94 protein-coding genes and 1 tRNA gene are annotated in these 100,699 nt (G+C 64.8%); 51 read left to right on the plus strand and 44 right to left on the minus strand.

What is annotated here, in order from left to right; translation table 11 throughout:
- The 8 genes from G3574_RS08605 to G3574_RS08640 all read right to left on the minus strand — a co-directional run.
- On the minus strand, positions 1-1,367 hold a 1,367-nt coding region (locus tag G3574_RS08605), incomplete at its 3' end, for a HAMP domain-containing protein (protein WP_163962046.1).
- A 266-nt stretch (positions 1,368-1,633) separates the two neighbouring features.
- Positions 1,634-2,935, minus strand: a complete 1,302-nt coding sequence (locus G3574_RS08610; protein WP_235953203.1) for an ATP-binding response regulator — start codon at positions 2,933-2,935, stop codon at positions 1,634-1,636.
- A gap of 443 nt (positions 2,936-3,378) precedes the next feature.
- A complete protein-coding gene (gene pbpG, locus G3574_RS08615) occupies positions 3,379-4,449 on the minus strand; it encodes a D-alanyl-D-alanine endopeptidase (RefSeq protein ID WP_163962050.1) in 1,071 nt (356 codons plus the stop codon).
- A 171-nt stretch (positions 4,450-4,620) separates the two neighbouring features.
- Entirely contained in the window at positions 4,621-5,694 is a 1,074-nt protein-coding gene (locus G3574_RS08620; RefSeq protein WP_163962052.1) for a tartrate dehydrogenase, read from the minus strand.
- Positions 5,695-5,707: 13 nt separating this feature from the next.
- A complete protein-coding gene (locus tag G3574_RS08625; RefSeq protein ID WP_163962054.1) occupies positions 5,708-6,403 on the minus strand; it encodes a nitroreductase in 696 nt (231 codons plus the stop codon).
- On the minus strand, positions 6,400-6,840 hold the full coding sequence (locus G3574_RS08630; RefSeq protein ID WP_163962056.1) for an acyl-CoA thioesterase: 441 nt from the start codon (positions 6,838-6,840) through the stop codon (positions 6,400-6,402). The genes G3574_RS08625 and G3574_RS08630 overlap by 4 nt, the downstream gene beginning before the upstream one ends.
- Positions 6,841-6,853: 13 nt before the next feature.
- The gene (locus G3574_RS08635; protein ID WP_235953228.1) at positions 6,854-7,702 is read right to left on the minus strand and encodes a DMT family transporter; all 849 of its coding nucleotides are present in this window, start codon (positions 7,700-7,702) and stop codon (positions 6,854-6,856) included.
- A 65-nt stretch (positions 7,703-7,767) separates the two neighbouring features.
- Positions 7,768-8,676 (minus strand): histone deacetylase family protein, encoded by a 909-nt coding sequence (locus G3574_RS08640; protein ID WP_163962212.1) that lies wholly within the window; start codon positions 8,674-8,676, stop codon positions 7,768-7,770.
- 300 nt (positions 8,677-8,976) lie between these two features.
- On the opposite strand from G3574_RS08640, the gene phaP reads away from it, so the two are divergent.
- The 15 genes from phaP to G3574_RS08715 all read left to right on the plus strand — a co-directional run bounded on the left by phaP (position 8,977) and on the right by G3574_RS08715 (position 24,552).
- Positions 8,977-9,540, plus strand: coding sequence for a TIGR01841 family phasin (phaP, locus tag G3574_RS08645; protein ID WP_163962060.1), 564 nt, complete (start codon positions 8,977-8,979; stop codon positions 9,538-9,540).
- Between the two features lie 342 nt (positions 9,541-9,882).
- The gene (gene urtA, locus G3574_RS08650) at positions 9,883-11,136 is read left to right on the plus strand and encodes an urea ABC transporter substrate-binding protein (protein ID WP_163962062.1); all 1,254 of its coding nucleotides are present in this window, start codon (positions 9,883-9,885) and stop codon (positions 11,134-11,136) included.
- Positions 11,137-11,290: 154 nt separating this feature from the next.
- A complete protein-coding gene (urtB, locus tag G3574_RS08655; protein WP_407941652.1) occupies positions 11,291-12,892 on the plus strand; it encodes an urea ABC transporter permease subunit UrtB in 1,602 nt (533 codons plus the stop codon).
- Entirely contained in the window at positions 12,889-13,983 is a 1,095-nt protein-coding gene (gene urtC, locus G3574_RS08660; RefSeq protein ID WP_163962066.1) for an urea ABC transporter permease subunit UrtC, read from the plus strand. Before urtB ends, urtC begins: the two co-directional genes overlap by 4 nt.
- Positions 13,980-14,825 carry an urea ABC transporter ATP-binding protein UrtD gene (gene urtD, locus G3574_RS08665; protein ID WP_163962070.1) on the plus strand — a complete coding sequence of 282 codons (846 nt, stop codon included), beginning with the start codon at positions 13,980-13,982 and terminating at the stop codon, positions 14,823-14,825. Before urtC ends, urtD begins: the two co-directional genes overlap by 4 nt.
- A 157-nt stretch (positions 14,826-14,982) precedes the next feature.
- Positions 14,983-15,681 carry an urea ABC transporter ATP-binding subunit UrtE gene (gene urtE / locus G3574_RS08670; RefSeq protein WP_163962072.1) on the plus strand — a complete coding sequence of 233 codons (699 nt, stop codon included), beginning with the start codon at positions 14,983-14,985 and terminating at the stop codon, positions 15,679-15,681.
- 7 nt (positions 15,682-15,688) lie between these two features.
- Positions 15,689-16,537 (plus strand): urease accessory protein UreD, encoded by an 849-nt coding sequence (locus G3574_RS08675; RefSeq protein WP_163962074.1) that lies wholly within the window; start codon positions 15,689-15,691, stop codon positions 16,535-16,537.
- A 23-nt stretch (positions 16,538-16,560) separates the two neighbouring features.
- The gene (locus G3574_RS08680; protein ID WP_163962076.1) at positions 16,561-16,863 is read left to right on the plus strand and encodes an urease subunit gamma; all 303 of its coding nucleotides are present in this window, start codon (positions 16,561-16,563) and stop codon (positions 16,861-16,863) included.
- Between the two features lie 11 nt (positions 16,864-16,874).
- Positions 16,875-17,183 carry an urease subunit beta gene (locus tag G3574_RS08685; protein WP_163962078.1) on the plus strand — a complete coding sequence of 103 codons (309 nt, stop codon included), beginning with the start codon at positions 16,875-16,877 and terminating at the stop codon, positions 17,181-17,183.
- Positions 17,180-18,880, plus strand: coding sequence for an urease subunit alpha (ureC, locus tag G3574_RS08690; RefSeq protein WP_163962080.1), 1,701 nt, complete (start codon positions 17,180-17,182; stop codon positions 18,878-18,880). The genes G3574_RS08685 and ureC overlap by 4 nt, the downstream gene beginning before the upstream one ends.
- Positions 18,881-18,898: 18 nt before the next feature.
- Complete coding sequence (ureE, locus tag G3574_RS08695) at positions 18,899-19,414, plus strand: urease accessory protein UreE (protein ID WP_163962082.1); 516 nt, start codon at positions 18,899-18,901, stop codon at positions 19,412-19,414.
- A 1-nt stretch (position 19,415) separates the two neighbouring features.
- Complete coding sequence (locus G3574_RS08700; RefSeq protein ID WP_163962084.1) at positions 19,416-20,105, plus strand: urease accessory protein UreF; 690 nt, start codon at positions 19,416-19,418, stop codon at positions 20,103-20,105.
- A gap of 14 nt (positions 20,106-20,119) precedes the next feature.
- Positions 20,120-20,746 (plus strand): urease accessory protein UreG, encoded by a 627-nt coding sequence (ureG, locus tag G3574_RS08705; RefSeq protein ID WP_205609715.1) that lies wholly within the window; start codon positions 20,120-20,122, stop codon positions 20,744-20,746.
- A gap of 143 nt (positions 20,747-20,889) precedes the next feature.
- Complete coding sequence (locus G3574_RS08710; RefSeq protein ID WP_163962086.1) at positions 20,890-21,741, plus strand: universal stress protein; 852 nt, start codon at positions 20,890-20,892, stop codon at positions 21,739-21,741.
- A 135-nt stretch (positions 21,742-21,876) separates the two neighbouring features.
- Positions 21,877-24,552 carry a bifunctional acetate--CoA ligase family protein/GNAT family N-acetyltransferase gene (locus G3574_RS08715; protein ID WP_163962088.1) on the plus strand — a complete coding sequence of 892 codons (2,676 nt, stop codon included), beginning with the start codon at positions 21,877-21,879 and terminating at the stop codon, positions 24,550-24,552.
- Between the two features lie 41 nt (positions 24,553-24,593).
- Here the strand turns inward: G3574_RS08715 and G3574_RS08720 are convergent, their stop codons facing one another.
- The 7 genes from G3574_RS08720 to G3574_RS08750 form a co-directional block, all read right to left on the minus strand.
- Entirely contained in the window at positions 24,594-27,131 is a 2,538-nt protein-coding gene (locus G3574_RS08720; protein ID WP_163962090.1) for a cation-translocating P-type ATPase, read from the minus strand.
- Positions 27,132-27,257: 126 nt separating this feature from the next.
- Positions 27,258-28,619: an MBL fold metallo-hydrolase RNA specificity domain-containing protein gene (locus tag G3574_RS08725; RefSeq protein ID WP_163962215.1), complete on the minus strand. Its 1,362-nt coding sequence runs from the start codon at positions 28,617-28,619 to the stop codon at positions 27,258-27,260.
- Between the two features lie 136 nt (positions 28,620-28,755).
- The gene (locus tag G3574_RS08730; RefSeq protein WP_163962092.1) at positions 28,756-29,577 is read right to left on the minus strand and encodes a competence/damage-inducible protein A; all 822 of its coding nucleotides are present in this window, start codon (positions 29,575-29,577) and stop codon (positions 28,756-28,758) included.
- Between the two features lie 54 nt (positions 29,578-29,631).
- Positions 29,632-30,447 (minus strand): EI24 domain-containing protein, encoded by an 816-nt coding sequence (locus tag G3574_RS08735; protein ID WP_163962218.1) that lies wholly within the window; start codon positions 30,445-30,447, stop codon positions 29,632-29,634.
- Positions 30,447-31,430 (minus strand): sterol desaturase family protein, encoded by a 984-nt coding sequence (locus tag G3574_RS08740; protein ID WP_163962094.1) that lies wholly within the window; start codon positions 31,428-31,430, stop codon positions 30,447-30,449. The genes G3574_RS08735 and G3574_RS08740 overlap by 1 nt, the downstream gene beginning before the upstream one ends.
- 39 nt (positions 31,431-31,469) lie before the next feature.
- On the minus strand, positions 31,470-32,264 hold the full coding sequence (locus G3574_RS08745) for a polysaccharide deacetylase family protein (protein ID WP_163962096.1): 795 nt from the start codon (positions 32,262-32,264) through the stop codon (positions 31,470-31,472).
- On the minus strand, positions 32,264-33,232 hold the full coding sequence (locus tag G3574_RS08750; RefSeq protein WP_163962098.1) for a YVTN family beta-propeller repeat protein: 969 nt from the start codon (positions 33,230-33,232) through the stop codon (positions 32,264-32,266). The genes G3574_RS08745 and G3574_RS08750 overlap by 1 nt, the downstream gene beginning before the upstream one ends.
- A 285-nt stretch (positions 33,233-33,517) precedes the next feature.
- On the opposite strand from G3574_RS08750, the gene G3574_RS08755 reads away from it, so the two are divergent.
- The 3 genes from G3574_RS08755 to G3574_RS08765 all read left to right on the plus strand — a co-directional run bounded on the left by G3574_RS08755 (position 33,518) and on the right by G3574_RS08765 (position 34,703).
- Complete coding sequence (locus tag G3574_RS08755; protein ID WP_163962100.1) at positions 33,518-33,826, plus strand: hypothetical protein; 309 nt, start codon at positions 33,518-33,520, stop codon at positions 33,824-33,826.
- 102 nt (positions 33,827-33,928) lie between these two features.
- The gene (locus G3574_RS08760; RefSeq protein WP_163962102.1) at positions 33,929-34,282 is read left to right on the plus strand and encodes an FKBP-type peptidyl-prolyl cis-trans isomerase; all 354 of its coding nucleotides are present in this window, start codon (positions 33,929-33,931) and stop codon (positions 34,280-34,282) included.
- A gap of 199 nt (positions 34,283-34,481) precedes the next feature.
- Positions 34,482-34,703 (plus strand): hypothetical protein, encoded by a 222-nt coding sequence (locus G3574_RS08765; RefSeq protein ID WP_163962104.1) that lies wholly within the window; start codon positions 34,482-34,484, stop codon positions 34,701-34,703.
- A 16-nt stretch (positions 34,704-34,719) separates the two neighbouring features.
- On the opposite strand, the gene G3574_RS08770 is transcribed toward G3574_RS08765, so the two are convergent.
- Positions 34,720-36,177: a wax ester/triacylglycerol synthase family O-acyltransferase gene (locus G3574_RS08770; RefSeq protein WP_235953218.1), complete on the minus strand. Its 1,458-nt coding sequence runs from the start codon at positions 36,175-36,177 to the stop codon at positions 34,720-34,722.
- 145 nt (positions 36,178-36,322) lie between these two features.
- Between G3574_RS08770 and G3574_RS08775 the strand changes: the two genes are divergently transcribed.
- Positions 36,323-36,577 carry an acyl-CoA-binding protein gene (locus tag G3574_RS08775; protein ID WP_163962106.1) on the plus strand — a complete coding sequence of 85 codons (255 nt, stop codon included), beginning with the start codon at positions 36,323-36,325 and terminating at the stop codon, positions 36,575-36,577.
- A 34-nt stretch (positions 36,578-36,611) separates the two neighbouring features.
- Here the strand turns inward: G3574_RS08775 and G3574_RS08780 are convergent, their stop codons facing one another.
- The 4 genes from G3574_RS08780 to G3574_RS08795 form a co-directional block, all read right to left on the minus strand.
- A complete protein-coding gene (locus tag G3574_RS08780; protein WP_163962108.1) occupies positions 36,612-36,896 on the minus strand; it encodes a polyhydroxyalkanoic acid system family protein in 285 nt (94 codons plus the stop codon).
- A gap of 2 nt (positions 36,897-36,898) precedes the next feature.
- Positions 36,899-37,885: a 2-hydroxyacid dehydrogenase gene (locus tag G3574_RS08785; RefSeq protein ID WP_163962110.1), complete on the minus strand. Its 987-nt coding sequence runs from the start codon at positions 37,883-37,885 to the stop codon at positions 36,899-36,901.
- A 5-nt stretch (positions 37,886-37,890) separates the two neighbouring features.
- Positions 37,891-39,324, minus strand: coding sequence for a sodium:proton antiporter (locus G3574_RS08790; protein WP_407941655.1), 1,434 nt, complete (start codon positions 39,322-39,324; stop codon positions 37,891-37,893).
- 92 nt (positions 39,325-39,416) lie between these two features.
- Positions 39,417-40,079 (minus strand): LutC/YkgG family protein, encoded by a 663-nt coding sequence (locus tag G3574_RS08795; RefSeq protein WP_163962112.1) that lies wholly within the window; start codon positions 40,077-40,079, stop codon positions 39,417-39,419.
- A gap of 83 nt (positions 40,080-40,162) precedes the next feature.
- Between G3574_RS08795 and G3574_RS08800 the strand changes: the two genes are divergently transcribed.
- The 7 genes from G3574_RS08800 (at position 40,163) to G3574_RS08830 (ending at position 46,176) form a co-directional block, all read left to right on the plus strand.
- Positions 40,163-40,387, plus strand: coding sequence for a hypothetical protein (locus G3574_RS08800; protein WP_163962114.1), 225 nt, complete (start codon positions 40,163-40,165; stop codon positions 40,385-40,387).
- Between the two features lie 138 nt (positions 40,388-40,525).
- On the plus strand, positions 40,526-40,849 hold the full coding sequence (gene fdxA, locus G3574_RS08805) for a ferredoxin FdxA (RefSeq protein ID WP_163962116.1): 324 nt from the start codon (positions 40,526-40,528) through the stop codon (positions 40,847-40,849).
- Between the two features lie 179 nt (positions 40,850-41,028).
- On the plus strand, positions 41,029-42,129 hold the full coding sequence (locus tag G3574_RS08810) for an NAD(P)/FAD-dependent oxidoreductase (protein WP_163962224.1): 1,101 nt from the start codon (positions 41,029-41,031) through the stop codon (positions 42,127-42,129).
- A gap of 748 nt (positions 42,130-42,877) precedes the next feature.
- Positions 42,878-44,113: a polyhydroxyalkanoate depolymerase gene (locus tag G3574_RS08815; protein WP_163962118.1), complete on the plus strand. Its 1,236-nt coding sequence runs from the start codon at positions 42,878-42,880 to the stop codon at positions 44,111-44,113.
- Between the two features lie 145 nt (positions 44,114-44,258).
- Positions 44,259-45,038 carry an electron transport complex subunit RsxB gene (rsxB, locus tag G3574_RS08820; RefSeq protein ID WP_328804768.1) on the plus strand — a complete coding sequence of 260 codons (780 nt, stop codon included), beginning with the start codon at positions 44,259-44,261 and terminating at the stop codon, positions 45,036-45,038.
- 4 nt (positions 45,039-45,042) lie between these two features.
- A complete protein-coding gene (gene nth / locus G3574_RS08825) occupies positions 45,043-45,693 on the plus strand; it encodes an endonuclease III (RefSeq protein ID WP_163962120.1) in 651 nt (216 codons plus the stop codon).
- 60 nt (positions 45,694-45,753) lie between these two features.
- Entirely contained in the window at positions 45,754-46,176 is a 423-nt protein-coding gene (locus tag G3574_RS08830; RefSeq protein ID WP_163962122.1) for a DUF1841 family protein, read from the plus strand.
- An 88-nt stretch (positions 46,177-46,264) separates the two neighbouring features.
- Here the strand turns inward: G3574_RS08830 and G3574_RS08835 are convergent, their stop codons facing one another.
- The 3 genes from G3574_RS08835 to G3574_RS08845 all read right to left on the minus strand — a co-directional run bounded on the left by G3574_RS08835 (position 46,265) and on the right by G3574_RS08845 (position 49,274).
- A complete protein-coding gene (locus G3574_RS08835; protein WP_163962123.1) occupies positions 46,265-46,606 on the minus strand; it encodes a c-type cytochrome in 342 nt (113 codons plus the stop codon).
- 9 nt (positions 46,607-46,615) lie between these two features.
- Positions 46,616-46,936 carry a c-type cytochrome gene (locus tag G3574_RS08840; protein WP_163962125.1) on the minus strand — a complete coding sequence of 107 codons (321 nt, stop codon included), beginning with the start codon at positions 46,934-46,936 and terminating at the stop codon, positions 46,616-46,618.
- A gap of 145 nt (positions 46,937-47,081) precedes the next feature.
- A complete protein-coding gene (locus G3574_RS08845) occupies positions 47,082-49,274 on the minus strand; it encodes a site-specific recombinase (RefSeq protein WP_163962127.1) in 2,193 nt (730 codons plus the stop codon).
- Between the two features lie 108 nt (positions 49,275-49,382).
- Here G3574_RS08845 and G3574_RS08850 point away from each other — a divergent pair, with 108 nt between their 5' ends.
- The 5 genes from G3574_RS08850 to parC all read left to right on the plus strand — a co-directional run bounded on the left by G3574_RS08850 (position 49,383) and on the right by parC (position 56,776).
- Positions 49,383-50,237 (plus strand): AAA family ATPase, encoded by an 855-nt coding sequence (locus G3574_RS08850; protein WP_163962129.1) that lies wholly within the window; start codon positions 49,383-49,385, stop codon positions 50,235-50,237.
- 19 nt (positions 50,238-50,256) lie between these two features.
- Positions 50,257-50,871, plus strand: coding sequence for a GNAT family N-acetyltransferase (locus G3574_RS08855; RefSeq protein ID WP_163962131.1), 615 nt, complete (start codon positions 50,257-50,259; stop codon positions 50,869-50,871).
- Positions 50,865-52,034, plus strand: a complete 1,170-nt coding sequence (locus G3574_RS08860; protein ID WP_163962133.1) for a vWA domain-containing protein — start codon at positions 50,865-50,867, stop codon at positions 52,032-52,034. Before G3574_RS08855 ends, G3574_RS08860 begins: the two co-directional genes overlap by 7 nt.
- Before the next feature lie 410 nt (positions 52,035-52,444).
- Complete coding sequence (locus tag G3574_RS08865) at positions 52,445-54,427, plus strand: DNA topoisomerase IV subunit B (RefSeq protein ID WP_163962134.1); 1,983 nt, start codon at positions 52,445-52,447, stop codon at positions 54,425-54,427.
- 39 nt (positions 54,428-54,466) lie between these two features.
- Positions 54,467-56,776: a DNA topoisomerase IV subunit A gene (parC, locus tag G3574_RS08870; RefSeq protein WP_163962136.1), complete on the plus strand. Its 2,310-nt coding sequence runs from the start codon at positions 54,467-54,469 to the stop codon at positions 56,774-56,776.
- A 12-nt stretch (positions 56,777-56,788) separates the two neighbouring features.
- Here parC and G3574_RS08875 read toward each other — a convergent pair whose 3' ends face one another.
- From G3574_RS08875 to G3574_RS08885, 3 genes are all read right to left on the minus strand, one after another.
- Positions 56,789-57,523 (minus strand): substrate-binding periplasmic protein, encoded by a 735-nt coding sequence (locus G3574_RS08875; protein ID WP_205609718.1) that lies wholly within the window; start codon positions 57,521-57,523, stop codon positions 56,789-56,791.
- A gap of 67 nt (positions 57,524-57,590) precedes the next feature.
- Positions 57,591-58,310 (minus strand): hypothetical protein, encoded by a 720-nt coding sequence (locus tag G3574_RS08880; protein WP_163962140.1) that lies wholly within the window; start codon positions 58,308-58,310, stop codon positions 57,591-57,593.
- An 88-nt stretch (positions 58,311-58,398) separates the two neighbouring features.
- Positions 58,399-60,009 carry a sulfatase-like hydrolase/transferase gene (locus tag G3574_RS08885; RefSeq protein WP_163962143.1) on the minus strand — a complete coding sequence of 537 codons (1,611 nt, stop codon included), beginning with the start codon at positions 60,007-60,009 and terminating at the stop codon, positions 58,399-58,401.
- A gap of 380 nt (positions 60,010-60,389) precedes the next feature.
- Between G3574_RS08885 and G3574_RS08890 the strand changes: the two genes are divergently transcribed.
- From G3574_RS08890 to G3574_RS08910, 5 genes are all read left to right on the plus strand, one after another.
- Positions 60,390-60,839: a YiaA/YiaB family inner membrane protein gene (locus G3574_RS08890; RefSeq protein ID WP_163962145.1), complete on the plus strand. Its 450-nt coding sequence runs from the start codon at positions 60,390-60,392 to the stop codon at positions 60,837-60,839.
- Between the two features lie 24 nt (positions 60,840-60,863).
- A complete protein-coding gene (locus G3574_RS08895; RefSeq protein ID WP_163962147.1) occupies positions 60,864-61,325 on the plus strand; it encodes a hypothetical protein in 462 nt (153 codons plus the stop codon).
- A 7-nt stretch (positions 61,326-61,332) separates the two neighbouring features.
- Positions 61,333-62,130: a DUF2145 domain-containing protein gene (locus G3574_RS08900; protein WP_163962149.1), complete on the plus strand. Its 798-nt coding sequence runs from the start codon at positions 61,333-61,335 to the stop codon at positions 62,128-62,130.
- Between the two features lie 168 nt (positions 62,131-62,298).
- Positions 62,299-63,519, plus strand: a complete 1,221-nt coding sequence (locus G3574_RS08905; RefSeq protein ID WP_163962151.1) for a hypothetical protein — start codon at positions 62,299-62,301, stop codon at positions 63,517-63,519.
- Between the two features lie 134 nt (positions 63,520-63,653).
- A complete protein-coding gene (locus tag G3574_RS08910) occupies positions 63,654-64,523 on the plus strand; it encodes a hypothetical protein (protein ID WP_163962153.1) in 870 nt (289 codons plus the stop codon).
- A gap of 265 nt (positions 64,524-64,788) precedes the next feature.
- Here the strand turns inward: G3574_RS08910 and G3574_RS08915 are convergent, their stop codons facing one another.
- From G3574_RS08915 to G3574_RS08935, 5 genes are all read right to left on the minus strand, one after another.
- Complete coding sequence (locus G3574_RS08915; RefSeq protein WP_163962155.1) at positions 64,789-65,340, minus strand: hypothetical protein; 552 nt, start codon at positions 65,338-65,340, stop codon at positions 64,789-64,791.
- A 138-nt stretch (positions 65,341-65,478) separates the two neighbouring features.
- Entirely contained in the window at positions 65,479-66,672 is a 1,194-nt protein-coding gene (locus G3574_RS08920; RefSeq protein WP_163962157.1) for an aminotransferase-like domain-containing protein, read from the minus strand.
- Positions 66,673-66,864: 192 nt separating this feature from the next.
- Positions 66,865-67,323: a RidA family protein gene (locus tag G3574_RS08925; protein ID WP_163962159.1), complete on the minus strand. Its 459-nt coding sequence runs from the start codon at positions 67,321-67,323 to the stop codon at positions 66,865-66,867.
- 83 nt (positions 67,324-67,406) lie between these two features.
- Positions 67,407-68,288 carry a DMT family transporter gene (locus G3574_RS08930; RefSeq protein WP_235953220.1) on the minus strand — a complete coding sequence of 294 codons (882 nt, stop codon included), beginning with the start codon at positions 68,286-68,288 and terminating at the stop codon, positions 67,407-67,409.
- Positions 68,285-69,283: a threonine dehydratase gene (locus tag G3574_RS08935; protein ID WP_163962161.1), complete on the minus strand. Its 999-nt coding sequence runs from the start codon at positions 69,281-69,283 to the stop codon at positions 68,285-68,287. Before G3574_RS08935 ends, G3574_RS08930 begins: the two co-directional genes overlap by 4 nt.
- A 99-nt stretch (positions 69,284-69,382) precedes the next feature.
- Between G3574_RS08935 and G3574_RS08940 the strand changes: the two genes are divergently transcribed.
- Positions 69,383-70,879: an aminotransferase-like domain-containing protein gene (locus tag G3574_RS08940; protein WP_163962163.1), complete on the plus strand. Its 1,497-nt coding sequence runs from the start codon at positions 69,383-69,385 to the stop codon at positions 70,877-70,879.
- 111 nt (positions 70,880-70,990) lie between these two features.
- On the plus strand, positions 70,991-72,898 hold the full coding sequence (gene htpG, locus G3574_RS08945; protein ID WP_163962165.1) for a molecular chaperone HtpG: 1,908 nt from the start codon (positions 70,991-70,993) through the stop codon (positions 72,896-72,898).
- A gap of 142 nt (positions 72,899-73,040) precedes the next feature.
- On the opposite strand, the gene G3574_RS08950 is transcribed toward htpG, so the two are convergent.
- On the minus strand, positions 73,041-73,520 hold the full coding sequence (locus G3574_RS08950) for an acyl-CoA thioesterase (RefSeq protein WP_163962168.1): 480 nt from the start codon (positions 73,518-73,520) through the stop codon (positions 73,041-73,043).
- A gap of 23 nt (positions 73,521-73,543) precedes the next feature.
- Positions 73,544-73,978: a hotdog fold domain-containing protein gene (locus G3574_RS08955; RefSeq protein ID WP_163962170.1), complete on the minus strand. Its 435-nt coding sequence runs from the start codon at positions 73,976-73,978 to the stop codon at positions 73,544-73,546.
- A 158-nt stretch (positions 73,979-74,136) separates the two neighbouring features.
- Here G3574_RS08955 and G3574_RS08960 point away from each other — a divergent pair, with 158 nt between their 5' ends.
- Entirely contained in the window at positions 74,137-74,718 is a 582-nt protein-coding gene (locus G3574_RS08960; RefSeq protein WP_163962172.1) for a TetR/AcrR family transcriptional regulator, read from the plus strand.
- Here the strand turns inward: G3574_RS08960 and G3574_RS08965 are convergent, their stop codons facing one another.
- Both G3574_RS08965 and G3574_RS08970 read right to left on the minus strand, forming a co-directional pair.
- Complete coding sequence (locus tag G3574_RS08965) at positions 74,719-75,720, minus strand: 2-dehydropantoate 2-reductase (protein WP_163962174.1); 1,002 nt, start codon at positions 75,718-75,720, stop codon at positions 74,719-74,721.
- A gap of 7 nt (positions 75,721-75,727) precedes the next feature.
- On the minus strand, positions 75,728-76,171 hold the full coding sequence (locus G3574_RS08970; protein ID WP_163962176.1) for an Mpo1 family 2-hydroxy fatty acid dioxygenase: 444 nt from the start codon (positions 76,169-76,171) through the stop codon (positions 75,728-75,730).
- A gap of 110 nt (positions 76,172-76,281) precedes the next feature.
- Here G3574_RS08970 and G3574_RS08975 point away from each other — a divergent pair, with 110 nt between their 5' ends.
- The 5 genes from G3574_RS08975 (at position 76,282) to G3574_RS08995 (ending at position 81,203) form a co-directional block, all read left to right on the plus strand.
- A complete protein-coding gene (locus G3574_RS08975) occupies positions 76,282-76,839 on the plus strand; it encodes a DNA-deoxyinosine glycosylase (RefSeq protein ID WP_163962178.1) in 558 nt (185 codons plus the stop codon).
- An 87-nt stretch (positions 76,840-76,926) separates the two neighbouring features.
- Positions 76,927-77,730 (plus strand): spermine/spermidine synthase domain-containing protein, encoded by an 804-nt coding sequence (locus G3574_RS08980; RefSeq protein WP_163962180.1) that lies wholly within the window; start codon positions 76,927-76,929, stop codon positions 77,728-77,730.
- A gap of 6 nt (positions 77,731-77,736) precedes the next feature.
- A complete protein-coding gene (locus G3574_RS08985; RefSeq protein ID WP_163962182.1) occupies positions 77,737-79,533 on the plus strand; it encodes a GspE/PulE family protein in 1,797 nt (598 codons plus the stop codon).
- A gap of 42 nt (positions 79,534-79,575) precedes the next feature.
- Entirely contained in the window at positions 79,576-81,063 is a 1,488-nt protein-coding gene (locus G3574_RS08990) for an alpha/beta hydrolase family protein (RefSeq protein WP_163962184.1), read from the plus strand.
- Between the two features lie 64 nt (positions 81,064-81,127).
- Positions 81,128-81,203, plus strand: a tRNA-Lys gene (locus tag G3574_RS08995).
- A 154-nt stretch (positions 81,204-81,357) separates the two neighbouring features.
- Here the strand turns inward: G3574_RS08995 and G3574_RS09000 are convergent.
- Entirely contained in the window at positions 81,358-82,014 is a 657-nt protein-coding gene (locus G3574_RS09000) for a PEP-CTERM sorting domain-containing protein (protein WP_163962186.1), read from the minus strand.
- Positions 82,015-82,415: 401 nt separating this feature from the next.
- Between G3574_RS09000 and G3574_RS09005 the strand changes: the two genes are divergently transcribed.
- A complete protein-coding gene (locus G3574_RS09005; protein ID WP_163962230.1) occupies positions 82,416-83,237 on the plus strand; it encodes a substrate-binding domain-containing protein in 822 nt (273 codons plus the stop codon).
- 67 nt (positions 83,238-83,304) lie between these two features.
- On the plus strand, positions 83,305-83,733 hold the full coding sequence (locus G3574_RS09010; RefSeq protein WP_163962188.1) for a GFA family protein: 429 nt from the start codon (positions 83,305-83,307) through the stop codon (positions 83,731-83,733).
- A 57-nt stretch (positions 83,734-83,790) separates the two neighbouring features.
- Here the strand turns inward: G3574_RS09010 and G3574_RS09015 are convergent, their stop codons facing one another.
- Both G3574_RS09015 and G3574_RS09020 read right to left on the minus strand, forming a co-directional pair.
- On the minus strand, positions 83,791-86,103 hold the full coding sequence (locus G3574_RS09015; RefSeq protein WP_163962190.1) for a TonB-dependent receptor: 2,313 nt from the start codon (positions 86,101-86,103) through the stop codon (positions 83,791-83,793).
- 203 nt (positions 86,104-86,306) lie between these two features.
- Positions 86,307-86,705: a DUF2946 domain-containing protein gene (locus G3574_RS09020; RefSeq protein WP_163962192.1), complete on the minus strand. Its 399-nt coding sequence runs from the start codon at positions 86,703-86,705 to the stop codon at positions 86,307-86,309.
- A gap of 294 nt (positions 86,706-86,999) precedes the next feature.
- Here G3574_RS09020 and G3574_RS09025 point away from each other — a divergent pair, with 294 nt between their 5' ends.
- Together G3574_RS09025 and G3574_RS09030 are read left to right on the plus strand one after the other, a co-directional pair.
- Entirely contained in the window at positions 87,000-88,856 is a 1,857-nt protein-coding gene (locus G3574_RS09025) for a hypothetical protein (RefSeq protein WP_163962194.1), read from the plus strand.
- A 156-nt stretch (positions 88,857-89,012) separates the two neighbouring features.
- Entirely contained in the window at positions 89,013-89,219 is a 207-nt protein-coding gene (locus G3574_RS09030; RefSeq protein ID WP_163962196.1) for a heavy-metal-associated domain-containing protein, read from the plus strand.
- Here G3574_RS09030 and cueR read toward each other — a convergent pair.
- From cueR to G3574_RS09045, 3 genes are all read right to left on the minus strand, one after another.
- Positions 89,212-89,616, minus strand: coding sequence for a Cu(I)-responsive transcriptional regulator (cueR, locus tag G3574_RS09035; protein WP_163962198.1), 405 nt, complete (start codon positions 89,614-89,616; stop codon positions 89,212-89,214). The two genes, G3574_RS09030 and cueR, sit on opposite strands and share 8 nt — an antisense overlap.
- Positions 89,613-92,102 carry a heavy metal translocating P-type ATPase gene (locus G3574_RS09040; protein WP_163962200.1) on the minus strand — a complete coding sequence of 830 codons (2,490 nt, stop codon included), beginning with the start codon at positions 92,100-92,102 and terminating at the stop codon, positions 89,613-89,615. Before G3574_RS09040 ends, cueR begins: the two co-directional genes overlap by 4 nt.
- Positions 92,103-92,188: 86 nt before the next feature.
- A complete protein-coding gene (locus G3574_RS09045) occupies positions 92,189-93,115 on the minus strand; it encodes an NAD-dependent epimerase/dehydratase family protein (protein ID WP_163962233.1) in 927 nt (308 codons plus the stop codon).
- Between the two features lie 12 nt (positions 93,116-93,127).
- Here G3574_RS09045 and G3574_RS09050 point away from each other — a divergent pair, with 12 nt between their 5' ends.
- The 3 genes from G3574_RS09050 to G3574_RS09060 all read left to right on the plus strand — a co-directional run bounded on the left by G3574_RS09050 (position 93,128) and on the right by G3574_RS09060 (position 96,067).
- The gene (locus G3574_RS09050) at positions 93,128-94,189 is read left to right on the plus strand and encodes a CDP-6-deoxy-delta-3,4-glucoseen reductase (protein ID WP_163962202.1); all 1,062 of its coding nucleotides are present in this window, start codon (positions 93,128-93,130) and stop codon (positions 94,187-94,189) included.
- 245 nt (positions 94,190-94,434) lie between these two features.
- The gene (locus G3574_RS09055; RefSeq protein WP_163962204.1) at positions 94,435-95,640 is read left to right on the plus strand and encodes an acetylornithine transaminase; all 1,206 of its coding nucleotides are present in this window, start codon (positions 94,435-94,437) and stop codon (positions 95,638-95,640) included.
- A 4-nt stretch (positions 95,641-95,644) separates the two neighbouring features.
- Positions 95,645-96,067, plus strand: coding sequence for a GNAT family N-acetyltransferase (locus G3574_RS09060; protein ID WP_163962206.1), 423 nt, complete (start codon positions 95,645-95,647; stop codon positions 96,065-96,067).
- Between the two features lie 1,046 nt (positions 96,068-97,113).
- On the opposite strand, the gene lpdA is transcribed toward G3574_RS09060, so the two are convergent.
- The 3 genes from lpdA to G3574_RS09075 all read right to left on the minus strand — a co-directional run.
- A complete protein-coding gene (gene lpdA / locus G3574_RS09065) occupies positions 97,114-98,931 on the minus strand; it encodes a dihydrolipoyl dehydrogenase (RefSeq protein ID WP_163962208.1) in 1,818 nt (605 codons plus the stop codon).
- Positions 98,932-98,998: 67 nt separating this feature from the next.
- A complete protein-coding gene (locus tag G3574_RS09070; RefSeq protein WP_163962210.1) occupies positions 98,999-99,571 on the minus strand; it encodes an Ntn hydrolase family protein in 573 nt (190 codons plus the stop codon).
- A 116-nt stretch (positions 99,572-99,687) separates the two neighbouring features.
- Positions 99,688-100,699 (minus strand): 2-oxo acid dehydrogenase subunit E2 (locus tag G3574_RS09075; RefSeq protein WP_205609720.1); only part of this gene is annotated, 1,012 nt, incomplete at its 5' end.

Genomic DNA, 100,699 nt, shown 5'->3' on the forward strand with positions numbered 1-100,699 from the left:
ACGCCAGGCACGTTGGCCTGGCCGCCGAGCTTGCCTTCCGTACCCACTTCCCGCGCCACCCGCGTCACCTCCGATGCGAAGGAGTTGAGCTGGTCCACCATCACGTTGATGGTGTTTTTCAGCTCGAGAATTTCGCCCTTCACGTCCACCGTGATCTTCTTGGAGAGGTCGCCGTTCGCCACGGCCGTCGTCACGTCGGCGATGTTACGCACCTGCGCCGTGAGGTTGCCTGCCATGGAATTCACCGAGTCGGTTAGATCCTTCCAGGTGCCCGCCACGCCGGGCACGTTGGCCTGGCCGCCGAGCTTGCCTTCCGTACCCACTTCCCGCGCAACACGCGTCACTTCCGAGGCGAACGAGGACAACTGGTCCACCATCACGTTGATGGTGTCCTTCAGCTCCAGGATCTCGCCCTTGACGTCCACCGTGATCTTCTTGGAAAGGTCGCCGCGCGCCACGGCGGTCGTCACTTCCGCGATGTTACGTACCTGGCCGGTAAGGTTGGACGCCATGAAGTTCACGTTGTCGGTCAGGTCCTTCCACGTGCCGCCCACCCCGGGCACATAGGCTTGCCCGCCGAGCTTGCCTTCGGTACCCACCTCGCGCGCCACCCGCGTCACTTCCGATGCGAAGGATCGAAGCTGATCCACCATGGTGTTGATGGTGTTCTTGAGCTCGAGAATCTCGCCCTTCACGTCCACGGTGATCTTCTTGGAAAGGTCGCCGTTAGCGACGGCGGTGGTCACGTCCGCGATGTTACGCACCTGCGCCGTGAGGTTGCCGGCCATGGAGTTCACCGAGTCGGTGAGGTCTTTCCAGGTGCCCGCCACGCCTTTCACCTGGGCCTGGCCGCCGAGCTTGCCTTCGGTACCCACTTCACGCGCCACGCGCGTCACTTCCGATGCGAACGAGGACAACTGGTCCACCATGGTGTTGGCGGTGGACGCGGCACGCAGGAACTGCCCCTTGAGTGGCCGTCCGTCGACTTCGAGCGCCATGGTCTGCGACAGGTCGCCCTTCGCCACCGCGCCGATCACGCGCGCCATCTCGGTGGTCGGACGAACCAGATCCTCGATCAGGGTGTTGACCGACTTGACGATGGTGGCCCAGCCTCCGCCGAAGCTCGGGACCATCGCCCGCTGGGTGAGACGCCCTTCCCGGCCCACGACCCGGCTGACCTCGGTGATGCCCTTGGTCATCTCGTCGTTGATTTCCATGATGTCGTTGAGCGTGTCGGCGATCTTGCCGGCGAGGCCGGTCAGGTCGCTTGGCATGCGGGTCGAAAAGTCGCCTTTCTTCAAGGCGATGAGCACCTCAAGCAAACGTTTGGCGTCGAGTTCGTCCCTCAGCTCGGTACTGGTGTTCATCAGGTTTCCTTGTGTCGAATCGGTTGTAACGTGTGCGTTGCGCGGTGTCGCCGCCGATGTGCTGCCCAGCCTCGAGCGATGTGCTCGCGGCCGCGACGGCAAAGGGGGCTGACTTTATTTCTAGTTGGAAAAGAAAATTGATTTTGCGTGAAAGGCAGGGAGCAGGCAATTGCTTCGTTTTTCACCGGGACCCAAACCATGTTTGGATTTGATTTTTCTCAAACCTAGCGCAGGACGGAGCGCCACGGCGGGGTCGGCCGCGACACTCATTTTCCTTGCTGGAGTTCCTTCTTGCGGCGCGTGGCCGGCCGCTTGAACTGTCCACCGACGAGAGGTGGCGTTGTGCCCTTCGCCGCCCGGCGCTCTGACGCGACGTGAATGGGCGCCATCAGGCGTTCGAAGGCCTTGATTCCGTCGGGACCGACCGGGCTGTCCTCGAGCGGGATCCGGACGTTGACGGAAGTGCCCTTTTCCTGCTCGGTCTCGATGTCGAGCTCGCCGCCGAGGGTCGCCACCCTTTCCTTGATGCCCACGAGGCCGAAGGAATTCGACTTGCGCCGGCAATTCGGATAGATGCCGACGCCGTTGTCGGCCACCCGCATGTGCAGTTCGGATTCGGTCCGCACCACCTCGATGGTGGTCTTGGTGGCGCGCGCATGCCTGAACACGTTGTTGAGCGACTCCTGCAGGATCCGGAACAGCGCGGTGGCGCGGTTGTCGTCGACGACGATTTCCTCGTCGGACATGACGAGGTCGCAGGTGATGCCGGTGCGGCGCTGGAACTCCTTCACCTGCCATTCGATGGCGGCGTTGAGGCCGAGGTCCAGCACCGTCGGCCGCAGGTTGTTGATAATGGCCCGCATGGCCTTCATGGTCGAGTCGATGTGGTCGAGCACGCCGTTGATCTTGCTGTTGAGCTTCGGATGGCTGCCGGTGCGCGCATGCAGCATCGCGATGTCGATGCGCAGGGCAAGCAGGTTTTGTCCGAGTTCGTCATGGATCTCGCGGGCGATGCGCTTGCGCTCGTCTTCCTTGATGCGTTCCTGGTAGCTCGCGAGCTGGCGCAATTCTTCCTGCGACTGGCGCAGCGCCTGCTCCGCCTGCTTGCGCTCCTGGATGTGCTGCAGGTCCAGCTTGCGCTGGGCGGTCAGGTCGATGTTGAGCTGCTCGAGCTCCTGTTTCTGGTGCTGCAGCTGCAGGTTCTTCTTGGCCAGCTCGACGAACACGGCGACCTTGGTCTGCAGGATCTGGGGAATGATGGGGGTGAACAGGTAGTCCACCGCGCCCTTCTGGTAACCCTTGAGCCGGTGGATCTCGTCGGCGTAGTGGGCGGTGACGAAGATGATGGGGACGGAAGCCGACCGAGGATGGGAGTGAATCGCCTCCGCGGTTTCGAAGCCGTCCATGCTCGGCATGCTGACGTCGAGCAGGATCACCGCGAAGTCGTGCTTCAGCACATGGCGCAGGGCCTCCTCGCCCGAACGCGCCGTGATGACCTGGTAGTCACTCTGGTGCGTGAGCAGGGTCGACAAGGCCAGTAGGCTTGCCGAGTCGTCATTGACCAACAAGACTTTCGGAATAAACACGCGTGCAACGGCCCAAGAAAAACGAAGGCGGCCCGACGTCATCAGGCAGCGCCTCGCTGAAGGCACCGCCCTTGACCATGAGACCGCCTGCCGGTGGTGGAGCGACTTGCCGTATCGGGCGCGGCAGGAAGGCGCGTCGTTGACGCGCGCAGCCTGGGCGCACCAGCACTGGCAAGAATGTCAAATGTGTCGACGGAACTTTAGCACAGTTCAAAACCGGCGTAGGTGGGGATAATGCGGCGGCTTGTTTTAAAGCAAGAGCGATGCATTCTTTGTGGCAGGAGTGCAGACGCCCCCTTGCGCTCTTGTAAAAACCAGTATTCGTGGAAAGAAAATCGCCGGCAGGAACCCATTAAAGGATTCCCTGCCGGCGATTTTATTGCCTTGCATCAACTTTCAGCAAGCGATGCACTGCGATGAACGGATCAACCCTGGCGGGCCGTGGCCTGCACCAGATTTTGCGGACGACTGGTTTCCAGCCACTTGCGTACCCGGCCCGCATCGGCAAGACGGGAATCCTTGCCCTTGGAATCGAGGAAGACCATGACGACCGGGCGGTTATCGATGCGGGTATGCATCAGCAGGCAACGACCGGCTTCGGTGATGTAACCCGTCTTTTGGAGATCGATGTCCCAGTTGGAATTCATGACCAGCCGGTTGGAATTCATGTAGTTGATCGTGTAGCGTCCCGCGCTGACGGCATATTTGTCGTCGGTGGAGTATTCGCGGATGAGCGCATGCTGGTGGGCAACCGCCACCAGCTTGGCGAGATCGCGGGCGCTGGCGGTGTTCTGGCTGGACAGGCCGGTGGAATCGACATAGTGCGTGTCGTTCATGCCGAGCGCCTTGGCCTTGGCATTCATTGCCGCGACGAACGCCGGAAGACCGCCGGGGTAATGGCGGCCCAGCGCCGACGCTGCGCGGTTTTCGGAACTCATGAGCGCGATGTGCAGCATGTCCGTGCGTGACATGGTGGAACCGACGCGCAGGCGCGAACTGCTGAATTTTTCGCGGTCGACGTCGGCATCGCTGACTTCAAGCACTTCATCCATGTTTTGCTTGCCTTCCAGCACAATGAGCGCCGTCATCAACTTGGTCAGGGAAGCGATGGGCAGCGGGACGCTGGCATTCTTTTCGTAAAGCACCTGGGACGTCTGGGCATCGACCACGATCGCGGCATTCGACCTGAGGGCGAGCGGGTCGCGGGTGGCATTGAGCCCGGCGAGGTCGCCGGCGGTGTAGACCGGGGCGGCCGCGGGTGCGGGCGCGTAGGAGGCGCGGTGCATGCCGGCCTTCTGCACGAGGCTGGCGCGGGCGACGGGAACGGCAGCATGGCTGGCAAGGTGATGCCTGCCATGCTGGCGATGATGGACTTTTTGCTGTGCGGCCTTGACCGGCTTCTTGCGGGTCTTGTGCGCGGTGCTGGCAGTCGCGGCGGGCGCGGCGACTGCAAGAATGACGAAAGAAACGAGTATTCCCAGCGCGGATTTGGACATCTGCACTCTCCCTGATCTTGCAAGCGGACATTATATCTTGCAGTGTAGCAAAATAGTGAAAATCAGCAAGAAAATGAAGAGCTTAGCACGGGGAATTAAACAAGTTTCTGATTTTTAATTGATTCCTCGCAAATGTCCTTTATCGAGGGAAAATGCCGGGCCGGCCGGTCCTTACAAGGCGTCCGCGATCGCCTTGCCGAGATCCTGGGTGCTGGCCTTTCCGCCCATGTCCGGCGTGAGGGGCGCGTGCCCGGGTCCGGCGGCCAGCACCTTCTCGATCGCCGCCAGCACCGCCGCGCCGGCTTCGGCGTAGCCGAGGTGCTCGAGCATCATCGCGCCGCACCAGATCTGGCCGATCGGATTGGCGATTCCCTTGCCCGCGATGTCCGGCGCCGAGCCGTGCACCGGCTCGAACAGCGAAGGGTAAAGTCGCTCGGGGTTGATGTTGGCCGATGGCGCAATGGCGATGGTGCCGGTGCAGGCCGGCCCGAGGTCGGACAGGATGTCGCCGAAGAGGTTGGATGCCACCACCACGTCGAAGCGGTCGGGATGGCGCACGAAATGCGCCGTCAGGATGTCGATGTGGAATTTGTCCCAGTGCACGTCGGGATAGGACTTCGCCATGGCTTCCACGCGTTCGTCCCAGTAAGGCATGGTGATCGAGATGCCGTTCGACTTGGTGGCGGACGTCAGGTGCTTCTTCGGCCGGCGCTGCGCCAGGTCGAAGGCGAATTTCAGGATGCGGTCCACGCCCTTGCGGGAAAACACGCTTTCCTGGAACACGATCTCCCGCTCGGTGCCCTCGTACATCCGCCCCCCGACCGAGGAGTACTCGCCTTCCGTGTTTTCGCGCACCACGTAGAAATCGATGTCGCCCGGCTTGCGGTTGGCGAGCGGCGACGGCACGCCGGGCATCAGCCGGCACGGACGCAGATTCACGTACTGGTCGAACTCGCGCCGGAACTTCAGCAGCGACCCCCAGAGCGACACATGGTCGGGCACCGTATCCGGCCAGCCGACCGCGCCGAAGAAGATGGCGTCGTGCCCGCCGATCCGGTCCTTCCAGTCGTCGGGCATCATCTGGCCGTGTTTGGCGTAATAGTCGCAGGAAGCGAAATCGAATTCGTCGAAGCGCAGGTCGATGCCGAACTTGCGCGCGGCGGCATCCAGCGCGCGCAGGCCTTCGGGAACGACTTCCTTGCCGATGCCGTCTCCGGCGATCACGGCGATGCGATGTTGGGTCATGTTGCTTTTCCTTTCAATCGACGAAGCGGGTGAACGTGGAGACAGGCTCCCGTTCCGTGACAAGCGAGTTCTCGATGCGCGCGGGATCGGCATAGCCGAGCGACATGCCGCACACGACCATTTCGTTTTCCGGCAGGCCGAGCACGCCGCCGATGATCTTGTGGAACTGGGTGAATGCCGCCTGGGGGCAGGTATCGAGTCCGCGGCCGCGCGCCGCGACCATGATGTTCTGCAGGAACATGCCGTAGTCCAGCCACGACCCCTGCTCCATGATGCGGTCGATGGTGAAGATGAAGCCGACTGGCGCATCGAAGAAAAGATAGTTGCGGCCGTGCTGGGCGTGCATGCCGGTCTTGTTGTCGCGGGTCAGCCCGAGCAGCGAATACAGATCCCAGCCGACCTTGCGGCGGCGGTCGATGTAGGGCGCCACCCATTCGCGCGGATAGTAGGCGTACTCTTCGGCGTGCTCCTTCGCCAGGGCGGGATCGTTGTGCGCGCGCATGACCTCGGCGGAAAGCTTTTCCTTGGTGGCGCCGGTCAGCACGTAGACCTTCCACGGCTGGGTATTGGTGCCCGAGGGCGCGCGCGATGCCACGCTCAGGATGGCCTCGATGTCCTCGCGCGCCACCCGCGTCTCGAGGAAGGCGCGGATGGAGCGGCGGGAGGTGATTGCCTCGTCGACGAGGCGCTGCTGTTCGGTCTGTATCATGGTGCGGTAACCTCGATGCGTTGAAGGAGTTGGCGCATGGCGTCCGGTATCGCCGCCGGCCGGCGGGTCTCGCGGTCGACATACACGTGCACGAAATGCCCCTGGGCCGCGGCGCTTTGCTCATCGCCCCGGAAGATGCCGACCTCGTAGCGCACGCTGGACTTGCCCAGCTTGGACACGCGGATGCCGGCACTCACCTGGTCGGGAAAGGCCACCGGGGCAAAGTAATTGCACTGGGTCTCGATGACCAGCCCGATCACCGGGCTGCGCTCGATCTCGAGCGCGCCATTGACGATCAGGAACTGGTTCACCGCGGTGTCGAACCAGCTATAGTAGACCACGTTGTTCACGTGGCCGTAGGCATCGTTGTCCATCCACCGGGTGGTGATGGGATGAAAATGCTTGTAGTCGCTTCGTGTTCCGGCTTCCGGTCGCATGAGTTTCTTTCTTTCATTTCCTGGAGATGACGAGCGCCACTCCGATCACGGCCAACAGCATGCCGGCGATGCCGGTCATGCTGAACGCCTCCCCGAACATGACCCACGCCATCACCGCGGTGGTCGGCGGGGTCAGATACATCAGGCTCGATATGCGCGTCGCGGCGCTCGTGCGGATCAGCGCGAACAGCAGGAAGATCGCGCCGATCGACAAGGCGAGGATGGACCACAGCAAGGAGCCGATGAACTGCGGCGTCCAATGCACCCGGTCCAGCGACGGCGTCAATCCCTCCGTCGCCACGGCGAAGGGAAGCACCACCAGGATCGACGCCACGAACTGGATCAGCGTGCCGGTGCGCAGGTCGAAGCTCGCGCAATAGCGCTTCTGGTAAAGCGTTCCGGCAGTGATCGACAGCAGGGCAAGCACGCACAGCGTCAGGCTTTGCCATGACAGGCCGATCAGCGACATCTTGTTCGCCACCACCAGGCCGACGCCACCGATGCCGAACGCCAGGCCCAGCCATTGGCGGCCGCTCACGCGCTCGCCCACCAGCGGGGCGGCGAATGCCGTCAGGATGGGCTGCATGCCGACGATCAGGGCGGAAAGCCCGGCCGGCATGCCCATCTTGATCGCGCACCAGACGCCGGCCAGATAGCCTGCCTGTACCAGGATGCCCGCCACCGCGACGTGATGGATGCGCCCCGTCGGCCAGGGCGCGCGCATCAGCACCACCAGGGGCAACAGGATGACAACCACCCCGGCGAAACGCAGCAGCAGGAAGGTCAGCGCCGGCGAGTAAGGCAGGCCGTACTTGGCAACGATGAAGCCGGTGCTCCAGATGAGCACGAACAGCAAGGGCATGGCGGCCAGCCATGCGCTCGCGGCGGCGGATGGACGGGAAGTCGGGACGTCGTTGGAGGCAATCTTCATGCGGCGATCGGGATGCGGGTGTATCGGGAAAGGATGCCGATAGTCTGGACATGCACCGCCACGGTGTCTTGGATGTTCTTGCCATATCCGCCGGCCATGGCCGCCGCCACAGGGATGCCGCGCTCGCGCGCCCGGGACATCACCAGGTGATCGCGGCGCCCGAGGCCGTCGAGGGTCAGCTTCAGGCGGCCGAGCCGGTCGCCTTCGTGCGGATCGGCGCCGGCAAGGAAGATGATCAGGCCGGGATCGAAACGCCTGAACATCCGGTCGAGCGCATCGTCCAGCGCGGACAGGTAATCGGCATCGCCCGTGCCGTCGGGCAGGGCGACGTCGAGGTCGCTGGCTTCCTTCCGAAACGGATAGTTGTGCTCGCCATGCAGGGACAGGGTGAATACCGAATCGTCGTTGCCGAGGATGGCGGCCGTGCCATTCCCCTGGTGGACGTCGAGGTCGACGATCGCGACCTTGTCCACCCGACGCTCGGCCTGCATCAGGCGCGCGGCGATCGCGGCGTCGTTGAACACGCAGAATCCTTCGCCGTGGTCGGCATACGCATGATGGGTGCCGCCGGCGAGATTGGCCGCCACGCCATCGGTCATTGCCGCCCTGCAGGCTTCGATGGTGGCGCCGGCCGAGCGCCGCGAACGCTCCACCATCTGCGGCGACCAGGGAAAGCCGATGGTGCGCTGCTCCAGCGGCGACAGTTCGCCCTTGGAGACCCTCGCTATATAAAGAGGGTGATGCGCCAGGGCAAGCACCCCATCGGTGGCAGGCGAGGCCTCGTGGAAGGTAACGTTCGGATTGCTGGCACGGATGCCTTCCCTCAGCAACCGGTATTTCTGCATGGGAAAACGGTGACCCGCCGGCAGGGGCAGCACGAAGTGGTCGCTGTAGAAGGCTTTCAAGGCAATGCCTATCTGGGCAAGGAGTTCGAAGGTGTCGTGGAGCAGCCAGGAGGGAACAAGTTTAGCATGCGAACGAACGTGCGATTCGGCGCCGCCCATGGACGATCCGCTGAGGAGCGCCATAGAGTTCATCATTCCCGGCGTCAACTATGAAGGCAATAGAAAACTTTTTGGTGCAGAGCACAAAAAATTGTTGACATCACATCCGCCATCATTAAAATACGCTTTGTTGCGACGCACAATATCCATTTGAGGCATCGCCAAGACCAAAAGTTTTTTCAATTCTCTCAAGGAGCCGTCATGTTCATCACCCCTGAAAATATCTCTGCCGCATCCAAAGCCAGCATCGAAAAGAACGTCGCGCTGCTGTCCAGCCTCACCAGCAAGTACATCGAAAGCGTCGAGCAGGTGGTAGACCTGAACATCACCTCCCTGAAGCAATCCCTGGAAGAGTCCAACGCCGCCGCCAAGCAGTTCTTCGCTGCCAAGGACGCGCAAGAGTTCTTCGCCCTGGCGACCGCCCAGACCCAACCGAACGCCGAGAAGGCCATCGCTTACGGCCGCAACCTCGCCGGCATCGCCGCCACCGTTGGCGCCGAGATCAGCAAGGTCACCGAAGCACAGATCGCCGACACCAGCGCCAAGGTCCTCGGCCTCGTCGAAGAGCTGACCAAGAACGCCCCCGCAGGCAGCGAGAACGTGGTTGGCTTCTTCAAGTCCGCCATCGGCAACGCCAGCGCCGGCTACGAGCAGTTCAACAAGAGCGCCAAGCAAGCCGCTGAAGTCATCGAGACCAACCTGAACAACGCCGTGAGCCAGTTCGCTCCGGCAGCCAAGGCGGCAAAGGCCAAGAAGGCAGTCTAAGTCTTCGCCGTACCCTCCTCCGCTCGCATCCGCAGGCCTCGCCTCCGGATGCCGCAACAACCCCGCGCAACGCGGGGTTTTTTTTCGCGCCTTCCTGATGCATGAAGCGCGTGCGCCACGTGGCCGCCGGACCGCAAGCACCACGCATGGGCATTCCCGATATTGATTTCACCATGATCAGGCAGCATGCACCGCCATGTTGCGCTTCATGCCCCTCCTTCATCCGACTTATCTCAAAAAGCGCACCATCCGGGTCCGCGCGATGTGGCACGCAAAGTGCTAAATCGTTCCTGCGAGTCATCGCGCAAGACCACATAAACCACTCACTCGTAGGAGTCTCACATGTCCCGTCGCACCCTCATGAAGGCGACCGCCGTCGGCGCCCTGCTGCTCGCCGCTTCCGCCTGGATGCCGCAAGCGATCGCCGCCGATACCATCAAGGTCGGCATCCTGCACTCCCTGTCCGGAACGATGGCCATCTCCGAAACCTCGCTGAAGGACGTCGCGCTGATGACGATCGACGAGATAAACGCCAAGGGCGGCGTGATGGGCAAGAAGCTCGAAGCCGTGGTCGTGGACCCCGCGTCCAACTGGCCGCTGTTCGCCGAGAAGGCCCGCCAGCTGGTGAGCCAGGACAAGGTCTCCGTGGTGTTCGGCTGCTGGACCTCGGTGTCGCGCAAATCGGTCCTGCCGGTCTTCAAGGAGCTCAACAGCCTGCTGTTCTATCCGGTGCAGTACGAGGGCGAGGAACTCGAGAAGAACGTCTTCTACACCGGCGCGGCGCCCAACCAGCAGGCGATCCCTGCGGTGGAATACCTGATGTCCAAGGACGGCGGCGGCGCCAAGCGCTTCGTGCTGCTGGGCACGGACTACGTCTATCCGCGCACCACCAACAAGATCCTGCGCGCCTTCCTGAAGTCCAAGGGCGTCAAGGAATCGGACATCGATGAGGTCTACACGCCCTTCGGCCACTCCGACTACCAGACCATCGTGGCGAACATCAAGAAGTTCTCCGCCGGCGGCAAGACCGCGGTGATCTCGACTATCAACGGCGATTCCAACGTGCCCTTCTACAAGGAACTCGGCAACGCCGGACTGAAGGCGACCGATGTGCCGGTCGTAGCCTTCTCGGTGGGCGAGGAAGAACTGCGTGGCGTGGACACCAAGCCGCTGGTCGGTCACCTCGCCGCCTGGAATTACTTCCAGTCGGTGAAGAACCCGGTGAACGAAGCCTTCATCAAGAAGTGGAAGGAATACGCTGTCGCCAAGAAGCTGCCGAATGCGAACACCGTCGTCACCAACGACCCGATGGAAGCCACCTATGTCGGCATCCACATGTGGGCGCAGGCGGTCGAGAAGGCCAAGTCAACCGACACCGACAAGGTGATCGCTGCCATGGGCGGCCAGACCTTCAAGTCGCCCTCGGGCTTCGACTTGGTGATGGACAAGACCAACCACCACCTGCACAAGCCGGTGATGATCGGCGAGATCAAGCCCGACGGCCAGTTCAACGTGGTGTGGAAGACCAAGGGCCCGATCCGCGCGCAGCCCTGGAGCCCCTTCATCGCCGGCAACGAAAGCAAGCAAGGCATGTAATGCATGTGCAAGCAGCTTCCGGCGCGCCGCGCCGGAGCTGTCTGCATGACGAGCCGGAGCGTGGTGCTTCACCCTCCGGCTTTTTCATGCCGGCGCGCGCATGCAGGAACGCCGCCGGGCAGCGTGCACCACGAACCACGACGACATGAATCCCATGAAAACCACCAAGATCCTGCTTGCTCTCCTGCTCTTGCTGCAGGCGCTGGGCGCGCAAGCGGCCATTGAGGCCGGATTGCTCAAGCCGCTCGCCGGCGACGATCCCGATGCGCGCATCGAGTCGGTCAACAAGATCGCCGCGCTCGCCAGCGACGACGCCTACAAGGTCCTGAGCGCGATCAAGAACGACGCGCTGTTTGCAACGCCTGACGGACAGGTGTTCGTCATCGAGGACGGCAAGGCCTTCGACCCGGCGACTGGCAAGACCGGCGCCCCGCCCGACGGCGCCGATGCGATCACGGTGAACAACCGCCTGCGTGGCGCGGTGGAAGCGGCGCTATCGGGATTCCGCCTGCTTTCCAAGGATCCGAACGAACGCCATGCCGCCGCCGAGGCGATGCAAAAGAACGCCGACCCCGGCCAGCTGCCGCTCATCCGCCAGGCGCTGGCGAAGGAAACCGACCCCAACATCAAGGCCCTGCTGGCGATGGCGGAAGCCACCGCCAACCTGCAATCGCCGGACGCGGCCGCCCGCAAGGCCGCGGTGCAGGCCCTCGCGGACAGCAGCAACGCCAACCTCAAGCCGGTGCTGGCGCAGATGCTCGAGAAGAACGGCGAAGGCAGCTACAACGAGCCGGACGAAGGCGTGCGCGTGGCGGCCGTGGCCACCATCAGCGCGATCAATGCCCGCCTTGCGCGCACGGAATTCTTCGGCAACCTGTTCTATGGCATCTCGCTCGGCAGCGTGCTGCTGCTGGCGGCGCTCGGCCTGGCGATTACCTTCGGCCTGATGGGAATCATCAACATGGCGCACGGCGAACTGCTGATGATCGGCGCCTACACGACCTATGTTTGCCAGCTGATGTTCCGCACATATTTCCCGGGCGCGGTGGACTGGTACCTCGTCACCGCCCTGCCTGCCGCCTTCCTGGTCGCGGCGGCCGTCGGCATCGCGCTGGAACGCACGGTGATCCGCTGGCTCTATGGCAGGCCGCTGGAAACCCTGCTCTGCACCTGGGGCATCAGCCTGATGCTGATGCAGCTGGTGCGCTCGATCTTCGGCGCGCAGAACGTGGAAGTCGCGAATCCCTCCTGGATGTCGGGCGGCGTCACCGTCATGGGTTCGCTGGTGCTGTCCTGGAACCGCATCGTCATCATCTTCTTCGCGCTGTTCGTGGTCGGGGCGGTATGGCTGATCCTGAACAAGACACGCCTCGGCCTGTTCCTGCGCGCAGTGACGCAGAACCGCCGCATGGCTGACTGCGTCGGCGTCTCGACCGGCAAGATCGACATGCTGACCTTCGGCCTCGGTTCCGGCATCGCCGGACTCGGCGGCGTCGCGCTGTCCCAGCTCGGCAACGTCGGGCCGGACCTGGGGCAAGGCTATATCGTCGATTCCTTCATGGTGGTGGTGCTGGGCGGCGTCGGCCAGCTTGCCGGCACGGTGATCGCCGCCATCGGCCTCGGCGAAGTCAACAAGTTTCTCGAACCGGTGGCCGGCGCGGTGCTCGCCAAGATCGCCATCCTGGTCTTCATCATCGTCTTCATCCAGAAGCGGCCGCAGGGCCTGTTCGCCATGAAAGGCAGGAGCGCGGAATGACATCCTCTTTCTCTTCCCTCTTTTCGCGCCCGGCATGGGCCGGCATCCTGGCTTGCGCCGCCGTGCTGGCGCTGCTGCCCATCCTCAACCTCAGCTTCCCCGCAGGGCATGCGCTGCACGTGTCGGGCTACACCGTGGCGCTGGTCGGCAAGTTCATGTGCTACGCCATGGCCGCACTGGCCCTCGACCTCGTGTGGGGCTACACCGGCATCCTGTCGCTCGGCCACGGCGTGTTCTTCGCGCTCGGCGGCTATGCGCACGGCATGTACCTGATGCGCGCGATCGGACACGACGGCGTGTACCAGAGCAACCTGCCGGACTTCATGGTCTTCCTCGACTGGAAGAGCTATCCCTGGTACTGGTCGTTCACCGATCATTTCGGCTTTGCCATGCTGCTTGTCGTGCTCGCGCCGGGATTGCTGGCGTTCGCGTTCGGCTTCTTCGCCTTCCGCTCGCGCATCAAGGGGGTGTACTTCTCCATCATCACCCAAGCCATGACCTTCGCCTTCATGCTGCTCTTCTTCCGCAACAATACCGGCTTCGGCGGCAACAACGGTTTCACCGACTTCAAGCGCATCCTCGGCTTCACCATCACCGCGCCCGCCACCAAGGCGGTCCTTTACCTGATCACGCTGGCCGCCCTGCTCGGTGCGCTGCTGCTCTGCCGCTGGATCGTCACGTCCAAGCTCGGCCGGGTGCTGCAGGCGGTGCGCGATTCCGAGTCGCGCCTGATGTTCATCGGCTACAACCCGCTGTGGTTCAAGCTCTTCGTATGGACGCTGTCGGCGGTCCTGTGCGGCATCGCCGGTGCGCTGTACGTGCCGCAGGTGGGCATCATCAACCCTTCGGAAATGTCGCCGGGGAATTCCATCGAAATGGTGATCTGGGCGGCGGTCGGCGGACGCGGCACCTTGCTCGGCCCCATCATCGGCGCCTTCTCCGTGAACGGCCTGAAAAGCTGGTTCACCGCCGCCTTCCCCGACCTCTGGCTCTACGCCCTCGGCGCCATCTTCATCCTGGTGACCCTGTTCCTGCCGCAAGGCATCCTGGGGCTGGTCGACCGATTCCGAAAAAGCAAGGAGACGGCATGAACGACGTCCTCAAACCCGGCCAGACCTACGACAGCAAGGATCACGCGGAACACGGCTTCAGCTATGGCCGGCCGAAGCAGGATGGCGTGGACACCACCCATGGCGCCATCCTCTACCTCGAAGACATCACCGTGTCCTTCGATGGCTTCAAGGCGCTGAACAAGCTCAACCTCGACATCTCGGTCGGTGAACTGCGCTGCATCATCGGCCCCAACGGCGCGGGCAAGACCACCATGATGGATGTCATTACCGGAAAGACGCGGCCTACCTCCGGCACCGCCTACTTCGGCCAGACCTTCGACCTGACGAAGATGACCGAGTACCACATCGCCGACGCAGGCATCGGCCGCAAGTTCCAGCGTCCCACGGTGTTCGAGCACCACACCGTGTTCGAGAACCTCGAACTGGCGATGAAGATGAACAAGCGCGTCAAGCCGACGCTGTTCTTCCGCCTGAGCGCCGAACAGCGCGACAAGATCGACGCCATCCTCAAGCTCATCCGCCTCGAAGGCCATCATCACCGCCCCGCCGGCCTGCTCTCGCACGGGCAAAAGCAGTGGCTGGAGATCGGCATGCTGCTCATGCAGGAACCGCAATTGCTGCTGCTCGACGAACCGGTGGCCGGCATGTCGGACGCGGAAACCGAGCGCACCGCCGAACTGCTCAATGAACTGCGCGGCAAGCATTCCATCGTGGTGGTGGAGCACGACATGGCCTTCGTGACGGAGATCGCGCGCGACGGCCAGGTGACGGTGCTGCATGAAGGCTCGGTGCTCGCGGAGGGAAGCATGCAGGCAGTGCAGGCGAATGAGCGGGTGATCGAGGTGTATTTGGGACGGTAAGGGGATGGCGTATGGCGCCTCGCTCCAGGCAGACGGAGGACGGCCCATCAACCCGATCATTCCGCCAACTCCTCTGTCATTCCCGCGAAGGCGGGAATGAGAGGAAGAAGCAGGAATGACGGCAACTACAGCGGCAACAGCCCAAAGGAATGAACACATGCTCCAAGTCGAAGCCTTGAACCAATACTACGGCTCCTCCCACACCCTGCGCGGCGTGTCGCTGACACTAAAGAAAGGCGAATGCCTCGCCCTGCTGGGCCGCAACGGCGTAGGCAAGACCACCCTCCTCAAATGCCTGATGGGCGTGCTTCCCACCGCGGGCGGCAGCGTCAAGCTCGACGGCAGGGACGTCACGCGCCTCAAGCCGCATGAGCGCGCCGGACTCGGCATCGCCTACGTACCCCAGGGCCGCGAGATCTTCGCGCGCCTGACCGTCGAGGAAAACCTGATGATGGGCATGGCGGTCAAGCCAGGCCGCCAGGCAACGGGCATCCGCGGGGAAATCTACGAGCTGTTCCCGGTGCTCAAGGACATGCTGCACCGGCGCGGCGGCGACCTGTCCGGCGGACAGCAGCAGCAGCTGGCGATCGCGCGGGCGCTGCTCGCCGATCCGCGCCTGATCATCCTCGACGAGCCGACCGAAGGCATCCAGCCGTCAATCATCAAGGACATCGGCCGCGTCATCCGCCTGCTGCGCGAACGCGGCGACATGGCCATCCTGCTGTGCGAGCAATACTTCGATTTCGCCCACGAACTTGCCGACAAGTTCATCGTGATGTCGCGCGGCGAAGTGGTCGCCTCCGGCGCGCAGGCGGACATGAACAACGAACACGTGAAGCGGCACTTGGCGGTATAGTCGAGCCATGAAACGATTCGACGATTCGCCGCATGCTCCGGCGAAACAGCATTGGCATGCCCGGCTTTCGCTCGGCATCGCGCGCGCCGGAGATGCGAGCCGCCTGATGGAACGCAACCACCAGGGGCCGCTGCGCGTTCAGAAGCCGCTTTATCCGGAAGGGAACGCGGTATGCCATACCATCATCGTGCATCCGCCCGGCGGCGTGGTCGGCGGCGACCAGCTTGCCATCAATGCCGTCATTGCCGAAGGCGCGCATGCCCTGCTGGCCACGCCGGGGGCAGGCAAGTGGTACAAGTCGAACGGGCATGAGTCGCGCCAGCAGGTGACGCTCGAGGTCGGCCGCGGCGCGACGCTGGAATGGCTGCCGCAGGAAACCATCTTCTTCGACCGGGCGCGCGTTCAGCTCGAGCATGCCGTCACGCTCGCGGAAGACGCCGCGTATATCGGCATGGAAATCCTTTGCTTCGGCCGCAGCGCTTCCGGCGAAACCTTCGGCGAAGGCCGCGTGACGCAAGCCACCAGCATCCGCCGCGGCGGCAAGCTGGTCTGGTTCGAGCAGGGCGCGATCGATGCCGCCACGCCCGCCATGCGCAGCCCGCTCGGCCTTGCCGGCAACACGGTATGCGCAACCCTGATCGCCGCCGGCAAGCCGTTGGCGCCCGCGCTCGTCGCCGCGCTGCGCGCGCTGGCGCCCGGGGAGATCGGCGTGACGCAGATGAAAACCCTTGTCGTGGTGCGCCACCTCGGAAACAGCAGCCAGAGCGCGCGCCGGCTGATGCTGGAAGCCTGGCGCCTGCTGCGGCCGGCGATCGCGGGCCGCGAGGCCGTGGTGCCGCGCATCTGGAATACCTGATTGATCAACACCGGAGGACAGCCATGGAGCTGACGCCAAGAGAAAAAGACAAACTCCTGATCTTCACCGCCGCCCTGCTGGCCGAGCGCCGCAAGGCGCGCGGACTCAAGCTGAACTACCCCGAAGCCGTAGCGCTGATCTCTGCCGCCATCATGGAAGGCGCGCGCGACGGCAAGAGCGTGGCCGAACTCATGTCCGAGGGAACGAAGGTGCTCAGCCGCGACGATGTCATGGATGGCATCGCGGACATGATTCCCGAAATCCAGGTGGAAGCCACCTTCCCCGACGGCACCAAGCTGGTCACCGTCCATCACCCGATCCCCTGACGAGGAGCGCCATGATTCCAGGAGAAATGCTGATCGAGCCCGGCGAGATCGAACTCAACGCCGGCCGCGCCACCGCCACGGTGACGGTCGCCAACAGCGGCGACCGCCCGATCCAGGTCGGGTCCCACTTCCATTTCTACGAGGTCAATCCGGCATTGCGCTTCGAGCGCGAGACGGCCTACGGCATGCGGCTCAACATCGCCGCCGGCACGGCGGTACGCTTCGAGCCGGGCCAGGAGCGCACCGTGGAACTCGTCGCGCTGGCCGGCGACCGCCGCGTGTACGGCTTCAACGGCAAGGTCATGGGGAGGCTGAAATGAGCACGATTTCCCGGCAGGCCTATGCGGAAATGTTCGGCCCGACCACCGGCGACCGCGTGCGCCTGGCCGACACCGAACTGCTGATCGAAGTGGAAAAGGATTACACCACCTACGGCGAGGAAGTGAAGTTCGGCGGCGGCAAGGTCATCCGCGATGGCATGGGCCAGTCCCAGCGGCCGCATCGCGAAGTCATGGACACTGTGATCACCAACGCGCTGATCGTCGACCACTGGGGCATCGTCAAGGCCGACATCGGCATCAAGAACGGCCTGATCGCCGGTATCGGCAAGGCGGGCAATCCCGACATCCAGCCGAACGTCACGATGGCGATCGGCGGCGCGACCGAGATCATCGCGGGCGAAGGCATGATCGTCACCGCCGGCGGCATCGATTCGCACATCCACTTCATCTGCCCGCAGCAGATCGAGGAAGCCTTGATGTCGGGCGTGACCACGATGCTCGGCGGCGGCACCGGCCCGGCGGTCGGCACGGCGGCGACCACCTGCACGCCGGGGCCATGGCATCTCCATTCCATGCTGTCGGCGGCCGAAGCGTTTCCCATGAACCTCGGTTTCCTCGGCAAGGGCAACGTGTCGCTGCCGCTGCCGCTCGAGGAACAGATCCGCGCCGGCGCCATCGGCCTCAAGCTGCACGAGGACTGGGGCACCACGCCGGCGGCCATCGACAACTGCCTCGCGGTCGCGGACCGCATGGACATCCAGGTGGCGATCCACACCGACACGCTGAACGAAGGCGGCTTCCTCGAACATACCCTGGCGGCGTTCAAGGACCGCACCATCCATACCTTCCACACCGAGGGCGCGGGCGGCGGCCATGCGCCGGACATCATCGCCGCGGTGGGCGAAGCGAACGTGCTGCCCTCGTCCACCAATCCGACGCGTCCCTACACCGTCAACACGCTCGACGAACATCTCGACATGCTGATGGTCTGCCACCACCTCGATCCTGCCATTGCGGAAGACATTGCCTTCGCGGAATCGCGCATCCGGCGCGAAACCATCGCCGCGGAAGACATCCTGCATGACATCGGCGCGATTTCCATGATGTCCTCCGACTCGCAGGCGATGGGCCGGGTGGGCGAGGTCATCCTGCGCACCTGGCAGACGGCGCACAAGATGAAGACGCAGCGCGGCGCGCTGGGCGAGGATTCGAGCCGCAACGACAATTTCCGGGTCAAGCGCTACATCGCCAAATACACCATCAATCCCGCCATCACGCACGGCATCTCGCACGTGGTCGGCTCGCTGGAACCGGGAAAGATCGCCGACATCGTGCTCTGGAAACCCGCCTTCTTCGGCGTCAAGCCGTCGATGATCCTCAAGAGCGGCATGATCGCCGCGGCGCAGATGGGCGATCCGAATGCCTCCATCCCCACGCCGCAGCCGGTGCATTACCGCATGATGTTCGGCGCCTACGGCGGCGGCCTGAAGACTTCCTTCACCTTCGTGTCGCAGGCCGCCTATGACGCCGGCATCGGCGATGCCCTCAAGCTGGGCAAGACCCTGATCCCGGTAAGGAACACCCGCAAGGTGCGCAAGACCGACATGATCCACAACGGCGCCACGCCGAAGATGGAGGTCGATACCGAAACCTACGAGGTGCGCGCGGATGGCGAGCTGCTGGTCTGCGAACCGGCCAAGGTCCTGCCGATGGCGCAGCGTTATTTCCTGTTCTGACGAGGTGACCGCTTTCCCATGCTGACATTGCATACGAAGATCGAACGCGCCGAGCGCGTGGATGGAGAACTGGTATTGCCCTTCGAGCTGCGCGAGAAAAGCCGGCTGCGCGCCGAGCTCGACTCCGGCGAAGAGGTGGCGGTATTCACGGTACGCGGCACGGTGCTGCGCGACGGCGACCTGCTGAAGGGCGACGACGGCCGCGTGGTGCGGATACGCGCGGCGAAGGAGGCGACCTACCGGGTGACCTGCCCGTCGGCGAAGGACCTCCTGCGCTGCGCCTTCCACCTCGGCAACCGGCATACCCAGGCGCAAGTCGGCGGGGAAGCGGCGGCGCCCTTCCTGCGGATCCGCCGCGACCCGGTGCTCAAGGAAATGCTGGAAGGGCTCGGCGCCGCCGTGGTGGAGGAGCAGGCGCCCTTCGAGCCGGAGTCCGGCGCCTATGGCGGCGGCCACCAGCACGGGCATGACCATCATCCCCTGGCCCCTATCCCGGTGCGGCAAAAGATCCACCGCCCGTCCGACCGGGACTGAGATGCAGGCAGCCGCGCTCTTCCACCTGCTCCAGCTCGCAAGCCCATCGTTGCCGATCGGCGCCTACAGCTATTCCCAGGGCCTTGAGGCGGCGCTCGAGAAAGGCATCGTGCGCGACGAAGCCGGCGCGCGGGAATGGATCGCGGATGCCTTGCATCATGTCGTTGCCCGCTTCGAGGCGCCGGTGCTGTGGCGCCTCATGCAAGCCTTTGCGGCAGGCGACGCGGACGCGGTGGCGGCATGGACCGAGCGCTTCATCGCCGCGCGCGACACGGCCGAGTTCCGCGCTGAAACCATACAGATGGGCTTCTCGCTGGGCAAGCTTGCCGTCGAGCTCAAGCTGGGCGGCGAGGAGGCGCTGGCGATGCGCAACCTGCTGCAATCCCTGCCGGAGGTGCCCCTGCCCACGGCGTTCGCGTTTGCCGCCGTGGCGCTCGCGGTGCCGCCGGAAGCGGCCCTGCACGGCATGCTGTTTTCCTGGGCGGAGAACCAGGTGCTGGTCTGCGTGAAATCCGTGCCGCTCGGCCAGGTTGCCGGCCAGCGGCTGCTGCTGTCGCTGCGCCCGGACCTGGAAACGGCTGGCGCAATGGCGATGCGGCTCGAAGACCGCGAATTATCCAACTGGTCGCCTGGCCTGTCCCTGCTGTCGATGCAGCACGAGGACCAGTACAGCCGGCTCTACCGATCATAACCACGACCCTGAACATGACGACATCCAATCCCCTGCGAGTAGGCATCGGCGGCCCGGTGGGCTCCGGCAAGACGGCGCTATGCGAAATGCTGTGCAAGGCCATGCGCGAACGCTACGACATGGCGGTCATCACCAACGACATCTACACCAAGGAAGACATGGAGATCCTGCTGCGGGCCGACGCCCTGCCGGCGGAGCGCCTGATGGGCGTGGAAACCGGCGGCTGCCCGCACACCGCCATCCGCGAGGATGCTTCCATCAACCTCGAGGCCATCGCCCGCATGAGCGCTGACTTCCCTGACCTCGACCTGATCCTGGTGGAATCGGGCGGCGACAATCTCGCCGCCACCTTCAGCCCGGAGCTTTCGGACCTGACGATCTACGTCATCGACGTGGCGGGCGGCGAAAAAATTCCGCGCAAGGGCGGGCCGGGCATCACGCGTTCCGACCTGCTCATCATCAACAAGACCGACCTCGCGCCCTACGTCGGGGCCAACCTCGACATCATGGCAAGCGATGCGGAGCGCATGCGCGGCGACAAGCCTTTCGTGTTCACCAACCTGCGCAAGGGGGACGGCGTGGACAAGGTGGTGGATTTCATCCGCCGCCAGGGCCTGCTGGATGAAGTCCGGAAAGCATGAGCCAGGGGCCGAGTCCGGCGAATTTTGACTCAGATCAAGGAAATACCTCCCCCGGTCCCTAAGCTGGTCGCAAGGGCGTCATAGCGCGTTTCCTGACACGCCGCCGACGCCCGCCGACCCGCTCCACCGCCAAGGAGGCTGCCATGACCTACAAGACCGTGCTCGTCCACGTGGATCCCTCACCCCATGCCAGCTGCCGCATGCGCCTCGCGGCGGACATCGCGGCAAGGCATGGCGCCCACCTCGTCGGCGCGGCGATGACGGGCATTTCCCGCTTCGCCTACCCGGTGGCGGCAGCGGGCCACGCCGATCCCTACCTCGTCGAGACCCTCGCCCATCTCGATCGCCTCGCGCGCTCCCGGGCGGAGCAGGCGCTCGACGCCTTCCGGGCGATCGCCGACACCTTCCAGCCCCTGTCCTACGAAGCCACGCTGTTCAGCGACGAGCCTTCCGGCGGCATGAGCCTGCGGGCGCGCTACAGCGACCTGGCCGTGATCTCGCAGTTCGATCCGGACGATGCCGACCGCATGACGCTCGCGGATTTCCCCGAGTCCGTCATGCTCGAATCCGGCGCCCCGGTGCTGATCGTTCCCTTCGCCGGGGACATCACCTCCGCCGGCCGCCGGCCGCTGGTGGCCTGGGACGGCGGCGCCAACGCCTCCCGCGCGGTGCGCGGCGCGCTGCCCCTGCTGCAATCGGCGGAACGCACCGATGTGGTGGTCATCAACTCCGACAAGGATCCGGGCCTGCATGGAGACCAGCCGGGCGACGACATTGCCCTGTTCCTTGCCAGGCACGGCGTCAAGGCCGAGGTGCTGCGCGAAGAATCGCCGATCGACGTCGCGAACTGCCTGCTCTCGCTCGCCATGGACCGCGGCAATGACATGATCGTCATGGGCGGCTACGGCCATGCGCGGCTAAAGGAAATCATGCTGGGCGGCACGACGCGGACGATTTTCCAGTCGATGACGGTGCCGGTGCTGATGGCGCATTGAGACGGTGTACCGAAGTTCCTGGCTGGCCAGGTTGCCTTGGAAGTCTCTGTCATTCCCGCGAAGGCGGGAATGACAGAGGAAGCCCAGCCACACGCTCTACCTGACTAGCGACGCATCATTTCCCCTTTACCCTCCATGACGGTTCGACATCTCCAATACCTATTTCATCCTAGCTCGATCGCCGTCATCGGCGCCACGGACCGCCCCCGCAGCGTCGGCGCCACCGTGCTGGGCAACGTCATCCAGGGCGGCTTCGCCGGGCCCATCCTGCCGGTGAACCCGAAACACCGCGAGCTGTGCGGCCTGCCCGCCTATCCCGACGTCGCCTCCCTGCCCATCGTTCCCGACCTCGCCGTGATCTGCACGCCCGCGGCCACCGTGCCGCAACTGATCGACGAACTCGGCGCGAAGGGAACGCGGGCGGCGATCGTCCTGACGGCGGGGCTATCCGGCGAAAGGGACCGGTCCGGCCGCACGATCAAGGACCGCATGCTCGCCGCCGCGCAGCCTTACCTGCTGCGCATCCTCGGCCCGAACTGCGTCGGCATGCTCTCGCCTTCCATCGGCCTCAATGCCAGCTTCGCCCATGTCAGCGCCTTGCCGGGACGGATCGCCTTCGTCTCGCAGTCAGGCGCGATGGTGACCGGCGTGCTGGACTGGGCGCGGGCGCGCGGCATCGGGTTTTCCCGCTTCATCTCGCTGGGAGATGGCGCGGACGTCGACTTCGGCGACATCATCGATTACCTCGCAACCGATCCGGAAACGCATGCCATCCTGCTGTACGTGGAAGGCGTCACCGCGGCGCGGAAATTCATGTCGGCCTCCCGCGCAGCCGCGCGCGGCAAGCCTACCCTGGTGATCAAGGCGGGGCGCGTGGCCGAGGGCGCGAAAGCCGCCACCTCGCACACCGGCGCGCTGGCGGGATCGGACGAGGTCTACGATGCCGCGATCCGGCGCGCCGGCATGCTGCGCGTGAACTCCACCGAGGAATTGTTCGACGCCGTGGAAACCCTCGCGAGATTGCGGCCCCTGCATGGCGAGCGCCTCGCCATCATGACCAACGGCGGCGGTCCGGGCGTCATGGCGACCGATACGCTGATCGCCTCGGGCGGCAAGCTGGCAACGTTGTCGGCGGACACCATGGCGGCGCTGGACGCGGCCCTGCCGGCCAACTGGTCGCGGGGCAACCCGGTCGACATCATCGGCGATGCGCCGCCCGAGCGTTACGCCGAGACGCTGCGCATCCTGCTGGCGGACCGCGGCATCGACGCGGTGCTGTTCCTGCATGCGCCCACCGCCATCGTGCCCAGCGAAGAGATCGCCGCCGCCCTGGAAACGATGGTCAGGGAGGCGCGTTGCAACATCCTGTCCTGCTGGCTCGGCGGCGACGCCGTGGCGCAGGCACGCAAGACCTTCGCCGCCGCCGGCGCGCCGACCTACGACACGCCCGAGAAGGCCATCGACGGCTTCATGCAGATGGTGCGCTACCAGCGCAACCAGAAGCTGCTGATGGAAGTGCCGGCGGCTTCGTCCGCGCCCGTGCGGGAAGACAGGGCGTCGGCGCGCGCGGTCATCGACGGCGCGCTGCGCGAAGGACGCTCCATGCTGTCGGAATGGGAATCGAAACAGGTGCTGTCGGCCTATGGCATCCCGGTGGTCGAGACGCGCACCGTGGAAACCCCGGCGGAAGCGGCGCGCACCGCGACGGACATCGGCTTTCCGGTGGCGCTGAAGATCCTGTCGCCCGACATCTCGCACAAGTCGGACGTCGGCGGCGTGGTGCTCGACCTCGACAGCGCCGACGCGGTGCGCGATGCCGCGGAAAAGATGCGCGCCCGCCTGCAGGCGTCCTTCCCCGGCGCGCGGCTTGCCGGCTTTACCGTGCAGGCCATGGCGCGGCGGCCGGAGGGCCGGGAAATCATCATCGGCGTGGCGACGGACGCGGTGTTCGGACCAGTCATCCTGTTCGGCCAGGGCGGCATCGCGGTGGAGGTCAGCGCCGACCGCGCCATCGCCCTGCCGCCGCTGAACCGGGTGCTCGCCGGCGAACTGATATCGCGCACCCGCGTCTCGCGCCTGCTTGGCGCCTACCGCAACCGGCGCGCGGCGGACGTGGAAGCGATCTGCAAGACCTTGATGCAGGTGTCGGACATGGTGGTCGACCTGCCACAGTTGCAGGAACTCGACATCAATCCCCTGTTCGCGGACGCGGACGGGGTAGTTGCGCTCGATGCCCGCATCCGGGTCGCGCCGGCCGCGCCCGCTTCCCTGGATCGCCTGGCCATCCGTCCCTATCCGGCCGAATTGGAACGATGGATTCAATGGCAGGGCGAGGACGTCCTGCTGCGCCCGATCCGTCCCGAGGATGGCACTGCGCACGTGGCATTCTTCAATGCCCTCGACCCGGAGGACGTCAGGCTGCGCATGTTCATCCGCCTGCGCGAGTTGCAGCCCGCACAGATCGCCCGCTTCACCCAGATCGACTACGACCGCGAGATGGCGTTCATCGCGACGCGCCGCACGCCGGCCGGACGATGGGAAACGCTGGGCGTCGCGCGCGTGGTTGCCGATCCGGATAACGTTTCCGCGGAGTTCGCGGTCACCGTGCGCTCGGACCTGAAGGGACACGGCCTCGGGCAGGTGCTCATGACCAGGCTGATCGACTATTGCCGCGAGCGCGGCACCCGGCGCATCGTCGGCGAAGCCCTCAATGAAAACGCCCGCGTGCTGGGCATGGCGAGAAGGCTGGGCTTCGTCATTGCGCCATCGCCGGAAGACGGCACGACCTCGATGCGGCTCGACCTGTCCTGACGCCGGCGCGGGTTGCTTGCTGCGGTCCGCTTCAATGCGCTTCAGCCAGTTACCGACCTGGCGCCCTTTTCGACGAGGCGGAACAGCAGGTAGGTGGAGGCGCCGAGCGCCAGCGCGGCGGCCGCTTCGCGCAAGGACAGCGGCGCGAAGGCGAAGGAGGACGACACCGCCGGCACGTAGAGGACCGCCATCAGCATGATCGCTGCCGCTGCCGCCACCACGACCGGCGCGAGATTTGCTTCCTCCGTGCCGCGCCGTGACAGCGGCCGGCGCGCGAGATTGGCGAAGATCAGCGACACGTTGGCCACTACCAGCACCGCGAATGCCGCGCCGCGCGCAGCGGCCTCCGGCATCTCCGCCAGGGCCCAGGCATAGCTGGCCAGGACCACCAGCAGGGCGGCGCTTCCTTGCAGCAGGGCGGTGCCGACGGTCCGCGCCCCGAGCAGCAGGTCGTTCGGCTTGCGTGGCGGCCGCCGCATGATGTCCTCGGCCTCGCCTTCGCTCTCGAACGCGATCGCGCAGGCGGGGTCGATGATCAGTTCGAGGAACGCGATGTGCAGGGGCAGCAGCAGCATCGGCCAGCCCAGCCAGAGCGGCAGCAAGGCCATGCCGGCGATCGCCACGTGCACGGCAATGACGAAGCGCATGGCGCGGCGCATGTTGTCGAAGATGCGGCGGCCCAAGCGGATGCCCTGCACGATGGAGGCGAAGTTGTCATCGAGCAGCACAATGGCCGAGGCTTCGCGGGCGACGTCGGTGCCGCGGCCGCCCATCGCGATGCCGACGTCGGCCGCCTTCAGGGCGAGCGCATCGTTGATCCCGTCCCCCGTCATGGCGACCGTCTCGCCGGCTTTCTTGAGCGCTTGCACGATGCGCAGTTTCTGGCGCGGCAGAATGCGCGCGAATACCAGGTTGCCCAGCGCGGGATCGAGCCGCCGCGCCAGCGCCTCGTCGTCCATGGCATCGATGTCGTCGCCGCTCGTCACGCCCTTGCTGTCGATGCCGGCCAGGCGCGCGTTCGCCAGCGCGGTCGCGGGAAAATCGCCCGTGATCAGCACGATGCGGATGCCCGCCCTGCCGCACTCCGCGACGGCGGCGGGGATTTCCGGCCGCAGGGGATCGGCAAGCGCCAGCAGGCCGAGATACTGCAGCGCGAATCCATCCTGCCGTTCCGGGAGCGCGTCGTCCTGCCATGTGCCTGCCGCGACCGCGAGCACCCGTAGCCCATCCGACGCTAGCGCGCCGACCTGCTCCAGGATGGCGTCCCGGCGCGCGCCGGTGATGCCGCACATCGACAGGATGGATTCCGGCGCGCCCTTGGCCGACACGGTCATTCCCCCATCGCTGGATTGCCAGACATGCGTGGTGGCGCGCAAGTCAGACGACAGCGGATATTCCCTGACGCGGCGGCCGGGTTCCGTGCCATTCTCCAATGCGTCCCCCGACCCGTCCACCTCGCCGGCAAGCTGCAGGATGGCGATCTCCATCGGATCGACGGGGCGGGACTTGCACGCCGCCCGCGCCGCCAGGGCGATCTCCCGGCGTGCCGGGTCGCCGCCATGCAAACCATGCAGACCCTGCGAGCCTTGCGCACCGGCCTCCGGTTCCACGCGGACCACCTTCATGCGGTTTTCCGTCAACGTGCCCGTCTTGTCGGTGCACAGGACGGAGACGGCGCCGAGCGACTCGATGGCGGACAGCCTCCGGGTGAGCACCTGCCGCCGGGCAAGCCGCCACGCACCGATGGCCGGAAACACCGCGAGGATGACGGCAAATTCTTCCGGCAGCAGCGACATGGCGGTGGCAATGCCGGCCAGCAGCGCCTGCACCAGATCGCCCCGGGTCAGGAAATGCGCCAGCGCCACCAGCAGGCTGAGCAGCACGGCCGCCACCGCCGTCAGGCGAACGAAGCGACTGGTCTGCCGCTGCAAGGCCGAGCGCGCGGGCGTGAGGTCTTTCAGCGATTGTCCGATCTGGCCGATCTCGCTCTTGGTGCCGGTCGCCAGGACCTGCGCCAGGCCGTCGCCCGCGGTCACCAGCGTGCCCGACCAGATCCTTGCTTCTCCCCTGCCTTCCTGCGCATCCGCGTCGCCGGCCTGCTTGCGCACGGGCTGGGCTTCGCCTGTCAGCAGCGATTCATCCACCTCGAGGTTGCTCGCCTCCAGCAGCACGCCGTCGGCCACGATGCGCGCGCCTTCGCTCAATACCAGCACGTCGCCCGCGACCACTTCCGATGCCGGGATGCTGACGACCTCGCCACCGCGCCTGACCTTCGCCGGCGGGCTTCCCAGCTTGCGCAGCGCGGCCAGCGCCTTCTCCGACCTGCCTTCCTGGTAGAGCGTCAGGCCGACGGTGATGCACACCATGAACAGCAGGATCAGGCCCTCGTGCCAGTCGCCCAGCAGCAGGTAAAGCAGTGCCGCCATGACCAGGAGGATGAACATCGGCTCGCGCACCGCGTCGAGCAGCACCGCGGCGAGATGGCCCTGGTCTTCCGGCAGGGTGTTGGGGCCGGCGGCGGCTAGCCGGCGCGCGGCTTCGGCTGCGGAGAGGCCTTGGTGGTTGGGGGGTTGGGGCATGGGCGTCCTGTTGGTTTTCTCTTCGGTTTTTCTCCGGTGAACCGGTTGCTGTTTCCACTCCGTGGGGATTGCCGGTAGTGGTGCGACTGCCTTTGGCAAACCCGACTACCCCTGTCATTCCCCGCCTCACCCGAGCATTACCCTCTCCAACTGCTCCGGCACATGGCACCGCCACCCCAGCTTGTCCTCGATCCGCTTCCGCAGGACATCCGCCGCCTCCGGCTCGCCATGCGTGATGAAGGTGGTCCGCGGCGGCTCGCGGAATCCGCCGAGCCACTCGAGTATCTCTTCCTGGTCCGCATGCGCCGAGTAGTTGTCCAGGCAGGCGACTTTCGCGCGTACCCGCACGAGTTCTCCATGGATCTTGATCTCGGTTGCGCCGCCCAGCATGGCGGCGCCGCGCGTGCCGCCGGCCTGGAAGCCGGCGAACAGGATCGTGCTGCGGGGATCGGGCGCGAAGGCTTTCAGGTGATGCAGGACGCGGCCCCCGGTCGCCATGCCGCTGCCGGCGATGATCACCTTCGGCATGCCGGGCCGGTTCAGGGCGATCGATTCCTCGACGGAATTGACGTTCTTCGCCACGTGGCACATGGCCTTGCATTGTTCCGGCGTCAGCCGGTGCAGGCGCCGGTGCCTGCGGTACAGCTCGGTCACGTCGATGGCCATCGGGCTGTTGAGGTACACCGGCAGGCTGGGAGGAATCGCGGCCCTCTCCTTCAGCAGGTGAATCTGGTAGAGCAAGGCCTGGACACGGCCGACCGCGAATGCCGGGATCACCACCACGCCGCCGCGTGCCGCGGTCTCGCGGATGATGCGTCCCAGCGCCTCGCCGTCGTCGTCCGGGGCGTGCAGGCGGTTGCCGTAGGTGGATTCGATCACGAGGTAGTCCGCATGGTCATGGCGCGCGGGCGGCTTCATGAGGATGTCGCGCTGCCGCCCGATGTCGCCGGAAAAGACGAGCGTCTTGCCGGCATGGTTCAGGGCGATGGAACTCGCGCCAAGGATGTGACCGGCCGGCCGGAAGGTCGCTTGCAGGCCGGGCGCGAGGTCCAGCGCCGTGTCCCAGTCGACGCAGGAGAAATGCTCCAGGCAGCGGGCGGCGTCGGCTTCGGAATACAGGGGCAAGGCCGGCGCATGCTTCGAAAAGCCGTGGCGGTTGGCATAGGACGCCTCATCTTCGAGCAGGCGTGCGCTGTCGGGCAGCAGGATGCGGCACAGATCGCAGCTGGCTTCCGTGGCATGGACCCGGCCGGAAAATCCCTCGTGGCACAGGCGCGGCAGGTAGCCGCTATGATCGAGGTGAGCGTGGGTGAGCAGCACGGCATGAAGCGATTCCGGCGGCACGGGAAACGGCGCCCAGTTTCTCAGCCTGAGCTGCTTGTACCCCTGGAACAAGCCGCAGTCGACGAGCATGCGCGATGTGCCCGCCTCGACGAGGTAACGTGATCCGGTGACGGTGCCGCTCGCGCCGAGGAACTGGAGCGACATGTTCATGGCATGCTCCTATCGCTTCCGGGGAAGCTGGAAAGATAAGAGCACCTTACGGATTGCGCCGCCGGGCCTGAATGATCTGGATCAAACTTCAACAACCCCGGCAGGCGCCATGCCCGGGAGCATGGCCTGCCTAGCGCGGCTGCCCGGCCGGCGTTGCCGGCACGTATTCGGCATTGAGCACGTCGAGGCCGGCGCACATGGCGGCGTAGGCCTCCTCGACCTGCGCGGGTTCGCCTTTCACGCCCAGTTCGATGTGCCGCCGCGTCTGCGCATCGCCCACGCTGGGCAGGCTGAATACCTTGATACCGGGATAGGCGGTCTCAAGCTGCTCCATCAGGGGCGTGATGGTCGACTCCGCGGTCTCGTACACCAGCACCGACTTTTCGGCGCGCGGCGTCGTGCGGAACAAGTGCGCGTAATGGGTATCGAGAACCCATTCGATCATCGGCCAGGCCATCACCGGGAAGCCGGGGACGAAGTAGTGGCCATCCTCGGCGCCGGCGCGGATGGCGAAGCCGGGAATCTTGTTGAAGGGATTGGGGATGATGGAGGCGCCCTCGGGAAACTCGCCCATCTTCAGGCGGTGCAGGTTGTCGGGCGCATCGAAGTCAGGCTCCACGCCGGCGTCGCGCGCCGTGTCTGCGATGCGTTCGCGGATGCGTTCCCGCGCTTCCGGATGCAAGGCCAGGGGCACGCCCAGCGCCATGGCGGCGCACTGGCGGGTATGGTCGTCGGGCGTGGCGCCGATGCCGCCGCAGGAAAACACCATGTCTCCGGAGACCAGGGAACGCCGCAGCGCGTCGGTGATGCGTTCGCGGTCGTCGCCGACATACTGCGCCCAGGCGATCTGCAGGCCGCGCGCGCCGAGGATCTTGACGACCTTGGAGAAATGCTTGTCGGCACGTTTCCCGGAGAGAATCTCGTCGCCGATGATGATGAGTCCGATTGCCATGGAAGCCCGCCGTGAACAAAAGGGCCATTATGCCGCAGCGGACGGCAACCGGTTTTAGCGCACGTCGACCGCGCGTACCTTTGCCCTGTCCTGTCTCAGGGCGGCCAGGCAGTAATGCTCGAACCAGAGGCCGGTGAACACGAACACCAGCACGTAGAGCCAGATCGCGCCCGCGGCGAGGAAGGGGAAGAAGATCACCGACAGCGCGCCGCCCAGCCAGAGCAAGGTGGGGGCCGCGCCCATGGCGCCGGTCAGGGTGCCGATGAGCAGCAGCGGCCAGCGATGCTCGCGCATGAAGGCGCGGTACTCGTCGGCGCTGGCATGCTCGGCGAGCGCGTCGTAGGCCATCACGTGATAGGTGAGCCAGCCCCACAGCACCGGCTGGATGAGGAAGGTGAGCGGCGGGAAGAGGCTGAGCGGCAGGGTCAGCAGCCAGAGAACGGCGAATACGAAGAACGACCAGATCGCCGTCCACAGGCTGCCGAACAGCGTGCCGCCGCGGCGCTTGTCGAGATCGGGATATTGCCGGCCGCCGACGTGGCGCACGATGGCGGGCATGGCCATGGTGCCGACGAAAACCAGCGCGGTGAGGATCATGAGGGGCAGCAGCACCCACATGGCGATCAGCGGCACGACCACGGTATGCCAGTTGCCCAGCCCGACCCAGTCCAGCACCGCGCCGGCGACGCGGAAGCCGCCGTTGTCGGCGAAATAGGCATGCAGCCAGTCGATGGTCGGCTGCAGGCCGAGGTAGAGCAGCACGCCCCACAGCAGCACCGAGGCGGCGAAGGGCAGCACGGTCAACAGCAACATGCGGAAATGCAGCTGTGACACGACGGCGCGCCCAAGCGCGATGAGGACGTCGCGGATCAACCCGGCTTCCTGGAAAACTCGACCATGCGCTTGAGGCCGAGCCACTGCTGGCGCCAGAAGCCCTTGCCATAGTCGCGGCCGGGGCTGCGGGCAGTGGCAAGCTGGTCGCGCACGCCGGTGGCTTCGAAGCTCGTGCCGAAATGCGCGGTCTTGAACAGGATGTCCCAGGCCGGGAACAGCACCGCGAAATTGTGGCCGCCCAGCGTGCCGCGGCCCTTGGACTCGTGGCCGATGCCGATGGCGTGGTGCAGGCGGTGGTAGCGCGGCGACACCAGCACGCGCTCGCCGATGCGGCCGAAATGGATGCGCACGTTGGCGTGCTGCAGGCTCTGCAGCATGCGCGAGGCCATGACCAGCAGCACGTATTGCGCGGGCTCGACGCCGATCACCAGGGCGATGACCGCCATGAAGGCATCGCGGATGACGTCGTCCAGCAGGTGGTTGCGGTTGTCCGACCAGAGGTTCATGTGCTGCTGGCTGTGATGCAGGCTGTGCAGGCCCCACCACCAGTTGAAGTGGTGCTCGGCGCGGTGATACCAGTAATCGAAGAAATCGAGGACGACGAGGTAGATGAAGAACGACACCAGCGGATTGTCGGTCACGCCGGGCCAGAGCTCCTCGAGGTTGAAATGCGTCACGCCATGCAGGTGCAGCTCGGAGGCGACGGCGGTGAACAACGGATCGAGCAGGAAGAACACCAGCACCGTGAAGGCGCCGAGCCGGTGGATGCAGGTGTAGATGAAATCGTCGCGCCTGGCCCGGGGATCGAGATTGGCCTGCGCCGGGATCCAGGCTTCGAGCGGCCGCAGGATGGCGTACAGCAGGACCAGCTCGACGATGCCGAGCAGGAACCATTCGGTGCCGGTGAAGGCTTCCTCGGCGAGGTCGCCAAGGCCGGCATGGAACAGCACCGGCTGGACCACGGCTTCGAAGAGCCAGCCCTGGGCGTCGCCAAACACATTCACCAAAGTTTGAATCATGGTCATCGTTGCACTTGCCGCGGGCGCGGCATGGTCAGGTCACTTCGCGCCAAGCACCGGATGCTCGCGCAGGGTTGCAAAGCAAAAGCCCTTCTTTTCCAGTCCGTCGATCAGTGGTTCCAGCACCGCGGGCGCCCAGGGATCCTTGCGCGACCAGATGCCGAGGTGGGCAAGGAAGATGTCGCCATCCTTCAGGCCGCCCAGCGCCCGGGCAAGCAGTTTATCATTCGGCCAGGTTTCGCTCGGCAACTCGTCGCCCGAGAAGCCGGCGGGCGACCAGCCGGCATGCCGGTAGCCGCAGGACTTGCCGGCGGCGAGCAGGCCGGGTGTCAGCTTGCCGCCGGGCGCGCGCCAGAACGGATCGAGCCTGGCGCCGGTCAGCTCGTTGAAGCGCGTCGCCACGCGGTTGAGTTCATCGCACACCTGCTTCGGCGTCCATGCCAGCTTCTTGCCGGCGTGGTCGCCGAACTGCGGCTTCATCTCGATCCGTCCGTCCGGCAGGTCGCGCTGGACATAGACGTGGTCGAAGGTATGCGTGCCGAAGGCATGCCCCTCGGCAACGCGCGCCTTCCAGAACGCCGACCACGACGGATCGAGCGAGTAATCGCCCTTTACCGTCTTTTCGTTGGCGAGGAAGAATGTGGCCTTGATCTTGTGCCTGTTGAGCGTCTCGGCGATGTACTCGGCCTGCGACTGGCTCCCGGTATCGAAGGTGAGGTAGATCGTGCCCTTGCAGCTCGGCTGGGCTGCCAGGGCAGGCAGGCATGCGAGGCCCGCCGCGCAGGCGAGCAAGGCGGCGGCAGGGATGATGGAAGCGGCGGCGGGCCGTTTCATCACATGCGCGGAGCGTGGTTGGCGAAGTAGACGCCGTGCGGCGAGCGGCCCACGGGGATCATCTTGATGACCTTCTTGCTCGCGACATCGATCACCGCGACCTTCTTGATCCAGCGCAGCGTGGCCCAGAGGGTCTTGCCGTCATCGGTCAGTTCCATGCAGTCGGGGCCGCCCGGCACGTTGATGGTGCCGACGTTCTCCAGGGTCTGCTGGTCGATGATGTTGATGGTGTTGGAGATACGGTTGGAGACGAACAGATGGCGCTTGTCGCCCATCGCGCGGAAGTTGTGCGTGCCCTCGCCGGCCTTGATCTTCTTGACCGTCTTCTGGGTGCGCCAGTCGATGACTTCCACGTAGTCGCTGCCCATGATGCCGACCAGCAGGTACTTGTCGTCGGGCGTGATCGCGATGCCGGCGGGGAGCTTCCCGACCGGCATGGTCCACTTGACCTGCTGGGTCTCGAGGTCGATGGCGCTGATCTGGTCGCTGCCCTGCTGGGTGATGAAGACCGTCTTGCTGTCGGAGGTGAAGGCCATGTGGCTGGGCAGCTTGGCGAGCGGCAGGCGCTTGGCGAGCTTCAGGTCGCGGCCGTCGTAGCGGTAGATGTCGACATGGTCGAGGCGCAGCGCATTGGCGACGAACCATTTCTGGTCGGGCGAGAAGCCGATCTGGTAGGGATCGGTGATGTCCTTGATGCGGCTCTGCACCTGCCCCGTCTTCGGGTCGAGGAAATAGAGTTCGTTGCTGATCGCGCTCGCGACGATGAGCGACTTGCTGTCCGGCGTAGGCATCAGGTGGTGCGGCTCCTTGCCGACCGGGATGGTGCCGATCTCCTGGTACGTGGACTGATCCAGCAAGGTCACGCTGGCATCGCGCGAGTTGAGCACGACGACCACGTTCGCATGCGCCGCGGAAGCGGCGATCATGGTTGACAGAAGAGACAGAAGTAATCCGAGACGACGAAGCATGAGCACCAACTTGGATGGAAAATGGCGAGGCACTATTCTACTCTGCCGCCACGTTGCGGCGGCGCAAACCTGCCCGTTTTTCAGGCAGCGGCAACAGAATTTTTCGCTAGCCTTGCAGGACTAACATGACCGGCGCCGGGAAGGTTTTCAGAGTGGCATATTCTTTGGACATCGTGTCCCGCGGCGACGGCAGGTGCCCGCGCCGCGCGATGCCCATGGCATCAACGAACGCCGGCCGCCGCCCGTTGACCCGCGCCGGGACTGGTTCATTTTCGGGAAACCTCAATGCATCTCGTCCAGATCTTATTGCCCGCATTCGGGAACGATGGCACGCCCATGCCGCGCGAGCGCTTCGACCGCACGCGCCAGGAACTGCTCGATCGCTTCGGCGGCCTGACCGCCTATACCCGCGCGCCCGCGTCCGGCCTTTGGCAGGAGGAGGATGGCCGGACCATGCGCGACGACGTGCTGGTATATGAAGTAATGAGCGAGGACCTGGACCGTGCCTGGTGGGCGGATTACCGCGCCGCGCTGGAGAGGCGCTTCGAACAGATCGAACTGGTGGTGCGGGCGCAGCAGGTGGAGCGGCTGTAGGGGCCGTAGCGGCGGCATTGCCCTGCTCCTCCCCCTCCCCGCCAAAGCCGATCGCCCAACACTGGTAGAATTTCCGGTTTCATCTTTGACAAAGGAAATGCCATGTCCACCACGACCGAATCCGGCTTGCAATACGACGACCTGACGGTGGGTTCCGGCGAGGAAGCGCGCGCCGGCAATCACGTGACCGTGCATTACACCGGCTGGCTGCAGAATTCCGACGGATCGGCCGGCCGCAAGTTCGATTCGAGCAAGGACCGCAACGACCCCTTCGAATTTCCGCTCGGCGCCGGCCACGTCATCAAGGGCTGGGATGAAGGCGTGCAAGGGATGAAGGTGGGCGGCGTGCGCCGGCTGACCATTCCCGCCGCGCTGGGCTATGGCGCGCGCGGCGCCGGCGGCGTCATTCCGCCGAACGCCACGCTGATCTTCGAGGTGGAATTGCTCGGCGTCTGATGCCATCCCTAGCCGCCTGAAGCGGCATCGGCGGCGAATGCCGGACCCGGCGCCGGTCCGCCGGATGCGCGGCTTTGCCACATCGGCAAGGCATGGGAAAGGGATGTAAATTTCCTGGAGGGAAATGGGTAACCGGGGTATCCTCGGTCCGACGTTTCGCCGATGCAAGCGAAAGCGAACCAACCGGATCCGCCCTCCCATGCCTTATCGACAATTCCTTCTCGCTGCCATTGCGGCAGTCGTTTCCGTCAACCTCGCCGGCTGCACCGCGGTCACCGTCGCGTCCGCAGCGGTCTCGGTGGCCAGCACCGCCGTCAGCGTCGGCGTGACCGCCGGCTCGGTCGCGGTGGGCGCAGCCACCACCGTAGTGAAGGGTGCCGCCACCGTCGGCGGCGCCGTGGTCGAGAAAGTCGTCGAGTAAGCCGCCTGGTAAGCCGTCAGGCCCACTCTGCCATCAAGGTCATCAGTACCAGCTTCTCGAATTCCGGCTGGAAGCGGCGGATGATGTCGTGCGGATCGGAGGCGATGGCACCGTCGATCACCAGCCCGAACTGCACCCCGCCGTTGTAGCTCAGGATGGAGACGCCGACGCCGATGTCGCCGGATTGCGGCACCCAGAACATCATCTGGTCCAGCCGGCTTCCCGCCAGGTAGAGCGGCGCCTGCGGACCGGGCACGTTGCTCATCACCGCCGTCGCCTTGCGCGCGAAGTAATTCTGGATTTCATTCTGCATCTGGCGCGGCGTGGCGCCGAGCACGCCGAGCACCGCCATCGCCACGATCGCCTGGTAGCCGCCCTTGAGTTCATCCATGCGGCGGCGCACTTCGAGCAGCCTCGCCATCGGATCCTCGACGCCGATCGGCAGCACCAGCGGCACGAGGCCGAAGGCATTGCCCAGCTTCTGCTCGCGGCCCGGCTTGCGCAGGTTGACCGGCACCATCGCCCGCAGCTCCGCGTCCTCCCCCACCTCGTCCTGCTGCCGCAGGTAGGAACCGATCGCGCCGGCCACGCAGGACATCAGGACGTCGTTCACCGACGCGCCGACCGCCCGGCCGATGGCCTTGATCTCATCGAGCGGCAGCGGCTCGCTCCAGGCCACGTGCTTGGCGCCGCGGGGCTTGCCCTTGAGGCGGGTGCGCGTGTCGTCGCCCATGGCCACCAGCTTGACCGCGTCCGTCGTGAAGCGCCCCGCCACCAATCCCATCTTTGCCATGCGCTCGGCCAGCTTGTCGGCATCGGCCAGCATCCAGACGTACTTGGTCCACAGGCTGGCGGACATGTTGATGGCGCCGATGGTGGTCTTGGTAATCGGGCGGAACAGGTCGAGCCAGGGGTTGTCGTCGTCCATCGCCGGCGGGACGGGCGCCTCGCCTTCCGCCGGCCTGCGCGCATCGGACGACTGGTCGTACATCGACAGCAGCAGTCCGACCAGCGCCATGCCATCGGCGATGCAGTGGTGGATGCGGATGATGGCGGCTTGCCTGGTCCTGCCGTCGGCGCCCATGCAGTTGTCCACCAGGTGGATCTGCCACAGCGGCTGCTCGGGATCGAGCGGCGTGGCGGAGAGGTCTCCGACGAGGCGCTCCAGGTCGGCCTTGTTGTCGGGCCGGCGGTCCTCCAGACGGGCATGGACGATGTGGTAATCCATGTCGGGTTCGACTTCCAGCCACCAGGCGGCGCCGGTCATGTCCTTCGCCACCTTGCTGCGGAAGCGGCTGTGGCGCAGGAGGCGCGATTCGAAGGTGTCCCGGAAGCGTTGCGGATCGACCGGCGTGGCGAACAGCTGCACGCCCACGATAATCATCAGGTTGCCGTCGGAATCCATGCGCAGCCAGGCGTTGTCGACGGTGGACATGCGCTCCCGGCGCGGCGATGACAGGATTGAAGACAACATCGAGAACCTCCTCTAGCGCATTTCTTTTTTGCCCGCGGGTTGTATGTTATTTTCGCGGCATGGTCAGGGCGATCGCGACGGCGGACCGGCGCCTGCACCGATAAGGACACTATCACAGCGTACCAATTTGATCTAGGAGAAATGCATGAGCCTGCAAGCCCAGTTCGACCAGGCGGTCGCCGATTCCAAGAACCTGCCGGAAAGGCCGGACAACATGACCCTGCTGAAGATTTACGCCCTGTTCAAGCAGGCAACCGAAGGCGATGTGGAGGGCAAGCGCCCGGGGTTCACCGACATGGTCGGCCGCGCCAAGTTCGACGCCTGGGACGGACTCAAGGGCACGGGGAAGGAAGAGGCGATGCAGCAATACATCGACCTCATCACCGAACTGAAGGGCTGACCGGGCCCTGCGCGCATTCCCGGCCGATTGGTCTTCACGCCTTGGCGCTGAAGACCTTTTTCATTTTCGAGGTCACTTTTTCCTCGATGGTGGGCGCGAAGGCCTTGAGCAGGAAGCCGAGGGAAATCTCGAGGTGGGCGACCTGCTCGCCCAGGGTGAGCGAGCCGGAAACGCCGCTGCGGCGGAAATAGAGCACGTCGCCGTCCCAGTCGGACGTCATCTCGTATTCCTCAGCCATCTGGTCGGCGACCTGTTGCGCAGCATCCTTGGCCTTCTTTTGCGACAGCTTGTGCTTCTGCTTGATGCTGATGTCCGCCATGCTCAACCCTTTTTCTGAACTTGTGGGTTAAGGATATTCGGCGGCGTGCCCGCCGTCAACGCGGCGATGAGGTTGTCGGCGGCGCAGTTGGCCATCGCCTTGCGGGTGGGCGCCGACGCGCTGCCGAGGTGCGGCGTGAGCACGACGTTCGACAGCCCGAGGAAGCCGGGATGGAACCGCGGCTCGTTCTCGAACACGTCGATGCCCGCGCCGGCGATGCGTCCGGCATGCAGGGCATCGATCAGCGCGGCGTCATCGACGATGCCGCCGCGGGCAATGTTGACCAGCGTGGCGGTCGGCTTCATCAGCGCGAGCTCGGCGGCGCCGATGGTGTGGTGCGATTCCGCGGTGTAGGGCAAGGTCAGGATGACATGGTCCGCGCTGCGCAGGAGTTCTTCCTTGCCGACAAGCCGCGCCTGGTTGGCCTTCGCTTCCAGTTCGGGCGAGAGCCGGGAGCGGTTATGGTAGATCACCTGCATGTCGAAACCCATGGAGCGGCGTGCGATCGCCTGCCCGATGCGGCCCATGCCGATGATGCCCAGCGTGCTTCCATGCACGTCCACGCCCAGCAGCGTGTCGATGCGCCACTTGTCCCACTTGCCGGCCCGCAGCCAGTGCTCGGATTCGGTGACCCGGCGCGCCGTGGCCAGCAGCAGCGCCCAGGCGAAGTCGGCGGTGGTTTCGTTGAGCACGTCCGGCGTGTTGGTGACCATGATGCCGGCGCGCGTGGCGGCGTCGAGGTCGATGTTGTTGTGGCCCACCGCCATGTTGCAGATGGCCTTCAGGTCGGGACAGGCGGCGATGATTTCCGCCGACATCCTTTCGGTCGGCGTGCAGTACACACCCTGCTTGTCCCGCAGCGCGGCGGCCAGTTCCTGCGGCGCCATGACCTCGTCGGAAGGATTGCACTCGACCTCGAAATGGCCGCGCAGCCTTTCGATGACCTCGGGAAAGATGCTGCGGGTGATGAAGATGCGGGGCTTGCTCATGACGGTCACCGGAAGAAGATGAAGGTCATCAGTATAAACAAGGGAACGAGGACCGCGCCGGACCATGCCATGTAGCCGAAGAAGCTGGGCATGCGGATGCCGCGTTCCTCGGCGATCGACTTGACCATCATGTTGGGCGCGTTGCCGATGTAGCTGTTGGCGCCCATGAATACCGAGCCGCAGGAAATGGCGGCCAGCGTCTCGCCCAGGCGGGTCATGAGCACCGCCGGATCGCCGCCCGCCGTATTGAAGAACACGAGGTAGGTCGGCGCGTTATCCAGGAAGGATGACAAGAAGCCCGATGCCCAGAAATACATGGCATTGACCGGTTGGCCGGCGCTGTCCGTGACCGCGCGCACGACGGGTGCGAAGGCGCCCGCCTCGCCGGCGCGCAGCATGGCGATCACGGGAATGATGGTGATGAAGATGCCCGCGAACAGCTTGCCGACTTCCTGGATCGGCCCCCAGGAGAATTCGTTGCCCTTCCTCGCGGCAGCCGGGGTGGCGGCCATCGAGACGCCGATCACCACCAGAAGGAGAAGGTCGCGCACCAGGTTTTGCAGCTCGACTTCCACGCCGGCGACATGGAAGGCGATGCCCGGCTTCCACACGCCGCTCATGAGCACCAGCCCGACGATTACGGCCAGCAAGGCGAAGTTGATCTTGCCGGTGAAGCTCAGCCGGGTGTCGGGCGTTGGGTCCTGCGCCAGGCGCTCATCCTCCTTGCCGTAGAAATGCTGGTCGAGCAGGAAGAAGATGACCAGCAGCGCCGCGCACAGGAACAGCGTCTCGGGGAAGATATTGCGAATGGTCCAGCCGAAGTCCACGCCCTTGAGGAAGCCAAGGAAGAGCGGCGGATCGCCCAGCGGCGTGAGGGAGCCGCCGGCGTTTGAGACGAGGAAGATGAAGAACACGATGACGTGCACCACGTGCTTGCGGTCGTCGTTGGCGCGGATCATGGGGCGAATCATGAGCATCGAGGCGCCGGTCGTTCCCATGAAGCTGGCGAGCACCGTGCCGATGGCCAGAATGGCGGTGTTGAGCGCGGGCGTGCCGTGGAGGTTGCCTTGCACGCAGATGCCGCCCGCCACCACGAACAGCGCGGTCAGAAGGATGATGAATGGAAGGTATTCGGCCAGAAAGGCGTGGGCGGCACCGCCCACCGCCGTGCCGGCGCCGAAGAAGGCGGCGCAGGGCAGCAGGAAGGCCAGCGCCCAGCCGAGGGCGATCTTGCCGAAGTGGTGATGCCACAACGCCGGCGTAAACAGGGGGCACAGCGCGATGCAGAGCAGCAGCCCGGCGAAGGGAATGCCCCACCAGGCCGTCAGCAGGCGGCCGTCGATTTCGGCGGCGAAACAGGAAGCGGGAAACAGGGCCAGGAGCCCGAGCAGGGCTGGCAAGGCCAGCAGGCTGGCAGTAAGGCGCGCGCGCAATTGCAGTCTCCGTCGTTATTGGATTTCCGGCAATTGTAGCGTGGCGGCAGCGTGAATTCGCTAAGTAGAGATACTGAAGCGGCCTGCCGGCCGCTGCTTCACTCGTCCCGCACCAGGATGACGTGCACCCGGTAGGGCCCGTGCGCGCCGAGCACGATGGTCTGCTCGATGTCGCCGGTGCGTGATGGTCCGGAGATGAAGTTGACCGCGCGCGGCAGGCCTCCCCTTTCGCTGCGCGCGAGGGCGAAGGCGTCTTCCATGGAAGCAACGATGCGGGATGCCGGCAGGATGGCGACATGCGTTTCCGGCAACAGGCTGGCCGAAGACCAGGTATCCGGGCCGGACAGCAGCATCAGCGTGCCGGTCTCGGCAATGGCGCAGAACGCGCCCGTGATGCCAACAAGGTCGTCGTTGCTGGGCGGGCGGCATTCCACCTCCATTCCGGCCTCCCGCCACGGCAGGCCGGACAGGGTGCGCCAGGCGATGGCCCGGCGCGCCACCGCGATGCCATCCAGGTAGGCGGCCACCTCGGCCGGCACCTGCGCCGACGCGGCGACTTCGGACACCGTGTCCGACATCCTGAGCGCCTGCTCGCGGAATCGCGCGACGACGTCCGTGCCGATGTCGGGCATCGGGCCGCGGGCGTGCTGCGCCAGGTAGTCGTCGGCGGCCTGCCGCTCGCCGGAGGCAGGCTGTTCCGGCCGGCCCTGGGCGCGGCGGATGCGGTTCAAGATCGCTTGACGTGCGGCGGAGGTATCCATGGCGCTTGCTTTCCCGTTGCGCGCGCTCGGCGCGAATGCAGCGAGTCTAACCCAAGGCCAGGGCCATCCCGTCCCGCCGACTCATGATTTCATTTCAAATCCGCGAAGCAAAACATTCATCAAGGCGTTTCGCCGCGGCGGGGACTATCATCGCCGCAGCTCCGACGCCCTTCGTCACCACTTTTTTCCTGGCTGCGGCCGTTCGGGCTTGCCCGGATGGCAACGCCGGCAGGGAAAATCGTGCCGAATCCGGGAACGCGTCCGCCGCCGGCGCGGCCGCCGCATTTGCTTATGCGTATTCTGTCTAAATCGGGTTTGTTAGATGCACTTAATTGTCTTAAAATACAAGGCTTTGCAGCGGGATCATCTTTTTGTCCGGGGACCTTTCCCTGCGCGCGCCCGGCTCCAAACCCATCAAAGTCGAAAAATTTTCAAATAGGACTGTTATGACCCACGTTGTGACCGAATCCTGCATCCGCTGCCGCTATACCGATTGCGTGGATGTATGCCCGGTAGACTGCTTCCGCGAAGGCCCGAACTTTCTTGCCATCGACCCCGACGAGTGCATCGACTGCGCCGTGTGCGTCGCCGAATGCCCGGTCAATGCCATCTATGCCGAAGAGGACGTGCCGGCCGACCAGCAACAGTTCATCAAGCTCAATGTCGAACTCGCCCGCAAGTGGCCATCGATCACCAAGACCAAGGCGCCGCTGCCCGACGCCGACGAGTGGAAAGACGTCAAGGACAAGCTCGCCGAACTGGCCAAGTAAGGGCAAGTTCGCCGGCCGGCCGCTTGGCCGTCCAGCCGCAACACCAAAAAAACAAGGGGACCTCGAAGCCAGACATGGCCGTCCGCCGTCGAACAAGCGCCCGGTGTCCGGGCGCTTGCGCACCAAGGAGCGTCGGCAATTTTGGAAACCTCGCAATGAAACAGGAACTAGATAGTCGTATGGACATCAGCAACGGCGTAAGCGCATCCACCCAGGCCCCGGCCGTCCCCGCCAATGCCGGCGGCCCGATCGAAACCGATGCCGTCATCGTGGGCGCCGGCCCGGTCGGCCTCTTCCAGGTCTTCGAACTCGGCCTGCTCGAGATCAAGGCGCATGTCATCGATTCGCTGCCCGTGGTCGGCGGCCAGTGCATGGAGCTGTATCCCGACAAGCCCATCTACGACATTCCCGCGGTCCCCGTCTGCACCGGCAAGGAACTGACCGACAACCTGCTCAAGCAGATCGAGCCCTTCGGCGCCACCTTCCACCTCAACCAGGAAGTCACCGTCGTCGAGAAGCGCGAAGACGGACGCTTCAACCTCGAGACCTCCGCCGGCACGCGCTTCATCACCAAAACCATCTTCATCGCCGCCGGCGTCGGTTCCTTCCAGCCGCGCACGCTGAAGGTGGATGGCATCGAGGCCTTCGAAGGCAAGCAGTTGTTCTACCGCGTCAAGGACCCGAGCCAGTTCCATGGCAAGAACCTCGTGATCTGCGGCGGCGGCGACTCGGCGCTGGACTGGGTGCTCAACTTCGTCGGCAAGGCCGAGTCGGTCGTGCTGCTGCATCGCCGCGAGGAATTCCGCGCCGCGCCCGCGTCCGTTGCCAAGATGAAGGAACTCTGCGACCAGTACGAGATGCAATTCCTGGTCGGACAAGTGACCGGCTTCGAATCGCAGGACGAGCAGCTCACCGAAATCAAGGTGACGGGCGCGGACGGCGTGACCCGCCGCCTGCCGGTAGATACCCTGCTGGTCTTCTTCGGCCTCTCGCCGAAACTCGGCCCGATCGCCGAATGGGGATTGGACATCGAGCGCAAACAGCTGAAGGTGGACACCGAGAAATTCGAAACTAACGTGCCTGGCATCTTCGCCGTGGGTGACATCAACACCTACCCTGGCAAGAAAAAGCTCATCCTCTCCGGTTTCCACGAGGCAGCACTGGCCGCTTTCGGCGCAGCGCCCTACATCTTCCCGGACAAGAAGATCCACATGCAATACACCACGACCTCGCCCAAACTGCACAAGGTCCTCGGCGTCGAAACCCCGGTGTTCGACTAAGGTTTCCCCGGCGACATCGCCCCCTCCTGCAACGCCTTCCGCCTGAAAAGCGGAAGGCGTTTTTCATTGCGGCCTCTCAACATCTGTTGCCGCCGTGTCGGCTGGAATCCAACAGGGCAACGTTCTACTAAGTAAATGCCGGCGCTGATTTCATCAAATGGCTGGCACTTGGCGCCCGGGAAGCGCGTAATTTTTACACTGGCATGACGCAACGCGCAAAGTCATGCCTCAAACGGGCCTATGCTTGTTTAGACTTTTTTAATGTTTACAGCCTCACGATGGATTTTCCTTATGCTGAAGGCTTTGGAAACCGGTTGGCATGATCCATGCAAGCTTTGCCCGGTGAAACACCACAGGTAAAACCAGTTGATCCATTGCGTCGCACAATTGCGACAGTTTGAATGTGGCGTTAGCGTTATCAGGCATGAGAAAAAGCAATCAAGCAGTTGATTTGCAGACTGAAAAGCTGGAGTGGTTAATAAAAATCAATTGTTGGCTGTGGTTCTTATGCTCAATTGGCTTGTATCGGGATCGAGACTTTGTGTTATGTTTCTCATGAACAAGCTCATTTTGAACGCCTGTTCTTTTTTGTTCCAGGACGGGACAAGAAATTGATCAGGTCGGCGGATGTGAGTGTTTCCAGAAATATTTTTATGCGGAAAGTGACGAAGTTGACACTGATGCATTGCAGCAAAGCTCCTTTCCCAGCAGAATCGAGCGACACCGGTACCACTTGAAAGAGGCCCTTATGCTCTACCAATTTCACGAATTGAACCGTACCTTCCTGAACCCGCTCATCCAATGGGCCGAAGCTTCCGCCAAGCTGTTCACGAATCCGGTTTCGCCTCTTGCCCACACCCCCTTTGCACAGCGCATCGCCGCGGGTTACGAACTGATGTACCGGCTCGGCAAGGATTACGAAAAACCTGAATTCGGCATCAAGACCGTTCCCGTCCAGGGAAAATCGGTCGGCGTGTTTGAAGAAGTCGACGCACAGCGTCCCTTCTGCCGCCTCATCCACTTCAAGAAAGATCTGAGCGACAAGCAGTTCGCCGGCTTGAAACAGCCCGTCGTGCTGCTCGTTGCACCGCTGTCCGGCCACCATTCCACGCTGCTGCGCGATACCGTCCGCGCCCTGCTCTCCGAGAATGACGTGTACATCACCGACTGGACCGACGCCCGCATGGTGTCGGCCTCGGAAGGCGCGTTCCACCTGCATGACTACATCTACTACGTGCAGGATTTCATCCGCCGCCTCGGCCCGGACGTGCACGTGATCTCGGTCTGCCAGCCCACCGTGCCGGTGCTCGCCGCGATCTCGCTGATGGCCAGCGCCAACGATCCCAAGCTGCCCAAGACCATGACCATGATGGGCGGCCCGATCGACCCGCGCAAGTCGCCCACCGCGGTCAATGACCTCGCCACGAAGAAGCCGTTCTCCTGGTTCGAGAACAAGGTGATCTACAGCGTGCCGCCCAACTATCCGGGCTTCGGCCGGAAGGTCTATCCCGGCTTCCTGCAGCATGCCGGATTCATCGCCATGAACCCGGGCCGCCATGCGCAGAGCCACTGGGACTTCTACATGCACCTGCGCAAGGGCGACCAGGAATCCGCGGAAGAACATCGCCGTTTCTACGATGAATACAATGCGGTGCTCGACATGCCGGCCGAGTACTACCTCGAGACCATCAAGATCGTGTTCCAGGAATTCCGCCTTCCCATGGGGACCTGGGAAGTCGAGGGCAAGCTGGTGCGTCCGCAGGACATCAAGAACGTCGCCCTGTTCACCATCGAAGGCGAGCTCGATGACATCTCCGGCGCCGGCCAGACCCAGGCCGCGCACGACCTCTGCTCGGGCATTCCGAAGTCGAAGAAGAAGCACTTGACCGCGCCGAAATGCGGACACTACGGCATCTTCTCCGGCCGCCGCTGGCGCGAAAACATTTGCCCGCAGATCGGCGAATTCATCCGCGCGCATAGCTGATGTACTGATGCCCTGATACGCGGCATGCACGACTGAAAGCCGTCCCCACCCGGGACGGCTTTTTGTTTGGCGCTTCCGGAACACCGGAATCGCAACAACCGCCCCGCTTTGCGCGATAATCCTTCTTTTTCTCCAGCCGCAGTCCGTGTCCTCCACTCTTCCCTCGCTGGCCGACCGCATCGACGCCCTGCTTCCGCAGACCCAGTGCACGAAATGCGGCTATCCGGCCTGCCGTCCCTACGCCGAAGCGATCGCCGACGGCAAGGCTGGCCATAACCAGTGCCCGCCGGGCGGCGAGCAAGGCATTGCCCGCATCGCCGCCATCATCGGCAAGCCCGTCATTCCCCTCAATCCAGCGAACGGCGTGGAACGGCCGCGCCCGGTGGCCGTCATCGACGAGCGCCTTTGCATCGGCTGCACGCTCTGCATACAGGCCTGCCCCGTGGATGCCATCGTGGGCGCGGCCAAGCAGATGCATACCGTCCTGCCCGGCCTCTGCACCGGCTGCGACCTCTGCGTCGCACCCTGCCCCGTCGACTGCATCGACATGGTCGAGGCCACGCCCGGCAAGACCGGATGGGATGCGTGGTCGCAGGAACAGGCCGACGCGGCGCGCGCGCGATTCCAGTTCCGGGTGTTCCGGCTGCGCCGGGAAAAGGAAGAGAACGATGCGCGCCTCGCCGCGAAGGCGGTGGCCAAGCTGAAGGCGGTGGAAGCCGAGCCCACGCTGACGCCCGAGCAGCGCGCGGAGCAGGAACGCAAGCGGGCCATCATCCAGGCTGCCATGGAACGCGCCCGCCTGCAGAAGGAGCAGCAGGCGGCACGCGCCCAGGCCCAGCCCGGCATGCAGGATGTGTCGCGCGGCGTGCGACGCCAGATCGACGAAGTGAACGCGCGCCTCGAACACCAGCCCAAGGAAGACTGAGCCGATGAACGCGGAAAAACGCCAGGAGATCTTCCGGCGCTTCCGGGAAGCCAACCCGCATCCCACCACCGAACTCGAATACACCACGCCATTCGAGCTGCTGGTCGCGGTCATCCTGTCGGCGCAAGCCACGGACGTATCGGTCAACAAGGCGACGCGCAGGCTCTATCCGGTGGCAAACACGCCGGAGGCCATCCATGGCCTTGGCGTCGATGGGCTGATCGATTACATCCGCACCATCGGCCTGTTTCGCACCAAGGCAAAGAACGTCATCGAGACCTGCCGCATCCTGATGGAACAGCATGGCGGGGAGGTGCCGCGCCTGCGCGAGGCGCTGCAGGCCTTGCCGGGCGTGGGCCGCAAGACCGCGAACGTGGTGCTGAACACCGCGTTCGGCGAGCCGACGATCGCCGTCGACACGCATATCTTCCGCGTCTCCAACCGCACCGGCATCGCGCCCGGCAAGGACGTCGACGCTGTCGAGCAGAAGCTGCTGAAGGTGGTGCCGTCAGAATTCAGGAACGACGCGCATCACTGGCTGATCCTGCATGGCCGCTATACCTGCATCGCGCGCAAGCCGCAATGCTGGAACTGCGTGATCGCCGACCTGTGCGAATTCAAGGAGAAGACGCCGCTGCCCGAAAAGGGCGTGTAGCAGCGCGAGGCCGCTGGTTCACCGCTACAATCACCGATTCGATCCATCTCCCGCGAGATCATGTTTACGCCTTCCCAGCACGACGTCCGACGATTCTTTTGCGAAACCTACCGCAAGGTGGAAGCCGGCGAAATCCTGACGCCACTCGAAGCGATCGCCCGCGACTGGATCGTGCAGCACCCGGAATATGCGGGCGATCTTGCCAGCGTCGACGAAGCGCTTGCCGCCGATTACTCGGTGGAACGCGGACGAAGCAATCCCTTCCTCCACCTGTCGATGCACCTGTCCATCGCCGAACAGATTTCCATCGACCAGCCGCCGGGCATCCGCGCCGCCTTCCTCGGCCTCGCGCAGCGGCTTGGCTCGGAGCACAATGCCCAGCATGAAATGATGGAATGCCTGGGCGAGATGATCTGGCAATCGCAGCGCAGCGGCCTGCCGCCGGACGGCGCGTCCTACGTGGAGTGCGTTCGGAAGCGCTGATCACGCGGACTTGCCGTGAAATGCAAAAAAGCCACGGCATGCCGTGGCTTTTTCGTTTGCGCCGCGCAAATTGCGCGACCGGTGAGGCTTACTTGCGCAGGACCAGCGAAGTCGGGAGGCTGTGCAGGTAGGCGGCGATGTCCTGGATGTCTTTCTTGGACAAGGCCTTGGCCTGGGCGCCCATGATGGCGTTGCCGCGGCCGTTCGCGCCGTCGGCGCCGCGCTGGTAGGAGACCAGCGCATGCTCCAGGTAGTCCTGGTGTTGGCCGGCCAGCTTGGGATAGGAGGGGTCGATCGGCCTGTTGAAGTCCTTGCCGTGGCAGGAGGCGCAATTGTACTTCTCGGCGGCCGCCTTGCCGGCATCCACGTTGCCGCCAGCCATGGCGTTCAGCGACATCAGCGCCACTGCTGCTGCGAAAATCTTTTTCATTCTGTCCCCTTATTTCTGCTGCGAGTAGTAAGCCGCGAGGTCGGCGATGTCCTGGTCCGTCAGGCCGGCGGCCACGCCGCGCATGCTGGGATGCTTGCGCTCGCCCTTCTTGTAGGCGTTCAGTGCCGATTCGATGTACTTGGCGGACTGGCCGCCGAGCATGGGAACCTGGTACACCTCGGGGAAGGTTGCCTTGTAGCCGGGAATGCCGTGGCAGCCGATGCACATGGCGACCTTGTTTTCCGCCGCCTTGGCATTGCCTGTCACGTCCGCTGCGACAGCACCACCGGCAACACCCGCTAGCGCGAGAAGCGCAAAGATTTTTTTCATGTTCAATGGGAATGGGTTAATGCGAAATCTGCTGGGGCACGGACCGCGCCGCCCGCCTCCGGTGAATGTTCCCACCGCAGCCAGCGGCATATTGCCTCGGCGCACCAAAACGCTTAATTTTACCTGAAGACTCCGGCAAGTCCAACTAGCGTGTCCCGGCGCGGCGACGGGCATTCTCGTCGTCGGGCGGCACGGCGCCGGGCGGCGGGACCTGCGGCTGCGGAATCGGCGCCTTTTCGCGCGGCGGCGGCAGGTAGGTCGATCCGGCGAAGGCCACGCGGCGCACGAGCGCGGCGAACACCATGCGCCGCGCGCGCATCGGCAGGCCGCGCGCATGCATCGCGAGCACGAGGGCACAGGTCAGCGCGACGCCGACATTGAGCGCGCCAGCAAGGAGAACGTTGACCACCGCCAGCCAGAAATCCGCCTCGTGGAAGACGTCCGGTCCGAGGCTCGCGGCGGCGCTCGCGAGGCGACCCGCGACCAGGGCGGCGTGCCTGATCTCGAAGCGCAGGCCGAAGAATCCCGCCAGCGCCGGCACGAGGCCGAACATCAGCGCGAGGGAGACCATGCCCGCGCCGGACGCGGCATGCCGCTCGAGGCGCTCCGCCCAGCGCTGCGCCCGCGGCGCGCCCAGCAGGCGAACCAGGTGGCGATGATGCGCCAGCGCATCCTTCATCCGGCGCAGCGCGAACCAGTTGTCGGCGAATCCGCCGAGGATACCGGCGAACCAGAGCATGACGCCGGTCGCGGCGCCGAACACCAGCGTGGGACCGACCTGCGCCATGTCCGCAAGCGCTGCCTGCGCCGTCGCGGGAGGCAGCATGACGCGGGAGGCCGCGAGCCACAACCCGCCCGCCAGCACGAGGGCGGCCAGCACGACGCCGAGCAGGTTGCCGAGCATGGCGGCCGCGTGTCCGCGCAGGATGGCGGCGCATTCGGCAAGCAGCCTGCGCATGGCGGCCATGTTGTCCAGCGCGCGCAGGTGCGCCGCCAGCACCGGCGTGGTCACCGCCGGCTGCTGACCGGCCAGCAGTCCGCCCGCCGCCCATATCATGCCGAAGCTCAGGCTGAAGCCGGCCGCGGCCAGGGTGCCGTCGAAAAAGCGCGCGCCGCCATTCCATGCCTGCTTGCCGAGAACGGCGATCGCGAGCAGCAGGCCGCCGCGCCAGCCGGCCGAGAACATGCCCGCATACTGCGCGCGATCATGCGCGGCATGGCGTTCGTCGCGCGCCGCGTGCCGCTCGACGATCTTGCGCGCCAGCAAGGCGAAGCTCCGCCGCACCACGCCGCGCGACAGGGCGTGCGCATGATGGGCTTGCGCGATGTCGGACAGCAGCGCCTGGATGCCGGCGCTGCCCGGCTGTTCCAGCGGCGCGGCGCGCGCATCGATCAGCCGGCCCATGCGCTGCAGCTGAGCGCGCATGCGCTCGACGCGATAGACCAGCCCCATCGACACGCCATGCTCGTCGAGGTGGGCGTAGATGCGGTCGGTCTGGGCCTGGCATACCGCGACCAGCATGCGGACGCTGCGCAGGGTGGCGCCGTCGCCGAGCGGCATCAGCACGTATTTCTCGATCTCGCGCCGCAGCGACATGAATGGCGTGGCCTGCAGGGCCATGCCGGGATCCAGCCGCTGCCGGAACTCGGGGCCGATGCCGACGGCCGCCACCATGGACGCGAGGTACACCAGTGCTTCGTCGAGCTGCTTGCGGTAGCCGTGGGCGATGCCGTCGTCGGCGCACAGGCGCATCAGGCGGTGCAGGGTGCGCTGGTCCAGCGCTGTCAGCCAGCCGGCATCGTCCGGCCTCGGGAACATGGCGGTGAACAGCGCCGACATGTCCGGCCGCAGCGAGGAGTCGGGCAGCAGGATCTTGCGCATGCGCTCGCCGAAGGCGCGGAACATGCCGGGCTCCTGAGGCAGTCCGGTCTCGCAGAAGAGCTCCGGGCCGATCGCTTCGCGCAGGGTCTTCTGCACGGTGGTGCGCACCACGCGGCGCAGGTCGCGGTGACTGTCGAGCCAGTCCAGCAGGAAGGCGACGCGGCGCTGGCGCGCGCGCAGCGATGCGGCCGGATCCGGCGCGGATGCGTCGGCGCGCATTTCGGCATCGAGGCCGCGGCGCAGCCAGTCGGCGACGTCGATCAGCCAGTTGGCGCGCTCGCCCCAGGGAGAAAACGGATTGGCGCGCTGCATCAGGCGTTCCAGCGCAAGGCGATGCAGCATCAGGCTTCGCTCGCGCGCTGCCTTTGCCGTGCGCCCGTGACTGCCGCGTCCACCCTGCCCGTCGCGACGAAATCGTCGCCAGGCCACGGCAAGCTTCATCAGGGAAATTTTCATGGAGGTGATGGAGATCGCGCCGAAGCGGGCGGCGAGGCGTCCAACCCCGGCACACGATCTCGCTTATACTTGGTCTTATCCTTACATTCTTATTCGAGATACAACGTCATGCGACCAGAAACACGTTTCGAAGGTTCCCAGAATTACGTTGCGACAAACGATCTGAAGCTCGCGGTGAATGCGGCGCTGACCTTGCAGCGGCCCTTGCTGATCAAGGGCGAACCCGGAACCGGCAAGACCATGCTGGCAGAGGAAGTGGCGGCTGCGCTGGGCATGCCGCTGCTGCAGTGGCACATCAAGTCCACCACCAAGGCGCAGCAGGGCCTGTACGAATATGACGCGGTTTCTCGCCTGCGCGACTCGCAGCTCGGCGAAGAGCGCGTGAAGGACATCCACAATTACATCGTCAAGGGCGTGCTGTGGCAGGCCTTCACCGCCGACCAGCCGGTGGTCCTGCTGATCGATGAAATCGACAAGGCCGACATCGAGTTTCCGAACGACCTGCTGCGCGAACTCGACCGCATGGAATTCTACGTCTACGAGACGCGCGAACTGGTGAAGGCCAGGCACCGTCCGCTGGTCATCATCACCTCGAATAATGAAAAGGAATTGCCCGACGCCTTCCTGCGCCGCTGCTTCTTCCACTACATCAAGTTCCCCGACAAGGACACGATGGAGCAGATCGTCGACGTGCACTTCCCGACCCTGAAGAAGGACCTGCTGGCCCAAGCGCTGCAGACCTTCTACGAAGTGCGCGACGTGGCCGGCCTGAAGAAGAAGCCTTCCACCTCGGAGCTGCTCGACTGGCTCAAGCTGCTGCTTGCGGAAGACATTCCCGCCGAAACCCTGCGCAGCAAGGATGCGAAGTCGGTGGTGCCGCCGCTGCACGGCGCGCTGCTGAAGAACGAGCAGGACGTGCATCTGTTCGAGCGGCTGGTGTTCATGTCGCGCACCAACCGCTGACCCGCGCGGTCCTCCTGCCATGAGCGCAAACGTTCCCATCGCCCCGGTCACGCTCTCGGGCAGCCTCGTCCGGCTCGAGCCCTTGTCCATGCACCACCTCGCCGACCTGCGTGCCGCCGCCGCGGACGGCGAGCTCTGGAAGCTCTGGTACACCTCTGTGCCGCATCCGGACAAGATGGAAGCGGAAATCGAACGCCGCCTCGGCCTGCAGGAGAAAGGCAGCATGCTGCCCTTCACCATCCGCCGCCAGGACACCGGCGCAATCTGCGGCATGACGACCTACATGAACATCGACGCGGTCAACATGCGCGTGGAGATCGGCTCGACCTGGTACGCGAGGAGCGCGCAGCGCACCGGCATCAACACCGAAGCGAAACTCCTGCTCCTGCAGTATGCCTTCGAGGCATTGCGCTGCATCGCCGTCGAATTCCGGACGCACTGGGTGAACCGCCAGTCGCGCGCCGCGATCGAACGCCTGGGCGCCAAGCAGGACGGCGTGCTGCGCAACCATATCCGCATGCCTGACGGCACGCTGCGCGACACGGTGGTGTATTCCATCATCGAGTCGGAATGGCCCACGATAAAGCGGCACCTGCAATACCTGCTCTCCCGAATGGAGCCAGCATCATGCTGATCGACTTTTTCTTTACCCTGAAAGACGCCAAGATCCCGGTGTCGATCAAGGAATTCCTCGTCCTGCTGGAAGCGATGGAAAAGAATGTCATCGACCCCTCGCTCGACGATTTCTATTTCCTCTCCCGCACCACGCTGGTCAAGGACGAAGCCCACTTCGACAAGTTCGACAAGGCCTTTGGCCTGTACTTCCGCGGCATCGAGGCGGTGTTCGACAAGAACCCGGAGATTCCGCTCGAATGGCTGCAGAAGCGCCTCGAGCGCGAGCTCACCCCGGAACAGCTCGCGCAGCTGGAGAAGCTCGGCTACGACAAGCTGATGGAAAAGCTCAACGAGCTGCTGAAGGAACAGAAGGAACGCCACGAGGGCGGCAACAAGTGGATCGGCACCGGCGGCACCTCGCCGTTCGGCAACGGCGGCCAGAATCCGGAAGGCATCCGCATCGGCGGCAAGGGCGGCAACCGGACCGCGGTGAAGGTCTGGGAGACCCGCGCCTTCCGCGACTACGACGACGAACGCGAACTCGGCACGCGCAACATCAAGGTTGCGCTGCGCCGCCTGCGCCGCTTCGCCCGCGAGGGCGCGGCCGACGAATTCGCGCTCGACGACACCATCCGCGCCACCGCCAACAATGCCGGCTACCTCGACATCAAGATGCAGCCGGAGCGCAAGAACAATATCAAGGTCCTGATGCTGCTGGACGTTGGCGGCACCATGGACGACCACATCGCCCGCACCGAGGAACTGTTTTCCGCCGCCAAGACGGAATTCAAGAACATGGAGTTTTTCTATTTCCACAACTGCGTCTACGACTACCTGTGGAAGAACAACCGCCGCCGCCATGCCGAACGTTTCCCGACCTGGGACATCCTGCGCAAGTACACGCCGGACACCAAGGTGATCTTCGTCGGCGACGCCACCATGAGCCCCTACGAGATCCTGCAGCCGGGCGGTTCGGTGGAGTACAACAACGAGGAAGCCGGCGCCGAATGGCTGCAGCGCTTCACCCACGCATTTCCGAAATACATCTGGCTCAACCCCGAGCCGGAAGGCTTGTGGCAATACCGGCAATCGATCAGCGTGATCAGGCAGATCATGAACAACCGGATGTTTCCGGTGACCATCGAAGGGCTTGAGCGGGGGATGCGGACGTTGAGCAAGTAGCAGCATTCTATCGACCTTTGTAAGGTCCCCTCCCCTTCAAGGGGAGGGTTAGGGTGGGGATGCGGTTCGGTAGCAGGCAAAGAACAGCATGAGGCTTGTTGTCGAAATCAACGCTGTTCTTTGTTCGCATCCGAAACCCATCCCCACCCCGGCCCTCCCCCTTGAAAGGGAGGGGGTCGTAGTGAAGGTATTTTTGACGCCATGCGTCGAAAATACCTTTAAATTCAGTGCCTTGCCCCTATTTAGCTAAAGGCGGCGGTAATCGCATCCACGACGCGCAACACAAATTTTCACTTTCCCCCACGCAGCATTTCCGGCCCCTCCCCCGGAATTTTCTTTAGAATGATGGAAGAGTACTGTGTTTAAATACATGCTTTTCCCCCGCATCCAATTTCAGCCTCTCCAATCGCATGGCCACCAAAAAGAATTCCGACTACAGCGAATCGTCGATCCGGGTCCTGAAGGGCCTCGAGCCGGTCAAGCAGCGTCCGGGCATGTACACCCGCACCGAGAACCCCCTGCACATCATCCAGGAGGTGATCGACAACGCGTCCGACGAAGCCCTGGGCGGCTTCGGCAAGAACATCATCGTCACCCTGAACGCCGACGGCAGCGTGAGCGTCGAGGATGACGGCCGCGGCATTCCGGTCGGATTGCATCCCGAAGAGAAAGTCCCGACGGTGGAAATCGTCTTCACCCGCCTGCACGCGGGCGGCAAGTTCGACAAGGGTTCCGGCGGCGCCTATTCCTTCTCCGGCGGCCTGCACGGCGTGGGCGTGTCGGTCACCAACGCCCTCGCCTCGCGGCTGGAAATCACGGTCTGGCGCGAAGGCGGCGTGCACAACCTCGTCTTCGCCGACGGCGACGTGGTGCAGAAACTGAAATCGCGCTCCCAGACCCGCGAAGACAAGAAATCAGGCACCCGCGTCACGGTGTGGCCGAACCCGAAATACTTCGACTCGCCGGCGATTCCCAACGGTGAACTGCAGCGCCTGCTGCGCTCCAAGGCGGTGCTGCTGCCCGGCGTGAAGGTCACGCTCACCAACGCCAAGACCGGCGAAAGCCAGACCTGGCAATACGAGCAAGGCCTGCGCGGTTACCTGGTGGAATCCCTCGCCCAAGCCTCGCATGCCGACCCGCTGATCCCGCTGTTCGAGGGCGAGCAGTTCGCCACCGCCGACGCGGAAGGCTTTGCCGAAGGCGAAGGCGCGTCCTGGGTCGTGGCCTGGACCGAGGAAGGCAACGTGGTGCGCGAGTCCTATGTCAACCTCATTCCCACGCCGGCCGGCGGCACGCATGAATCCGGTCTGCGCGAAGGCCTGTTCGGCGCAGTGAAGAGCTTCGTCGAGATGCATTCCCTGCTGCCCAAGGGCGTCAAGCTGCTGCCCGAGGACGTGTTCGCCCGGGTGTCCTTCGTGCTCTCGGCCAAGGTGCTCGATCCGCAATTCCAGGGCCAGATCAAGGAACGCCTGAATTCGCGCGACGCGGTGCGACTCGTGTCCACCTACACCCGCTCGGCGCTGGAACTCTGGCTGAACCATCACGTCGACTACGGCCGGAAGCTGTCCGAGCTCGTCATCAAGCAGGCTCAGTCCCGCCTGCGCTCGGCGCAGAAGGTCGAGAAGAAGAAGTCGTCCGGCGTGGCGGTGCTGCCCGGCAAGCTGACCGACTGCGAATCCGAGGACGTGACCCGCAACGAACTGTTCCTGGTCGAGGGAGACTCCGCCGGCGGCTCCGCCAAGATGGGCCGCGACAAGGAATTCCAGGCCATCCTGCCTCTGCGCGGCAAGGTGCTCAATTCCTGGGAAACCGAGCGCGACCGCCTGTTCGCCAACAATGAAATCCACGACATCGCGGTAGCGATCGGCGTCGATCCTCACGGCCCGAACGACGCGCCCGACCTGTCCGGCCTGCGCTACGGCAAGATCTGCATCCTGTCCGACGCGGACGTCGACGGCTCGCACATCCAGGTCCTGCTGCTGACCTTGTTCTTCAAGCACTTCCCTCAGCTCATCGCGCGCGGCCACATCTGCGTGGCGCGTCCGCCGCTGTTCCGGGTGGATGCTCCGGCGCGCGGCAAGAAGCCGGCGCAGAAGCTGTACGCGCTCGACGACGGCGAACTGACGGCCATCGAGGACAAGCTGCGCAAGGACGGCGTGAAGGACGGCGGCTGGTCGATCTCCCGCTTCAAGGGCCTGGGCGAGATGAACGCCGAGCAGCTCTGGGAAACCACCATGAACCCCGATACCCGGCGCCTGCTGCCGGTCTCGCTCGGCGACTTCGACCTGATGCAATCCGAGTCGCGCTTCAACATGCTGATGGGCAAGGGCGAAGCCGCCGCGCGGCGCGCCTGGCTGGAAGAGCACGGCAACGAAGCGGAAGCGGACATCTGATCCGGCGTCATCCAACACATCGCAAGAATCTAAGAATCTATGACCGAACAAGCGACCTTGTTTGAAAACATGCCATCCGGCGATGGCGAGGCATTGACGCTGGCGACCTTCGCCGAACGCGCCTATCTCGACTATGCGATTTCCGTTGTCAAGGGACGCGCCCTGCCCGACGTCTGCGACGGCCAGAAGCCGGTGCAGCGCCGCATCCTGTACGCGATGCATGACCTCGGCCTGAATGCCGCCGCCAAGCCGCGCAAATCCGCGGCGGTGGTGGGCGACGTGCTCGGCAAGCTGCATCCCCACGGCGACCAGTCCGTGTATGACGCGCTGGTGCGCATGGCGCAGGACTTCTCGCTGCGCTATCCACTGATCGACGGCCAGGGCAACTTTGGCTCGCGCGACGGCGACGGCGCGGCGGCGATGCGCTACACCGAAGCCCGCCTGACGCCGATCTCGCGCCTGCTGCTCGATGAAATCGACATGGGCACCGTCGACTTCCAGCCTAACTACGACGGCTCCACCGAGGAGCCCAAGCTGCTGCCGGCGCGGCTGCCCTTCGTGCTGCTCAACGGCGCCTCCGGCATCGCCGTCGGCCTGGCCACCGAGATCCCCTCGCACAACCTGCGTGAAGTGGCGCAGGCGGCTGTGGCGATGATCCGCAATCCCAAGCTCACGCATGCCGAGATCATGCAGTTCATCCCCGGGCCGGACTTCCCCGGCGGCGGACAGATCATCACCCCCACCTCGACGATTTCCGAATACTACGAATCCGGCCGCGGCACGCTCAAGGTCCGCGCCCGCTGGAAGATCGAGGACCTCGCCCGCGGCCAGTGGCAGGCGGTCGTGACCGAACTGCCCATCGGCACCTCGGCGCAGAAGGTCCTGGAAGAAATCGAGGAACTGACCAACCCGAAGGTCAAGACCGGCAAGAAAGCCCTGCTGCCGGAACAGCTCAACCTGAAGCAGATGATCCTCGGCGTGCTCGATACCGTGCGCGACGAGTCCGGCAAGGATGCGCCGGTGCGCCTGGTGTTCGAACCGAAGTCGAAGAACATCGACCAGACCGAGTTCATGAACATCCTGCTGGCTAATACCTCGCTCGAAACCGGCACCTCGATCAACCTCGTGATGATCGGCGGCGACGGTCGCCCGCGCCAGAAGGGCCTGGGACAGATCCTGCGCGAATGGGTCGATTTCCGCTTCGTCACCGTCACGCGCCGCACCGAGTTCCGCCTGCGGAAAGTGGATGACCGCATCCACATCCTCGAAGGCCGGGAAGCGGTGCTGCTCAACATCGACAAGGTCATCAGGATCATCCGCGAATCGGACGAGCCGAAGCCTGCGCTGATGCAGGCGTTCAAGCTGTCGGACCGGCAGGCCGAGGACATCCTCGAGATCCGCCTGCGCCAGCTGGCCCGCCTGGAAGCGATCAAGATCCAGCAGGAACTCGCCGAGCTGCGCAAGGAAAAGACCACGCTGCACGACCTGCTCGACAATCCAAGCTCGATGAAGCGCCTGGTCATCAAAGAAATCGAAGGCGACGCCAAGCAGTTCGGCGACGCGCGCCGCACCCTCATCGAGGAAGCCGAGCGCGCCAGCGTCGAACAGAAGGTGCTGGACGAGCCGGTCACCGTCATCGTGTCTCAGAAGGGCTGGGTACGCGCCCGCGGCGGCCACGGCCACGATCCGGCGCAGTTCACCTTCAAGGCGGGCGACGGCCTCTATGGCGCCTTTGAATGCCGCACGGTGGACACCCTGCTCGCTTTCGGCTCCAACGGCCGTGTCTACTCGGTGCCGGTCACGGCCCTGCCCGGCGCGCGCGGCGACGGCGTGCCGGTCACCACGCTAGTGGAAGTGGCAAGCGGCACCCGCCTGCTGCACTACTTCGCCGGCCCCGCCGACACCACGCTGCTGCTGGCTTCCACCGCCGGCTATGGCTTCACCGCCAAGGCGGGCGACATGGTCAGCCGCATCAAGGCCGGCAAGGCCTTCCTGACGCTGGACGAAGGCGACGAGCCGGTCACGCCCAAGGTCGCGGCGAAGGATGCCGGCGCGATTGCCTGCCTGTCGGAAAAGGGACGGGTGCTGGTGTTCGGCATCGATGAAATCAAGATGCAATCCGGCGGCGGACGCGGCGTGATCCTGATGGAACTGGAGCCAAAGGAAAAGCTGGTTGTGGCTCAGCCGATCAGCCAGCGCGGCGTGATCGTGACCGGCGCGGGACGCGGCGGCAAGGCGACCGAGTTTCCGTTGTCCGGCACGGCGCTCGCCGGGCACTTCGGCAAGCGGGCACGCAAGGGTAAGCCGCTGGAGTCGAGGATCAAGGCGGACGGGCTGGTCGCGAAGTAAGGCTTCCGGCACTCATTTCTGCGCCGCCCAGCGCGCACGGATGCGTGCCAGCACGCCGCTTTTTTCCAGGCGCTGGAATGCCGATTCCAGCCGGCGCAGCTTGTCCGGATCGATCGCCTTGCTCACGCCAAAGTAGACCGGGTCGGCGAACAAGGCCAGCGGATGGATCGCCAGTTCCTGGAAGTCGGGGTTGTTCCGCAACTGGTAGGCGACGAAATATTCATCTTCGATGAATCCCAGGTTGCGCCCCGCCAGCGTCTTCCTGGGCAGGACGGTTCCTTGCACCACGGGGTCAAAATACTGCGCAAACCCGGAATCGGTGGCGAGCCGCCTGTCGAACGCTTCCGAATACCTGGCGTCTTTCTGGATGCCGATGGTCGAGCGGGCCTGTGCCGCTGCCTTGACGAGGTCATCCATGCCGGCGAGCGGCAAGCCAGCCTGCTCCCGCCGGACCACCAGCACCCGGCGGGATAGCCGCTCCGGCCCGATGAAGTACATGAAGGCTTCCCTGTCCGGCGTCCGCGATACATTCATCATTACATCCAGCTCCCCCGACTGCAGATAGCCGAGCGCGCGCGACCATGGCAGGTCGAGGTACATGGATTGAAACCCGGCTTCGCGGATCAAGGCCTCGGCGAGTTCCACGTCAAGTCCGCCCCAGCGCCCTTCCTTCTGGAAGTAATTGGGCGCGAACTCGGTAACGCGGATGCGCAAGCTTTCCTGCGCCCAGGCGAGAGGCAGAACCACGGCAAACGCAAGGATAGGTGCGAGGAATGCCTTCCGCGGTCGGCGCATGAAGCGCGGCTGGCGAGAGTCAGCGGTCGCCGTCAGCGCCCGCAAGATACCGCTGCACCAGCAGGTCGACGCGCCGTTGCAAGGCTGCGGCAACCGTGGTTTGCAGCGACTGGAATGAAAATTCGGAATCCCGCGTATACATCTTCAAGCGCCCATCGACGTCCTTGAGGATGCGCATGTTGGCGCGCGCATTCAGCTCCTCGATGGCCAGCGCCCGCAGGTTGGCCTGGATCTCCGCCCCCTTCGCCTCGAAGGCGGAAAGCCTGGCGCGGTTCCGCTCGAGCGCGGCCTGCACGCTTTCCTCGAGCAGCCGCGCGACGTTGTGCTTGCCGATCACCTGGTGCAAGGCATGCCGGGCCAGGGCATGGAAGCCGGCAAGTTTTTCGCTGCGGAACCCGGCGTCCTCGGAAAAGGACTTCAGATCCTTGCGGCTGGCCTTGATGGGATGGAAATAGGTTTTCGCCTCGCTGTCGAGCGTGGCCTTGAATTCACCGCGCAAACGCGAGTCCTCGGGCATCGAGGTCTGGTACTTCGCGCATTCCGCGTCGAGCACGGTCATCTCCGCGTCGATGGCCGCGCTTCTTGCCGCGCGCAGGTCGGCGCGCCATCCTTCATATTCCGCGTCGCGACGGGTGAACATGCCGCGCCAGGAAGTTTTCCTGCCACCGTTCGCGTCGAACGTGTCTGGCGTTGTCGGGGAAGCCGCGCCCGGACCGGGCGGTGTCGAGGTTGCGTTCATGGCAAGGTCCTGATCGGGTGAATGTCTCCTGAAGAGACACTAACCAGATCAGGTGCGGCGCAACACGAAGATTAGCCCGGGCTAATGTTCACGGCCGCAGGTCGGCGCAGGCCACGTCGGGCGTGCTCTGGCTTGCCAGCCCGGACGCGCCGAAAGTGGTGGGATGGCTGGACGGGTCCGGTATGCCGGGCATGCCGGCCAGGGCGAGCCAGGCCTTGGCGACGTCCTGGTGCGCGATCAGGCCCTTGGCCTCCACCAGGCGTTCGATGGATTCGGCGCGTCCGCTGCGCGCGAATGCGCGATTCCAGAGCACCAGGGCCGGCACCGTCGTGTCGTTCCGGCCCACCCAGGCGCCGGCATGGAAGCGCTTGCCGGTGTGGTCCGACGGAAGGTTCTCGCCATGGTCGCTGGTGAAGACGAGAAAAGCTGGATCTTCCTGGCGGTCCAGGAGCTCCGCCACCATCAGCAGATGGCGCACGCTGTTTTCCGCCGCCCTGGCGTAGCGCAGTTCGAGCAGCTTTTCCTTCGACAGGCCGGCGGGCTCGGCGGGAAACATGGACGCCGGATAACGTTCCTCGTAATTGAAGTGCTCGCCGAACAGGTGCAGCATCACCGCCTTGTGCCGCTCCGGCGTGCGCACCAGGAAATCGGACATGGCTTCGATTGCAACGTCATCGTAGGCGCTGATTTCCATGGACGAGGTCTTGAGCACGTCGTCATGGCCCAGTTCCGGCACGATCCACACGTCATGGTTGTTGATGTAGGCGGTCTTCGCGCCGGCGGCCCGCGCCAGGGCGAGCACGGTCGGCTTCTTGTCCAGTTCCGCCGGCGACGCGTTGCCGGACGCGGTCATGAGCCGGGGCACCGCGACGAAGGTGGCGTTTCCGGCGCTGCAGGCATCGGGCAGGCGCACGCCGAGTCCCTGCTGGAGGCGACGAGCCAGCGCGCGGGACCATGGACCGCGCGCCGGCACCATCAGGGCGTCGGCACGCAAGGATTCGCCGACGATGAAGACGGCGAGCCCCGCCGGCATGTCGAACAAGTGCGGCGCGTCCTGCGCGTAGCGGGTCGCCACTTCCAGCGCATGGCCGCCGGTCGCGGCCCGGGTCAGCGCGACGCCGGCTTCTTCCTTGAGCAGGTCGAGGTGGGACAGCCAGGGCACCGACACCTTCGCCTCGAACGTGGCAAGCTGGGGCATGCCGGGATAGACGCTCATGGCGGTATTCGACAGGAGCAGCAGGCCGGCCAGCACCAGGGGCTGCGTCCATTTCGGCATGCCCGCCGGCATGTCGCGCGTCGCGCGCCAGGCCCACAAGGCGCAGGACACCGACAGCATGCCCGCCAGGATGAAGGCCGGCATACCGAATGCCATCTGGATGGCGGCGATGACGACGCGGAAAGAGCCGGAAGATACGGAAGCCGTCGAGGCGAACGACGGGCCGGTGCCGGATACCGCCACCGTGCCCAGCCAGGCCAGGGTGAGCGGCATGGCCAGCAGCTGGCCGACGGCGCACCAGCGCGCGAAACGCGGCGGCAGGCAGATCGCCCACACCGCCAGGCACAAGCCCCATGCCGCGACTTCCCACGGTCGCGCCAGGCGTGCGTCGGTCATCAGCCAGACCGACATCGGCGCGAGCACCGCGCAGAACAGGGCGAACCTGGGGCGGGAGAAAAGGGAAGGTTGGGTGTTTGTCACCATGATCTTTCAAGTCATGTATCCGGGACCGGACCTGCAACGCAGTGCCGCGCCGGGGTAACGCTGGGATATTAACGCGGGGAAATTTCCGGGGCAACATACACGTCCGCCCGGAGGCGTCTTCATGCCGCGGCATCATCGTTTCCGGCAGATTTGTCGCGACGCAAGGAATTTGTTCGCCAGATTCGCCACACAGTGTGGGCAAATCCGCCACGGCGGCCGCACGGCGCCGCGGGGCTGGCGTGCGCGCCGCCCGCGTATCGCTTCGCGCTACCGCGGGGTTCGCCCTGCGCCACGTTCCGCGCCGCTGCTGCATTGCCGGGGCATCGCTCCGATACTTCCTCCAACGCCGGCTGCGGCGGCAACTTCAACGAGAGGAAAACATGAACGTCATCATCCAACGCGATACCCGGGCCTGGCAGATGCAGGTGTGGATCGCCTTCCTGATCGCGGCCTTCCTGAGCGGCGTCGGACTCGCTTATCTTCCTGGCAAGCCGGTGGAATACGGCTTCATGATCATGGGCTACCTGTTCTGCCTGACCATGGTGTTCGTGCTGGCGAAGCATGTGCGCAATGGCGAAAAGCAGAATGCCGCGCCGGCGCGGAACGACACGCGGATGTACGGCCCGGTGGTCTGGGCAGGCTTCTTCATCGCCATGGGCATGACGGGATGGGGGCTGTTCCATCTCGACGTCAACGAAGCCTACAAGGCCTTCCTCGCGGTGAGCTGGCTGTTCCTGGTGAACTCCGCCTTCACGCTCGCCAAGATGCTGCGCGACCGGCATGACGCCGACCTGATCGAGGCGGCCGCGCGCGACCAAGCCACGAAATAACACTGATTGAACAGGAGACCCATCATGAATACATCATTTCGAACCTTGCTTGCCGCCGCCGCATTGGCCTTCACCTTCGGGTCGGCGGTATCCACGCCAGCCCGTGCGCAGAGCGAGGCATCGGCGCTCAGCATGCTGTCCACCCTGCCCGTCGCGTCGGTGACGGTGGGCGCGAGCACCGCGGCGAGCGCCGCGCTGGCGCTGCCCGTGGTCCTGTCCACCGCCGGCGCGGTGCTGGTGGTGAATGCCGTGGAGGTCAGCGCGGCGGGAACGATACTGGTCCTGGAAGCCTTGTCCGACGGCACGAAGGTGGTGCTGCATGTCGCTGGCAGCGGCCTCGCCGCCTCTGCCCTCGGAGTGGGAACGGTGCTCACGGTCAGCGTGGTAGGCGCGGGCACCCTGCTCTGCGCGGCCGGCGAAGTCGTCGCATTCATTCCCAGCGCCCTGGGCAATGCCCTCCTTTACAACCGCCGCATCAGCGAGTGAGGCCGACATGCGCAACCGTTTCCTGTCATTGCTTCTCGTCCTCTGCTGCGCGCTGCTGAGCGTGCCGCATGCCTTCGCGGGAAGGCCTTGCGAAACCAGGCGGCCGTCCGTCGCCAGCATCACCCAGGGATTGCAGCTGGCCGAAAGGACGCTGGCCGCGCTGGAAGCCAGCGGCAGCGACGTCGCGGTTCTCGCCCGTGCCGGGCAAGACCTCGGCAAGTACGGCCAGCGGTATTCCCACATCGCCTTCGCCTACCGGCAGATCGACGCGCAAGGCAACCCCGTGTGGCGGGTGGTGCACAAGCTCAACCAGTGCGGCACGGCGGAGGCGGCGCTCTACCGCCAGGGTCTCGGCGAATTCTTCCTCGACGACCCCTGGCGCTACGAAGCGGCCTTCGTGCCCCTGCAACCCGCCGTGCAACGGCGCCTGCTGCCGCTGCTGCAAAACGATCGCGCGCTGGGGACCTTGCATGAAAGGCACTACAGCATGGTGAGCTATGCATGGGGAAGGCGGTACCAGCAATCGAACCAGTGGGTGATCGAAACCCTCGCGCTGGGCATGGCCGGCACCGATACCCGGGAGGCGGCGCAGCAATGGCTGAAGGCCGCGGGATACGTGCCGACGGTATTGCATATCGATGCCATGACGCGGCTGGGCGGCCGCCTGACCGCGGCGAACGTGGCGTTCGACGATCATCCGCTGGGCGAGCGCATGGCGGACCGGATACGGACGGTGACGGCGGATTCGGTGCTGAAATGGCTGGAACGCAGTGGCTTGGGCACAGAGCAGCGCGTGGTGCGGTAAGCGGACCGCTCTTCCCTGGGTGCGTTACACAAATCCTGTTCCCTTGTATTAGCGCTGCTTAATAATTGTCTCCATGCGCAAACCGGAATGCTAGCGTCACAACAAAGCCGGTTTTCCGCCATCCATTCCAGGCAGGCCGCATGCCCATGCGCCAGATTGAAGGGTTCCATGAAAGGCATCAATTCCGTTGCCAATGTCACGAGCACAGCGGATGCCGCCGACACTCCGAAGACCAATGGCGGCACGAGTGAACTGACACATCACAACGGCGGGAGCAACATCGCGCCGTCCACTTCCAAGCGGCCATCGACATCCCCGGCGGGCACTGGCCGGCAACACCTCGTGATCCACAACAGTTGGAGACATGGCAAACCGCATCCCGCCTTCGTCGCGTTGCAGAAGGCAGCACCCAATTCGATGATCGGCCGCTACATGGCAGGACGCTCCATCAATCTCAAGAGCGAACTTCCCATCCATGCTTCGATGTACGGCGAGCACGTCGCCCGCTGGGCATTCCACGACTTCCATGCGATGTGCGCCGAAGAATATGGCGAAGAGATCGGTGACGCCTACCTTGAGAAAGCGCGGAAGCTGAACATGGAAGGGGAAATCCAAAAGGAAGCGAAAAAGCTCTTCGGCAAGTGGCCGACGACGAGCATGCCAGCCCAACCCCCGGGTGACATCTCGATCGACCGGGCGCTGGAACTCGAAAAGGAATTCATGTCGGGCATGGACAAGGCGCTGAGCAAATACCGCGTCGCCCTCTACCGGGAATGCCTCGATTCCCATTTGCGCGTGACCAAGCGCGTGGCAATGAAGAAACTGCGTGAGCAGATAAAGGTGGGTGCACCCACCCAAGGCATTCTCGATCTATGCGAAGGCGCTTGCGAGAAGTATGTCAACGACATCCAGGCCAAGGCACAAAAGAAGCTGGCGAGCATCGAAAGCATGGACGACCCGACCGCGCAACGCGCGGCGCTGGAACATTTCCATGACACGCTGCAGGCAAACATTTTCCTGGTCGCGGGCGAGGCGCTGTACGACGCATTTGACGTCGTCGTGCAACCCGGCGCCATGACGCAAGCCCAGATCCTGGCGAAGGAAGATTGGCACGAGACCCTGAACCGCAATCTTCACCCTCCCTTTCTTCGCTATTCCGCGAGCTTCGCGCGCACGGTCCTGGGAGGCATCGACGATGACAAAGCCCTGCACTCCCTCGTCAGGGAATCGCTGATTCACGTGGAGACGCTGCGTTCCTGGCATAGCGCCCTCGGAACGGGCCAACTCGAGAACTTGAGCTTCGACAGAAAGGTACTCGACCTGCCGCCGGCCGGACTGTCCCCTTCGACGTCGGCTTGGAATCTTTTTCGCCGGCGTTCGACCGGCTGAAATCTTGCGCGCGGCCAGGCTTCAATCAGCTTGCGTTAGGGTTCTTAATTTGTCGTTTCATCGGCGCACGGTCCGTCTACACTCCCCGGCCTTTCCCTCCATCGACATCGCGCTCCATCCGGAGCCACACCGCCATGCTGAAGAACCTTGCGCCGCAAGCCATCCGCTCCAATTGCATCAATGACGCGAACGCCAACGGGTCCGCCGCCACGCCCGATGCACGCGGGAATTTCCGAATCGGCGGCCCCGGACTGTCACCTACCCCGCAGCAGCGGCGCGGACGAAACGAGGTTCGCATCCACCTTCATGACAAGAGCAGGCGCATTGCCCTCCCCTTGCCTGGAAAGCCTGCGGTCCCGAGTGCGCCGTGCAAACCTGCGGACACGGACACGATGCCGATCTTTCACGCTGAGGCCCGGAAGGAGATGAAGGACGCCCTCATGCAAGACCAGCTCGAGCGTTTCCATGCCACTTGCCTGCAAACCGGGGTTACCTCTTCCATGCTCAAGCGCAAGGCGGTCCCGGGCTTGGACAATGCGAGCAAGCCGGAATTGAAGCTCATGCTCGGCAAGCTCTTCGACCGGCATTTCCATAGGACTGACACGGAAGGCGAACTGGCGGAGGCGAAGCTGCGTTTCGAGCAGGAAGCGCAGTGGCAGTTCCGGCCCTTCCTGGTCGCGCTGGTGCGCCTGAACCTGAAAGCGATATTGCGGGGCAAGGTGGCGCGTGCGCTGGGCGTGAAGTCAAGCATCGTGGGGAAGGATGGCGAAAAGTTGCCCTGTTTGTTGGGGCTGAAGCCCGACCTCCTGCTGGACAATCCGGCATGGGAGTCCAGGTATAGCGATTTGAAACAGGCAGAGGAAAGGATCGACGGGCGGATCGAGAGCATCAATCGTTGTCTAGATGTGTACCTGGAGTCTGATCGTGATCTGGTGAAGGAGCTGCCCCGGATGCTGGGGAAAGAGGCGGACTGGATACGGCGTGATCCGTTTGGAGGGTGGTGAAGGAAGGATCTGTTATGCCGGTTCTCATGCCGATGCCCTCGGCGGCATCATGCGGTCAGGGGTTGGAGTCGAACGCTTGCGGTTGTACCTCTGAAATGGGATTCCCGCCTGCGCGGGAATGACAGGTAGTCGGTGCGGTGATGGAACGAGATATGTGCGGTCGCCCATCCCTTGTCATTCCCGCGCAGGCGGTAATCCCATTTCTGCCGCTTGGTGCAATGGTTTGCGCGGTACGTATTGACCTTCCAATACCAGACGCAACACGTCAATGAAGATAGGATCGGGGCAAAAACAGGTTTTCCATGTTGCTCTTCAAGTGCGAAGCAAGCCCATTGCTGATGACCTTCGCGTCGCAAAGCTTGTCGGCAAGGGATGAGTACGCTCGCGTCATCGCCGGACCCAGCATTTTATCCGCACGCGCTTTTTCAAACAGTGCGCCGCGGTCGGCATGCCCCGAGGGCGGCAACATTGCCTGCATCAATCTTTCACCATCAGGTTCATTGCGCGGATCCTTCAGTTCATTGAAGACCTGCATGGCAATGCCATCGAAATCGGCTGGCGATGCTTTGAGAAATCGGGCGACGACGGATTCCTGGCTTCCGGAACCGGCCAAGTTTTGCTTGAAGATGGGTGCCGTGCCGTTAGCTTGGGCGGTGCGCGCCATGCGGTCCGGAACGTCTCTTGAACCGGCACCGAAGATGCCTTCGTTCATGGAATGCTTGACGGCGGAAGACTCGCCGCCTCCGCCGTCCGGTGTATCTACGGCAGGCGTCAAGCCAACCGCAACGGTCGTGCTTTGGGAAATCGGGTTGGTCATGGCGGGTCGTCCAGCAAAGTCAGATCAAGAACGGCGCATCCGCACCGGCGCTGACAATGTACCCAGGCGTCTTACCCCACCCCATGAAAATTAGCCGGGACTAATCTTCCGTCCCGGCTCGGCTCGTTCCCCGCCTGCTTACAGCTTCGACGCGATCAGCTTGCCCAGCTTCGCGACGCCTTCGCGGATCTTCTCCGGCGGCACGGTGACGAAGGACAGCCGCAACGTGTTGTGCTCAGCCTCATTCGCATAGAACGGCGCGCCCGGGACGAAGGCGACGAGGTCGGCGATGGCTTCGTCCAGCAGCTTCATGCTGTCGATGTGCTTCGGCAAGGTCAGCCAGAGGAACATGCCGCCAGCCGGCTTGGTCCAGGTGACGCCGGCGGGGAAGAACTCTTCCAGGGCGTCGAGCATGGCCTGGCACTGGTCGGAATACAGCTTGCGGATGGTGGGAATGTGCTGGTCGAGAAAGCCATCCTTGATGACCTCGTGCACCACCATCTGCGTGAGCTGCGCGGTGTGCAGGTCGGCGGCTTGCTTGGCCTGTTCCAGCTTGCGGATCAGCGGCACCGGGGCGACCACGTAGCCGAGGCGGATGCCCGGGGTGAGGACCTTGGAGAACGAGCCCATGTAGATCACGCCCTGCGGATTCATGTTCAGCATGCGGGGCAGCGGCTCGCCGCGGTAGCTCAGCGCGCCGTAGGGATCGTCCTCGATCAGCGGCAGGCCGAGGCGGGCGCAGGCCTCGACCAGGGCAAGGCGTCGCTCGAGCGGCAGGGTGCGGCCGGTCGGGTTCTGGAAGTTGGGCAGCGAGTACAGCATGCGCGCGCCCTGGCCGATGGCGGCCACCTGGTCGGGCAGCAGGCCATGCTCGTCTCCGGGCACGGATACGAATTCGGGGCGGTAGACGGAGAAGGCCTGCAGGGCGCCGAGATAGCTGGGCGTCTCGACCAGCACCTTGCTGCCTTCGTCGACCAGTACCTTGGCCAGCAGGTCCAGGCCCTGCTGCGAACCGGACACCATCAGCACCTGCTCGGGCAGGATCTTCGCGTCGGCGGTGGAGAGCGATTGGGCGATCCACTCGCGCAGGGGACCGTAGCCGTCGGTCGGGCCGTACTGGAGAGCGACCTTGCCTTGCTGCGACAGCACCTTGTCGAAGGCGGCCTGCATGCGTTCCACCGGGAAGGTGGCGGGGGAAGGCAGTCCGCCGGCGAAGGAAATGACTTCCGGGCGTACCGTGACCTTCAGGATTTCACGGATGACTGAGCTCTGCAGCTGTTGTGCGCGTTGCGAAAACTGCCATTGCATCGGGGTGGGGTGTTCCATTTTCATGCTTGTCTCTCTCTCAAAATCGCGGGAGGCCATGCCGTTCTGCCCGCATGCTTGCCCTGCCCGCTCGTGGCGGGCCCTGGCGGCGCGCGCCGGGTGGGCGTGCGCCGTGCGTGTCGACGCTGCCCTGCATTATCGCCCATCGCCGCCGGCGCAGAAAGCGGCTTCGGCATGATCGGATGGGCGCATGGCCGTTCAGGCAAGCTCGGCGATCAGTTCGATTTCCACGCAGGCGCCGAGCGGGATCTGGGCGACGCCGAAGGCGGAACGGGCATGCTTGCCCTGCTCGCCGAAGACTTCGCCGATCAGCTCGGACGCGCCGTTGGTCACCAGGTGCTGCTCGGTGAACTCGCTCGTCGAATTCACCAGGCTCATCACCTTGACGATGCGGCGCACGCGGTTGAGGTCCCCGCCGCAGGCCGCCTGCAGGGTAGCGATCAGGTCGATGGCGACGGCGCGCGCGGCCTGCTTGCCTTCGTCGGTGTTCATGGTCTTGCCGAGCTGGCCGACCCAGGGCTTGCCGTCCTTCTTGGCGATGTGGCCGGACAGGTAGACGGTATTGCCGCTCTGCGCATACATGACGTAGGCGGCGGCGGGCGCGGAGACGGCGGGCAGTTCGATGTTCAGCGATTTCAGTTTGTCGTAAACGGACACGGGTGACTCCGAAAAGAGGGGTTGACCGGCAAGGCGGAATTGGTGGCTGGATGGCTCCATGCCCAAAACCGTCGATTGTACCTTCAGCGCCTGACCGACATGCGCCTGCCGACGGCAACGACGGCGATGACGGCAAGGGCGAACAGCAACTGGACCGCGTCGAGGTGCTCGCCCAGGATCACGGCCGCGCCCGCAAGGGTGAGGAAGGGCTGGATCAGCTGCACCTGCCCGACCCGGGCGATGCCGCCGAGCGCCAAGCCTTTATACCAAAAGAAGAACCCAATAAACATCGAAAATACGGACACATAGCCGAATCCTATCCAGGCCCGCGGCGACGCCTCGACCCCATGCCGCCAGCACAGCCAGGCGGTGACGGGCAGCAATACCGGCGCGGACAGCACCAGCGCCCAGGAAATCACCTGCTGCCCGCCCATAGTCTGGGACAGGCGCGCGCCTTCCGCGTAGCCCATGGCCGCCAGCACCACGGCGGCGAACAGGGCCAGGTCGGCGGACTGCAGGCCGCCGGCGCCCTGCCAGACGGCAAATCCGACCACGATGCCGCTGCCGAACAGCGCGGCGATCCAGAAGCCGAGGGAGGGACGCTCGCCGAAGCGCAGCGCGCCGAACATCGCGGTCGCCAGCGGCAGGATGCCGAGCACGACCGCGCCGTGCGAGGCGGGCACGTGGCGCATCGCGATGGAAGAAAACACCGGGAAGCCGACCACCACGCCGAGCGCGGTCACCGCCAGCGCGCGCCACTGGCGGGCCGTGGGCCGCGGCGCATCCAGGTACCACAACAGGATGGCGGAACCGACCGCCGCCACCACCGCCCGCCCGAGCGCCACCAGCACCGGGTCGAGCTCGGCCACGGCCATGCGCGTGAACGGCAGGGTCAGGCTGAAGATGGCGACGCCGGCGGCGCCCAGCCACATACCCTTGCTTTCCTGGCTCATCGTCGCGCTCATGTCAGGCACTCCTCTCGTTGCTGCAGGACCTCTGCGAACTGGTCGTGGTCGACGTTGCCGCCGCCCAGCGGCAGGCCGATGCGCTTGCCCTGCAGGCGGTGCCGCTGCTGCATGGCGGCGGCCAGCGGCGCCGCGCCCGCGCCCTCCGCGACGTTGTGGGTGGACAGGTAATACAGGCGCATCGCCGCAGCCACCTCGTCATCGGTCACCGACACGACGTCGTCCACGTAGCGCAGGATCAGGTCGAGCGAAGCCTGGTCGGGCACGCGGCAGGCCATGCCGTCGGCGAGCTTCGTGCTGACCGGCGATTCCAGTTTCGCGCGGCATTCGAACGAGAGCTTGTAGGCCAGCGCATGCGCCGACACCACGCCGACGATGCGTGTCTTCAGGCCGAGCGCCTCGCGCGCCACGATCGCGCCGGCGATGCCCGAGCCCTGGCCGATGGCCACGAACACGGTATCGAGGTCAGGCCGGGCGCTGAACAATTCCATCCAGTAGCTGGCCACGCCATTAACCAGGTCGGCATGGAAGGAAGGGATCATGTGCAGGCGCCGGGTTTCGGCGAGGTGGATGGCATGCTCGCGGCTTTCCTGGAATTCGTCGCCATGCTCGATGAGGTCGACGCCGAGCGCGCGCATCGCCGCGTTCTTTTCCTTGCTGTTCCCGCGCGGCACGACGATGGTGGCGCGGATGCCGTGCCGCCGCGCTGCGAAGCCGACGGACTGGCCGTGGTTGCCGCGCGTTGCGGAAATCACCCCGGCGACCTGCGGCGCGCGCCGTGACAGGGCATGCAGGTAAACCAGTCCGCCGCGTACCTTGAAAGCGCCGGTGGGCGTGTGGTTTTCATGCTTGACCCAGGCCTCGGCGCCAAGCGCCTCGCTGAGCAGCGGCCAGGCGTACTGGGGCGTGGGCGGCATGGCCGCGTACACGATGCGGGCGGCGTCTTCGAGCTGGTCGCGGCTGGGGAGCGAGCGGGAGGAAAGCGTATCGTGCATGATGGTTGCCCTTCGTTGGTGGTTCGACTATCCTAATCGAAGCAACCAGTACAGTACCAATACACTTTGGCAAATAATCCTGAACACTGTCACGGCAACATGACCAATACACCCCGAGCCAATGACAATGGCAACGCCCGCCGCCCCGCCGCGGAACTCAGCATCGCCGCGCCGCAAACCCTTACGCGGGAAGGCGGCGATTCCCTCGTGGACCAGATCGTGCGCTCGATCGAGGCGCGCATCGACGACAAGCTCCTGCGCAGCGGCGCGCGCATGCCGTCGATCCGCCAGTTCGCCGACCTGCATGGCGTATCGCGCTTCACCGTGGTGGAAGCCTACGACAGGCTGGTGGCGAAGGGTTACCTCGATTCCCGGCGCGGCTCCGGCTTCTACGTGCGGGAGCGCGCGCCGCTGGCGGCGCCGGTCGCGGCGCGGGCGGTCGACGCGGCTCCGGCCCAGCTCGACGTGGTCTGGCTGGTGCGCAACATGTTCCGCCAGCAATTGCCTCCGGGTCGCACGCCGGGGTCGGGCCTCCTGCCGGGCGACTGGCTGGACGGCGAACTGATCGCCAACGGCCTGCGCGCGATCAGCCGGCAGAACCAGAGCCAGCTGCTGCAGTACGGCAATCCCCAGGGCTTCCTGCCGCTGCGCCAGCAGCTCCAGCTCAAGCTGGCGGAACTCGAGATTGCCGCCACGCCCGAACAGATCGTCACCACCTCGGGCATCACCCAGGCGCTGGACATCGTGGCGCGCCACTTCACCCAGCCGGGCGACACCATCTTCGTCGACGACCCGGCATGGTTCCTGATGTTCGGGTCCTTCGCCACGATGGGCACCAAGGTGGTCGGCATCCCGCGCCTGCCCGACGGCCCGGACATCGCGCGGCTGGCGGAGCTGGCGGCGATCCACAAGCCGCGCCTCTACGTGCTGAATTCGGTGCTGCACAACCCGACCTCCACCTCGCTGTCGGCGGCCAAGGCCTTCCAGGTGCTCAAGATCGCCGAGCAGCACGACATCACCATCGTCGAGGACGACATCTACTGCGACCTGCATCCCGGCCCGCAGGTGCAGCCCGCCACCCGTATCGCGGCGCTTGACCAGCTCAACCGGGTAATCTACCTCGGCGGCTTTTCCAAGACCCTGGCGGCCAACCTGCGGGTCGGCTTCATCGCGACGTCGCCCGAAATGGCCAAGCGCCTGTCCGACCGCAAGATGCTGTCCACGCTGACCACCTCCGACATCGGGGAACGCATCGTCTACAAGATCCTGTCCGAGGGACATTACCGCAAGCACGTCGACCGGCTGCGCGGCAAGCTCGACGGCGTGCGCGACAAGACCTTCAAGCAGCTAGAGCGCATCGGCATGCGCATCGACATCGCCGCGCCGGCCGGCCTGTTCGTCTGGGCCGACGCCGGCTGCGACACCACGCTGCTGGCGGAAAGGGCGCTGGAGGAACACATCCTGCTCGCGCCGGGGGCGCTGTTCTCGCCGAGCCAGCTTCCCTCCACCCGGATGCGGATCAACGTCGCCTCGATGTCCGACATGGCGGTGCTGCGCTTCTTCGAACGCGAGATCGGGCGGCTGCAGGGCAAGTAAAATTTCCGGCTATGCGCCCTTGAAATCCGGCCAGGCGTCCCCAAGTTCCCGCCGATGCGAGGGAAGCGGTTCCGCTTCCCTCCTCCCTTTCCACCGACAATTGAGGAAAAAATGGCTGTCATCGAAAAAGAAACCTTGGGATTCCAGGCGGAAGTCAAGCAACTGCTGCACCTGATGATTCACTCCTTGTATTCGAACAAGGAAATTTTCCTGCGCGAACTCATTTCCAATGCGTCGGATGCCGCCGACAAGCTGCGCTTCGAGGCCATCAACAACGGCGCCCTGTTCGAGAACGACCCCGACCTGAAGATCACGGTCACCTTCGACAAGGACGCCCGCACCATCACCATTTCCGACAACGGCATCGGCATGAGCCGCGACGAAGCCATCGCCCACCTCGGCACCATCGCCAAGTCGGGCACCAAGGAATTCTTCTCGCGCCTGTCCGGCGACCAGCAGAAGGACGCGGCCCTCATCGGCCAGTTCGGCGTGGGCTTCTACTCCGGCTTCATCGTCGCCGATGAAATCACCGTCGAGACCCGCCGCGCCGGCCTGCCGGCCGACCAGGGCGTGCGCTGGGAATCCGGCGGCCAGGGCGACTTCACCGTCGAGAACATCGACAAGCCCGCGCGCGGCACCGACATCACCCTGCATCTGCGCGAAGGCGAGGAAGATTTCCTCTCCTCCTGGCGCCTGAAGTCCATCATCCGCAAGTATTCCGACCATATCTCGCTGCCCATCCTGATGCAGAAGGAAGAATGGGATGCCGAGAAAAAGGAAAACGTCATCCAGGACGAACTGGAAACGGTGAACCAGGCCAGCGCGCTCTGGACCCGCAGCAAATCCGACATCACCCCCGAGCAGTACGTCGAGTTCTACAAGCACGTCTCGCACGACTTCGAGGCGCCGCTGGCCTACACCCACAACCGCGTGGAAGGCCGCAGCGAATATACCCAGCTGCTCTACGTGCCGGCGCGCGCGCCCTTCGACCTCTGGGACCGCAACAAGCGCGGCGGCATCAGGCTTTACGTCAAGCGCGTCTTCATCATGGACGACGCCGAGCAGCTCATGCCGGTCTACCTGCGCTTCGTGAAAGGCGTGATCGATTCCGCCGACCTGCCGCTCAACGTCTCGCGCGAGATCCTGCAGGAATCGCGCGACGTGCGCGTGATCCGCGAAGGCTCGACCAAGCGCGTGCTCGGCCTGCTCGAGGAACTCGCCAACGGCGACGAGCAGGAACAGAAGGACAAGTACGCGACGTTCTGGAAGGAATTCGGCCAGGTGCTGAAGGAAGGCATCGGCGAGGACCAGGGCAATAAGGAGCGCATCGCCAAGCTGCTGCGCTTCGCCTCCACGCATAACGACAGCGATGCGCAGACCGTCTCCTTCACCGACTACATCGGCCGCATGAAGGAAGGCCAAGACAAGATCTACTACGTCGCCGCCGACAACACCACCGCGGCGAGGAACAGCCCGCACCTGGAAATCTTCCGCAAGAAGGGCGTGGAAGTGCTGCTGATGACGGACCGCGTCGACGAATGGATGCTGTCCTTCCTGCACGACGTGGACGGCAAGGAACTCGTGTCCGTGGCCAAGGGCGACCTCGACCTAGGCAAGATGGAAGACGAAACCGAGAAGAAGAAGCACGAGGAAACCGAGACCCAGTACAAGGATCTCGTCGAGAAGATGAAGACGGCGCTTTCCGACAAGGCCAAGGACGTGCGCATCACCTTCCGCCTCACCGAGTCGCCGGCCTGCCTCGTGGCGGACGAGCATGAACTGTCATCGAACTTGCTGCGCATGCTGAAGGCCGCCGGTCAGAACGCGCCGGATTCCAAGCCGATCCTGGAGATCAATCCGGATCACCCGCTGGTGCAGCGTTTGAAGTATGAAGATGCCAGGTTCGGCGACTGGGCGCACATTCTCTTCGACCAGGCGACGCTGGCGGAGGGAGGGAATCTCGTGGATCCGGCTTCGTTCGTGAAGCGCTTGAATGAGATGTTGCTGGCGGCGAAGTGATCTGACTCCGCTTGCCATTCCCGCAGCCATCCCGTCATCCCCGCGAAGGCGGGGATCCCATTCCGCGTTTTTCCGGACAACCGAAATGGGATTCCCGCCTTCGCGGGAATGACAAGTATTGGGCGACCGCGCCCGGATATCTTCACACCCCCGCAACCACCCCGCCCCGGCTCCGCTCCACCTCCGCGAGCACCTCCCCCGGCGCCACCACGCCACCCTTCCCCCGCACCACCCCCTTCGACGTCCCGACCGCAACCAGCCGGTCCCCCGCCATGAAGGTATGGGTCATGTAGAAGAACTTCTCATCCCAATGCGTCAGCGTCAGCGAGACATGAAAGCGCTCGAACAGCTTGAGCGGCTTCTTGTACGTCATGGTGTGGTCGGCGATGATCGGCATCCAGCCTTTCTTCACCATGACCTTCGCCAGTCCGGTGCGGATGAAGAGATCGACACGGTTCAGGTCGCAGATCGTCAGGTAGCGGCCGTTGTTCATGTGCATGTTGATGTCGAGGTCGTTCGGCAGCGTCAGCAGCCGCAGCCGGCTCTCGGTCTTGCCGATGGGCAGGCGCTCACGGAAGAGCGACAGCAGGTACACGTAGATCATGCGGAAGAGCAGGCTCATGTCGGACTCCGTTCGGTGCTTGGTCAGCGCAGGTTCATCGTGATGCGCGCGGTGAAGACATGCTTGCCTTCGGTGTCGTAGGCGTCCACCGGCACCTCGACGTTGCCCGTGCCGTCCCAGGCGACCGACTCGCCATTGGCCACCACGCGCATGTCGGTCTTGGCCTTGGCGAGGTATTGCACCGTCATGCCCACCGGGATCCATTGCCGGCCCTCGGGAATCGAGACCGTGGTCATCGTTCCGGCGGCGAGTTCGGCGGCGTTGCACAGGGCGATCGCATGCACCGTGCCGATGTGGTTGTGGACTTCGCGGCGGTTCGGAAAGCTCACCTCGGCGTAGCCCGGCCGCAATTCCCGGAAGGTCGGGGCGATGGTCGAGAAGTAAGGCGCGAAGCTGCCGACAGCCTTGCTGAAGGCCTCGTTGCCCATGGATTGGTACAGCGCGAGCGTCTGGTTCATGTCCTTGGTCCTTGCTTGGATAATGATGAAATGGAGGAGGCACTTTGCCTGGCGACCCGGCTTGCGCTAACGTGTCGACCAGTGCAGTAAAGGCACTAGAATATTATTCTAGAATATCATTCTAGTCAAACGCGTCGAACGACTTGAAGGCAACGACCTTGGAAAAGAAAAGCAGAAAGCAGGAAATCCTGGATGCCGCCCTCGCCTGTTTCACCGAGAACGGCATCGAGGCCACCACCATCGACATGATCCGCGAGCGCTCCGGGGCGAGCGTGGGCAGCCTCTATCATCACTTCGGCAGCAAGGATGCCATCGCCGCCGCGGTCTACATCGCCGCGCTGGATGAGCATGGCGACCTGCAGCGCCGGCACCTTTCCGGCGTCGGCAGCGCGGAAGACGCGGTGAAGGCGCTGGTGCATGCCTACGTCGACTGGATCGCGGCGAACCCCGACAAGGCACGCTTCGTCCTCTACAGCCGCGGCGTGGTCTCGCGGGGAGAGAGCGCCGCCGACCTGGCGGCGCACTCGAAGGCGCGCGTCAGCGAGATCAAGGCCTGGTTCAGGAAGTACATCGAGGAAGGCAGCGTGCGCGACTGGCCGCTGGAATGCTATGGCTCGCTGATCACCGGGCCGGCGCATGACTACGCCCGCCTCTGGCTCTCCGGGCGGGCGAAGACGGACATCAAGGCCTACCGCGAGATCTTCGCCGATGCGGCCTGGAACGCGGTGCGGAGCGCCTGACTACTTGCTCGCGGTCAGCGCCCGGTACAGCGCCTGCGGGCTCATGCCGGCCGGGCGGCCCTTCTCCACCGCATGGATCAGTTCCACCATCCGCTGGTTGGCATCGGCCCGCGCGCCGTTAGCACGCGCCAACGCGACCACCGCGCCATTGAGGTAGTCCACCTCCGTCTTGCGGCCCGCCTGCAGGTCTTCCCACATCGACGAGCGCGCTTCCGGATCGATGCGCAGGCTCTTGGCGGCGACGCGGCGGAACAGGAAGTCCGGCAGGCGCATCAGCATCGGCAGGCGCCGCGGCGCCACCGGGGTGATCCTTGCGGGGACGATGCCCGCCGCCCGCATCGCGCCGAGCGCCTCGTCCATCAGCAAGGCCAGGCAGCGCCGGTAGCCACGCTGCGACAACTCCGCCTTGAGCGGGATGCCTGCTAGCGCATTGACCGGGTTGTTCAGGTTGATGAGCAGCTTACCCCATTGCACCGACAGGAAATCGGCGCGCTCCACGAGCGGCAGGTGCGCCGCCTGGAACGATGCCTGCCACGGCGCGAGCCGCGGCGAGGCCTCGACCATCAACTCGCCGCCGGTGCCGCGATGGAAACGATTGCCCGGCAACTGCACCACGTTGAAGGGCACCATGCCGCCGAGCACCACCATCCCGGGCAGGCGTTCGCGCAGGGCCTCGACGTTGCCGACGCCGTTCTGCAGGCTGAGCACGAGGGCATTCTGCCGGGCATGCCTGCGGATGGCGTCGGCTGCCGCCGGTGTGTCGGCGCTCTTGACGGTCACGAGGATGAGGTCGGCCTCGGCCAGCGTGGCGGGGTCCTCGACGATGCGGGCGCCCTCGATCTCCATGCTGCGGCCATGCAGGTCCGACAGGCGCAGGCCCTCCTGCGCAATCTTTTCCCGCAGGCGGGCCCGGCCGATCATGCGCACGTCCGCGCCGGCCGCATGCAGGGAAGCCCCGACGTACACGCCGATCGATCCGGCGCCGAAGATGACGATGCTCATCGCCGGATCAGTAGGCGATGCCGAGGCGGCGGTACAGGAAGCTCAGGCAGAACAGCGGCCCGATCAGCAGGAAGCGCAGGTCATCGAAGAACGAAGGCTTCTTTCCTTCGATCTTGTGGCCGATGAACTGGCCGATCCAGGCAACGATGAACACGCCTATCGACACCGCCAGGATCTGCTGCTGCGGCAGCGCCGACAGCAGCCACAGCATGGCGCCGGACATGGCCAGCATGCCGGCCGCGAACGGCAGCGACAGCATGCAGTAGTAGATCAGGCTTGCCACCGAAACGGCAACGGCGGCGAGGGGATGCAGCGCCCACAGCATGCCGAGGAAGGAAAACACGATCAGCGGAATGCAGATGAAATGGATGATCTCGTTTGCATGGTTGCGGTGGCTTTCCGCATAGATGCCGATGAGCGTGTCGATCTGGCGTTGGGTAGCGTGTTCCATGGCTGTCTCCAGGTGATGATGGGCTTGTTGGCAGCATGCCTGCCGCGCCCGGCCTTGTTTTTCTTACTATGCCACAAGAAGGCCATCGAGGGAGTGCCTACAATGGCATCATGGCCAAGTCATCGACCCCGTCCGCGTCCGCGCCCAGCCCGCTGGCCGGCTTTCCGCCGGTACTCGCGCCGGATACGCGCATCCTCATCCTCGGGAGCTTTCCCGGCGAGGCCTCGCTTGCGGCGCAACAATACTACGCCCACCCGCGCAACCAGTTCTGGCGCCTGCTGTCGGCCGTGCTGAACGATTCCATCGCCGCCCTGCCCTACACGCAGCGCCTGGAGCGGCTTGGGCATCATCGCATCGGCCTGTGGGACGTGCTGGCCGCCTGCGAGCGGGAAGGCAGCCTGGATGCGGACATCCGCAAGCCCCGGGCAAACAGCTTCGACCACCTCAAGCATGCCTGTCCGCAGCTGTTCCGGGTGTGCTTCAATGGCAAGACCTCCGGGCGCTTCGAGCTGGTGTTCCGGCAGGCCGGCTTCGACACCCTGGTATTGCCTTCTACCTCCCCGGCCAACGCCCAGTTGTCCTTCGAACAAAAGCTGGCCGAGTGGCGGCGGATCGTTGCCCCCGCGCCGCGCACCAACCCTCCGGCTGCGCAAGGGCAATTGTTGTAAAGCGGTATCGGGAACACGCTCCGCATTCGGTAGAATGATGCTTTGCCGTCATGCGGCGCAACCGCGCCGACTTTTTCATCGCCCGCCATGCTCATCAAACGCAAGTCCATCGAAGCGCAAGCGAACCGCAAGGAAGGCCCCGCCGCGAGGGCGCCGCGCAAGCCGAAATTCGCGCCGGTCACCCTGTCTGAACAGGATGGCGTGCGCTACCTGCATTTCGGCACCGAATGGGTCCAGGGCGCGATGCGCATCCGCAAGCCGGACTGGCCGGAGCTCGAATATGCCCAGCAGATGATGGCCTGGATGCTGTTCAACCTCGCGCCCGGCCACGTCGTGCAGCTCGGTCTGGGCACCGGCGCGCTGACCAAGTTCTGCTATCGGCAGTTTCCCGAGGCACGGGTCACGGCCGTCGAACTCAACCCGGCGGTGATCGCCATCTGCAACAGCATGTTCAAGCTGCCTGCGGAAGACGAGCGGCTTTCCATCCTCGAGATGGATGCCATGGATTTTGTCACCGACGCCACCCGGCACGACAGCGTCGACGCGCTGCAGGTGGATCTCTACGACGCCACCGCCCGCGGCCCGGTGCTGGACACGCCGGAGTTCTACCAGGCCTGCGCCGCTCTGCTGGCCGAGGACGGCATCATGACCGTCAACTTGTTCGGCGAGCATCCCAGCTACGCCAGGAACCTCAAGGCGATGCGCTTCGCCTTCGAACAGGTGCTGTGCCTGCCGCCGGTCCATGAAGGCAACGTCATCGCCATCGCCTTCAAGACGGCGCGCGACATCGATTTCCCCGCGCTCTACGAACGCGCCGCGCAGATCAAGGACAGCACCAAGCTGCCGGCCCGCTCCTGGGTCAATGGCCTCAAGGCCGCGCTTACCAGCTAGGACATCATGCAACAACAACGCACCGCCAAGCCGGCGCCGCGGGCCCTCGACCTGCACCAGATCTTCACTTGGCTGCATGCCGACGGCACGGTGGATCGTTCCGTCCTCAAGGGCGCCTACAACCAGGCCCAGGCGCTGTTGAAGAATGCGTCGATCGCCATGCATCCCCTGACCGCCGTCGCGCAGTGCAAGCTGCAGACCGCGGCCTCGCCGCACAAGATGCTCACGCTCGACTGGCTGACCGAATGGCTGGCGGCCAAGGCCGGCCTGCCGTTCTTCCGCATCGATCCGCTGAAGATCGACTTCAGCCGCGTCGCGGACGTGATGTCGGCCAGCTATGCGGCGCGCTTCAACATCCTGCCCGTCGAGCTGACCCAGAACGACGTGGTGATCGCCACCGCCGAGCCCTTCCTCACCGAATGGGAAGCGGAGATCGCCAAGATCACGCGGCGCGAGGTGCGGCTGGTCATTGCCAACCCGCTCGACATCGCCCAGTACACCGCGCAGTTCTTCACGCTCGCCAAGTCCATCAAGGGCGCGAACAAGTCCAGCGGCCAGGACGTCTCGCTGCGCAACAACTTCGAGCAGCTGGTGGAGCTCGGCAAGGGCGACCGGCAGCTCGACGCCAACGACCAGCACATCATCAACATCGTCGACTGGCTCTGGCAGTATGCCTTCGACCAGCGCGCCTCCGACATCCACCTCGAACCCAAGCGCGACCTCGGCGTGATCCGCTTCCGCATCGACGGCGTGCTGCACCAGGTGTACCAGGTGCCGGCGCTGGTGATGATCGCCATGACGGCGCGCATCAAGCTGCTCGGCCGCATGGACGTCATCGAGAAGCGCCGGCCGCAGGATGGCCGCATCAAGACCCGCACCGCGGGCGGACAGGAAATCGAGCTGCGCCTGTCCACCATGCCGACCGCTTTCGGCGAAAAGCTGGTGATGCGCATCTTCGACCCGGACGTGGTGGTCAAGACACTGCCCGAACTCGGCTTTCCGGAAGAGGACGCGCGCCGCTGGGATGCCCTGACCGCCAACCCGCACGGCATCATCCTCGTGACCGGCCCGACCGGCTCCGGCAAGACCACCACGCTCTACACCACGCTCAAGGCGCTGGCTACCTCCGAGGTCAACGTCTGCACGGTGGAAGACCCGATCGAGATGGTCGAGGCGTCGTTCAACCAGATGCAGGTCCAGCATGGCATCGACCTGTCGTTCGCCGACGGCGTGCGCGCCCTCATGCGGCAGGATCCGGACATCATCATGGTGGGCGAGATCCGCGACCTGGAAACCGCGGAGATGGCGATCCAGGCGGCGCTGACCGGCCACCTGGTGTTCTCCACCCTGCACACCAACGATTCTCCGTCGGCGGTGATGCGCCTGCTGGAACTCGGCGTCCCTTACTACCTGCTGGAGGCGACGCTCATCGGCATCATGGCCCAGCGCCTGGTGCGCACGCTTTGCCCCGACTGCAAGAAGCCGGATGGCACGGTGAGCGACGAAGTCTGGCAAAGCCTGGTCGACGGCTGGCAGTTGCCGAAGCCGGCCGCGGTGTACCGGCCGGTGGGCTGCCCCGAGTGCCGCCAGACAGGTTATCGTGGCCGCACCGGCCTCTATGAACTGCTGACGGTGACCAGCGCCTTTTCGCACCGGATCAAGGAGCAGGCCGACGTGCACGCCCTGACGCAGCAGAGCGTCGCGGACGGCATGAAGCCCCTGCGTATCGCCGGCGCGATGAAGGTGGCGGAAGGCATGACCACGGTGGACGAGGTGCTCAAGGTCACCGCGTCGCCGCACTGACACGACACAAGCACAAGATAAAACAATCAAGGAGGAGACCTCATGCGATCGCAGGAAAAACCTGTCGCGCAATTGAATGGCACACGATCCGGCAAGCTGCCGTCCGCGCTGTGCGCCCTGCTGGGCGCCGCGCTCCTCGGCGGCTGCCTCACCCCGCCGCCCGCCGTGATCGCCTTGCCCGTGCCCGAGGAGACGCGGCCGCAGGATGCCCGGACCTTCATCCCGAACGTTGCCGCCCTGCCCTTTGCCGCCCTGCCCGGCACCACGGCCGAGACCGACCGCTGGACCGGCGTGCTCGACGGCGCCGCCTATCGCATCGAGGTGCCGCGCAACTGGAACGGCATGCTCGTGATGTACACCCACGGCTATGCCGGCACAGGACCGAACCTGAACGTCTCGAACCCGGCGATACGCCGCCACCTGATCGAGAACGGCTATGCCTGGGCCGCATCGAGCTACTCGAAGAACTACTACGACGTGCGCGCCGGACTGGAAGACACCAACGCGCTGGCGCTCGCCTTCAACGGCATCGCTGCCGCCAACAACCGGCCGCTGCACGCGCCGCTCAAGCGCTACATCATGGGTCCGTCGATGGGCGGCCATATCGCCGCCGCCGCGGTCGAGCAGGAAACGCTGGCGACCGCCGTGCACAAGGTCCGCTACGACGGCGCTGTGCCGATGTGCGGCGTGCTCGGCGACACCGATCTCTACAATTACTTCGGTGCCTACCAGATGGCCGCGATGGAACTGGCCGGCATGCCGGCCACCAGCTACCCGGTTCCCGATTTCGCCGCGCTCCGGCAAAAGATCACCGACGCGCTCTGGACCGCCTATCCCTCCGCCACCACGCCGCGCGGCGATCGTCTCAAGGCCATCGTCATGAACCTGACCGGCGGGCAGCGCCCGATCTTCGAGGAAGGCTTCCGCGTGAAGCCGCTGCAGGACGCAGTCTGGACCGCCTTCGCCGGCGACGGGACGATCAACGGCGTCCTTACCCGGAACATCATCAACACCACCGGCATCGTGTATCGCTTTTCGAATGCCGGCGCGCCGAGCGAGGAAGACATCGCCTTCAACCGGGCCATCTACCGCATCGCCGGCACGCCCGAGGCCAACCGCCCGCGCAGCGACGGGATGCGCTGGGTGCCAAAGGTCCACGGCCAGTTCAATGTGCCGGTGGTGACCATGCATACCTTGGGAGACCTGTACGTGCCCTTCGGCATGGAGCAGCTCTACCGCCGCCGCGCGATGGAGCAAGGCAACGACAAGCTGCTTGTGCAGCGCGCGATCCGCGCCCCCGGCCATTGCGACTTCTCTGTGGCCGAGCAGGCGGCGGCATTCCAGGCCATGGCGGATTGGGAACAGAAGGGCATCAAGCCGGCCGGCGACGACGTGCTCACCCCCGCCGTGGTGGCCGACAAGAACTACGGCTGCAACTTCACCAACAATACCGCCGGGAAAGACGACTTGCCCGCCCTCGCGCCGACGCGTGCGTCCCTGCCGGCCTGCACAGGCGCGCAGAACAGGTGAGGCGACCGACGAATCAAATCGACTCGTCATTTCGAGATTTTGTTGCTATAATCTCGGGCTCGTTGGGTCGTTAGCTCAGCTGGTAGAGCAGCGGACTCTTAATCCGTTGGTCGTAGGTTCGATCCCTACACGGCCTACCAACATTCAAGCGGCTGCTAGTCATAGCAGCCGCTTTTCTTTTGGGTCGCATTTTTTGCGCCGCGTCCCTTGCGTCCCATCCGGCGCATCGCCTACTACCAAAAAACAAAAAGCCCGCGCGAGGCGGGCTTGCAGGAAACCGGCAGATGAGCCGGCTCAGGCGTTCGTCGCCTTTGCGCCGCGGCGCGATGCCGCGAACGCGAGCACGCCAAGGCCCAGCAGGGCGAGGGTGCCCGGCTCCGGGACGCGCACGCCGCCGGGGACGATGTTGGCGGTGAATTGCATGTCCGGGACGAACCAGTTGCTCCAGGTGTCGTTCAGGAGCAGCGGGTCGGTGCCGCCCGAATTCAGGAAACGGAAACCGCCGCCCAGGCCGCCATCCGACGAGGAACCGGCAAATCCCACGCCGCTGACGGGACCTGCCACGCCGGCCACGGTCAGGTAAGCGATGTAGGAACCCGCCGACAGCACCGCGTTGATGCCGTTGAAGGAAACCGTCTGCGCGCCGCCCGCATAGGAAGCGACCGGGCTGAGATAGAGCGCCGGCCCGACCGCGCGGGAACCGTTCCAGTTGGCGATCACCAGTTCGAGGTTGCCCGCGTTGCCGCTGGTCGCATAGAACGACCAGTCCAGCACGGTGCTGGCCACGCCCAGGTTGAAGGTTTGTCCGTAGCTGGTGGTATCCGGGCTGCCGAAGGACTGGATGGACGAAGCATCGTTCGAATTGGAATACACCGTCGCATTCGCCATGCCGCCGGTGAGTGCTAGTCCTGCCAGCACCAGCATGGCGGGCAGTTTTTTCATTGTCATCATGGATCTCTCCCTCTGTTCAAATATTGGATGTCGTGTCATCGCTGCATGCGTTCCCGCAACGGAAAGACCATGCCGCTTCGTCGCGCCGTTGAAGTTACTGGCGACACTTGAGCAAAAGTTGAGCCAGTTTCCATTTATTAGAAATATCAAGGACTTGTCATTAAGGTTTGGAGTAACTGGGCCAAAGGTGTAAAAACCGCCGACAAGCGACATTGGGATGGGCAAGTCATCCTGGCGGGCCAAGCCGGTCACGGAACCGCATCGGATTTAGATTTTCCAGGGTGCATGAGAACGATTGCCCGGCAGATGGATGGATCGCTTCGACGACGATGCGCCGTTGACGGCTTTGCGGTATAACGTCGGCTGGCCTGCCAATCAGCTCATCATTCCCAGACATGTCCATGCGCCGCCGCAACGTCCTTCGCGCCTGCCTGATCCTTCTCGCCGCCAGCCAGCTTCCATCGCCGGCGCAGGCGGAACAAATCATCCGGATGTCGACCACCTATACCACCGCGGACTCCGGACTGCTGGCCTACCTGCTGCCGATGTTCGAGAAAAGGACCGGCGCGGAAGTGAAGGTCGTCATTACCGGCACCGGCAAGGCGCTGGAATTGGCGAAGCATGGCGAGGTCGACGTGAGCCTGACCCATGCCCGGCCCGCGGAAGACAAGCTGGTGGCCGAGGGCTATGGCGTAAAGCGGCACGATGTGATGTACAACGACTTCATCCTAGTGGGTCCAGCCAATGATCCCGCCGGCATCAAGGGCGGCAAGGACGTGATCGCCGCGATGAAAAAGATCATCGCCGGCAAGGCGCGGTTCGTGTCCCGCGGAGATAACTCCGGCACCGACCTCATCGAAAAGGCGTACTGGAAACAGATCGGCGACCGGCCCCAGGCACCGGCCTACATCTCGGCGGGAGCGGGCATGGGCGAAGCGCTCACCATGGCCGCCGACAAGGAGGCCTATGCCTTGACCGACCGCGCCACCTTCGCCGCCTACAAGGCGAAGACGGGGCTGGTGGTCGCGGTGGAGGGCGACCCGAAGATGTTCAATCCCTACGGCATCATCGCCGTGAATCCGGCAAAATACCCTGGCGTCAACTACAAGGGCGCGACGCAGCTCATCGACTGGATCACGTCCGACGAAGGCCAGCGGGCGATCGCCGCTTTCCGAGTCGCGGGACAGCAGGTATTCTTCCCGTCCGCCAAGGTCGGACGCTAGAGCGATGGGCATCGGCTGCAGGCCATCCCGGCCGCACGCCATCAATGAATTGTCTACTGGAGAAAACATGAGCGAGCGAAATGGCCGCTGCCTGTGCGGCGCCGTGCATTACCGAATTTCCGCCGATCCCGTCGCGGTGCGGCTTTGCTGGTGCCGGGACTGCCAGCGCCTTGCGGCCAATGGCACCGTCAATGCGCTCGTGCCCACCGCGGCGCTCGACATCTCGGGAACGGTCGCCGACTTCACGAGCACCGCGGACAGTGGCAACCAGATCACCCGGCGCTTCTGCCCGTCCTGCGGCTCACACCTGTTCGCGAATTCATCGGCGCGTCCGCAGCTGACGGTGGTGAGGGTGGGGACGCTCGACGATCCGTCGTCGGTCAAGCCCGCGGTCAATATGTGGGCCGCCAGCGCGCCGGCATGGGCTTGCCTCGATACGTCGCTGGAACAGGTGGAACGGCAGCCCGTGGCGCCGCCGGCGAAGCCGGCCGGTTGAGCATCAGGGCAGCGCGGCACTCACAACGTGCCGTCATCCCCGCGAAGGCGGGGGCCCTCACCGCAAGTCATACCGCAACTCCGCGCTGAACGTCCGCTGCGGATACGGATGAAACGCCCAGTAGCGTTCATCGTTCACGTTATCGATGCCGAACGCCACGCTCCAGCGCCTGTCGACCTGGTAGCGCGTGCGCACGTCCGCGACGAAGAACCGCGAGAAGCCGAGGTAGCTGAAACCGTTGGTGTCGCTGTTGTCGAGCTGGCCGTACTGCGTGCCGCTGTAGCGCATGCCGAGGGAATGGGTCCAGCGCGCGTCGGGCCGGTAAGTTGCCACCGCGGAGGCGCGCCATTGCGGCACGCGCGGCTGGCGCTTGCCGACGCTGGCGGGGAACGCGTCGTTTTCGGTGATGATGGAGTCGGCATAGGTGAGGTTCGCCGCGACCTGCAATCCCTTGACGAGCACGTCGGCGCGCTGCCAGGCGAGTTCGAGGCCGTTGGTGCGGATCGCACCGACGTTCTGCACCGTCGACACCGTGGCGGTCAGCGGTTGCGAATACAAGGCATCGCGCGTGCGTTCCAGGAAGAGCGTGGCGCGGAACATGCCTGCATCAGTCACTTTCTCTGCGCTCAGCTCGGCGGTCCAGGAACGTTCCGGTTTCAGGCCGGGATCGGTGTTGATGATGTCGTTGCCGTTCACGGTGCCCTGGTAGAGCTCGCCCACGGTCGGCATGCGCACCGCGCGTCCGAGCGAGGCCTTGAGGGTCCAGTCGGTGCCGATCGCGCGTGACACCGCGGCCTTCGGGGAAAAGCTGCGCTCGCTGCGATCGGCGCCGAACGGAAGGATGCGCGCCGCGTTGCCGATCTCGCCGCCCCAGGCCTGCCATTGCTCGTAGCGGCCGCCCAGCGTCGCCTTCCAGTCCGGCGCGAAGCGCCAGGTGTCCTGCGCGTAGAGGCTTTGCAAGCGGGTATTGCCGTTGAAGGCGGAGAAGCGGCTGCCGGCGTCGCCGGCGAGCCAGTCGGCGGTGTTGCTGACCAGGGTGCGCAGGCGGAAGCTGTCCTGCTGGATGCCGAAGTCGATGCCATGGTCGCCGGTGCGGCTGTCGCTACCGGTCGGCCGCCAGACGCCGCGCAGGCTGATGGTGTTCCAGCCGGTGCCGTGCATGTCGGTGTTGCGTCCCGCGCCGCCGCCGAAGGCCGCCGGCAGGGTGGCGGTCGGCGCGCGGGCGATGTCGCGGCCGTATTCGTACAGGCTGGCCGCGACTTCCCAGTCGAAGGTGCCGCGCGTATTGCTCTTGACCGACAGGCCGTGCATGGTGTGTTCGAGGTCGTTGGCGGCGGGCGCGAATGCCAGCGTCGGCGCATCGAGGTTGTATTGCCTGCCATTGATGACGACGTTGCCGGCATAGACCGGATTGCCGGCGGCATCGCGCAGGTAGGTTTCCACGCCGGCCTTCGTGTCGTTGCGCCAGATGCCGAGGACATAGCTGGCGCGGACATCCCGGCTCAGGTCATAGGCAAGCTTGAGCTTGGCCTGGTCCTGCGCCGAACGGTAGCGCGTGGTGGTGCCGAGGATCAGCCAGTCCTGTTCCCGGTTGTTGCGGCCGGCGACCGCCCCGCTTGCTACCGGCGTGCCGGGCGTCGGCGCAGCGCCCTCGGAGAGCATGCGCGTGGCAAGCACCAGCGGCTGTCCGTCGCTGTCCAGGTGGCTGGCCGAAAGCCACCATGCGAGCGGACCCTGCCGGTCGCCGACGGAAACGCTCGCCTGCCTGGCGCCGTCGCGCTCGCCGGTGCGGTAAAGATCGAATTGCTGGGTAGCGTATCCCAGCCGCGCGTGCGCTTCGAACCTGTCCGGCATGCGGGTGAGGTAATCCACCACCGCGCCGGCGGCATTGCCCGGATAGGCGGCGGAAAATGGCCCGTAGAGCACGTCGACGCGCTCGATTTCTTCCGGCGCCACCATGCCCCAGCGCGGCGTGAATGCCGCGCCGTTGCCAAGCAGGTTCGACAGCAGGATGCCATCGGCGTAGACCAGCGAGCGCGCGCTGTTGCCGGTGCCGGAGGCGCGCGTGGAGAGCACCGCATGATTGAAGTCGCCGATGTAGCGCTTGCGTACCAGCAGGCTCGGCAGGTACTTGAGCGCGTCCTCGCTGTCGGAGGCATTGATGGTGGCCTCGATGTCGGCGGCGGAGATGCCTTCGATGGTAGTCGGGATCTGCTTGGGCAGCGAGGTCGGCCGGCCGCCGCGCACCATGACGCTGGGAAGGCTGCCGTCGCCTCCCCGCGCGTCGCCGGCAATGATTTCCTGCGCGTGAAGCGGCGCGCACAACAGGGACAGGGATGCCGCGTACAGGCAGCGTGCGTGAATCGTCATGTTTATCGTTCGAGAACGTGAAGCCGGCGTGGCCGACTTCGGAATTCGGATGTCGATGCAACCGCCAGGACGGATGGCAGGCGCGGCGCAATCGCCGGGGCGGCAGATTGGTTGGCGCGGCAAGCCCGGTTCACCCGGATGTGACAGTCATCGTGCGAGAGTGATGCGCCGGGATTGACCGGCATCAAGCATGAATGCGAGCGTCATGCGGCGGGCGGCGCGCGCGAGCGTGCTGACGCCCAGATGAAGAGGGAGCGCGGGGCGGCGTAGAACAGCGGCGGACGCTCGGCGGCGAATGCCGCGAGAGGAAGCGGGACGATGCACGGCGCGGACGGGCCAAGATCCACGCCGTGAAGGGAGCAGAGTAGGCAGTGATCGGCATGCGCCATCGGCAAGCCTGGTGACGATGGCAAGGAAGGCGATTTCCCGGATGAAGCCGGCGACGTCACGGAACAGATGTCGGAAAACGCCGGCGCGCCGGACTTTCCCTGCCCGGTGGCGTGGGACAGCGCAGGCATGAGCGAGGCGAACAGCATCGCGCACAGCGCCAGCCATGCGGCGCAGTGCTGGACGAAACGGCGGAGTCGCGCAGGCTTGAACATGGCGCGATTCTAACATGTCGTTTCGCCATGATTTCCTTCCTTGCGCATTTCGATACCGCGCATGAAAACGCTTGCGTCGCGACAAGACTCATGAACGGACCCGTTCGATGTGTTGAGACGTCGCAACAAGATTCCGGCACGACTTTTTATATTGACATTGCCTTGGACGAGGACCTTCGGCCGCGACCCGCGATGACAGCACCAGCAGGCATGCGCGAGGCGCATCCCTGTTGACCGGTGGCCGGTTCGTCCATGAACAACGTGCTCGTTCACTGATGGAGACTTGAAATGCTCATGCAGAAAAAAACCTTGATTTCCCTGGCCGTCGCCCTGCTCGTCGCCGCTTGCGGCGGTGGCGGTTCCGACTCGCCGTCGCAGCCGACGGCAGGCGCCGGCGACACCAGCACCGGCACCGGCACTGGCACCGGTACAGGCACTGGAACCGGAACCGGTACGGGTACCGGCAGCACCGGCACCGGCACCGGCACCGGAACTGGCACGGGTACCGGTACCGGAACAACCGCCGCCTCGACCACCACCGGCCGCGTCGTCGATGGCTACATCAGCAACGCCGTGGTGTTCTGCGACGCCAACGGCAACGGCCAGCGCGACGCCGGCGAAGCAACCGCAGTGACCGGCGCGCAAGGCGAGTTCACCTTCGCCGCGGCCTGCACCGGCACCATCGTCGCCATGGGCGGCAATGACAGCAGCACCACCCTGCCTTTCCGCGGCATGCTCAAGGCACCGGCCGGCAGCACCGTCGTCAGCCCGGCAACGACGCTTCTGGTAGGCAGCTCGCTGACCGCCGCCGCCGCCGCCACGAGCCTCGGCCTTCCCGGCACAACCAACCTGACCACGCTGGACGTCGGCGCGCGCAGTGCTGCCGGCGCGCCGACCAACGCCGACGCCCTCAAGCGCACCGTTGCGGTCAACCAGGTCGTGCAGCAGATCGCCGACACGATCAGCGCGCTGACCGGCATCGGCACCCAGCAGCAGGCCCGCGCAATCTACGCCGAGACCGCGAAGGCGGCAGGCAGCGTGCTCAACGGCAGCGCCAGCACCGCCCTCATCGGCAGCACCGGCGCCGTCAGCACGCCCCTGGTGACGTCGATCGTCACGCAGGCCATCGCCAACGTCGCCGCTTCCACCGATGCCAGCCTGAGCGTCACCAAGACCGGCGCGGCCCTGCTGAAGCCGGCCAACGTGTCGGCCCTGGTCGCCCCGGCGATCGCCGCCGAAGCGCAGACCCTGGCCAGCGCCGATTACTCCGACGCGCTGGCGCGCACCTGGGCCAGCGACACCACCGTCGCGGACCTCGCGGTGCAAGCCCTGCCCTTGCTGATCTCTTCCAACACGCTGATCAACCTCGGCAATGCAGGAACCTCGCTGGCCCAGGTCGCCACCGCCGCGACCACCGGCAAGGCCGCCGCGATCGCCAAGTACACGCAGGACATCGACGTGCAGGGCACGGCGGCCGGCGTATCGGTCGGCGTGGAGCCGAGCATCGTCAACCAGCCGTCGAACTACTTCGACGTGGTCGCGAACGTGGTGCAGATCAACGGCAATTCCGGCTACGACCTGCCGTCGCTGGCCGGCAACCAGATCACCTTCAACGGCGCCACGCCGAACAGCATCGACACCGTGGGCGTGGAAGTCGACCCGAACGGCGTGAAGCCGGCCACCGGCTCCAAGACGATTCCGGTCAGCATCGCCTTCGAGCTGACTTCGCCCGCGGCCAACGGCCAGTCGATCCAGATCGTGCTCGACCAGGCCAACCTCGCGGTCGATGCCAACAACCAGGTCACTGCGTCCGTCCCGGCAGGCGCGAAGGTCCTGGTCTATGGCAGGAACAGCGCCGGCACGGCCGCGAACGTCACGCTGCCGAGCATCCCCGCCAACCTGCTGACGGTCACCAACAACGTGGTGAACTTCAACACCGGCGCGGTGCTCAACGCCGCAGCAGCGGCCAACGGCGCGGTCTTCACGCCGTTGCAGGGCATCAAGGGCAGCCTGGTGTTCAAGTACGTGATCTCCAACGTCACCATGCGCGCGGGCGGCGCTCCGGTGGGCAACGTCGTGGTGCAGCTGAATGGCACGGACCAGCCGGTGGTGAGCGGCAACGGCTTCCAGGGCACGCTGACCATCCAGTAATTCCCGCACCCGGGTGCATCAAGGAAAGGGCGGCCCCGTGGCCGCCCTTTTTGTTTTTGGCTCATCGCCCTCGGTTCGCGCTTGACCTTCCCACGCTGGAATGCTTTAGCATCCTTCCTGTCAGACTGACATTCCCAACGAACACAGGAGCACAGCATGATCGAACTTCAAGTCAGCGGCATGAGCTGCAGCCATTGCGTCAACGCGGTGACGAAATCCGTGCAGGAGGTGGACCATGATGCCACCGTCGACGTGGACCTGTCCCAGCAGAAAGTCACGGTGCAGACGTCCGCCCCGGTCGAGCGCATCGCCTCGGCGGTGGAAGAAGCCGGTTATCCGGTGAGGTCGAGCCACGTCATGTAGAACCCTCGCAACAATCGGCCAGGCCCTGCAGGATGGGGCAGTCCGGCCGGTTGTCGCCGGCGCAGGCATGCGAGAGATGCACGAGGGTATCGCGCATCTCCGTCATTTCACGGATGCGCTGGTCGAGCTCATCGATATGCCGCGCGGCGATGTGCTTCACGTCGGCGCTCGCGCGCTGCGGATCCTGCCACAGCGACAGCAGGCCTGCGATCTGCTCCAGCGAAAATCCCAGCGATCGCGCGCGCTTGATGAAGCGAAGCGTGTGCACGTCCTTCTCGCCGTACACGCGGTAGCCGGCGTCCGTGCGCTTGCCCGCACGGATCAGGTTGATGCTCTCGTAGTAGCGAATCATTTTCGCGGTGACGCCCGAGGCGTTCGCCGCCTGTCCGATGTTCATGTCGTCCTCCCGGGTTTCCAGCGCGTGAGCAGCAGCGCGTTGCTGATCACGCTGACCGAACTGAATGCCATCGCCGCGCCGGCGATCACCGGATTGAGCAGGCCCAGCGCGGCCAGCGGAATGCCGATGAGGTTGTAGAAAAACGCCCAGAACAGGTTCTGGCGGATCTTGGCGTAGGTGCGCCGCGAGATGTCGATCGCCTGCGCCACCAGCGCCGGATCGCCGCGCATGAGCGTGATGCCGGCGGCCTGCATGGCGACGTCCGTGCCGGTCGCCATCGCGATGCCGACATCGGCTTCCGCCAGCGCCGGCGCGTCGTTGATGCCATCGCCCACCATCGCCACGCGGCCGTGCGCCTGCTTCAAACGCTTGAGATGCGCGGCCTTGTCCGCGGGCAGCACCTCGGCGATCACTTCGGCGATGCCGAGCGCTTCACCCACGGCGCGCGCGCTGCCGGCATTGTCGCCGGTCAGCAGCACGGTGCGGATGCCGAGCGCATGCAGGTCGCCGACGGCCCGCGACGCCGACGCCTTGATGCGGTCGCCGAAGGCCAGCATGCCGCCCAGCCGCGCCCTGCCCTTGCCTGCTTCGTCATCCAGGCAAGCCAGCCAGGAAATGGTGTGGCCTTGTTTTTCCAGGGCGGCTGCTTCCGCCGCCAGCGGCCCGGTGTCGACGCCCAGTTCCTGCATCAGCCGGGTGCTGCCAAGGCGGTAATCCTTGCCGTCGACGCGCCCGCCGATGCCGCGCCCCGGCAAGGCGGACACGGCGCTGGCCGGCACGGGCGCGATGCCTTCCTCCGACGCCGCCGCGATGACGGCGCGCGCCAGGGGATGCTCGCTGTTCTGCTGGAGCGAGGCCGCGACGCGCAGGAAGGCGGCGCGATCCGGAAACGACGAAGCATGCGGCAGCGCCTGCACCAGCGCCGGCTTGCCTTCGGTGAGGGTACCCGTCTTGTCGAACACGACCGCCTTGACGGCATGCGCGGTCTCGAGCGCCTGCGCGTCCTTGATGAGGATGCCGTGGCGCGCGCCGACGCCGGTGCCCGCCATGATCGCGGTCGGCGTCGCCAGCCCGAGCGCGCAGGGGCAGGCGATCACCAATACGGCGACCGCGTGGATGATGGCCTGTTCCGTGCCGGCGCCCGACAGCCACCAGGCAAGCAGTGTCACCAAGGCGATGACCAGCACCACCGGCACGAACACCGCGCTTACCTGGTCGACCAGGCGCTGTATCGGCGCCTTCGCGGCCTGCGCGCTTTCCACGAGGCGGATGATGCGCGACAAGGTCGTCTCGGCGCCGATCGCGGTGGTCCGCACCACCAGCAAGCCTTCCGCATTGATGGCGCCGCCGGTGACCTTGTCGTTCACCTGGCGCGCGACCGGCAGGCTTTCGCCGGTGACCATCGATTCATCGACATGGCTCGCGCCCTCGGCAACGATGCCGTCGACGGCAATGCGTTCGCCCGGCCGCACGACCACCATGTCGCCGACCGCGATGCTGGAGATGGCGACGTCCTGCTCGCGGCCGTCGCGGCGCACGCGCGCCACCGCGGGCTGCAGGGCTTGCAGCGCCCGGATGGCGGATGCCGTCCTGCGCTTGGCGCGGCTTTCCAGCCATTTGCCCAGCAGCACCAGGGTGATGACCACGGCGGCCGCCTCGAAATACAGGTGATGTCCTTCGTCGCCCAGCCAGGCGAGCTGGTACAGGCTGAGGCCGTAGGCGGCCGAAGTGCCGAGCGCCACCAGCAGGTCCATGTTGCCGGTGCGGGCCTTGAGCGCCTTCCATCCGGCGCGGTAGAAACGCGCGCCGAGCCAGAACTGCACCGGCGTGGCGAGCGCCAATTGCGCCCATCCCGGCAGCATCCAGTGTGTGCCCGCGAGGGCGAGCAGCATCGGCGCGAGCAGGGGCAGCGACAAGGCGGCGGCCAGCAGCACCCGCAGCAACTCCGGATCCCGGGCCGGAACCGCCTGCCCTCCCCCCTCCGCCGCCTGGGGCGCGGACAGGTGCGGACTTGCCGCATAGCCAGCCTTTTCCACCGCGGCGGCGAGCTGTCCCGCGGACAGGCCGGCGGCATGACGGATGTGGGCGGTTTCGGTCGCCAGGTTGACGGTCGCCTCGGTTACGCCGTCCACCTTGCGCAGTGCCTTTTCCACGCGGTTGACGCAGGAAGCGCAGGTCATGCCCTGGATGTCGAGATCGGTTTCCGCGACCGCGATGCCATAGCCGGCCTTTTCGACGGCCGCGCTCAGGTCGCCGAACCCGGTCGGCGGCGCGGCGATCACGGTGGCGCGCTCGGTAGCGAGGTTGACGTCGGCGCGGGAAACGCCGGGCAAGGCCCGCAAGGCTTTTTCGACGCGATTGACGCAGGAGGCCCAGGTCATGCCCTCGATGCCGAACTGGAACTCTTGCCCGGTGCCCGGCTCGACATGGCTCGCTGCCGGGGCATGCGGCGAGGAAACGATGGTGTTGGCTGGCGTGGTGCTCATGACGAGATGTCCTGGAGAACTGGCGACGTGCCGTTGAATGTTCGACCAGTATTCACCTTACCATGATGGGAAGGTCAAGCGTATTTTCAAGTTTCCTGGACGGCCGGATCCTGCGCGCAATGGGCGCGCAGGAAGTCGCCGACCTCGGGATAGGCCAGCTTCACCCCAAGCTCGGACTTGATGCGGTCGTTCGTCAGCTTGCGCGATTCCGACATGAACGAGAGCAACATCGGCGACACCGCCTGCGCGAGCTCCGACCGGCCCAGGCGCGGCGGCCGCGGCAGGCGGAAGGCATCGGCTACCGCGTCGAAGTAAGCGCCCATCGTCATCCGGGTGTCGTCGCAGGCGTGGTAGACGCGGTTCGGCGCGGCGCGGAACAGGGCTGCGGCGATGATGCGCGCCAGGTCGTCGGCATGGATGTGGTTGGTGTAGACGTCGTCTTCCGGCCGCAGGGCGGGCGTGCCCTTGCGCAGCCGTTCCAGCGGCAGGCGGTCGGTGGCGTAGATGCCGGGCACGCGCAGGATGGAGAGGCGCGCACCGGTCCGCCGCGCCCAGCGCCGCAGCCATGCTTCAGCATCGACGCGCCGCGCCGCGCGGGCGTTCCGCGGACGCACCGGCCGGGTTTCGGGAACCACTTCGCCGCCGCAATCGCCATATACCCCGGTGGTGCTGACATAAACCAGCGTCGTCCGCTCAGGTAGAATGGCGGTCAAATTTCTGGTTCTGCGGTCCATCGGCCGATCGCCTTGCGGCGGCGCGAGGTGGATCACCGCGCGGGCAAGCCCCGCCAGGCGGGCCAAGGTTTCCGGCCGGTCGAGATCGGCCACGATGGGAACGGCCCCGGCGTCGCGCAACTCTTGCCGGCGCGCTTCCTGGCTGGTGACGGCGAACACGCGGAAGCGCGGCGTCACCAGCGGCAGGAGTCGCATGCCGACGTCGCCGCAGCCCAGGATCAGCAAGCGCGGCCTGCCGATTACCGGCGTTGCCGCGTTTTTTGTGTGCATGTTTTTCATCATCGGGATTGTATGACTTTCCAGGTAACAGTTCAGCCGAGCGGTCGGCAATTCGTCTGCGAGGACGGCGAAACAGTATTGGCGGCGGCCATGCGCGCGGGCGTCGGCCTGCCCTACGGTTGCAAGAACGGCGCATGCGGCAGTTGCAAGGGCAAGCTGCTCGAAGGCAAGGTGACCCATCGCGCCCACCAGGAGAAGGCGCTCACCGCGGCCGAGGAAGAAAAGGGCCTGTCGCTGTTCTGCTGCGCCAAGCCCGACACGGACATCGTGATCGAGGCGCGCGAGGTGCTGGGCGTCGGCGAATTCCCGATCAAGAAGCTGCCGACGCGCGTGGCGAAGATCGACCGAGTGGCCGACGACGTGGTCGTGATGTCGCTGCAGCTGCCGGCCAACGAACGCTTGCAATACAAGGCCGGACAGTACGTCGAGTTCCTGCTCAAGGATGGCAAGCGCCGCAGCTACAGCATGGCCAACGCGCCGCATCTCGACGAGCACCTCACCCTGCACATCCGCCACATGCCCGGCGGCGTGTTCACCGACCATGTGTTCAACAACATGAAGGAGCGCGACATCCTGCGCTTCGAAGGGCCGCTCGGCACCTTCTTCCTGCGCGAGGATTCCGAGAAGCCCATGGTGCTGCTGGCTTCCGGCACCGGCTTCGCGCCGATCAAGGCCATCATCGAGCAAGCCATCCACAAGAACAGCAAGCGTCCCATGGTGCTGTACTGGGGCGGCCGCCGGCCGAAGGACCTGTACATGCACGCCATGTGCGAGGAATGGACGCGCACCGTGCCGAACTTCCGTTACGTTCCGGTGGTGTCCGATGCCTTGCCGGAGGATGGCTGGACCGGCCGGACCGGCTTCGTGCACCGCGCCGTGATGGATGACCTGCCGGACCTGTCGGGCTACCAGGTCTATGCCTGCGGCGCGCCGGTGGTGGTGGACTCGGCGAAGAAGGACTTCGTGGAGGCCTGCGCCCTGCCGGAGGAAGAGTTCTACGCGGATTCCTTCACCTCGGAAGCAGACCTGGCGAAGACCGTGTCCGGCGACGTGGTGCAAGGCGTCGGCGGTTGACTCAGCCGGCGAGGCGCCGCGAAAAAACGCTTTGACGCACCGCGGAAAACGCCTTACACTTGGTCACCATGAATACCAAAGCCTCGACCTCCTTGCGACGCCGTTCCCTGCTGCCCCAGCCAGGGAAACCGTGCATGCCGTAAGCATTCGATGCTCACCAAGCCACAGGTTGCCCCTGTGGCTTTTTTTTTGCCGCCGTGTTTTGTCGTTGTCTCTTTCATCGTTGTCATCTTTAAGGAGTGGAAATGGAATTCAGCCGGTTCAATGTCGATACCCTCATGCAGATCACCAATCGTCCGTCGCTGGTCTTCACCGAGGGCCGAGGCATGTGGCTGACCGATCACCGGGGCAAGCGCTACCTCGACTACCTGCAGGGCTGGGCAGTGAACTGTCTCGGCCATTCGCCGCAGTGCATCGTCGATGCCGCCACCGAGCAGGTGAAGAAACTCATCAACCCGTCGCCGGCGTTCTATAACGCGCCCTCCATCGAGCTGGCCACCCTGCTCACTGACAATTCCTGCTTCGACCGCGTGTTCTTCGCCAACAGCGGCGCGGAAGCCAACGAAGGCGCGATCAAGCTGGCGCGCAAGTACGGCAAGGTCAACAAGAACGCCGCCGGCGAGAACCGCTACGAGATCATCACCTTCAACCACGGCTTCCATGGCCGCACGCTGGCCACCATGTCCGCCAGCGGCAAGGCAGGCTGGGACACGATGTTCGCGCCGCAGGTGCCGGGCTTTCCCAAGGCCGAGCTGAACGACATCGCCAGCGTCGAGAAACTGATCACCGACAAGACGGTGGCGGTGATGCTGGAGCCGGTGCAGGGCGAGAGCGGCGTCATCCCCGCCACACGCGAATTCATGCAGGCGCTGCGCACGCTGACCCGCGAGCGCAAGCTGCTGCTGATCGTGGACGAAGTGCAGGCCGGCATGGGCCGGACCGGCGAACTGTTCGCCTACCAGCTCTCCGGCATCGAGCCCGACATCATGACCCTCGGCAAGGGCATCGGCGGCGGCGTGCCGCTCGCGGCCCTGCTGGCGAAGCAGGAAGTGTCGCTGTTCGAAGCCGGCGAGCAGGGCGGCACCTACAACGGCAACCCGCTGACAACCGCGATCGGCGCTGCCATCCTCAAGGAACTGCTGAAGCCCGGCTTCCTGCAATCGGTCAAGGACCAGGGCGCCTATCTCCGCCAGCAACTGCTCCAGCTCTCGGAGAAGCATGGCCTCGATGGTGAACGCGGCGAGGGTTTGCTGCGCGCGCTCAAGCTGGGCCGCGACATCGGCCCGAAGATCGTCGAGATCGCGCGTGACCTCGAGCCGGCGGGCCTGCTGCTGAACTCGCCGCGTCCCGACCTGCTGCGCTTCATGCCCGCGCTGAACGTGACGAAGGAGGAAATCGACCAGATGATTTCCATGCTCTCCGGCGTCATCGCGCAGATCGACAAGGTCTGATGCCATGGGGATCATCGTTTCCGACGATCCGGCGCTGCTGGACATGCAGGTGATCCATGGTTTCTTGTCAGGAGAGTCGCACTGGGCGAAAGGCATTCCCTTTGACGTGGTGCGGCGCGCGATGGACAACTCGCTCTGCTTCGGCGCCTATGAGGAGGGCAGGCAGGTAGGCTTCGCCCGGGTCGTGACCGATCGTGCCACCTTCGGCTACCTGGCGGATGTGTTCGTGGTGGAGGCGCATCGCGGACGCGGGATTTCCCGCCTGCTCGTGGAAGCGGTGCTGGCGCATCGCGATCTGCAGGGGTTGAGGAGGTTTAACCTCGCGACGTCGTCTGCGGGCGGCTTGTATGCGAAGTATGGATGGGAGCCGTTGGCGAATCCGGGGATACACATGGAGAGGTATCGGGGGGATGCTTATTTGAGGTGAGATGGGGTGGTTGTTTGGTTGCTGGTTGCGGTGGGGGGTTGAGGATGGAGTTGGCGTTCGGGGCTGCCTTTATCGACAGGGGATGCTCCTATCATCCCCGCGTAGGCGGGGATCCCATTTCAACGGCGGTTGCGTACGTCTCTCCGGTGACCCGGTTGCGTCTCCCACTCCGTGGGGACTAGCCGGGGCTGGTCCCGGCGGCCCAGGTACTTTCTTTATCAGCAGACCCTAGGCGGGCCCTACGAAAGTACCCAAAGAAAGCTGCTTCAACACCCATTTGGGAGTTACTTCGAGTGACCTTGTTCGATGGGTTGAGGGGATGCCGTTCTCTGCCTGAGTAAGCGCCTGGAAGGCATTCGATGACTCGCCCTCCTGTCGCATCGGCATGACTCGGGTTTGTCCCGACGACGGGGAGCACGGTGCCGCAGACGAATCAGCACCTCCGTCCTTTCAAGCACCCTCCGCCCTGTCCCCTCCCTTTCAAGGGGAGGGCTAGGGTGGGGATGGGTTTCGGTCGCATGTAGAGAACAGTATTTATTTCGCTGTCGAATTCAAAGCTGTCCTTTGATCACGGCGGAAACCCATCCCCACCCCAACCCTCCCCTTGAAAGGGAGGGAGCTTGGTAGTCAGGGCGCGGTTGCGGTAGTCGTAGCGGTGATCGTAGTCGTAGCCATCGCATTCGCGGTCACGCGATGCCGAAGGCGAGCCCGCGTAGTCCCTTCTGACGTCGCCGAAAGGGAGGGCGGACGAGCGGGAAAGAGAAGCGTGGCTGTCTGAGCCGCAGGCGAGTTTCCACGCTTCCCGCTTGGCCGTCCTCCCTTTCGGGGACCCCGCAGGGGCGACGGCAGGGGTCGCTTTTCTTTGGTTCGTTTCGTGGGGCTCGCCTAGGGGGCGAGTCCAAAGAAATGAACTGGCCCGCCGGGGCCAGTCCCGGCAAGTCCCCACGGAGTGGGAGCCTAAACCGGTTCACCGGAGAAAAAACCGCAACACCTACGCGCAAATGACAGCCTCGGCCGGGGACGACCAAATCACCCCTCCCTCAACCTCACTTCCTCCGTACCGGCGGCAAATCCGTACACACCCCCTCGAACGCCTCCGCCGCCATCCCAATCGACTCACCCAGCGTCGGATGCGGGTGAATCGTCTTCCCGATATCCACCGCATCGGCTCCCATCTCGATGGCCAGCGCGATCTCGCCGATCATGTCGCCCGCATGCGTACCCACGATGCCGCCGCCGACGATACGATGCGTCTCGGCATCGAACAGCAGCTTGGTGAAGCCTTCGTCGCGTCCGTTGGCGACCGCGCGTCCGCTCGCCGCCCAGGGGAACAGGCCTTTCTCCAGCTTGATGCCCTTGGCCTTGGCTTCGTCCTCGGTGAGGCCGACCCAGGCCACTTCCGGATCGGTGTAGGCCACCGACGGAATCACGCGCGCGTCGAAGTAGGATTTCTCGCCCTGCGCCGCCTCGGCCGCGACGTGGGCCTCGTGCACCGCCTTGTGCGCCAGCATCGGCTGCCCGACGATGTCGCCGATGGCGAAGATGTGCGGCACGTTGGTGCGCATCTGCGCATCGACCGGGATGAAGCCGCGTTCGTTGACGGCGACGCCGGCCTTGTCGGCGGCGATCTTCCTGCCGTTGGGGCTGCGGCCCACCGCCACCAGCACCAGGTCGTAGAGCTGCGGCTCGGGCGCGGCAACGCCTTCCGCGGCGCTTTCGAAGCTCACCTTGATGCCTTCGGGCAGCGCTTCGACGCCGACCGTCTTGGTCTTGAGCATGATCTTGTCGAAGCGCTTCTCGTTGTACTTTTGCCAGACCTTGACAAGGTCGCGGTCGGCGCCCTGCATCAGGCCATCCATCATTTCGACGACGTCGATGCGCGCGCCGAGCGTGGAGTACACCGTCGCCATCTCGAGGCCGATGATGCCGCCGCCGATGACCAGCATGCGCTTGGGCACCTGGCGCAGTTCGAGTGCGCCGGTCGAATCGACGATGCGCGGATCCTGCGGCACGAAGGGCAGGTTCACCACGGCGGAGCCGGCCGCGATGATGGCTTTCTGGAACTGCACCGTCTTCTTGCTGCCGTCGGCGGCGGTGACTTCGAGGTGGTTGGGGCTGAGGAACTGGCCCACGCCCTGCACCACGTTGACCTTGCGCGACTTGGCCATCCCGGCCAGGCCGGTGGTCATCTTCTTGATGACCTTGTCCTTGTAGGCGCGCAGCTTGTCGATGTCGATTTCCGGCTTGGCGAAGGTCACGCCATGCGCGGCCATCATGGCGGTCTCGTCGATCACCGCGGCCACGTGCAGCAGCGCCTTGGATGGAATGCAGCCGACGTTGAGGCAGACGCCGCCGAGCGTGGCGTATTTTTCAACAAGCACCGTGTTCATGCCGAGGTCGGCGGACCGGAAGGCGGCGGAGTAGCCGCCGGGGCCGGCGCCGAGCACCAGCATGTCGCACTGGATGTCCGCGCCGCCGGAATAGGAAGCGGCCTGAGGCGCGGCCGCGGCCGGTGCGGGCGCGGGTGCTGCGCCGGCCGGCGTGGACGAGCCGTAGCCGGCGGGAGGATTGGCGGCGGCGGCCTTGGCCTCTGCACCGGACGCGGGTGCCGGCGCGGACGCGGCGCCATCCGCCTCGAGCATCAGCAGCAGGCTACCCTCGGACACCTTGTCGCCCAGCTTGACCTTGAGTTCCTTCACCACGCCGGCGTGGCTGGAGGGGATTTCCATGCTGGCCTTGTCGGACTCGACGGTGATCAGCGACTGGTCGACCGTGACCGTGTCGCCCGGCTTGACCAGCAATTCGATCACTTCCACTTCCTTGAAGTCGCCGATGTCGGGGACTTTCACTTCGGTCATGCTCATCTTCTTCTCCGTTTTCTCTCTGACCGGCGCCCTCTCCCGGCGGGGGAGGAGCATCGGCGGGGTCACTTCACTGGTTCTTCATCGGCACCGTGTAGATGCGGAACGGGCCCGATGTGCTCTTGTCGAATTCCGCGCCGGCCTGCACGCCGATCTCGGCGATCTCGCGGGCGCTGTGCTTGCCGTCGTACGCCGCGTACATCGCGCCGAGCGCGAAATTGCGGCCGCTGCCTATCCCCCAGAACCGGTCGAAGCTGAACACTTCGCGGTACGAGTACACGCCGAAGATGCCCTGCGGATTGGCGATCAGCGCGGTGATCTGCGATGACTCGTAGGGATCGTCTTCGTCTTCCTTGGTATTGAGGAAGTACTTGTCCTTCAGGATCTCGTGGACGCGGGAGAAGGTTTCGAACACCTCCTCGCGGCTGCCGAGCTTGCACTCCTCGCCCATCTGGGTCAGCAGCTTGCGCATCACGGGGAAGTGGGCGGCGGTGCCGGCCAGCGTGACCCAGGAATCGCAGACCTGGAAGATCTTTTCGTTGATCTCGTAGGCATGGGACAGGCGCGTGTCCCCGAAGGTGACGAGGGAATCCGAGGCGATCGCGACTTCGTTGTTCTTCTTGACGACAACGCAGGTGGTCATTGTTTTTCTCCGTCAGCAGGAAGGCGGCAGGCGGGTTCCGGCGAACGCGGGCGCCGCGCCCGTCCGGACAGGAAGCAATGCATCGCCTCCCTGCCCGTCCGGCGCCCGGCCTTCGCCTACAGCAGCGTCTTGCGCATGTCGCCCAGCACCTCGGCGAGATAGGCGGCGAAACGCGCGCCCATCGCGCCGTCGACCACGCGGTGGTCATAGGACAGCGACAGCGGCAGCATCAGGCGCGGGGCGAACTGCTTGCCGTCCCACACCGGCTTGATCGACGACTTCGACAAGCCGAGGATCGCCACTTCCGGCGCGTTGATGATGGGCGTGAATGCCGTGCCGCCGATGCCGCCGAGCGACGAGATGGTGAAGCTCGCGCCCTGCATGTCGGCGGGCTTGAGCTTGCCGTCGCGCGCCTGCGCCGACAGGTCGGTCATTTCCTTGGCGATCTGCGACACGCTCTTGGCATCGACGTTCTTGATCACCGGCACCACGAGGCCGTTCGGCGTGTCGGCGGCGAAGCCGATGTTGTAGAACTTCTTGAGAATGAGGTTCTCGCCCTTCTCGTCGAGCGAGGCGTTGAAGATGGGGAATTTCTTCAGTGCCGCCACGCTGGCCTTGATGACGAAGGCCAGCATCGTGAACTTCACGCCGGACTTGGCGAAGGCATCGTTGGAGTCCTTGCGGAACTGCTCGAGCTCGGTCACGTCCGCTTCATCGAATTGCGTGACGTGGGGAATCATGACCCAGTTGCGGTGCAGGTTCGGGCCGCTGATCTTCTTGATGCGCGACAGCGGCTGCAGCTCGGTCTCGCCGAACTTGGAGAAGTCGAGCGACGGCCATGGCAGCAGGTCCAGACCGCCGCCGCCCTTGGCAGCCGGCGCGGCGGCGGCCGGCGAAGCGGCCGCGCCGGACATGACCGATTTCACGAAGCCTTGCACGTCGGTGTGCAGGATGCGGCCTTTCGGACCGGACCCGCTCAGGCGTCCGAGATCCACGCCGAGCTCGCGCGCGAACTTACGCACCGAGGGCGAGGCATGCGCCTTGGCGCTCATGGCGGGAGCGGGCTCGAGCGCGGCGGTGGGCGACGGCTTCGGCGCGGGAGCGGCCGCCGCCGGGGCGGACGAGGTC

The sequence above is a fragment of the Noviherbaspirillum galbum genome (genome assembly GCF_010974945.1).
GTDB lineage: Bacteria > Pseudomonadota > Gammaproteobacteria > Burkholderiales > Burkholderiaceae_D > Noviherbaspirillum > Noviherbaspirillum galbum.

Coding starts and splice junctions, on each gene's coding strand:
- pbpG (WP_163962050.1), bottom strand. CDS start 4,449: ATGTCCAAATCCGCGCTGGGAATACTCGTTTCTTTCGTCATTCTTGCA.
- G3574_RS08620 (WP_163962052.1), bottom strand. CDS start 5,694: ATGACCCAACATCGCATCGCCGTGATCGCCGGAGACGGCATCGGCAAG.
- G3574_RS08625 (WP_163962054.1), bottom strand. CDS start 6,403: ATGATACAGACCGAACAGCAGCGCCTCGTCGACGAGGCAATCACCTCC.
- G3574_RS08630 (WP_163962056.1), bottom strand. CDS start 6,840: ATGCGACCGGAAGCCGGAACACGAAGCGACTACAAGCATTTTCATCCC.
- G3574_RS08635 (WP_235953228.1), bottom strand. CDS start 7,702: ATGCCCTTGCTGTTCGTGCTCATCTGGAGCACCGGCTTCATCGTTGCC.
- phaP (WP_163962060.1), top strand. CDS start 8,977: ATGTTCATCACCCCTGAAAATATCTCTGCCGCATCCAAAGCCAGCATC.
- urtA (WP_163962062.1), top strand. CDS start 9,883: ATGTCCCGTCGCACCCTCATGAAGGCGACCGCCGTCGGCGCCCTGCTG.
- urtB (WP_407941652.1), top strand. CDS start 11,291: ATGAAAACCACCAAGATCCTGCTTGCTCTCCTGCTCTTGCTGCAGGCG.
- urtC (WP_163962066.1), top strand. CDS start 12,889: ATGACATCCTCTTTCTCTTCCCTCTTTTCGCGCCCGGCATGGGCCGGC.
- urtD (WP_163962070.1), top strand. CDS start 13,980: ATGAACGACGTCCTCAAACCCGGCCAGACCTACGACAGCAAGGATCAC.
- urtE (WP_163962072.1), top strand. CDS start 14,983: ATGCTCCAAGTCGAAGCCTTGAACCAATACTACGGCTCCTCCCACACC.
- G3574_RS08675 (WP_163962074.1), top strand. CDS start 15,689: ATGAAACGATTCGACGATTCGCCGCATGCTCCGGCGAAACAGCATTGG.
- G3574_RS08680 (WP_163962076.1), top strand. CDS start 16,561: ATGGAGCTGACGCCAAGAGAAAAAGACAAACTCCTGATCTTCACCGCC.
- G3574_RS08685 (WP_163962078.1), top strand. CDS start 16,875: ATGATTCCAGGAGAAATGCTGATCGAGCCCGGCGAGATCGAACTCAAC.
- ureC (WP_163962080.1), top strand. CDS start 17,180: ATGAGCACGATTTCCCGGCAGGCCTATGCGGAAATGTTCGGCCCGACC.
- ureE (WP_163962082.1), top strand. CDS start 18,899: ATGCTGACATTGCATACGAAGATCGAACGCGCCGAGCGCGTGGATGGA.
- G3574_RS08700 (WP_163962084.1), top strand. CDS start 19,416: ATGCAGGCAGCCGCGCTCTTCCACCTGCTCCAGCTCGCAAGCCCATCG.
- ureG (WP_205609715.1), top strand. CDS start 20,120: ATGACGACATCCAATCCCCTGCGAGTAGGCATCGGCGGCCCGGTGGGC.
- G3574_RS08710 (WP_163962086.1), top strand. CDS start 20,890: ATGACCTACAAGACCGTGCTCGTCCACGTGGATCCCTCACCCCATGCC.
- G3574_RS08715 (WP_163962088.1), top strand. CDS start 21,877: ATGACGGTTCGACATCTCCAATACCTATTTCATCCTAGCTCGATCGCC.
- G3574_RS08720 (WP_163962090.1), bottom strand. CDS start 27,131: ATGCCCCAACCCCCCAACCACCAAGGCCTCTCCGCAGCCGAAGCCGCG.
- G3574_RS08725 (WP_163962215.1), bottom strand. CDS start 28,619: ATGTCGCTCCAGTTCCTCGGCGCGAGCGGCACCGTCACCGGATCACGT.
- G3574_RS08730 (WP_163962092.1), bottom strand. CDS start 29,577: ATGGCAATCGGACTCATCATCATCGGCGACGAGATTCTCTCCGGGAAA.
- G3574_RS08740 (WP_163962094.1), bottom strand. CDS start 31,430: ATGATTCAAACTTTGGTGAATGTGTTTGGCGACGCCCAGGGCTGGCTC.
- G3574_RS08745 (WP_163962096.1), bottom strand. CDS start 32,264: ATGAAACGGCCCGCCGCCGCTTCCATCATCCCTGCCGCCGCCTTGCTC.
- G3574_RS08750 (WP_163962098.1), bottom strand. CDS start 33,232: ATGCTTCGTCGTCTCGGATTACTTCTGTCTCTTCTGTCAACCATGATC.
- G3574_RS08755 (WP_163962100.1), top strand. CDS start 33,518: ATGCATCTCGTCCAGATCTTATTGCCCGCATTCGGGAACGATGGCACG.
- G3574_RS08760 (WP_163962102.1), top strand. CDS start 33,929: ATGTCCACCACGACCGAATCCGGCTTGCAATACGACGACCTGACGGTG.
- G3574_RS08765 (WP_163962104.1), top strand. CDS start 34,482: ATGCCTTATCGACAATTCCTTCTCGCTGCCATTGCGGCAGTCGTTTCC.
- G3574_RS08770 (WP_235953218.1), bottom strand. CDS start 36,177: ATGTTGTCTTCAATCCTGTCATCGCCGCGCCGGGAGCGCATGTCCACC.
- G3574_RS08775 (WP_163962106.1), top strand. CDS start 36,323: ATGAGCCTGCAAGCCCAGTTCGACCAGGCGGTCGCCGATTCCAAGAAC.
- G3574_RS08780 (WP_163962108.1), bottom strand. CDS start 36,896: ATGGCGGACATCAGCATCAAGCAGAAGCACAAGCTGTCGCAAAAGAAG.
- G3574_RS08785 (WP_163962110.1), bottom strand. CDS start 37,885: ATGAGCAAGCCCCGCATCTTCATCACCCGCAGCATCTTTCCCGAGGTC.
- G3574_RS08795 (WP_163962112.1), bottom strand. CDS start 40,079: ATGGATACCTCCGCCGCACGTCAAGCGATCTTGAACCGCATCCGCCGC.
- G3574_RS08800 (WP_163962114.1), top strand. CDS start 40,163: ATGATTTCATTTCAAATCCGCGAAGCAAAACATTCATCAAGGCGTTTC.
- fdxA (WP_163962116.1), top strand. CDS start 40,526: ATGACCCACGTTGTGACCGAATCCTGCATCCGCTGCCGCTATACCGAT.
- G3574_RS08810 (WP_163962224.1), top strand. CDS start 41,029: ATGGACATCAGCAACGGCGTAAGCGCATCCACCCAGGCCCCGGCCGTC.
- G3574_RS08815 (WP_163962118.1), top strand. CDS start 42,878: ATGCTCTACCAATTTCACGAATTGAACCGTACCTTCCTGAACCCGCTC.
- nth (WP_163962120.1), top strand. CDS start 45,043: ATGAACGCGGAAAAACGCCAGGAGATCTTCCGGCGCTTCCGGGAAGCC.
- G3574_RS08830 (WP_163962122.1), top strand. CDS start 45,754: ATGTTTACGCCTTCCCAGCACGACGTCCGACGATTCTTTTGCGAAACC.
- G3574_RS08835 (WP_163962123.1), bottom strand. CDS start 46,606: ATGAAAAAGATTTTCGCAGCAGCAGTGGCGCTGATGTCGCTGAACGCC.
- G3574_RS08840 (WP_163962125.1), bottom strand. CDS start 46,936: ATGAAAAAAATCTTTGCGCTTCTCGCGCTAGCGGGTGTTGCCGGTGGT.
- G3574_RS08845 (WP_163962127.1), bottom strand. CDS start 49,274: ATGAAAATTTCCCTGATGAAGCTTGCCGTGGCCTGGCGACGATTTCGT.
- G3574_RS08850 (WP_163962129.1), top strand. CDS start 49,383: ATGCGACCAGAAACACGTTTCGAAGGTTCCCAGAATTACGTTGCGACA.
- G3574_RS08855 (WP_163962131.1), top strand. CDS start 50,257: ATGAGCGCAAACGTTCCCATCGCCCCGGTCACGCTCTCGGGCAGCCTC.
- G3574_RS08860 (WP_163962133.1), top strand. CDS start 50,865: ATGCTGATCGACTTTTTCTTTACCCTGAAAGACGCCAAGATCCCGGTG.
- G3574_RS08865 (WP_163962134.1), top strand. CDS start 52,445: ATGGCCACCAAAAAGAATTCCGACTACAGCGAATCGTCGATCCGGGTC.
- parC (WP_163962136.1), top strand. CDS start 54,467: ATGACCGAACAAGCGACCTTGTTTGAAAACATGCCATCCGGCGATGGC.
- G3574_RS08880 (WP_163962140.1), bottom strand. CDS start 58,310: ATGAACGCAACCTCGACACCGCCCGGTCCGGGCGCGGCTTCCCCGACA.
- G3574_RS08885 (WP_163962143.1), bottom strand. CDS start 60,009: ATGGTGACAAACACCCAACCTTCCCTTTTCTCCCGCCCCAGGTTCGCC.
- G3574_RS08890 (WP_163962145.1), top strand. CDS start 60,390: ATGAACGTCATCATCCAACGCGATACCCGGGCCTGGCAGATGCAGGTG.
- G3574_RS08895 (WP_163962147.1), top strand. CDS start 60,864: ATGAATACATCATTTCGAACCTTGCTTGCCGCCGCCGCATTGGCCTTC.
- G3574_RS08900 (WP_163962149.1), top strand. CDS start 61,333: ATGCGCAACCGTTTCCTGTCATTGCTTCTCGTCCTCTGCTGCGCGCTG.
- G3574_RS08905 (WP_163962151.1), top strand. CDS start 62,299: ATGAAAGGCATCAATTCCGTTGCCAATGTCACGAGCACAGCGGATGCC.
- G3574_RS08910 (WP_163962153.1), top strand. CDS start 63,654: ATGCTGAAGAACCTTGCGCCGCAAGCCATCCGCTCCAATTGCATCAAT.
- G3574_RS08915 (WP_163962155.1), bottom strand. CDS start 65,340: ATGACCAACCCGATTTCCCAAAGCACGACCGTTGCGGTTGGCTTGACG.
- G3574_RS08920 (WP_163962157.1), bottom strand. CDS start 66,672: ATGAAAATGGAACACCCCACCCCGATGCAATGGCAGTTTTCGCAACGC.
- G3574_RS08930 (WP_235953220.1), bottom strand. CDS start 68,288: ATGAGCGCGACGATGAGCCAGGAAAGCAAGGGTATGTGGCTGGGCGCC.
- G3574_RS08935 (WP_163962161.1), bottom strand. CDS start 69,283: ATGCACGATACGCTTTCCTCCCGCTCGCTCCCCAGCCGCGACCAGCTC.
- G3574_RS08940 (WP_163962163.1), top strand. CDS start 69,383: ATGACCAATACACCCCGAGCCAATGACAATGGCAACGCCCGCCGCCCC.
- htpG (WP_163962165.1), top strand. CDS start 70,991: ATGGCTGTCATCGAAAAAGAAACCTTGGGATTCCAGGCGGAAGTCAAG.
- G3574_RS08950 (WP_163962168.1), bottom strand. CDS start 73,520: ATGAGCCTGCTCTTCCGCATGATCTACGTGTACCTGCTGTCGCTCTTC.
- G3574_RS08955 (WP_163962170.1), bottom strand. CDS start 73,978: ATGAACCAGACGCTCGCGCTGTACCAATCCATGGGCAACGAGGCCTTC.
- G3574_RS08965 (WP_163962174.1), bottom strand. CDS start 75,720: ATGAGCATCGTCATCTTCGGCGCCGGATCGATCGGCGTGTACGTCGGG.
- G3574_RS08970 (WP_163962176.1), bottom strand. CDS start 76,171: ATGGAACACGCTACCCAACGCCAGATCGACACGCTCATCGGCATCTAT.
- G3574_RS08975 (WP_163962178.1), top strand. CDS start 76,282: ATGGCCAAGTCATCGACCCCGTCCGCGTCCGCGCCCAGCCCGCTGGCC.
- G3574_RS08980 (WP_163962180.1), top strand. CDS start 76,927: ATGCTCATCAAACGCAAGTCCATCGAAGCGCAAGCGAACCGCAAGGAA.
- G3574_RS08985 (WP_163962182.1), top strand. CDS start 77,737: ATGCAACAACAACGCACCGCCAAGCCGGCGCCGCGGGCCCTCGACCTG.
- G3574_RS08990 (WP_163962184.1), top strand. CDS start 79,576: ATGCGATCGCAGGAAAAACCTGTCGCGCAATTGAATGGCACACGATCC.
- G3574_RS09000 (WP_163962186.1), bottom strand. CDS start 82,014: ATGATGACAATGAAAAAACTGCCCGCCATGCTGGTGCTGGCAGGACTA.
- G3574_RS09005 (WP_163962230.1), top strand. CDS start 82,416: ATGCGCCGCCGCAACGTCCTTCGCGCCTGCCTGATCCTTCTCGCCGCC.
- G3574_RS09010 (WP_163962188.1), top strand. CDS start 83,305: ATGAGCGAGCGAAATGGCCGCTGCCTGTGCGGCGCCGTGCATTACCGA.
- G3574_RS09015 (WP_163962190.1), bottom strand. CDS start 86,103: ATGACGATTCACGCACGCTGCCTGTACGCGGCATCCCTGTCCCTGTTG.
- G3574_RS09020 (WP_163962192.1), bottom strand. CDS start 86,705: ATGTTCAAGCCTGCGCGACTCCGCCGTTTCGTCCAGCACTGCGCCGCA.
- G3574_RS09025 (WP_163962194.1), top strand. CDS start 87,000: ATGCAGAAAAAAACCTTGATTTCCCTGGCCGTCGCCCTGCTCGTCGCC.
- G3574_RS09030 (WP_163962196.1), top strand. CDS start 89,013: ATGATCGAACTTCAAGTCAGCGGCATGAGCTGCAGCCATTGCGTCAAC.
- cueR (WP_163962198.1), bottom strand. CDS start 89,616: ATGAACATCGGACAGGCGGCGAACGCCTCGGGCGTCACCGCGAAAATG.
- G3574_RS09040 (WP_163962200.1), bottom strand. CDS start 92,102: ATGAGCACCACGCCAGCCAACACCATCGTTTCCTCGCCGCATGCCCCG.
- G3574_RS09045 (WP_163962233.1), bottom strand. CDS start 93,115: ATGAAAAACATGCACACAAAAAACGCGGCAACGCCGGTAATCGGCAGG.
- G3574_RS09050 (WP_163962202.1), top strand. CDS start 93,128: ATGACTTTCCAGGTAACAGTTCAGCCGAGCGGTCGGCAATTCGTCTGC.
- G3574_RS09055 (WP_163962204.1), top strand. CDS start 94,435: ATGGAATTCAGCCGGTTCAATGTCGATACCCTCATGCAGATCACCAAT.
- G3574_RS09060 (WP_163962206.1), top strand. CDS start 95,645: ATGGGGATCATCGTTTCCGACGATCCGGCGCTGCTGGACATGCAGGTG.
- lpdA (WP_163962208.1), bottom strand. CDS start 98,931: ATGAGCATGACCGAAGTGAAAGTCCCCGACATCGGCGACTTCAAGGAA.
- G3574_RS09070 (WP_163962210.1), bottom strand. CDS start 99,571: ATGACCACCTGCGTTGTCGTCAAGAAGAACAACGAAGTCGCGATCGCC.